Below are 115,343 nucleotides of genomic sequence, written 5' to 3'. Positions count from 1 at the left end.
CAGTCTGGGCTATGGGCAATTACAGTACCCAAGCAATATGGCGGTGCCGAAGTTTCAAGTCATACCGTTGCTAAAGTAATTGCGCTTTTAAGCGGTGCAGATGGTTCAATTGGACAAATTCCACAAAACCATTTCTATGCTTTGGAAGTATTACGCAATATGGGAACAGAAGCTCAAAAACAACGCTTATATGGCGAAGTGTTAAATGGTACTCGCTTTGGTAATGCACTTGCTGAGTTTAAAACTAAAACTTCAACCCATAAACAAACCAATATCCGTCCTCACGAAAATGGATATTTGATTCAGGGCGAAAAGTTTTACTGCACGGGAAGCTTATTTGCTCACCGTATTCCAACTCTAGTTTTAGACGATGCAGGACGAGAATATCTGGCATTTGTGAAAAGTGGTTCGCAAGGACTAAAACTTGTAGATGACTGGTCTGGTTTTGGGCAGAAAACCACAGGCAGCGGTACAGTCAAATTCGATCAGGTTTTTGTAGATGCAGATGATGTCATTCCTTTTGATACTGCATTTTTACAACCGACCTTAGTGGGTCCATTTGCCCAAATTATGCATGCGTCTATTGAGGTAGGCATTGCACGTGCAGCTTTTGAAGAAAGCTTGCAAAGAGTACATCAAGCTCGCCCGTGGATTGATTCACAAGTTGCAACGGCAAACCTAGATCCTTTAACGATTTATGAATTAGGACGCATTGCTGTAGATGTACGAGCAAGTGAAGTTTTATTAAAACAAGCTGCTCAATCAATTGATGCCGCAAAAATTGAAACTACACCTGAAAGTATTGCGAAAGCATCCATCGATGTTGCCAAAGTACGTGCTCATAGTAGCGATATCGCACTAAAAGCATCTTCAAAGCTGATTGAACTTGCTGGAAGCCGTGGTAGTCAAGCACAAGATGGTCTAGACCGTTTTTGGCGAAATGCACGCGTACATACGTTGCATGATGCTGCACGATGGAAATATTACTTTATTGGGAACTATGTCCTGAATGGTGTTCTACCACCTCGTCGGGGGACATTGTGATGACTGATTTTAAAGCTAAAGAAATTTTGCTGAATGCCTTTGATATGAACTGTGTTGGACATATCAATCATGGCTTATGGACACATCCACGTGATGAGTCACACCGTTTTAATGAACTCAGCTATTGGACTGAACAAGCCAAAACTTTAGAAAGTGGCCTGTTCGATGGTCTATTTATTGCCGATATTACCGGCGTATATGACGTCTATCAAAACGGTATTGATCTCACTTTAAAAGAGTCCATTCAGCTTCCGAGCCATGACCCTTCCACACTCATTTCAGCTATGGCGGCAGTCACTCAAAACTTGAGTTTCGGTGTGACTGTTAACTTGAGCTATGAGCATCCTTATCAATTTGCTCGTCGCTTTGCGAGTCTTGACCATTTAACTCAAGGCCGTATTGGCTGGAATATCGTTACAGGTTATCTAGATAGTGCAGAACGCCTAATTGGTCAAAAAGGTTTAAAAGACCACGATGCCCGTTATGAACAAGCCGAAGAGTTTTTAGAGCTTTGCTATAAATATTGGGAAGGCTCATGGGAAAACGACGCAGTTAAAAAAGATAAAGCACAGCGTGTTTTTACAGATCCATCCAAAGTGCACACCATTCACCACCACGGAAAATATTACCAGAGTGAAGGTGTGTTTCAGGTGTCTCCTTCCGTGCAACGCACCCCAACACTGTTTCAAGCGGGTGCGTCACCAAAAGGTATGCAGTTTGCGACTCGTCATGCCGAATGTGTATTTATTGGTGGTGACAAACCTGAAAAAATCCGTGAACAAGTGAAAAAGATTCGCGCTCTTGCCGAACAACAAGGGCGTGCAGGTGATGACATTAAAGTCTTTGTCGGCATAACTGTTGTTGTTGCCGAAACACATGACTTAGCTGTACAGAAACTTAATGAATATCGTCAGTACGCAAGCCCTGAAGCAGGCTTAGCTCATTATGCGAGTTCAACAGGTATTGACCTAAGTAAATTTGCCGACGATGAAGCGATTCCTTACCAGAAAAGTAACAGCATTGTTTCCATTACCGAAAAATTTAAAGAACAGCAAATCACTAAAAATGACTTAAAAGCTCAGCATGTTTTGGGTGGTCGTTATCCACTCATTGTGGGTAGTGGCGAAGAAGTTACAGAATACTTAATTCATCTTTTAGATGAAACCGATATTGATGGCTTTAATTTGACGCGTACTGTTGCACCTGAGTCTCACCACGACTTTATTCGTTTAGTTATTCCTGAACTACAACAACGTGGCCGCTATAAAACTGCATATAAAACGGGTTCACTACGGAACAAAATCTTTAATCGGGGTGATCAACTACCAAAACAGCACCCTGTTCAAGCGTTCCGATGTAGTCCCTATAACAACAGCAAAAACTTAACAAAAATTGAAGAAATAACTACTTAAATTTGGAGATAGACATGGCTCAAACAGCCTCTAAAAAATGGCTAGGCGTAGGCTTAGTCGTTGTGGTCCTTTTTGTTGCTTTATTCTTTTGGAATAAACACCGTCAAAGTGGCTCAAATGAACTTGTAATTGGCATTAGCCCACCATTTGCAAAAACTTTACAAGCTGCTGCCGATGAGGCAAAGCAACAGGGTTTAAATGTAAAATTGGTAGAATTTTCTGACTGGAACACACCAAACATTACCTTAAATCATGGGGATATTGATGCGAACTTTTTCCAGCATCAACCTTTCTTAGACAATGCAATTAAAGAAACAGGCTTTAAATTAAAGGCATTTGCAGTGGGTGCAGCATCACATGTCGGACTTTATTCAAAGAAATATAAAAGCTTTGATGAATTGCCACAAAACGCACGTGTAGTCATTCCAAATGACCCAGTGAACCAAGGTCGTGCCCTACTACTCTTACAGCAAGCTAAATTAATTACGCTTAAAGATTCAAACAATCATTTATCTGCACTCAAAGATGTTGTTTCAAACCCTAAAAATTTGCAATTCGTAGAGGTTGAAGGACCACAAACTGCACGTGCAATTGATGATGCTGACTTGGCTTTTGGCTATCCACATTACTTACGTTTAGCAAAAACAGCTGACCCTGAAAGTGCACTTTTACTTGATGACAATACGAATAAACGTTATGCCATTTTGTTTGTAGTGCGTGATGACTATCAGGACAAGGGCGATAAGTTAAAGAAATTTGTTGATATTTATCAAAACTCTCCAAAAGTTAAAGCTGTCTTAGACGCTGAGATTGGGCCTACGCTTTGGTTCCCAGGCTGGAAGTAATAACGGAAAAATTATGGCTATTCAGTTCAAACAGCATAAGCCTTGGTTACTTGGAATTACGATTTTAATCGTGATTCTGGGTCTCGTCGGTTATCGCTATATTAAAAATAAGCAAGCTGATGATGTTCTAACAATTGGCATTAGCCCGCCTTATGCTGAGCTATTACAAAGCGTTGCCAATGAAGTAGAAAAACAAGGTGTTCATGTCAAACTCGTTGAGTTTTCTGATTGGCGAGCACCAAATGTTGCCGTACAAAACGGCGATATTGACGCAAACTTTTTCCAGCAGAGCGTTTTTTTAGGCAATGCTGTTAAAGAAACAGGTTATGACTTACATGCATTTGCTGTCGGTACTGGAAGTCATGTGGGTCTATATTCAAAAAAATATAAATCGCTTGAAGACTTACCTGCAAAAGCACGCGTTGCTATTCCAAATGATCCGGTCAATTTAGCTCGCGCTTTAATTCTGTTGGACCGTGCTGGCTTAATTCAGCTTAAAGATAGCAACAATGAACTTTCAACAACCCAAGACATTATTGCCAATCCTAAACAGTTGAGTTTTATTGAAGTTGAAGGTCCCCAAACAGCACATGCATATAACGATGTCGATTTAATTTTCGGCTTCCCTCACTACTTAAAAATGGCAAAGGTAACCGACCCGCATAGCGCATTATTTTTAGATCCAATCGATAAAAAATATGCAATTTTGTTTGTCACCCGTCGCGATTACCAAGATAAAAACCAAAAACTTACAACCTTTGTTAAAGCTTTCCAGAACTCAAAACAAGCACAGAATATTCTGGATAAAGACTTTGGCCAAGGTATGTGGTTTCAAGGCTGGAAATAAGGAGAATGACGATGGTGAGTTTTGGATCACAAGTTGATTTTTCTCTACCCCATATCAAAATTCGTGGTTTAAATAAGTTTTACCAATCACAAGGTCAAAAACTGCATGCTTTAAAAGAGATTAACCTTGATGTTCCCCAAGGTAAAATTTTAGGCATTATTGGTAAAAGCGGTGCAGGAAAATCTTCCTTACTTCGCACTTTAAATGGCTTGGAACAAGTGAATACTGGCAGTATTCATATTCATCAACAAAACATTGCTGAATTGAGTCATGCCGAGCTCATTCAAACCCGTCAACGAATTGGAATGATTTTTCAGCATTTCAATTTGATGTCGGCAAAAACAGTTTGGGAAAATGTGGCTTTGCCCCTAAAAGTTTCCAATTACAACAAAGCAGATATCGACCAACGTGTAAATGAAGTTTTGGCTTTAGTCGGACTGTCTGATAAATCTGGCTATTATCCTTCACAACTTTCTGGTGGGCAAAAGCAACGTGTTGGCATTGCACGAGCACTGGTTCACCACCCTGAAATTTTACTGTGCGATGAAGCAACTTCAGCGCTTGATCCAGAAAGTACCGCCACTATTTTGGCTTTACTTAAAAAGATTAATCAGGAATTGGGCTTAACCATTGTATTAATCACTCACGAAATGCAGGTCATTCGAGAAATTTGTGATCAAGTCGTGGTCATTGATCAAGGGGAAATTGTTGAGGCTGGACAGGTTTGGTCCGTGTTTTCACGACCAGAGCAACCCATTACTCAAGAGCTACTTAATCTTGAACAAATCACGCTACCTTTTAAAATCAGTCCTCTACCCGATGAAGATTCGACTCATATTATTGTAAAACTTAAATATGAGGCTGAAGCACATCAAGTTCCAGATATTCAAGAATTACTTTCTAGGTTTAAAGCACCCGTCAATTTATATCAAAGTCAGGTCGACACGATTCAAGGGCATATTATTGGCTCACTTTTAGTCGGTATCCCTAATGTAGAAATTGATATTTCATCCATACAACAAGATGCATTAACTGCAATTGCACAATTTGAGGTACTTGGCTATGCACGACCAGCTCATTGATCTATTAATTACTGGAACTGTAGATACCTTACTTATGGTGGGCGCATCTGCATTGATTGCATTTTTAATTGGCTTACCTATTGCTGTTGTTTTAGTCAGCACTTCTGAGCATGGCATTCACCCATCACAAAAGATTAATCATGCATTGGGTTGGGTCATCAACATTACTCGCTCTGTACCTTTTCTTATTTTAATGGTGGCCCTTATTCCACTTACTCGCTGGATTGTGGGTACCAGTTATGGCGTTTGGGCAGCCGTTGTTCCGCTGACGATTGCGGCAATTCCCTTCTTTGCGCGTATTGCAGAAGTCAGCTTACGTGAAGTCGATCAAGGCTTAATTGAAGCGGCTCAAGCAATGGGTTGTAACCGCAAACAAATTATTTGGCATGTACTCTTACCAGAAGCTCTACCGGGTATTGTGGCAGGCTTTACTGTGACTATTGTGACCATGATTAACTCCTCTGCCATTGCTGGTGCTATTGGTGCTGGTGGCTTAGGAGATATAGCTTATCGTTATGGTTATCAACGTTTTGATATGCAAATTATGTTAGCTGTCATTTTTGTATTAATTGTTTTGGTGATGTTAATACAAGCAACAGGCGATGCATTAGCCCAGCAACTTGATAAACGTAAAGTTTAAACTCAACAGAACCCTGCTCTAGCCATGACTTTGTCATGGCTTTCATGTAAAATCAGCGACAATTTTTAATTTACACATTTGTGAGTGGTTTTCATGGGTTTTAATTGCGGTATTGTTGGTCTGCCAAACGTAGGGAAATCTACCCTTTTCAATGCATTAACGAAAGCAGCAATTGCAGCGGAAAACTTCCCTTTCTGTACCATTGAACCGAACACAGGTATTGTTCCTGTACCAGATCCACGTCTAGACAAACTTGCTGCGATTGTTAAACCGCAACGTATTTTGCCAACTACAATGGAATTTGTAGATATTGCAGGTCTTGTTGCTGGTGCATCAAAAGGTGAAGGCTTGGGTAACCAATTCCTTGCTAACATCCGTGAAACTGATGCAATTGCTCATGTTGTACGTTGTTTCGAAGATGAAAACGTTATTCACGTAAATGGCAAAATTGATCCATTAGATGACATCGCGACCATCAATACTGAACTTGCACTTGCAGACCTTGAAACTGTTGCTAAAGCAATTTTACGTTTAACTAAAGTCGCTAAAGGCGGTGACAAAGAAGCTGTTGCAACTAAAGCTGTTTTAGAAAAAATCCAACCTTTACTAGATGAAGGTAAACCAGCACGCGCGGCTGATTTGTCTGATGACGAACGTAAATTAGTTCGTGGTTTTGGTTTAATGACTTTAAAACCAACAATGTATATTGCAAACGTTGCTGAAGACGGTTTTGAAAATAATCCGCATTTAGATGCAGTAAAAAAACTTGCTGCTGAAGAAAACGCAATTGTTGTTCCTCTTTGCAACCAAATTGAAGCTGAAATTTCATTATTAGAAGATGAAGACCGTGCTGAGTTCCTAGAAGCAATGGGCATGGAAGAACCTGGTTTAAATGTGGTTATCCGTGCAGGCTATGCACTTTTAGGTTTACAGACTTATTTCACTGCTGGCGTACAAGAAGTACGTGCATGGACTGTAAAAGTTGGTGCAACCGCTCCTCAAGCAGCTGGTGTTATTCATACTGATTTCGAAAAAGGTTTTATCCGTGCTGAAGTTGTTGCATATGATGACTTTGTACAATTCAATGGTGAAAACGGCGCTAAAGAAGCTGGTAAATGGCGTTTAGAAGGTAAAACTTACATCGTTCAAGATGGCGATGTAATGCACTTCCGTTTTAACGTTTAAGTTTAAAGTTTAAAGTTTAAGAAAAAAGCCCCAATATATTGGGGCTTTTTTTATTATTAATGGCTAAGATCCATCATGTCTCTTTTACTACGTGCTTCTTTCAAAATTCGCTCATGCAATGGCTTTCTAAAACCCAGCATAAATATAAATTCTGCCAACACAAATAACGGCCCTATCGCAAGTCCTATTACATCATCCACAAAAGCTGGTTTTTTCTTTTCGAAATAATGCCCAACAAACTGAAAGACCCACCCCACCACAAAGAAACCAACGCTTGCTGCTAACCATTCTCCCCAAGATAATTGGGCAATCTGGCTCGCCAGTGGATACACAGCGGCTAAAAGAACCAGCATAAGCAAACCAAATATTTTATCTAAAATAAAATAATAAATCGTACTCGCTGCAATCAGCACCATGGCTAAAGTAATTTTAAAACTACCAATATCGATTCCTGCTCTTGCTGTTAAACATAAAATTGAAAATACGATGAGTGGAATACCAATAAAATGCGTCAAAATATTTTTATGATTTAAATGATAAGCCGCATATTTGCTAAGCTGTTGCTCCAGATTCGACATAAGTTATTCCCTATTCATCAACATATAGTCATACTGTACAAATAAGGAAAACTTAAAGTTGTCAGCTATTTGACAAAGTAATGATTTTTTTCATGGATGGCCGAATATTGGACCTTATTTATATTAATCGATTGAAAGAAAACACATGGTTTAGTGTGCTTCCAGAAGCATTCCAAAACTTTATTCTAGAACATGGTAAACAAAGAACCTTTGAAAAAAATAGTTATGTTTTTCGTGCCCAAGATGTGTTTGATGGTATTTATACCGTGCTTGAAGGTTCAATTAGCTTAGGTTATGTCGATGTAAATGGTAATGAAGCACTTTCTGCTATTGCTGAGCCGATTATGTGGTTTGGTGAAATATCCCTCATTGACCATGAACCGCGCTCACACGATGCAATTGCTTTGAAAAAAAGTACGGTTCTGCATATTCCTGCGAAGCCCTTAAATGAGCTACTCAAAGAAAATCCTTATTATTGGTACTATTTTGCGCGTTTAACGAGCCAAAAACTTAGATACGTTTTTTTAGAACAGATTGCTATCCAAACACGCAGTATTTCTCAAAGACTTGCTCAGCGTCTTCTATTTATTTTAGAGGGTTATGGCAATCATATTCTCATTCAAGATCATCATATTCATATTTCTCAAGAACAATTGGCAAATATGCTGACCACATCTAGACAGACAATCAATCATGAACTGAGCCTGCTTGAAAAACAAAAAATCATCAAAATTGCTTTTAGAAAAATTGAGATTTTAGATATTGAGCAATTGAAAGTAATTGCTCAAGCTCATGCATAATTTTTGTAAAGGCGACCATATAACAAAAACTTAAAACTAAATTAAAAAAATAGATAACACTGCAAAACAACACATTGTTCAAACTCTATTTCACAAAATAAATGTTTTAAAGCAGATATTTTCATCTTAAACTCAAGCTAAGCAATAATACTCAACAAGGCGCTGATTAACATGAAAAAATTATCAACAATTCTTACAGCCGGCGTATTGGCTATGTTAAGTGTTTCGGCATTTGCATGTCCAAAAGGAACTCAATTACAAGGTGGTACAGGACCAAATCATAAAGGCGGAAAATGTGTTGCTGCACACGGCAAAGCAACTGCTAAAAAAGAAGTAGTAAAAGCAAAACAAGATGTCAAAAAAGATATGACTGAACAAAAGCATGAAGCAATGATGAAATCTATGCATGCTCAGCATGATGCAAATCAAATGAAACATGACGCGATGAAACCAGCAACAAAACCTTAATTAACATTCACTCATTATCATTTAAAAGTAAAAAAGCGAGATTGATCATCTCGCTTTTTATATTTACAAGTTTTTATTTTGGAGAGGTATTGCCAAGATTAGGGTTATCAATTGCATCCTTACACTGGGCTTTATCACGCTCATAATCAGCTTGCTTCTGAGCAACTGAATTATTATTTTCTAATGTTTCACGCGCCCATACATCTAAACTGGTTAATGCTTTACGGCAAAGCGCATATTTCCCTTCCGTAACCGAGTCAGTCATTTTCACATTAATACGCCAGTCCGTACTTAATTGACGTAGAGGTTTACGAACGTTGTCATTAATTTGACTGAGCTGCTTTTCATAAACCAAATGCTCAACCGTATTAATTAGTGTCCATGCTTTTTGAGCATAAACAGTTGCATCATTAGTTAGTTTCGGTGCTGGCTTAATTTCTACTTTTTTTTCTGCATCTTGATGACCATTGTCACAGCCCTGCAATGTAAAAATACCTGCACTCAACATGGCGATATAAACTAAACGAATCTTAGCGTTGAACATAGCAAACTGCCGATTAAACATTTCGGCACTATGCTATTAAATTCAGCTACAATACTCAATCTTTCAAGTATTTTTATCATTTGGTTTATTGCCAAGGTGTATCGTGTCCAAACAACAATTGATGGCTGATCAAACGGCAACTTTTTGGCAAGGCGCTAAAGATAGTCAAGCTATCGTACTTACCTATTTGCCCGTTTCTTTTGCTTTTGGTGTTTCTGCATCTCAGTTTGGTTTTACCCCATGGGAAGCTTTTTTCCTATCTTGTTCAATGTATGCCGGAGCCAGCCAGTTCTTGGTTGTAGCCCTTTTAGCCAGCGGTTCATCGATTTGGTTAACTGCATTAACAGTCATTGCACTTGATATTCGTCATGTGCTTTATGGGCCAGCGCTATATAACCTTATTCCGAACAAATTAAATCTTAAAAAAACGGCGGTTTGGGCTTGGGGCTTAACCGATGAAGTTTTTGCGAGTGGGATGATCCAACTTTCGCAACGTCGTCAACAATGGTCCGAGTCTTGGATGTTAGGTCTAAGCCTATTTAGCTGGATAGCTTGGGCAAGCGGCTCTTTACTAGGCGGATTATTTGCAGATCAGGTCACTCATCTGCCAAAATTTTTACAAGCAGCATTAGACTTCTTACTTCCAGCTTTATTTTTGAGTTTTTTATTAGCTGCGTTTGAACGCAAACATAGCCTTGTAGTCGCTGTATCTTTAGTCGTTTCAGCTTTAGCCTGCTATTGGATTAACTTATCTGCGGCTATTTTTATTGGTATTCTTTCAGGCATTTTAGCAGGCTTGTTTAAACATTATGTATTAAGACAGCAAGAAGAGGTCGAAGTTTAAAATGAACTTAGAGATTATTCTGGTAGGTATAATTGTCGGTATTGCTAATTTCACCTCACGTTTTGGACCATTCTTTGTTATACAAAAGCTACAAGGTACACAGCAAAGACGCGGTTCAGTCTGGTTAAAAATTGCTTTGGGTTGTATTGGTATATCTGCAATTAGCGCCATGCTTGTGGTAGCAACACTTCCACCGCTGCTTGAAAATCCAGATAAAAGTTTAGCAATGCTTATCGGCTTTTTGGTTTTAGCAGGTCTTTATTTTAAATTTAAAAAAATTGTTCCAGCAACATTAACCGCCGCAATTGTGTATGGCCTGATCTATACTTACTTACCTTTATAAATAGATAAACTTATTTTCCTTATATAAAATAACTCACAGCCAGAGGGGTTGAGACTTCTGGTGTAAAAACTAATTTTTGAATTGATTAAAAAGATAACTTCATCTACTTAATAGAGATAAAAATGTCACAAGTTAAAATTTACGCAAATGAACGAACCATTATGCAGTATCGAGAACTACTTTCTCATGCTATTCATCAAGCCCTCATTGAAGAGTTGAAATATCCGGTTGAGAAAAGATTTCAGCGTTTTATCAGCCTTAAACCTGGAAATTTTATCTATCCTTCTGATCGTAGCCAACACTACATTATTCTTGAACTTTCAATGTTTGCGGGACGTAGCCCAGCTACTAAGAAACAACTCATTCAAACTTTATTTCGCAATATTGAAGAACAATGCAAAATAGCACCTCAAGATATTGAAATTACGATTTTTGAAACCCCTAAAGAGAATTGGGGTATACGCGGTAAAAATGCTGACGAGCTACTTTTAAATTACCAAGTTAATATCTAAAAAGTACATTTTTAATTGTCCGACAAAATTACTTTTTTTATGCATGATAAGGCTTAACTCCACCATAAGTTCTGCTATGCTTAAAAAAATAATTTTGTCAGGATGATTCGCATGAGCGTGACACTCGGTACCCCACTTCAATCTTCTGCATTCAAAGTTTTATTGTTAGGTTCAGGAGAGCTTGGCAAAGAAGTTGTAATTTCCTTACAACGCCTTGGTGTAGAAGTACATGCAGCCGACCGTTATGATCATGCGCCAGCCATGCAAGTTGCACATTTTTCTTATGTGTTAAATATGGCTGATCCTATTCAATTAAAACAGCTCATCGAAAAAATTAAACCGAATTTAATTGTTCCCGAAATCGAAGCCATCGCTACAGAAGTTCTCGTTGAAATTGAAGCGAGCCAAACTGCAACGGTTATTCCTTCTGCTAAAGCGGTAAACCTGACAATGAATCGTGAAGGTATTCGTCGTCTTGCTGCTGAAGAGCTTGGTTTACCTACCTCTGCTTACCGATTTGCCGACTCACTAGAAAGCTTCCGCGCCGCTTCTGATGATATTGGTTATCCAAACTTTGTAAAACCGGTAATGTCATCTTCAGGTAAAGGCCAATCTCGTGTAAAAAGCTTCGATGAAGTCGATGCTGCTTGGGAATATGCGATGCAAGGTGGTCGTGTTAACCAAGGTACGGTCATCATTGAATCTCAAATTGATTTTGATTTTGAAATTACATTACTTACCGTTCGTGCTAAAAACCCTGAAACTGGTGAAATCGAAACTCACTACTGCGACCCAATTGGTCACCGTCAAGATGCAGGTGATTATGTAGAAAGCTGGCAGCCCCAACCTATGACAGCTGCTGCACTTGAAGAAGCAAAACGTATTGCGAATAAAGTTACGACAGCACTAGGGGGCTGTGGTATTTTTGGTGTAGAGCTGTTTATTAAAGGCGATAAAGTCTGGTTCAGTGAAGTATCACCTCGCCCACATGATACAGGTCTAGTGACTCTAGCATCGCAATTTCAAAGCGAATTTGAACTGCATGCTCGTGCAATTTTAGGATTACCAGTGAGCACAGCTCGCCATAGTGTTGCTGCTAGCGCAGTTATTTATGCTGGTGTAGATGCCAACAACTTAAGCTATAGCGGCTTAAATACGGCATTAACTAATCCAAATACCGACCTACGCCTGTTTGGCAAACCAGAAGGTTTCAAACGACGTCGTATGGGTGTGGCAACTGCTCGTGCAGAAAATACTGATCTTGCCCGCACTTTAGCGAAAGAAACCGCTGATCAAGTAAGCGTAAAAACCAACTCTTAATATTTACTTATTGGTAGACCCATTTTCATGATCAATACATCGCCATTGCTGAACTACGTTACAAGCCATCATGATATTAAAGCCATTAATCAATGGCGAACAGATGTAGAAAAGCAATTGCAGGATTCATATGAAAATGGGCAATCTATTCGGGAAGTCATTAAAGCACGCTCAGATTTAGTTGACGAAGCACTGATCTTTTTATGGAGACATGCTGAACTCGACCAGACTGATCTAGGTCTTTTTGCTGTAGGTGGTTATGGGCGCCGTGAAATGCTGCCCTATTCCGATGTTGATATCATGATTTTGTCAGAACATGAAATTAACGAAGAAAATGAAAAGCGTATTTCTACATTTATTTCCTCTTTATGGGATGTTGGCAATTTCAAACCCGGAATTAGCGTTCGTACTATTCAAAGCTGTGTTGAACAGGCAGCGACAGATCTAACCGTCGCAACTACACTCATTGAAGCACGTCTAATTACAGGTAATAGTCAACTTGCAAAATGGCCGCGTCGTATTGTTTCGCAAACGTGGACAGACAAAACCTTTTATGATGCAAAAATGGCTGAACAAGCTAAGCGTTACCACCAACACAACAATACTGAAAGCAATTTAGAACCCGATATTAAAAATGCACCAGGTGGCATTCGTGATATTAACCAGATTGGCTGGATCGCCAAGCGTCATTTCCGCGTAAACCGTATTTATGACTTAGTGCATTTAGGTTTTATTTCAGAGTTTGAATTAACAGTTTTAGAAGAAGCTGAAAGTTTTCTTTGGGAAATTCGTCATCATTTACACCGCTTAGCGAAACGTGATGAAAACCGTCTTCTGTTCGATCATCAAAGAGAAATCGCGGCTCAATTTGGCTATGTCCGTCAAGAAGGTCAGCCTGTAAATTACGGTGTCGAGCAGTTCATGAAACGCTACTACCGTACTGCTCAGCAGGTTTCTACCCTCAATGAAATGTTGTTGGCGTATTTTAGCGAATCGGTCATTACTCCGCGCTTACCCAATTACGAACGTAAAATTGAAGAAGTTAATAATCATTTTAAAATCGTTGATAACAAGCTTGCCGTACAGCACCACAAAATATTCGCAGAACACCCAAGTGCTATTTTAGAATTATTCTATATTTTGGCTAATCGACCAGATATTGAAGGCATTCGCGCTCGTACTTTACGCTTACTTATTCTTGCTGCAAAACGTATTAATCAAAATTATCGAGATAATCCTGAACATCAAGCGCTGTTTATGTCGATTATTCGCTCACCCTATCGTCTATACGATACTTTGGTGGCGATGAAACGCTATGGTGTTTTAGGAAACTATATTCCGGCGTTTGGTCAAATTATGGGTCTTATGCAATATGACCTATTCCACATCTATACAGTCGATGCTCACACATTATTATTGCTGCGCAACTTAAACCGTTTTAAAGAACCTGAGTTTGCGAAAGAGTTCCCTGTTGTAAGCTCTGTTTTCCAACGTCTTGCACGTCAAGATATTGTATTTATCGCTGCATTATTTCATGACATTGCTAAAGGCCGCGGTGGAGACCATAGTGAACTCGGTGCAGAAGATGCTATCGAATTTGGACGTGCGCATGGCTTTACAGAGCGTGAATGTAAATTAATTGCATGGCTCATCCACAACCATTTGCTCATGTCACTGACTGCTCAGAAAAAGGATATTTCCGACCCAGATGTGGTTAAAGATTTTGCTGAAAAACTTGGCGATATGGAACATCTTGATTATCTATATACCTTAACGGTTGCAGATATTAATGCGACAAATCCAAAACTGTGGAACACATGGCGTGCCTCACTTATGCGTCAACTTTATACGCATGCCCGTGATGTCATTCGTACAGGTTTAAGTCGCCCTGTTGACTATCAAATGCTGATTGAAGACACCAAATTTGCAGCAAGTGAATTACTGGTAAATAACTTCTCATTAGCAGACGTCGAAAAAGTATGGCAAGAACTGGGTGATGAATACTTCATTAAAGAATCGGCAGATGAAATTGCATGGCACACTCAAGCAATTTTGAAACACGGCGATAATCCAGAGCCATTAGTACTGTTGCGTGCTCACCGTAAAGCTGCCCAAGATGCAGTGCAAATCTTTATATATACACGTGACCAACCCAACCTTTTTGCCACCACTGTTGCAGTTTTGGACAAAATGAATTTAGACGTTCAAGATGCAAAAATTATCACGGCAAGTACAGCATTTAGCTTAGACACCTATGTTGTACTTGATCGTTTCGGGACATTACTGACCGACCCTGAACGCGAAGAAACCGTTAAAACTGCATTAGTGAAAGCGCTTAGTCAGCCAGATCAATACCCAGGACTTATGCAACGCCGTATTCCACGTCAACTACGTCATTTTGATATTGAAAATACAGTCGACGTTACATTGAATGAAGCGTTACAGCAAAACATGGTCGAAATTTCAACACTTGATCACCCTGGCCTACTTGCACGTGTGGGTGGTTTATTTATGATGCAAGGTTTAGACATCCATTCAGCTAGAATCGCAACTTTAGGTGAACGTGCAGAAGATATTTTCTTTGTCACGAAAAAAGATGGAAAGCCGTTAAATAATGAAGAGGTCAAACTCTTCTCGGAAAAGCTTAAAGCTGCATTAGATGAAGCATCTAATCAAATTTGTCAGCACTGAAACTCAACTAATTGGTAACTGTTTAATGAACTCTAGCTTGTCGTTATTGCACCCGTATCCATTTGAAAAGTTAAACCAGCTTTTTAAGGATATCACTCCTGCTCATCTTCCATTGATTCCACTATCAATTGGTGAACCTAAGCATCCAGCACCAGAGTTTGTTAAACAGGCAATTATTGATAACTTTAACCATCTATCAACTTATCCAAATAGTAAGGGTTTGCCAGAGCTTCGCCAAAGTATTGCAGAGTGGTTAACCAAACGCTTCAAACTCAATAGCATTAGTGCAGAAAACCATATTTTGCCAGTGTCTGGTACTCGTGAAGGAATTTTCTCATTTGTTCAGGCGCTCATTAACCGTGAAGACGCACCGTATGTGGTCATGCCGAATCCGTTTTATCAAATTTATGAAGGTGCAGCTCTACTGGCTGGTGCAAAACCCTATTTCATAAATTGCACAGAAGAAAATGGCTATTTAGGTGATTTTGATGCTGTGCCCGCAGAAGTATGGGAAAAAACAGCCCTTCTTTTTGTATGTACACCGGGCAACCCAACAGGTACTGTGCTTTCTAAAGAGCAATTCAAAAAGTTAATTGCCTTATCTGATCAATATAATTTTGTTATTGCTTCTGACGAATGCTATTCAGAGCTTTGGTTCGATCAAGCACCTACAGGCTTATTAGAAGTTTGTGCAGAACTTGGTCGTGATGACTATAAAAACTGTGTCGTATTCCATTCACTTTCTAAACGCTCAAACTTACCGGGTTTACGCTCAGGTTTTGTAGCGGGTGATGCAGAATTATTAAAACCATATTTGCAGTACCGTACTTATCATGGTGCAGCAATGCCTGTTCAACATCAGCTTGCATCAATTGCAGCATGGAATGACGAAAGCCATGTTGAAGAAAATCGTAAGCAATATCGTGCAAAATTTGATTTATTCCAAACTGAACTCGGTCACTTATTACCTCTGCAAAAACCAGATGCTGGTTTTTATTATTGGTTAAAAGTTGATAACGACGAAACTTTTGCCAAGATGTTAATGGAAAAAGCACATATTAAAGTTTTACCGGGACGTTACCTATCTCGTGATACCGAACAAGGTAACCCTGGGGAAAATCATGTACGTATGGCTTTAGTCGCCGATTTAGCGCAATGTGAAGAAGTAGTTAAGCGTTTAAAAGCAATTCTCTAAGCATAAGTAACTTGTACAGCCTTTAGTAATATTAAAGGCTGTACACTACATTAACTATAAACAACCAGTAGTACTGCGAAAAATATAAAAGCGAGACTAGAACAATAATATAAGCCTATCGCTGAACGTTTAATCTGTTCTAGAACTCGATTTTGAAGCAATAGATGAACCAACAGTAAGTTCCAAACAAGTACCATCGCAGTCATCCACGTGCTGATTAGCAATTTTTGAACCAGACTAAATTGATGCTGAATGAGCAACATTAAGCTACTATAAAACATAATATTTTTAGGATTAAGAAGACTAGATTGTATTCCTAACATTAAACTTTTAATTTTAATCTGGTGTTGTGGTTCTTGATTTATTAAGCCATTTTCTTCAACCGCGAAAGTTAAGTTGTCAGAACGAGCAGCCTTAAAACAAAGATAACTTAAATAAGCTAAATACCCTGCTCCAAGCCATTTAAGTACTAAAAGAATGTTCGTACTTAAATTTCCAAGCAACATAAATCCAAACAGACAAGCCATTAAAATTAAGGCATTACCCAAAGTAATTCCTACAATGACGCCATACGTATAGCGCGAGCCTTTTTGTAAAAGGCTGGTCAAAATAAGAAAGAAATCAGGTCCCGGAGATAACAAAGCTAAAAAGTGAGTAAAGGCGATAACTAAAAAAGCTTCCATAACGGTTTCATCTGTAAAACAATATGGAATATCTTAAAAATAGAGATAAATAATTTCTTGTAAATTATTGCGCGGCAGCAAGTTGGAACTGTCGAGGAGTGATTCCTGTATGGGCTTTGAAAGCTTTATGAAAATGGCTCTGATCACTAAAGCCTAAATTTACAGCCAGCTCTGCGAGTGGAATGCCTTGCTTTAATTGTGCTCTGGCCTGATTAATCTTTAAATTAATTTGAAATGCATGCGGTGTTAAACCAACATTGGCTTTAAACAGACGAATGATTGCATATCGACTAAGGCCCACCTGTTGGGCAAGCTCTTCTAAAGAAATAAATCGTTCGGATGATTTAATAATATGTATTAAGTCCAAAAAGCTTTCATACAAATATTGAGTTTTCTGTATTTCTTCTAATATAAAATGAGGTAATAACAACTGTGTAAGACAATAGATAAGCGACTGTTCTTTTTCAAAAATCAACTTTTGTGAATCAAATAGAGTCTCATTCATATCAGAAAAAGCCTGATATAAATTTTCATCTTTAATAATGAGAGGTCTATGCTGGGGCAAATTTAAATCAAAGCCCTCTTTTTGAAATTCGGCGTACCATTGATTAAGCCAAGATATATCCAGATGCAGCATCTGGTAACTCCAAGCCTGATCAGGCAGCGGGTTACAAGAATGTTCAATGTGAGCTGGCACAATGACTAACGTACCAGCAGAAATCTTTTGTGCTGTACCAAATGAGCTTTGAAAAACGCTATTCCCTTCGTCTATAGCTCCAATTGAAAATGTTGGATGACTATGAGATTTATAACATGTTCGGCTAAAACAAGATCTTCTAGTTTCAACATAAGGCATTCGCTCATCTTGCCAAAACTCAAAAGCTTGGGGAATAGCGTTCATTCAATTCATTAACTTGCTAATGCTTTTTCAATATCAGCTTCTAAAGCTTCTGGTTTAGTCGTAGGTGCATAGCGGTTGAGCACAGCGCCATCTCTTCCCACCAAAAATTTGGTAAAGTTCCATTTAATCGTGCTACTGCCTAAAATACCTTTAGCTTCACGTGTTAAATATCTAAAAATCACGTGGGCTTCCGGTCCTTTTACATCCACTTTTGCAAACATCGGGAATTTCACCCCATAGTTGCGCTGACAAAAAGTACCGATTTCTTTATTATTGCCTGGATCTTGCCCCCCAAACTGGTTGCAGGGAAAACCTAAAACTTCCAAGCCTTGATCTTTATATTTCTCATAAAGTTTTTCAAGGCCCGCAAACTGTGGTGTAAAGCCACATTTACTTGCGGTATTTACAATTAGTAAAACTTTACCTTTGTAATCAGCTAATTGCTTAACTTCGCCCTCTAACAGTTCAGCTTCAAACTGATAAATATTACTCATGGATAGGTTTCCTCATCATTTTTTTCTTGTGATTTCAGTTGTAATGATGCCGAGTTTACACAATAGCGCAAACCAGTCGGCTGTGGTCCATCTTCAAAAACATGCCCTAAATGGGCTTCGCAATCATGACAAACAATTTCTGTTCTGACCATACCATGCGATAAATCGTCATGTTCTTCAATTGCAGTAGCCTCAATCGGTTTAAAGAAGCTAGGCCAACCACAACCACTGTCATATTTAGTATCTGATGAGAACAATTCTGCGCCGCAGCAACGGCAGACATAGGTACCATGTTGCTTAGTATTCCAGTATTGCCCCGTAAATGCAGGTTCAGTGCCCTTTTGTCGTGTGATCCGATACTCTTCTGGTGATAACTCTCTTTGCCATTCCCGGTCTGTTTTATTGACTTTTCCCATGACATGCACCTTTTATTCTGATGTAAACATTTCTGATGATTGAGTTTTATATTTACGCCATTCATCACAAAAACACTAGTCTCTGAACGTAAAATTTGTTGGAATTTAAACATATAAAGAACAAAAAGCAAAAAGTAAGCAAAATTTAAAATAAAAAGTAAGCAAATTTATTACTATTCTTCTTTAAAGCAAGCAAACATAGTGCTATTCTTATTGCGCACGGTTGTATAGGACAAAACATGTCTCAGAAAAAAAGTGTGGTTTTCCAACAACTACTACCAATTATCAAACAATATCAACAATCGGGTTACACCCATGAAAAAATTGTTGAATTGCTAAAAGATCAACACGATCTAAATTTGGTAACAGTTAAAACATTTAAAAGTTATTTATACCGATATGCAAAAGTGAATCCAGTTATGTCTAAAAATACTGCTACCCTCCATTCCATGCCCTCCACTCGAGAAATTAAAAAATCATCAAAACTTGAGCATGTTTGTTATGACATTCGTGGGCCGGTATTGCGAGCCGCCAATGAAATGGAAGAGCAAGGACATAAAATTATCAAATTAAATATTGGCAACCCTGCTCCATTTGGTTTTGAAGCACCACAAGAAATTATTAATGACGTTGCTTTAAACCTGCCAAATGCAATTGGTTATGTTGATTCAAAAGGTATCTTCCCTGCTCGTAAAGCAATTTGTCAGTATTACCAGCAGAAAGGGATTCTAAATATGCATGTCAATGACGTGTATGTTGGTAACGGCGTATCCGAACTGATTGTCATGGCTATGCAAGGTTTGTTAGATGATGGTGACGAAATGCTGATTCCAATGCCAGATTATCCACTTTGGACAGCAGCCGTTAATCTTTCAGGTGGTACAGCAATCCACTATAAATGTGATGAAGAAAATAGCTGGTATCCAGATATTGCTGATATTGAAATTAAAATTACGCCGAACACACGTGGCATTGTCATTATTAACCCGAACAACCCGACTGGTTCAGTATATCCACGTCATGTGCTTGAACAAATTGTCGCAGTTGCAAAGAAACATGACTTAATTTTATTTGCTGACGAAATTTACGACAAAATTATTTATGACGGCATTGAACATGTTTCAGTGGCTTCATTAGCGGGTGACCAGCTTTGTGTATCTTTTAATGGCTTGTCAAAAGCTTATCGTATTGCAGGTTTCCGTTCAGGCTGGATGGCAATTACTGGGGATAAAAGCCGTGCTGCTGACTATATCGAAGGTTTAGATATGTTGGCATCTATGCGCCTATGTGCAAACGTTCAAGCTCAATATGCGATTCAAACTGCTCTCGGAGGATATCAATCAATTAATGACTTGATTCGTCCGGGTGGCCGTTTATACGAACAGCGTAATATTGCTTGGGAAATGCTAAATGAGATTCCTGGGGTAAGCTGCGTGAAACCAGATGGAGCAATGTACTGTTTCCCTCGCCTAGATCCGAACATCTATCCAATTGAAGATGACGAAAAGTTAATGCTTGATTTGTTACGTGCAGAAAAAGTGTTATTGGTGCAAGGTACAGGCTTTAATTGGCCAACTCCAGATCATTTCCGCGTGGTTTTCTTACCTGCTGAAAATGAATTACGAGAAGCAATTACTCGCTTAGGTCGTTTCTTAGCCAACCGTCGTTAAAAAAAATGCATATCGAAAAAGGCATCTTAAATTGGATGCCTTTTTTGATAATTCTATTTTATTATTTAAAAAAATAATTATCCCAAACGCTACTACCTTCCTATCTATTCAAAAATAACACTTTGAATTTAAATGTTTTTTATTGTAAATTTATTTCTTTTAATCTTTAAATTCACCTTAATAATTCATTTATATATTTTTTACCATTCGTTTAAATTTGTGTTTAATTTCGCATTTTCACCCATCTTCATTATGCAAAAAATGCATGGATCAATATTTTTTTGCATTTCACACTGCATCAAAATCGAGCAACAATCCCCTTCCATAACAACATCACCATATTCGATTCGGTTTAAACAGATACAGATCTAGGAAGATAAAATCGTTAAAACGACCGGACTGAACTAACAAGGAAAGCTTTCAATCATTCAAATCCCATCAAAGGATGATTGAATCAAATGGATAGAGGTTCATATGAAGCAAAAGAAATTGCTCAAGTATATTGTTATTGCTATTTTACTCGGCGTACTGACAGGTTGGATTTGTCACCACTTTTTCAATGAAGGTGAACAACTCAAACAGATCGCTTCTTATTTCAGCATTATTTCAGACATCTTTTTACGCTTAATCAAAATGATTATTGCGCCATTGGTATTTGCCACAATTGTTGCAGGCATTGTATCAATGGGGAAATCAACATCAATTGGAAGTATTACACTTAAGTCAATGACTTGGTTTATTACTGCTTCGTTTGTATCGCTTGCAATCGGTATGGGATTAGCTAACTTCTTCCAACCTGGTGCAGCTTTAGATTTAGCATTACCAACAGCACAGCAAATTAGTAGCTCTTCTCTCCCAACTACTACTGGTTTCACCCTACAATCATTCTTAAGCCATGTTTTCCCACGCAGCATTGCAGAAGCAATGGCCAACAATGACATCCTACAAGTACTCGTTTTTTCAATTTTCTTTGGTTCAGCTCTTGCTTTTGTTAATCAAGGCAACGAAAAAGACTCAGTTATTGTTCGTTTGACTGAAGAACTCAGTAAAATCATGTTCCGCATTACCGATTACGTCATGATGTTCGCCCCTTTTGCAGTATTTGCAGCAATGGCTTCTGCAATTACCGTACAAGGTTTAGGCTTAATCGTTGACTATGGTATTTTAATCGCAGAGTTCTATTTCGGTCTTCTATTACTTTGGATCATTTTATTCTCTGTCGGTGCGATAGTACTGAAAAAAGATATTTTCCGCTTAGGAAAATTAATTCGTGAACCTGTAACGCTTGCTTTTGCTACAGCTTCAAGTGAATCTGCGTACCCAAAAGTAATGGATGCATTAAATAAATTTGGTGTACCTAAAAAAGTGACTAGCTTCGTACTACCTTTAGGTTATTCATTTAACTTAGATGGTTCAATGATGTACACCACTTTTGCAGTACTGTTTATTGCTCAAGCTTACAACATCGATCTGAGCTTTACTCAACAAATCTTAATTCTGTTAACTCTTATGGTGACAAGTAAAGGTATTGCGGGTGTATCACGAGCTTCTATCGTCGTTATTTCAGCAACACTCACCATGTTCAATTTACCTGAAGCAGGCATTCTTTTACTGCTTGGTATCGATCAGTTCCTTGATATGGGTCGTACTGCAACAAACGTAGTAGGTAACAGTATTGCTACAGCAGTTGTTGCCAAGCTTGAAGGCGAAAAAGTAGCTGACACTGAAGAACTACCAGAACCTGTATTAATTAAATCAACTCAAGAACAAACGACCGCTTAATTTTCTCTTTTCTCCCACTCTCCCAACTTAAGAGCAATTTTATACGACCTTATAAAATTGCTCTTCTTTTTATTCTAAAATTAAACAATAAAAATTTATCTATATTTTTATATTAAATAATGAATTTCAATTCCTATTAAATTTTTTCACAGCAAACCTTAAAAAGAGAACAAAAACTACCCAAACAAAATTTATATTATTAAAAATAAACATCAAGTGATTAAATTTTAATTCATTTATTAAAACTTAATTATATTAAACTATTTAAATTATTATTTAATTTTTTCATCCAAAAATTCATATAATTCAATTTTTAAATAATACCTTTTATAATCAATATAATAAAAACACCAAATGGTAAACAAGACCCTCATCACACCCATTATTTTTTGATTTTATAATGATAAAAAAATCATTTGCTTTCCTTATATTAAAAAGTAAAAAAATCGAGATAAATTAGAAAAACTTAATAGATTTTTTTATTTATTCATGATATTTATTAACGCTGAATAAAAGCAATGACTAAGTAATTGTTGGTAAAACAAAATGCTATTCAAGGAAGCTTCTTATTCAGCAAGTTACGAATATGTTTTACATGGTCTGTATTTTGCTTAGGAAAAGCAGACATATTCGACAAACTTTTTTTACTTTCGTCACTTCATAAGGATATTTTCGATGTTGACTAAAACTGTTAAATCTTTAGGTTTAGCGATGGGCTTATTGGCCTGCTCTCTCCCACTTTACGCAAAAAACAATGTCGTTGTTGTTGCCACTGGCGGTACTATCGCAGGTGCTGGTGCAAGTTCAGCAAACAGTGCGACTTACACTGCTGCAAAAGTTCCAGTTGATGCTTTAATTAATGCAGTTCCACAAATCAAAGATTTGGCGAATGTAACTGGTATTCAGGCATTACAGGTCGCTTCTGAAAGTATTACTGACAAGGAATTATTACAAATTGCTCGTCAAGTAAATGAGCTGGTAAAAAAACCATCTGTTAATGGTGTTGTGATTACTCACGGTACAGATACTTTAGAAGAAACAGCGTTTTTCTTAAATCTGGTTGTTCACACTGATAAGCCGATTGTTATTGTTGGTTCAATGCGCCCCTCAACTGCTCTTTCAGCAGACGGACCACTTAACCTTTATAGTGCAGTTGCTTTAGCCGCTTCTGATGATGCAAAAAATAAAGGCGTTATGGTTCTTATGAACGACTCTATTTTTGCTGCACGTGATGTAACTAAAGGCATTAACATTCATACAAATGCTTTTGTTAGCCAATGGGGCGCTTTAGGTACATTAGTTGAAGGCAAGCCATACTGGTTCAGACAGTCTGTAAAACGTTTTACAAATGCTTCTGAATTTAATATCGAGAATATTAAAGGCGATGCGCTTCCAACAGTACAGATCGTTTATGGCTCAGGCTCTATGCTTCCAGATGCTTATGAAGTATATGCAAAAGCAGGTGCTAAAGCGATTATCAATGCAGGCACTGGTAACGGTTCGGTACCAAAATATATCGTCCCAACTTTACAAAATCTTCATGACAAGAACGGTATTCAAATTATCCGTTCATCACGTGTTGCACAAGGTTTTGTAGTGCGTGATGCAGAACAACCTGACTCTAAATATGGTTGGGTAGCGGCACATGATTTAAACCCGCAGAAAGCGCGTCTTCTTACTGCATTAGCGCTTACTAAAACGACAGATGCTAAAGAAATTCAACGTATGTTCTGGCAGTACTAAATTTTTCAACCAGCTCAAACCTAGATGTTTGGGCTGGTCACATTTTATAAAAATAATGTCTTTTATATTAAATCTGTACAATAGATGTTCAACTCGTTATTCTTAAATAATAAAATCCTTAACAGTTTGCCAAAATATTAACCATTTCCTTTTAACTTTGCGTGTTAAACTATGCTGTAGTCGCATTAAGGATTGGTTTATGCAGTTTGTTCATCTAGGTATTTATACAGAATTTTCGATTACAGAGTCGATAGTTCGCATACCTGACTTGGTCAATGCTGCGGTTAAGGACCAAATGCCTGCGTTGGCATTAACGGACCTCTCTAACCTCCATGCGGCAGTAAAGTTTTATAATTCTTGTTTAAAAAAAGGAATTAAGCCGCTTTTAGGTAGCACAATTCGCCTTGATGATGCTCAACATCGCGCAACTTTACTTGCAATGAGTGAGGTCGGGTGGAAAAGTCTCACCGAAATCGTTTCACGCGGTTTTATTGAAGGACAACAGCTCAGTATTCCATGTGTACAAAAAGAATGGGTGCTTGAACAGCATCAAGATATTATTGTTTTACTTGGCCAGCATAGTGATGTTGGTCAGATGCTTTGCTCATCTAACCCTCAAAAAGCTGCACCTCTTTTAGAAGCATGGCTCGAAAAGTTTGGTAACCGTGTTTATCTTGCTTTAACACGTACTGACCGTCCCGGTGAAGAAGACTTTATTCAAGAAGCTGCAAAACTTGCTGCAAAATATAATGTGGGCGTAGTTGCACATAATGATGTGCACTTTGTAGAAAAAGAAGATTTCGAGGCACACGAAGCACGTGTTTGTATCGCTGATGGTTATGTACTAGCAGATAATCGCCGTCCACGGACGTATAGCCCTGAGCAGCACTTTAAAACCTCAGATGAAATGATCAAGTTGTTTTCCGATATTCCTAGTGCTATCGAGAACACTTATCATATTGCCAAACGCTGCAACGTTAAACTACAACTCGGCACTTACTTTTTACCTGACTATCCAATTCCAGATGGTTTTACCATCGATACTTATTTTGAACATTTATCAAAAGTAGGTTTGGAAGAACGCTTAAATTATCTTTACCCTATTGAAAAACGTGGCGATGATTGGCCAGAGATTCGTAAACCTTACGATGAACGAATTGATTATGAAGTCGGTATTATCCTAAAAATGGGTTTCCCTGGATACTTCCTCATCGTCATGGACTTTATTCAATGGGCAAAAAACAATGGTGTTCCTGTGGGGCCAGGCCGTGGTTCAGGTGCAGGTTCATTAGTCGCATATAGCTTAAAAATTACAGACCTTGATCCACTTCGTTACGATCTACTCTTCGAACGTTTCTTGAACCCAGAACGTGTGTCGATGCCTGACTTTGACGTCGATTTCTGTATTGCTGGACGTGACCGCGTCATTGATTACGTATCGCGTACTTATGGTCGCGAAGCCGTTTCACAAATTGCAACTTTCGGAACCATGGCAGCAAAAGGTGCAATCCGTGACGTTGCGCGTGTATTAGGTAAATCTTACGGTTTAGCTGACCGTATTTCAAAAATGGTGCCTACCAAACCGCTTGGTGTGGACTTAGCCACCGCTATTGATATGGAACCCCAGCTTAAAGATATTGTGACTAACCCATCTAACCCAGATAACGACGATGCAAGCGAAATCTGGGAAATGGCATTAAAATTAGAAGGTGTAACCCGAAATACGGGTAAACATGCCGGAGGTGTAGTCATTGCACCTGGTAAAATTACCGATTTCTCGGCTGTACTTTGTGATGCAGATGGAACGAACCGTGTTGCTCAATATGATAAAGACGATGTAGAAGCAGCAGGTCTAGTCAAATTCGACTTCTTGGGCTTACGTAACTTAACTGTTATTGAAGACGCGATCCAAAATATTAATAAAAACCGCGACAGTAATGATCAGCTCAATATCTTGCATGTTCCTCTAGACGACGCTAAAGCATATTCTGTCTTTGCCGATGCAAATACGACAGCGGTATTCCAGTTTGAATCCGTCGGCATGAAACGGATGCTTAAAGAAGCGCGTCCAAGTAAATTCGAAGAAATTATTGCGTTCGTATCATTGTATCGTCCAGGTCCAATGGACCTTATTCCTGACTTTATTCACCGTATGCATGGTGGAGATTTTGAATATCTTCATCCCCTTCTTGAAGGTGTATTAGAGCCGACATACGGGATTATGGTTTATCAAGAACAGGTTATGCAGGCTGCACAGATCTGTGCAGGTTACACGTTAGGCGGCGCAGACTTATTACGCCGTGCAATGGGTAAAAAGAAACCTGAGGAAATGGTTAAGCAACGCCAAATTTTCTTAGAAGGTGCTGCTGAAAAAGGTATTGACGCAAGCACAGCCAACCATATCTTTGACTATATGGAAAAGTTTGCAGGCTATGGTTTTAACAAATCTCACGCCGCTGCTTATGCGCTGGTTGCTTACCATACAGCATGGTTGAAAGCGCATTACCCTGCTGAGTTTATGGCAGCGGTAATGACATCGGAAATGCAGAACACAGATAGTGTTGTGTTCTTGATTGATGACTGTCGAAATAATAATCTTGAGGTCTTACCACCATCGGTCAATATGTCGACTTATCACTTCCACGCGAGTAATGATAAAACGATTGTTTACGGTTTAGGTGCAATTAAAGGCGTCGGCGAACAAGCAATGCAGTCAGTTATTGACTCTCGTCGACAACTTGGTCCTTATACAGATCTATTCGATTTTTGCCATCGTATTGATTTGAAAAAAATCAATAAACGTACTCTTGAAGCTTTAATTCGTGCGGGTGCACTCGACTGCTTAGGAATTGAACGTGCAAGCTTAATGGCACAATTGCCTGAAGCTGTTCAAGCTGCCGAACAAGCTCGAAGTAACCGTGAAAGCGGTATTATGGATTTATTTGGTGAAGTTGAAGAAGTTCAGCGTAAACCAGCTAAGCCTGTAAAACCGTGGAGCGATGAAGTTCGTCTGAAAGGCGAAAAAGATACCCTTGGCTTATATCTAACTGGCCATCCAATTGATGTTTACCGACAAGAACTCAAAGCTTTTGTTCCTGTAAAACTAAATGAAATTACAGCTACACGTCGTGGCGTTACTACAGTTTATGCAGGTTTGGTTATTGATGTCGCAAACTTCCCTAACCGAGTTGTTATTGTACTTGATGATGGTACAGGACGTATTGAAGTCAGCTGTAATCATGAGCGCTTCCAACGTTTTAAAGATATCGTTCAAGTGGAACGTGTTGTAGTTTTCGAAGGCGAAATCTATGAACGAGAAGGCTTTGAACGTCCAATGGGACGTTTGACCAAAGCTTTCACCTTAAATGAAATAAGACAAAAACGAGCTAACAGTATTCAAATCAAATTAACAGAAGAGTTCATGCAGCCCACATTGGCAAAAGATCTACAAAACATGATCTTGCCATTTTGCAATGTAGATATGCATCAACATATCGCTCTACAGTTACAGATTGATCAACCCTATGCTCAAGCTGAACTTCAGTTTGGTCCGCAATGGAAAGTCGCTCCTCTAGATGAATTACTTGCTAAACTCAGAGATTATTTTGGTAAAGATAATATTTATATTGAATATCAAGTAAAGTCGAAAGCAGCTAAAGCAGTAGACCCTGTTCGTCCACATGCTGTTGCCTCTCCTCCTGCGGGTATGTCTATGGACGATGCATTGGATTTATACCAAAGCGAAGTTTCTCAATATTCGTAATTTCTGGAAATCTTATGAATTCGTTTGACCACACCACCGTGTCAAGACAATTAGCACAAGTGCGTATTGTCATGGTAAATACGACTTTGCCTGCTAATATTGGCAGTGCTTTACGTGCCATGAAAACAATGGGACTCATTAAATTAGTTCTTGTAGCACCCAAAACATATCCTCATCCAGATATACAAGCGCTTGCTGCTGGTGCCCAAGATTTATTTGAGCACCTTGAGATTGTAGACACCTTAGAAGATGCGATTAAAGATTGCCATTTGGTTTTTGGAACAAGTGCGCGTAGTCGCACCATTCCTTGGCCTTTACTTGATGTGCGACCTGCGGCTAAAGAAGCTATTAAAGCAACCGCTCAAGGGCAACAAATTGCGATTGTTTTTGGCCGTGAAGATCGTGGTTTAACTAACGAAGAATTAGCACTGGCAAATTACCATTTAACCATCCCTGTAAATCCGGACTATGGTGTATTAAATGTTGCGCAAGCGATTCAAGTCGTATGTTATGAGCTTCGCATGTCTGCTCTGGAACAAGACCAAGTCGACCAGAATGTAGATGAAATGCCATTAGTGCAAGGCCAAAGCATGCAATGGGATGAACCTTTGGTTACTCAGCAACAAATGGAAGAGTTTTATCCTCACCTAGAAAAAATGCTGACTGAAATTGAATTTTTAGATCCAGAAAATCCACGTTTATTGCCTTTACGCTTGCGTCGTCTGTTTGGTCGTATACAATTAGATCGTATGGAATATCATTTACTTCGCGGTATTTTTAGTCGTGTGCAAGCTTTAACAAGTGGTAAATGGAAAAAAGCATTATCTGACAAGGAGGATCAACCCAATGCTTAAACAGCTTAAAGAAGATATAAAGGCTGTATTTGCGCGAGATCCTGCTGCCCGCAATACACTCGAAGTTCTTACGACCTATCCCGGCATTCATGCAATTATGATGCATCGTGTTGCACATGAATTATGGCAAAAAGATTGTAAAGGTGCAGCTCGCCTACTTTCTTCATTTAGCCGTTTTGCAACAGGAATTGAAATTCATCCGGGTGCTAAAATCGGTAAGCGTTTTTTTATTGATCACGGTATGGGTGTTGTGATTGGTGAAACTGCTGAAATTGGCGATGATGTTACGCTTTATCATGGTGTTACCTTAGGTGGAACAACATGGAAGACTGGCAAGCGCCATCCAACTTTAGAAGACGGTGTGGTTGTTGGTGCCGGTGCGAAAATTTTGGGCCCATTTACGGTAGGTAAAGGTGCTAAAGTCGGTTCAAATGCCGTGGTAACTAAAGCTGTTCCTGCTGGTGTAACTGCTGTAGGCAATCCTGCTCGCTATATTTATAAAGATGCCGACAAAAATAACGATAAAGATGAAGCACGTCGTCGTGATTATGCACAAAGTATTGGTTTTGCCCCATATGCGACAACTGCTGATCAGTCAGACCCTATTTTAGAAGGTATGCGCGTTTTGCTTGATCGTATTCAGAACAATGAAACGCGTATGAATAATTTATGCCAGCGTTTATCAGAGCTAGACCCTAGCTTCAAAAAAGAAAATCAAGATGAACAACCTTTTAGTGATGAAGAGCTAAAAATTCTTGAAGAAGTGCGTCGTGAATGTGGCGCACAAAACAAGATATCAAAAACGTAATATTCTTGATTCATAATGTAACACGCTTACTCTTGCATGTCGGTTTAGCTTTTCCTAGACTTACCACTACCAAATCTGACTTTACTAAAATGAACGGAAGATCCTATGAATTTTAAGCCTTTGGCATATATCATCCTTGCGACCTCAAGTTTAACAGCTTGTACAATGGCACCTGTAAAACAACAAAAAATTGAGCCTTTTGTTTTCAAGGAACCAGAGCTTACTCCTCCTTTTTATGCATTAAATCCTTTTAACTATGATCAGCCTCCGGCATTTGAAGTTGCATTAAAAGACGCTGCTGCACAGCCAGTAACGAAAATGGTAGTTAATCGTCAAGATGACCCAACTAAACAACTTACTCTCGACACTAATAAACTGATTGTCCCAACTGTAAATAATTCACAGCGTTCAATGAAATACGCAGTTTTAGCTGGCGAGAATGAAATTGACGTGACTACTATTGATGACTTCTTACAGTTAGTAGAAGGCAAAGCTCGTCACTATCCACCACGCTTTACTGACCGTCAAGAACGTAAAGGCTTTGAAAGTAAACTTAAAGAAGTAACACAGCAACTCGATACACTTGCTGCAAATGAAAATGCATCATTTGATATTTTGCTTCGTGCTTTTAAAGCAAGTGTTCTTGCACGTAACCTTGATTTAGGAACTGTTCACACTACTAAATCTTTAGAATATGCTCAAAGACTTTTAAAAATTAGCCCAGATGATGCGGAAACAAACTTCTGGTTCGGTTTTGGCTTATCTGAAGGTGGTGGCCAACGTGAAGCGATTCCATATTTAGATAAAGCAATTAAAGGTAATGTTCAAGAAGCATATTTAGCTGCTGCAAATAACTATATTGCGATGGAGCAAAAGAAAAATGCGATCCAGACGCTTAAAAATTATAAAGTTAAATATCCAGATGAATCGGAAATTGCTGATCGTTTAATTCAAGAGATTGAAAAACAAGGTCGTTGGAATGTATGGCAAGTTTTAACTAACCCTGCAATGTCTCCCGCTACTTCTACTGCAACATCAAAAAAATAAGCTTAATTAGATAAAAAGGGCTGTTTTGACAGCCCTTTTTTTTATTTGATCATTTGAAAAATACTTTAAAATTTGTATGATCTACCTACCATTGAGCCACTATATTTTGACCATAATGTTTCCAATAAAAAGAAGCAAAACACTATTGACGGTCATACTACTCGGTTCAATTCTGAGTGGTTGTCAGGTCGTTAATGTTAAACAGCAAGCTTTGAACGTAACTATTGCAAATGAACGTAATAGTATTCTTACGCAAGATAAACTCAGCGAAGCAAGTCTGAATGTTTTATCGATGTCTGGTCAGGAAGCTAAAGTTTGTACAGACACCCCTGACAACTGTGTAAATCAACTCAAAAAATTACCTCAAATTTTAGATGAACAGTTCTTATCAGCTGCAAGTGAAATGTATCTGGCAAAAGCAATGACTTTGTCAGATTCTTCGGATTGCAAAATGAGTAGATTTGCTAAACATAAGTCTGAAGAAGAAAAAACAAATATTCAAAATAAATATGATGATTGCTTAGACCAGCAATTAAATTTACTAGATAAAAGTATTCGTTATAGCTATGCCTATCTATTTGCAACGAAGCGTCAGCCCACTGACCGTATTTTTGATAATAGACAAGTTCAGATTCGAGACTTCTATAATCAGGCAATTGCCAAAATGGTCGGTGTTTATGATTTGAGACACCCTCAAAAAAATGGTGTCGAGCCCCAAATTCATATTGGTAAAAGTGTTTATTCAATTGACTTTGAATTTCATAGACAGTTAACAGGCCAAAAGCTAGAAAAATTAATTTCAAGTTATAACTTAAATTTTTCAGGGTTAAGAACGATTAACCGTCGTGATGGTTTTGGGTCTGAATTTGTCGCTGTTTTTCCGAGTTCAGGAAGCGAAGATATTAATGAATATATTTTAGACCCACTTAAATACAATTATAAAAATGGTGTTAATCCAAATATTCATCATGCACGTTATTTGGCTGCAACTATTGTAGCTGAACCAAAACATGCAACCACTGTTGAAGAAATTATTAATAATCCTGAATTCGTAATTCGGGTTTATGATCCATATCGGACCGATAATATTAGTGTAGCAGGTAAACAATATCCTCTAGCGGCCAACTTTTCAGCGCCTTATGGTTTATGGTTAGCTGAAAATAATTTAGGTGTAGCGGCTTATTTAAGTCTGATTGATCGTGATCAGCATTTGACCATGCCACATCTATACATGCTTGAACCTTATAATCCAAATAAGAAAATTATTGTGTTAGTCCATGGGCTCGCAAGTAGTCCTGAGGCATGGATTGCTTTGACCAATGATGTTATGGGTGATACGATTTTAAGAGATAATTATCAAGTTTGGCAAGTTTTCTATTCGACCAATATGCCGATTCTGGAAAGCCGTTTCCAAACTTATGCCCTACTTAAGCAAGCTTTTGGTTCTTTGAACCCTAATGATCCTGCTACACATGATGCCGTACTTGTTGGACATAGCATGGGAGGTATTATCAGCCGATTATTAGTAAGTGATGGCGATATTACCAAGCCTGCTTTAGAGTTAATGACGATTCGTCAGCAAAACCGTTTTAAGAAACATCCAATGGTTACTGAACGATTGCAAATGCATTCAATCAATAATTTTGACCGCGCAATTTTCTTGGCTTCCCCTCATCGAGGTACAGATTACGCAGATCGATGGTTTACATTAGCTGCGCGTAAAATTATTCGTTTACCGGGCGCATTTTTGTCAGCCGTAGCGACTTCGCTCACCACTGAAAATTTAGATGTTAAAGATTTCTTAAGTAATATTGATAATGGTTTGATTCAAAATGGTCCAAGTGATTTGAGTCATCAGTCCAAATTTATGGAACTCACGGAAAATATTAATCCACATCAAGGTTTGGTTTTTCACTCAATTATGGGAAATATTACCAAGAGCGATGATCCAAATGTAATTACGGATGGAATTGTTCCTTATAAGAGTGCTCACTTAGAGGGAGCCAAATCTGAGAAGGTTCTTCCAGGTGGTCACTCAATTCAACTGACACCGCAAGCCGTATTAGAACTGCGTCGTATTTTACGAGAGCATTTAGTCGAACATGGTTTATATAAGCCGTAAAAAATAAAAAAAGCCAAAGGATCACCTTTGGCTTTTTGCATTTGGGATGGGTTTTTACTGGCCAGAACGGATGATGTAGTCAAAAGCAGAGAGTGATGCTTTAGCGCCTTCACCTGTGGCAATAATGATTTGCTTGTACGGAACTGTCGTACAGTCACCCGCAGCAAACACACCTTTCACATTGGTTTCGTTGCGGCCATTCACCATGATCTCACCACGATTGGTTAATTCAAGTTCACTGTCTTTTAAGAAATCAGTGTTTGGCAATAAACCAATCTGTACAAAGATGCCTGCAAGCTCAACCACATGCTCTTGATCAGTGGCACGATCTTTATATTTAAGACCTGTCACTTGTGATCCGTCACCCAACACTTCTGTACTTAATGCATTTAGAATCACAGTTGTATTTGGCAAGCTGTGTAGTTTGTTTTGCAAGACTTGGTCAGCACGTAGTTTGGTGTCAAATTCAACCAAAGTGACATGCTCAACAATCCCTGCAAGGTCAATTGCAGCTTCTACACCTGAGTTACCGCCACCAATCACCGCAACACGTTTACCTTTGAACAATGGACCATCACAGTGTGGGCAGTACGCTACACCACGGGTACGGTATTCTTGCTCACCCGGTACGTTCATTTCTCTCCAACGCGCACCTGTTGAAAGGATCACAGTTTTCGATTCAAGCTTTGCGCCATTTTCAAGTTCAACTTCAACTAAGCCATTTGTAGTCTGATCTGCACCAACGATTTTGCCGACACGTTGCAAATTCATGATATCGACATCGTATTCACGAACATGGGCTTCCATTTCGGCAGCAAACTTAGGACCTTGAGTCTTTTGCACAGAAGTGAAGTTTTCAATGTCCATGGTATCCATGACCTGACCACCGAAGCGTTCAGCCACGATACCTGTGTTAATGCCTTTACGTGCTGCATAGATGGCAGCTGTTGCCCCTGCAGGTCCACCACCAATCACCAATACATCAAAGGCATCTTTGGCATTAAGCGCTGCTGCATCTTTCTTGGCAGAGTTGGTGTCGAGTTTCGCCACGATTTCTTCAAGGGTCATACGGCCTTGACCAATGTGTTCGTTGTCTTGGAACACCATTGGAACCGCCATGATTTTGCGTTGTTCAACTTCGTCTTGGAAGAATGAACCATCAATCATGGTTGCGGTGGTGTTCGGGTTATAAATCGCAATCAGGTTAAGCGCCTGCACAACGTCCGGACAGTTATGACAACTTAGCGATACAAATACATCGAAGTTGGCTTTCAGGTTTAAACCTTTAATCTGGTTCAGCACTTCATCAGAAACTTTAGGCGCATAGCCAGACACCTGTAACAGTGCCAAGATCAAAGACGTAAACTCATGACCCATTGGTAAGCCGGCAAAGAACACACGAGGTTGTTCGCCTGCTTTAGCCACACCAAAGCTTGGACGACGTGTATTGTTGCCATCAAAACGTGCAGTGACCTTGTCAGAAAGTTCAGCAATTTCGGTAACCAGCTCTTTAATTTGAGCAGCTTTATCTGATTCATCCAAAGCAGCAACTAATTCGATTGGACTTTCTAAACGTTCTAAGTAAGCTTTTAATTGAGTTTTAATGTTTTGATCTAACATCTGTTTTTACTCCAATGCATCCAAATTCTTTCAATAGATGCATAGTACGTCAAAACACAAAATAGGTAAAACAGTATGTTTTTATAGATTTAATCGGTTTTTTAGATTTAATTATTATTCACTTCAATCAAAAAAAGCCAACCTGAACTCATCCAGCGCAGGTCGGCAAACTGGTTAAACTAGAGTAACACCACGCCAAATACAGCCCCAGCAATCAGGACATGTAAGGGATGAACCTTTTTAATTAAAGATAATAAAGTTGCAACGACGACCATAACGATGAGTAAAGTATTTATTGCAGCCGCCTCAGAAATAATCCACGCACTGGCAAGCACAGTTCCCACAGTGACAGGTTGTAAAGCAAGCTGTAAAACACGACGCCATTTTTTGTCTTTAAATTTTGACCAACCTCTCATTACAAATACAGTAATAATTGATGAAGGTAAAAATTTAGCGGTTGATGTCACCAACAATCCTGATAATCCTGCTACATGCCAGCCAACGAGCGGTACAATCATCATATTAGGTCCTGGAGCTGCCTGAGCCATAGCAAACAGTGCACTGAACTCTTGAGCTGTCATCCAGTGATGGATATCAACAACTTGTCGCTGCATTTCCGGCAAAATCGTATTTCCACCACCAAAAGCAATAAGTGACAACTGAGTAAAAATGATAGCTAATGTAAGTAAAACTGCACCCATTACACACGTCTCCAAATAATGGTCGAGTAAATCGCCAGTAAAACCAGCATGGTGATGAGCAAAGAGATTTTCAAAAATGCAATACTGATGATAGCCGCCACGACAATGCACATCGCTAAAGGATTACGCAATAATGGCTTTAACATTTTTAGGCCTGTTGCAACTAAAAGCCCCGCCGCCGCCGCCGCCAACCCTTCGAAAAGGTGCTTTACCATTAAATTGTCTTGGAATTGTTCATACACATAATGCAAAAGAACAACGATAATAGTCGGAGCGAGAATAAGACCAATTAAGGCACTAACTGCCCCACGGATACCTCGAAACTCCATACCCATCGCAACCGACAAATTAATGATATTCCCGCCCGGAAGAAACTGACACAGACCAAGTAACTCGGTGAATTTCTCAGGACTTAGCCATTGCCGCTGTTCCACAATAACTTTACGAGCCAGAGGTAATACCCCGCCAAATCCAATTAAACCTAGTATCAAAAAACCCAAAAAAAGTTCGGTGCAACTAGGTACGCTCTCCTTCTGCACTGCAATTTCCACATGGTTCATTTTCGTTACTTTTCACTTTATTTGACTCAGATAGAATGCTACTTTTATGATATATCTACAAATGCTTTTATTTCTCTGAACCATACTCAAAAGGTATTTCTATGCTCGATTTGCACAAACTACATGCTTTTGTTGTTGTGGTTGAAGAAAGGAATATAACTCATGCAGCAAATCGATTATTTATTCAACAACCTCCTCTTACCCGATTATTAAAAAAATTAGAACAAGAACTAGGAGTACAACTTTTAATTCGTCAGCCACGTGGCATTGAGCCTACCGAAGCTGGAACTGTATTATTTAAAGAAGCGAAATTGCTATTAGAACATGCCAAACATATTCCACAAATTGTACAAAATGTTAGTCAAGGTAAAACAGGACAACTCAATATTGGCCTTACCAGTTCCGCAGGTTTACATCCACTCATTTCACTTTTATTACGTTCTTATCGAGAAATGTATCCTGCCGTACAAACTAAACTTGAAGAAGCAGGTAGTCAAAAGCAATTAGATTGGTTGTTATCCGAGAAACTTGATGTGGCTTTTTTGCGTACACCGGTAAGCCGAGATATTGGTTTAAAAAACATACATATACTTGATGAGCCTATGATTATGGCTTTACCCTTAGGCCATCCGCTTGCTCAGAAAGATAAAATTCTTTTAAGTGATTTGTCTGATGAAAATTTTGTTTTATACCGACGCTCATCTGGGCAAGGTTTATATGACAATATTTTATATACCTGTTATCAAGCCGGTTTTAGTCCGCATATTATTCAAGAAGCTCCTCGCCCTACTGCAACCTTAAACCTTGTTGCCGCCGGAATCGGAATTAGTATTGTACCCGCGTCTATGCATAACTTTTGGAATAACGAAATTATTTATCGTGAATTTGATGATATTGTTAAACCTAAAGCGCCAATTTATTTAATTACCAGAGAAAATGAAAACTCTGCAAAAGTTTCAAACTTTATTGAACTACTACAAAAACTATTACCCACTATGACTTGAGTTTAAAAGCTGGGCAATAAAAAGTGCCCCAAGTGGAGCACTTCTTTCATGAAACAGTTTATTTTTGATTGACTCGTTTTGACAGCTCTTCTGCCGATTCTTTACGTTCCGAATAGCGATCTGTCAGGTATTGTTTTTGACCACGTGTTAATAAAGTGAACTTATAGAGTTCCTCCATTACATCGACAATTCGATCATAGTAAGAGGATGGTTTCATACTTCCATCTTCTTCAAACTCTAAAAAAGCTTTAGCAACTGAGGACTGATTTGGGATCGTAATCATACGCATCCAACGCCCTAAAATGCGCATTTGATTCACAGCATTGAAAGATTGAGAACCTCCACTGACTTGCATAACGGCTAAGGTTTTACCTTGTGTTGCACGAATTGCTCCACCAGCTAAGGGAATCCAATCAATCTGAGCTTTTAAAATCGAACTCATTGCACCATGACGTTCTGGCGAACACCACACCATACCTTCTGCCCAAGCCAAAAGCTCATGTAATTCTTGAACTTTTGGATGATCTGTTTCTGCATCCTCTGGTAAAGGTAAACCTTTAGGATGAAAGATTTTGACCTCGGCGCCTAAATATTCAAGAATTCGTCCAGCCGTCAACACAGCAAAACGGCTATAAGAACGCTCACGATTAGACCCATATAACAATAAAATGCGTGGTGGATGTTCAAGTTGCTGTGCTTGCACTTGTTCAAAAGTAGGCTTATCTAAAAGATTTAGCGCTACATTGGATAAATCATTGTTAAGACTGTTCATGGGAGAAATACTTTTTCTTGAGCCAAAGAGAAACTGAAACGAGTGAAATTAAAACCGGAACCTCAACTAATGGTCCTATCACTGTGGTGAATGCTACAGGTGATGCTAAACCGAAAGTAGCAATCGCAACCGCTAAAGCTAGCTCAAAGTTGTTGCCAGCCGCGGTAAATGAAATGGCAGTAGTACGTGGATAGTTATTCCCCATACGTTTACTCATAAAGAAGCTAATGAAGAACATCACCACAAAGTAAATCGTCAGTGGAATCGCAATTCGCAGTACATCTAAAGGTAAGCTCACCACATCACCACCTTTTAAGCTGAACATCGCCACAATGGTGAAAAGTAATGCAAGCAAACTAATCGGACTGATTTTTGGTAAGAATTTAGTTTGATACCAATCTAACCCTTTTGCTTTCACTAAAATGAATCGCGTGAGGAAACCCATTAAAAATGGAATGCCTAAATACACCAATACAGCATGGGTAATGGTCCAGAAATTCACATCAATGACTTGACCCGCCACACCAAAATACGGCGGCAAGAAAGTTAAGAAAAGCCATGCATAAGTACTAAAGAATAAAATTTGGAAAATACTGTTAAAAGCAACTAAAGCAGCAACATATTGGTTATCCCCACATGCCAAACCGTTCCATACCAATACCATTGCAATGCAGCGTGCCAAGCCTATCAAGATTAGACCTGTCATATATTCCGGATAGTTATGTAGAAAAATAATCGCTAAAGCAAACATCAAAATTGGCGCAATTAACCAGTTTTGTACTAAAGACAAAGCCAACGTTTTTTTATCTTTAAATACTTCCGGTAAAGCTGCGTAATCTACCTTTGCCAAAGGTGGATACATCATTAAAATTAAACCAATTGCAATCGGAATATTAACGTTATCTACACTGAGTTGATTCAAAGAAACCGAGGCTTGAGGAAAGAAAACATCTATTGCCACACCTAAACCCATGGCAATAAAAATCCATAGCGTCAGATTCCGGTCTAAAAAAGAAAGCTTTTGCTTAGTCATCTCGGCTCTCTTACTCAATATGAGAGATTTTATTAATCTCAGCAATCAGATGTGAACGGTTTAAGTTCGCAACATCTAATGCAAACAATGCATCTAAACGACGGTTAATATGATCTACAGTCTCTTGGAAAGCTTTTAATTTTTCTTCTTTTGGCAAGTCTAAATGAGATGGATCACTTAAGCCCCAGTGTGCTTTGATTGCACCACCTAAATAAAGTGGGCATGCTTCTTGTGCAGCAGAGTCGCAGACTGTAATCACAACATCTGGTTGATACTGCTCGCAGTCATCAATGGTTTTGCTCCATAAACCTTCTGTTGAAAGACCTAAATTTTCAAGCGTTTCAAGAGTTAAAGGATGCACCTGACCTGATGGTTTACTGCCTGCGCTATACGCTTTCCAACCTTCTGGTGCACGGCTATTAAATAAAACTTCTGACAAAATACTACGACAACTGTTTCCGGTACATAAAAATAAGAATTTCATGGTCTTACTCACAATAAGTTGAAATAGAAGAAAACTGTGAAGATGATTGATTCACTAAATTTTCATCTTGGTTTCCTATAATTTTCAAAACTTCAACGGCCCAACTTGGTAAATCTGGGTTGACGCTGTAATACACCCATTGCCCTTGTCTTGAGTCAAGTAAAATGCCATGAGTACGTAATAGCGCTAAATGTCGGGAAATTTTTGGTTGGCTTAAATCAAGTTGCTCGGTCAGTTCACAAACACATATGTTTTGTTTGCTTAAAACCAATTTAAGAATGCTTAACCGAGTAGGGTCCGAAAGACATTTAAAAAAATCGACTTGAGTGATCATGTCAGCAACATTTCATATTCGTTATTGCAAATATACGGATATCCATATATAAATGCAATATCTTAATTCGGCGATAAATTTGTCATGTCTGAGCTAGTGAAGATTTACCATAACCCTGCTTGCGGAACCTCACGTAATACGCTGGCACTTATTCGTCATGCGGGGATTGAACCCATTATTATTGAATATTTACAGACACCTCCTAGTAAAGATGAGCTTACTCAACTCATTTCACAGGCAGGATTAACCGTTCGTGACACAATTCGTAAAAATGTTGATCCATATAAAGATTTAGATTTGGAACAAGACCACTGGACAGATAAACAATTGATTAATTTCATGGTGGAATATCCAATTTTAATTAATCGCCCGTTTGTGGTGACTTCTAAAGGTACGCGTCTATGCCGCCCTTCTGAAATTGTTTTAGATATTTTAGATTCAGAAAACTTAAGCTATTTTGCAAAAGAAGATGGTGAAGTGATTATTAATGAACAAGGGCAACGAGTAAAATAATCTAGGATTCTCACAAATAAAAAGCTAAATGGCGCAATACCATTTAGCTTTTTTGTTGAATGAAAGCGGTTAAAAATAGGACTTAATAAGAGGTAAGAGTTGTTCTCCTATCACCATGCCTAATAAACCGACTAATGCTACAAGAGGTGGAGCTGGTGACTTAACATTTAAAACGTAATATAAGACACCAACGAGCAGCCCTACAGCCAAAGATAATAAGTACATTTTCATGCTACATACCTTAGGGAATCAAGCCATTTAAAGAGGCAAATTCCCACACTGTTTTATTTAAAATGCGAAACAAGAACACCCTAGTGCGCCCCAGAAAGATTTTTTATCTTTATCATTTACGGGAACATCAAACATCCATGAATGGCTATGTCCATGCATGCCACAACTGCTAGCACATGCACATAGCGCACTTTCTGACTGTAGAGACTGATTTGAAGGTGCATTACGGTTTTCAGATAATCTCCATTGACCACCAAAACGTTTTACAGGCGACCATGTTGGCAAGGCTGGCGGTAAAGGCGGATCATCTTGCTTAAACTCAGCACCTGCATAAACGACTTTTCCACCAAGCACAGTCAGTACAGATTCAATCCATTGGATATCGTCTGCTTCAACTTTGAAATAGTCATCGGAGAGTACAACCAGATCAGCAAGTTCGCCTGCTGTTAATGAACCTTTGACTTCTTTTTCACCTGAAAACCATGCAGAACCTTTAGTCCAGAGTTTCAGTGCTGTCTGGCGGTCTAATAAATCTTTTTCATCATATAGCGGCAAACCACCAACAGTTTTACCTGTACTTAGCCAATATAAACAGACCCAAGGATTATAAGATGCAACACGTGTCGCATCTGTTCCTGCACCGACTGGCACACCGAGTTCCAACATTTTTTTAACTGGTGGCGTATTTTTGGCTGCATCGGCACCATAGCGCTTTACAAAAATTTCGCCCTGATAAGCCATTCGGTGTTGAATTGCAATTCCCCCGCCCAATGCACCAATACGCTCAATATTACGTTCTGATACCGTTTCGGCATGGTCAATAATAAATCGGGTCGCAAATGGCTGTTTAGCATTTACTCGCTCAAAAACATTGAGTAACCGGTTAATGCTTTCATCATAGGTTGCATGAATACGAAAAGGCCATTTCTTTTTAGCCAAATGCTCAACAATGGCTTCGAGTTCACCTTCCATCTTTTCTGGTAAATCTGGACGTGGCTCATAGAAATCTTCGAAGTCACCCGCCGACCAAGTCAGGTTCTCACCCGCTCCATTCATTCTAAATAGTTCATCACCATCGCCCGGAAATGTCATTTCTGTCCAACGGCGATAATCATCAAGCTCTTCACCTGCTTTTTGAGCAAATAAGTTGTATGCAATTCGCACCGTCATTTGGTTTTGATCGTGTAATTGCTTAATAACATCATAATCTTCGGGATAGTTTTGCCCACCACCTCCCGCATCAATTGCAGAGGTAATGCCCAAACGATTGAGTTCACGCATAAAATGACGAGTTGAATTGACTTGTTCTTCAACTGGTAATTTCGGAGCCTTACCTAAGGTTGAATACAAAATCATGGCCGATGGTGTTGCAAGTAGCAAACCCGTGGGTTCGCCTTTTGCATCACGCTCGATTCTGCCACCCGGTGGATCTGGTGTGTCTTTATTAAAACCTAGTACATTCAGAGCAGCGCGGTTCAACATGGCACTGGCGTATAGATGTAAAACAAAAACTGGCGTATCTGGTGCAGCTTTGTTGATTTCTTCTAAAGTCGGTAAACGCTTTTCGGCAAACTGGAATTCAGTCCAACCACCCACTACCCGCACCCATTGCGGCGCTGGAGTATTATCTGCTTGTTCCTTGAGTAAGCGTAGTGCATCCGCTACAGATGGCACACCTTCCCAACGCAGTTCCATATTGTAGTTCAGGCCACCACGAATAATATGTAGATGGCTGTCATTTAAACCCGGGATGACACGACGTCCGTTTAAGTCTACAACTTTGGTGGTCGCTGTTGCCAGCTTCATGATTTCATCATTTGTACCTGTCCGTACTACTTTACCTTCTGCGATAGCAATTGCTTGTACTTCTGGGTTCTGAGGGTCTAGTGTTGTGATTTTACCGTTTTTGAATATGAGGTTTATTTCGGTCATTCTGAACTCCATTCTTGTGAATTATCGTTCTAAAAAATAAAGGCATATCCGTATTAATATCACTTCAATATTGAATACTAGACATGCCTTTACCTAAATAAGTACTTTTTTATTTTGCAGGAACGGGTGCAAGTACTTCATGTTTTGATGTTGTACGTTCAGGTGCCTTATGAACCATTGTATAGGCATAATCAACGCCCATACCATAAGCACCAGAATGCTCACGTACAATTGCCATGACTGCATCATAAGTATCACGGTGTGCCCAATCACGCTGCCACTCAAGCAACACTTGCTGCCAAGTTACAGGAACAACGCCTGCTTGAATCATGCGCTGCATAGAATAATCGTGCGCTTCTTTCGAGGTGCCACCTGAGGCATCAGCTACCATATAAATTTCATAATCGCCTTCGAGCATGGCACCAAAAGCAAAGGTGTTATTACACACTTCAGTCCATAAACCTGAAACAATCACTTTCTTACGATTATTTTTTGCAAGTGAATCACGTACTTTTTGGTCATCCCATGAATTCATTGAAGTACGTTCTAAAAGTGGCGCATCTGGAAATACGTCTAAAAGCTCTGGATAGGTATGACCAGAGAAGCTTTCTGTTTCAACAGTGGTAATGGTGACAGGAATATTGAATGTTTTAGCTGCCTTTGCGAGACCTACCGTATTATTTTTTAATACTTGACGATCTATCGACTGTACCCCGAAAGCCATTTGTGGTTGGTGATCAATAAAAATAATCTGACAATTCGTTGGTGAAAGTTGTTCTAAAAGTGATTTATTCATGGGTAAACTCCATTATTCCTTATGTGTAATGCATTTAAATTGCTTACTGGTCATTATCAAAACAGATAAAAATGTAAAGGCATAGACACTAAATCAGCACGAATCTGTATCCTGTGCGAATACAATTAAAACAATGATTGCTTTTTAATTTTTATAGTTTAATCATTGATATATATTTTTTTAACTTTCGCTTATCCATGGATCGATTAGACTGTATTTCCACTTTCGTAAGTGTCGTAGAACATGGGAATTTTAGTAGCGCAGCCAGAGCTCTCGATATCTCTCGCGACTTGGTTGCCAAACGTGTTTGCTATCTTGAAAATGACCTAAAAACCACACTTTTAAACCGAACAACAAGACAGATGAACTTAACCTCTTGTGGAGAAAAGTTCTATCAACACAGCAAAGTCATTTTAAGTGAGTTTGAATGGGCTGCCTATGAAATTAGCTACAATCAGCAGTACCCTGAAGGTGAACTCAAGCTCAATACGCCCATGTCTTTTAGCAATATTTTTCTTCAAAATATCATTTCAGACTTTATTGAGAAATATCCCAGTATTAAAATCGATTTATTCATGACAGATCAGCTACTAGACATGAATAATAATAAATTTGATTTAACAATTCGTGTAGATGGCTCTCCTCCAAATTTGGCAAATAGTAAAATATTAAATACCTATCAACGATATTTATATGCAACACCTGAGTATTTTAATCAGCATGGATTACCCGCCTCTTTAGAGGAACTCAAAGATCATAAATTTTTAATTTATTATCAAGATAACCGACATAAAAAATTGATTTTTCAAAAAGATCAAAAAGAAGTGTCTTTTAATTGCTTCCCTGTAATGACCTGTAATAATGGCGAACTCTTATTAGATATGTGCCTAAAAGATCACGGCATAGTCTTTCTTCCCGATTTTATTGCAGACCATTACTACAAAGAAGGTAAATTACAGAAATGTTTGGAGGACTACACCAGTCAGCCACTTCATTTATATGTGACATGGCCCAATCGTAAAATTTTATCGAAGAAAGTAAAACTATTTATTGATTTTTTGACACATCAAATGATTGCCATAAAATAAGTGATCTGGGCCTTTTCAATAAGAACTGGCCCAGCATTTTTAGTTGGTTTGAGTAATTTCAATCTTCTTATTTTTAAATAAATTTTGCTCTGCTTAAACTCCAGCAAGCTCTGGTTGTTGTTCCTTTTTATAAAATGGCACATCACCGTTAATGGTGGCACGGTGCATAATGCGGTGTGCATCACCATAATCAAATAATGCCTTATGTTGGGTGCAGCGGTTATCCCAGATTGCGACATCACCCTCTTGCCATTTCCAACGCAAATGGAACTTTTCTTGTGTGGCATGTTCAAACAAGAAATTAAGCAACTGCTCGCTTTCCTGTTCAGGTAATTCATTAATCCGAGTGGTAAAACCTTCACTTACAAATAGCAGCGGTTGGCCTGTGACTGGATGAGTACGCACAACTGGATGGACCACTGGTGGATTACGCTTAAAGGCTTGTAGTAGTTTTTCACGCTCTTCGTCATTATTTGCAAAACGTTCGAGTGGAAAAGATTTACGAATATCATGTGTCGCAGTCAAACCTTGTAATTTTTGCTGTAACTCTAGCGTAAGCCCTTTAAAAGCTGCTGTATTACTCGACCATAATGTATCACCGCCTACAGGTGGAATTTTAATGGCTTGCAACACACAACCTAATGGTGGTGTATTGCTAAAGGTGACGTCTGTATGCCAAAGCTCATTATCACGCAGGTCCTGCTTCCAACTATCCAGAACCATCACTTCAGGCACATCTTCAATAGAAGGATAAATCGGGTGCACATGTAAGCTGCCAAAACTACGTGCCAAGTCTGCTTGTGCTTGCGGTGCCAATTGTTGCTTTCGAAAAAAAATAACCTGATGATCAAGCAAAGCCTGCTGGATTTGTTGCGTTGTCTGTTCATTTAACGCATTCAAATCAATATCGTGAATAATTGCGCCAATGGTAGGCTTGATCACTTCAATATTTAAGTTTGCTACTACTGTATTCATCTTCTTTACTACAACTGCTGACCATACCAAGGAGAAAACTGCTTTTGTAACCAACGTAAAAACAGCTCAAAACTAACTGCGACAATCGCAATCACAATAATGCCCAAAATCACCGTATCGGTAATTAAGAACTGTGCGGCCGACTGCACCATAAAACCAATACCACGGTCTGCTGCAACCAACTCTGCTGCAACCAGTGTTGACCACCCCACCCCAAGACCAATACGAATACCGGTAATAATATGAGGTAAAGCTGTTGGTAAAATGACATGCCAAAATACTTGTGACTGACTTGCCCCTAGCGACAATGCAGCACGCTCACGATTAAGTTGATGGCTTAACACACCATGCGCGCTACTAATAATGACGGGCGCTAATATCGAGAAGAAAATCAAAAGTACTTTAGTTGTTTCACCAATACCAAACCAAATCACCAATAACGGCAAATAAGCTAATGGTGGGATTGGACGCAATAATTCAACTAAAGGATCTAAAACTGCACGTACCCATTTATTCAGCCCCATCCATAAACCTAATGGAACACCAATTGCTACAGCAGCAATCAAAGCTAAAAATACACGCGAGATGCTGGCGGCTAAATGTTGCCACAAAGTAGCCTTCATAAAGCCTTCTTGGCCGACTGTAATAAACTTTTGCCAAACTGCTTGAGGGCTTGGTAAAAACAGTTCAGGAACAATATGCAAAGCAGTAATCAGAAACCAAAAAACGACAACACTTGCGACACTAATAATACTCACAGCCAAAGTGCGATGTTTTTCTAAAAATGTCGATAAAACTGAAGTATTTTCTACTTTTGTATTTGGCTCAGGTTTGAGCGCTGTTTTATCATATTCATAGACGTTATCTTTAGTACTCATGTGGTTAACGCCTCCTCGGTTTGTTTTTGTGCTCTTAAGCTTTCAAATAACTGTTCTCTAAGCTGAATGAATTGAAGATCCGACTTGATTGAACGAATAGACTCGCCCTGACGATATCGCTTCGCAAAATCAAGATATAGAGTTTCTACAATTTTGCCTGGATGCGCAGTCATCAGAACTAACTGATTACTCAGCAATAATGCTTCTTCAATGTCATGAGTAATTAAAAAGAAGCTTTTATTTTGCTGAATCCATAAATCAAGCACTAACTGCTGCATATTTTCACGAGTAAAAGCATCTAATGCGGCAAAAGGTTCATCGAGTAAAATAAACGGCGCGTGACTGACCAAAGCTCTAGCAATACCCACACGTTGTTTCATACCACCAGAAAGCTCCCAAATATTGGCTTTTTCAACGTGACTTAAACCCACAATTTTCAAAATTGCACTCACTTGCGCTTCGATATCCGCACGCTTTAAACCTTTTAACTGCAAAGCGAAGCCAACATTATCTGCAACATTCAGCCAAGGAAGTAAGGCATGATCCTGAAACACGACTGCGCGGGTTACATCTGGTCCATTTACCACTTCATGATTTACAAGTACGTCACCTGAACTCGGCTTTTGAAAACCCGCCAAGATATTAAGCAAAGTTGTTTTGCCACAACCCGACTCACCTAAAATGACGGTTAAAGAACCTTCTTCAATCTTAAGATTAATGTCTTGTAAAACTGGCTTTTGCTGTTTAGGAAAAGTCAGATGAATATGTTTGGCTTCTAGTACACTCATGACAACTCCTTAAGGCTGCAAAAATGAAGAGTTCACATTGCCTTTATAATCGGCTTTAAGTTGGTCGACTTTGCCCTGACCTTTTAAGAACTTCGCTGTATCAAAGATATTTTGCGCGAATTCACCATCTAACGTTTGTTTTTGCTGAGCGTGGTCAAGGTAAATATTTCCACTTAATAAAAGCGGGATATCTTTTGGATCAGAACCTGTTAACTGAGCAATTTTTTCAACGTTATCGGCATTTTTAACGTATGCAGCTGGGTCTTGATTATATTTTTCGAGTTGCTCAAGTGTGGTTTTAACAAACGACTTTAAGAAATCAGGATTTTTCTCTGCAAAGTCTTTACGCACAACCCATAAATCATAGGTTGGAGCGCCCCATTCACCCACTTGTTTAGAATCGATTAATACCGTGCCTGACGCTTTCGCTTTACTTAAAGCAGGTTCCCACACATAAGCTGCATCAATATCTCCACGCTCCCACGCTGCTGCAATTTCAGGTGGACGCAAGTTAATAATCTTTACTTTATCTTCTGGAATATTCCAATGCTTCAGCGCAGACAAAAGGCTGTAATGCGTGGTTGAAACAAAAGGTACAGCAATGGTTTTGCCAATTAAATCTTGAGGGGTTTTAATACCAGATTTATTGTTGACTACTAATGCCTCAGAGGCACCAAGTTTTGAAGTAATTAAGAATACTTCAATCGGTAAATCACGGCTTGCTGCCGCTGCAAGTGGACTAGAACCAATATTACCAAGCACGACATCGCCAGAAGCCAATGCGTTAACAACATCTGAGCCCGCATCAAATTTTTTCCATTGAATGGTACGTTGACTATGCTTTTCATATTCCCCATTTGCTTGTGCGACCTTACTTGGGTCAACTCCAGTTTGATAAGCAATGATGACTGGTTTGCTGTCACCAACTGAGGCACTTGTATTATTGTCTTTTTTATTTTGCCATACGATAAATGCAACAATTGCGACTACCACAATTGCCGTGATAATTAACGGTTTGGTCTTTGTGCTCATAATTTTATGATCTTTCAATAATATAAGCTCATGGTATGCAGCAGGCTTTATAATGAAAAATAAAAAAATCTGAGTTGCTTATCTATTTTTGATAAATAACTTTTCCTTATAAGTTTTTATCTTTTGGTAAAAAGAAAACTTCAAGCAATCTTGTAGGTTAGAGGTAAAATTAAAATACTTATATATCAATAATTAAAAACGATATTCAAAAAAACATGATTAGAAAAACCTGACATAGACCTTCTAATTATTTTATCCTACTCATTTCATCATTTTTATTTTTGCTTCTCGTATCTAGAGTTTTGCATCTAATTAATTTTCATTATTTTATACAATGATATGATTTTATTATCTTTTTATCATAGAACCTCAGCAAATATTGAGATTTGATCAATATTTTTTCTAGTTTATATATGACACAAATTTAATTTTTTATTGATAAAAGGAGAAACAGGCTTTTGCTTAAACATCATAAAATTATCCAGAAAACTTTTATTGCCAGTGCACTTATAGGTTGCAGTCTTTCAAGCCAAGCGGCACTTACTTTTGGCAATGCTGAAGAAGGTCAACTCAAAGTGAGTGGCACAATTCGGGCAAAATACATTTATGATTTTGATTCAGATCCCACGACTAGCAAATTTTCTTTTAATGACGCGGTGCTCTGGCTAGACTATAACTCTCCCAAATGGATTGGCCGTCTAGATTATCGGCTTTATGAATATTATGGCCGTTTAGGCGATGCCAATTGGCTCACCGACGCATGGGTGGGTTATAAAATTAATGACAACAGTAAAATTATTGCTGGCTTAAACCCCGTCCCTTTTGGCTTGGGTCGCTTTTGGGGAAATACTTATTATTTAGGCATTGCTAATAGTGCAGGTTGGGAAGATGTACACAATCTTGGGGTAAAATATGATTTCAATGATGGAACCAATGAAGCACAATTTGCCTTTTATCCTACCGATGGCGGCAACTATAGAGGCAAAAGCAAAGACTCGAGTCGATTTAGTATCAACCCTGTCAACGCTGATGATTCTGTACCACAAGGCACCAATACTCAAGAAAAGAACTCAATTGTTGTTCGCGGTGCGCATACATTTAAAAATATAGCTGGGCAAGAAGACTTCTCCAGCCAACTTGGTGCCTCTGCTTGGTATTCAACCATTGAAAATAAACGCTCAGGCCAAGATGGCGATCGCCAAGTCTATTCAATTTTTAACAACACCACTTATAAACAATGGAACTTACAGCTTTTGGCAGGTTATCAAGACATTGATAATGCTGACTCTCAATACAAAGATCATCTTACTTTAGGTGGTTTTGATTACTCATTTAACTCAGCAACCAAAGGCCAGATATATTCAGCCGAAGTGAGCTATCTATTTCCTCAACAATTTGGCCCCATTACATCGGTACGCCCTTATCTAAATTATAGTGCTTATAAAAAAGAGCAAGACGGCTTTAAAGACTCAACCCGTTTTATCCCCGGCATTGCGTTTAACTATCAAAAACTGACGGTACAAGCCGAGTTGCTAATTGGCAAACATGACCCTTATTTAGGGGATAGTGAGGGCCTAGCGGCTGGCGGAACTAACGATAAATGGAATAAAAAAGCGTTTGTGATCTTTGCTTACTATTTCTAATTCAAAACAAAGGTCAACACATGTTGGCCTTTGTTTTTATCTAAAAAATTTAGGTTTAACTAATCAATTACTGGTGAATTATTGAGTGGAAGGTCTGGGTTATTTTCGTCAATGACATCTACATCTTGTGCAGTTGGCTCAAACTTAATAAGTAGTCCAATCACAATTAAAGGAATAAAAGCAAACACAGAAATAATCAGATATACATCGGTTTTGTAGCCTGCCATCCAGATCGGCAACACAAACAAAGCTATTGCCTGAGCCACTCCAGTTACAGCACGGTTAAACCCAACGCCAACACCACGAATCGAAGCAGGATAAGCCATGGTTGGATAGACCATCATTTGTGCCCCTGGTCCAAAACCTTCAGCAAAAAGCCATAAACCGAGCATGCCAATGGCAGTGTAGAGTAAAAAGCTATTGCCCGGCTCACCAATTAATGCCAATGCAATAAGGGCAATAAATTGGAGTAAAAAGCCTGTGAGCAACACATGACGAGATTTAAATCTACTGGCAACAAATACCCCCAACAACCCTCCTGTAAATGCAAACAGTAAATTTAGCCCGAGTGTTGTGGTAATGGTCGTCAAAACATCAGTATGGAAAAAACGAGTCAAAATGGACGGTAAAAAGAAAGCAATTGTGGTGTACTGAAATGCCACCGAAATATGAATCACAATCGCCACAATCGTTCTTGGTAAATAGGTTTTATTAAATAAAACAGCAAAGCCTTCACGTTGTTTTGTTTCAGCCTTTCTTTCTACTTTTTCAACTGTTGCTACAGCGTTAATTGCATAGGATTCTTGCAGAACTTTAGCTGCCCCTTTTAAATCACCCTGATTAGCCAGCCAAATTGGTGATTCAGTTAAATATTTACCGCGAATAAAAATAATGAGTAACGCTGGCACCGCTCCAAAAATTAAAGAAGCTCGCCATAACCAGTTGCTATGCTCTGGTGGTAAAAGAAAGTAAAGTGCCAAAACTAATCCAAAGCAGACAGAAGATGCGGCGTACCACATTGGACACCAAGCGGCTAAACGGGCTGCCTTGTTGCTACTACCGTTAAACTTTGAAAACTCAGATAAATAAGACATTGCGACGGGTAAATCGACCCCGACACTAATACCCATAATAAATCTGGCTAAAATGAGTACCCACACATTTGGTGCAAAGCCTGCCACAATGGCCGCAATAACAAACAGCACCATGTCGGCCATAAACACTCGATAACGACCGATTTTATCGGTTAGCCAACCGCCAATTAAATTACCGACAATGGTTCCACAGACAATTGCCGAAGCAACTACACCTGTCATGACAGGACTTAAAGAAAACTCTGATATGACCTGCTCAATACCGAAAGAGAGCGTCGTCAAATCATAAGCATCGATAAATACACCAATCAGTGCCAACCAAATGACTTTATTAGATTTACCCTTCCCTGCAAATTTGGAGATTAATTGTGATACATCATCGGGAGATTTAATTTCATGGCGATGCGCATGATTTAGTTCTTGTACGCTCACTTAATCTTTCCTGTATTTTAATAACAGAAACAACATAATGACTATTTAGACAATATAAAAACAAATTAATCTTATTTTTTAATCTGAATTATAGAATTATCTTTTCATTATTAACTCAGCAATAAAACCGATATAAAAACAAATAAAATAAAAGCCAGTATTTAACCAGCTTTTATTTAAATAAAATTTAAGATATTAACTTGCCTCAGCAAGCTTTAATTCTTTTAGATTTCGATATTTTGCACCGCGGTGATTTTCTGGTAAATATGGTCCTGCACCGAATAATTTTTCTCTTAACGTTCCTTGTGCATACGAAGTTTGATATACCCCGCGTTTTTGCAACTCTGGAACAATAAACTCTACAACATCTGCAAAGGTCTGATGAGCCAAAATATAGGCAAGGTTAAAGCCATCCACATCGGTATCTTCAACCCATTCTTGTAAAGCATCGGAAACTGTTTCTGCTGAACCCACCAATACTGGTCCGTTCCCACCTAGACTATTCCAGTTTGCGATTTCCTCAATAGTCCAGACTCGCTCAGGGTCCGCATTTACATAAGAGTCTAGTAAAGATTGAATCGCGTTGGTTTGAATATATTCCACTTTATCAGTCGGTTGGTATTGTGAAAAATCAACTCCTGACCAACCCGAGAGCAAAGTTAAAGCGCCATCATAGCTTCCATAGCTTTGATATTCTTTAAACTTAGCTTGAGCTTTTGTATCGGTTTCATCTGTCACAATCGACAAGAGCGCGTAAATTTTAACTGAGTAAGGGTCGCGGCCTTCTTGAGCCAATTTCTGGCGAATGCCTTGTACAATCTTTTTAGTCGCAATTTTAGAAGGTGCTGCAATGAATACACATTCGGCATTTTGGCTGGCAAACTTCTGGCCACGAGATGATGCACCTGCTTGATATAACACAGGTGTACGCTGTGGTGATGGCTCACAAATATGGATACCCGGTACAGTAAAATACTTACCTTCGTGCTGAATTGGATGCACTTTTTTATGGTCAGCGAATATACCGTTTTCACGGTCGCGTAGTACCGAACCTTCTTCCCAAGAACCTTCCCAAAGTTTATAGAGCACTTCTAAATATTCATCGGCAATATCATAACGGTTGTCATGATTGACCTGAGTTTTTAAGCCTAAGTTTTTTGAACCACTCTCCAAATAAGAAGTCACGATATTCCATCCAACTCGTCCTTTGGTCAAATGGTCTAGGGTACTAATACGTCTAGCAAAAGGATAAGGATGTTCAAAGGAAATTGATGTGGTCACACCAAAGCCCAAGTGCTTCGTTACAGCAGCCATGGCAGGAACTATCTGTAATGGATCATTGACTGGAACTTGCACTGCACCTGTTAAGGCATGCTCAGCACTTTGATGGTAAACGTCATAAATACCAAGCACATCTGCAATAAAAATACCGTCAAAAAAACCACGTTCCAAAATTTGTGCTAAATCTGTCCAATATTCTAAATCTTTATATTCAACAGATCGATCTTGAGGATGTCGCCATAATCCGGGAGATTGATGTGCAATACAATTCATTTCAAAAGCATTAAAACTAATCTTCTTAGTCATAAAATATCAGCCAGCATTTTAATTACTTTTATACTAAAGCAATTTTTATCTATTCTTTATAATATAAACCCCAAACAAAATATGATTTTATTCTAATACATTTTTATAATTTATTGTAATACTACAAATAATATTAAGCTACCCTAAAGACAGCTTAATATATAAACTTAAAACTTACTCTTTAATAACTTCACCAATTCGCCATTGATAAGGTGGTAATGTCCCGTTCACGCTAAAGTCACCCACAATCCGATTTTTAAACACTCTTGGGTTATGGGAAGCTAAAGTGCGTACATTTCGCCAATATCGGTCTAAGCTCAAATCTTTATCTGTCGCTGATGCACCTAATGCATCAAATAGAATTGTCGATGCGTTTAAAATTAAATCGGTAATGACAGTTTGAGACTGCGCACTTTCAAGCTCAGCAAGCGCATTTTGTTCTTCTTCAAGCTGCTCATTATTTTGAAATGCTGCCAAGTAAGCACGTTGTAAACTTTGCGCAACTTTTTCAACAATCGCCCCTGCGCTATATGCTGCTCCACGAATTTGCCCAACTACTTGTAAAATTTGCGGGTCCTGTTTTACAAACTGAGCATTCGCATGAGTATAGTTGCGGGTACGTTTAGCCACCGCTTGTGAAACCTCATAAGTCGCAGCACGCCCTAAACCAGTAATGATTGCAAGTTGCACGAGTTGATAATAAGCAGCCGAATATTTAAAGCGGTCATCATCGGGTAAAATTTCGGCCTCGTCGACTTGTACATCATGAAAATATGCCGTACCGCTTGCAGTGAGTTGCTGACCAAAGCCATTCCAGTCATCTACAATTTCGACACCTTCAGTTTCACGGCGCACAACGACTGAGCCAGATTCACCGTTTAAATCAGTTACCCCAACATCAACCCAGTCCGCATATAGACTTCCTGTGGTGTAATATTTTTGACCTTTAACGCGAATTTTTCCGTCAGCATCCCGATATAAATGAGTTTCGAACTGATCAATTGACTCTTTCCCACCTTCAGACCATGCACTGCCAACTGTTTCGCCTTGTGCAATTCGACTGAGCCAGCGCTGTTGAAACGCTTTATTCTTGGTGACCAGCACGTCTTCAGTGAAACCAAAATGCACTCGCAAACCTTGCGGTAAATTTGAGTCTGCTTCTGCCAACTCAACTAATAATGCGAACAACTCAGGAATGGTTGCCTCAAAGCCCCCATGTACTTTAGGAAGTCGTAATCTTGTAAAACCAATATCTTTGAGCCACTGAAGTTGTTCATATGGCAAAATATGCTGTTGCTCACGGATTAAAGCCCCTTCTTTAATGCGTGCAAAAGTCGGTCTAAAGTGTTGAGCTAATTCATCATAACGTTCAGAAGGCCCTTGTCCCCAAACTCGCGAGATTTGGGACGCTTGACTAAGTGCAGCATGTGTCAATGAACCGAGATGATATTCAAAATTTAAATTTGTCATTTATGGAAAACCACTGTTGCTTTGCTTTACCATAAAATATTTATTTCACATGAAAACGATTATTTTTATATAACAGTATTCATTCTTTATATAAGCAATAAGCTAAGATATCTTTTTGAGCTTTACGCTCTGTTGGCTTTGCAAGAGCGTTTGCATGTATTCTGAATAGACAGATAACTTCTCAAAAATATGCTCTGAATAAAACATATCATCAATTAAATGGGTCATTTGAGGCGTAGTGAAGGTATCGCATAAACCTACAAGTTGTGCATTCATTTGTGCAAATTGGCTACACAGTTGCACATAAGTATCATCTTTATTTTTGAATAATAATTGACGCATATCTAACCCATTTAAGTCTTTTAAATCAGTGTTTTTTACCGACCTGATCCAATAAATCTTTATCTTTAGAAATTGTTCGAGTTGCTTTAAAGCGTCTAGATCAACTTCTAAATATGTGATTAAAAAAATTGTAGAGATATCACTTCGGCATAGTGCTTTTATTAAGCTTAAATAAACAAAATCAATATCATCTAGCTCGGTCAACTCTAAATCTAAATATATTTTTAGACTCTCAAGAATCTCATCTACCTTAAACAAGACTTTCTTTTCGGCTTGATAATATTTATTGAGAATAGTAAGTACAGGCTCGGTAGCGGGCGTCGTATAAATAGCTGCTTTATTGAGATTCGCAAAAATAAAAGGTGAAAATAGATAAGCCAAACTGCTTTGCTGTGCCTGAATATGCGATTGAATTAAATATACAGTTTGAGATTTAGAAAAATCTCTTAATACCTTTGCTCTTAATAAAGTTGCTTCAAGGTTAACGTATGTCTGCTCTAATTGAGTGGATATTGATATTGGAATAGACTGATTTTTAATAATTTTATTTAAAATATTTAGTTGAGAAGTAATAAACATTTTTTAACATCCAAGCTATTTTAGAAGAGCTACACTTAAAACAAGGTCTTTCATCATCCACGTAATAATCAGACCTCAAACAAAACAACAAGGAAATAGAAAAGAAGAAATTTATCATGTGCTTATATGTAAACACAAAATCGCATTCATGTTGTTTTTGAAGGCTGATTTTAGTCATCCGTAAATCTTGTTCATTTTTATTTTGAACTTTAGATGAAGGGATACATAGCTACAGATAATTGAAAAAAAACTATAGCACCCATAATAAGTGCTCCAGACTGTTATAGTTTTATAAAAAATTTCTGTATCTACATATACAAAAGCTGCCAGTGCATGATTAAGAAAACTTCTTAAGGTGGGTAGTTTTCATGAAACGTACGTATGTGTACCAACAGATATTTCATCAATGTTTCAATGCAACATGCTTTTTTACAAATGCAACATCAAGCCTAAACTTTATTAACAGATTAAAAACAATCAATCGTTCTATTCTCTTGAAATATCAAGCAATTACACTGATTTATACATTTGGCATTTTACTTGCTAAGAATATTTATCACAGCTACAAGTTTTATCGTCCAAATGTTTTTTCACCTGAAATTAAGCATTTAACACAATCATCATCAGCTAGTTCACAGGGGGAAATTTTATGAGCCTCGGTCTAACCGCTTTAGAATTAGCACGAATACAATTTGCCTTCACAGTATCCTTTCATATTATTTTTCCGGCCACCTCCATTGGTCTTGCCTGCTTTTTAGCTGTTCTGGAATGGAAATGGTTAAGAACTCAAAATCCGATTTATAAAGATCTCTTTAAATATTGGATTAAGATCTTTGCGGTTGCATTTGGTATGGGAGTGGTCTCGGGCGTTGTTATGAGCTACCAGTTCGGTACCAACTGGAGTGAATTTTCACGGGTCGCAGGAAGTATTACCGGCCCTTTACTTACCTATGAAGTCTTAAGTGCTTTCTTTTTAGAAGCTGGCTTTTTAGGCATCATGTTGTTTGGTTGGGGGCGCGTCGGTCCTCGAGCCCACTTTTTTGCAACACTGATGGTTGCAATTGGTACCTGTATTTCCATGTTCTGGATTTTATCGTCCAATAGCTGGATGCAGACGCCTCAAGGCTTTGCCATCGAAAATGGCATTATTGTGCCAAAAGACTGGTTTGCTATCGTTTTTAATCCATCCTTCCCTTACCGCTTTGCCCATATGGGTGCCGCAGCCTTTTTAGTTTCTTCTTTGTTAGTCGTAGGAACATCTGCTTGGCATTTAATTAAAGGCCGTCGTGATGAATTAGTTAAAAAATCGTTTTCGATGGGCCTCTGGATGGTACTTGTGACTTCATGTTTACAAGTCGTTATTGGTGACAACCATGGTTTAAATACTCGTGAGCATCAACCCGCTAAACTGGCAGCGATGGAGGGTCATTGGGAAACAAACCATAATGAACCTATGCCACTACTGTTATTTGCAATTCCAGATATGAAAGAAGAACGTAACCATTTTGAAGTGGGTGTTCCATATTTAGGTAGTTTAATTTTAACTCACAGTTTAGATGGCCAAGTCACAGGTTTAAAAGAATTCGCACCTGAAGATCGTCCAAATTCAACCATTATTTTCTGGAGTTTCCGTGTAATGGTGGGCCTTGGTGTACTCATGGTCACGCTATCTTTAATTGCTCTTTGGTTACGTAAACGCGGTAAGTTATATGAAACCTCTTGGTTCCATAAATTTGCACTGCTCATGGGGCCAGCGGGTTATGTCGCAATGCTCGCAGGCTGGATTACCACTGAAGTTGGCCGTCAACCTTGGGTTGTATATGGAATTATGAGAACAAAAGATGGGCTTTCTCATACCGTTTCTGCAGATCAGGTTGGCCTGAGTCTCTTTATTTTTGTGGTGGTCTACACCATCGTTTTTGGTAGTGGTATCTACTACACCTTAAAACTCATTAATAAAGGCCCTGTATTTATCGATACGCCAAATATTGAAACTGGTGGTGTTGGACACTTTAAAACACCAATGCGTCCACTCAGTGCTGTCGAGGAAAATATTGACGATAAACAAAATTCTGGGGAGAACCGTCATGATTGATCTTTCTTTAATATGGGTCGGTATTATCGGTTTAGGTGTCCTGATTTATGTGGTCATGGATGGCTTTGATTTAGGGATCGGAATTATGTTCCCCTTCATCAAAAGCAGTCAGGAACGTGACGTAATGATGAATACCGTGGCTCCTGTCTGGGATGGTAACGAAACATGGATGGTACTGGGTGGTGCTGGTCTCTATGCTGCATTCCCACTGGTTTACTCAACGGTTTTATCGGCACTGTATCTACCTATTATTTTTATGGTAATTGCCTTAATTTTCCGCGGAGTCGCATTCGAATTCCGCTTTAAAGCTCATCGTACAAAATACCTTTGGGACTTAGCTTTTATTTGGGGTTCAATCTTAACCAGCTTCCTCCAAGGCATTATCTTGGGTGCCTATATTCAAGGCATAAAAACCACCAATGGTATTTTTTCTGGCGGATCACTTGATTGGTTGACCCCATTTACCTTCTTTACCGGTATTGGTGTAGTTGCCATGTATGCAACGTTAGGATGTGGTTGGCTTATTTTAAAAACCGAAAAGAACTTGCAACAGCGCATGTATGAGCTTATGCCAAAGCTGATTATTGCACTGCTTATTATTTTTGGTGGTGTGAGTCTCTATACACCTCTGACTCATCCTGAAATCGCAGATCGCTGGTTCTCTTTACCAAATCTGTTCTATTTTAGCCCAGTGCCTATTTTGGTTTTATTGTTTGTTGGCCTGATTTTATCAGCGTGTAAAAAGCAGCAACATGACCTAAAACCTTTTTTATACACCTTAGCGCTGGTCTTCCTTGCATTTACAGGTTTTGTGATTAGTTTATGGCCATATATTATTCCGCCATCAGTCACCATCTGGCAAGCTGCAGCCCCGCATTCAAGTCAGATGTTTGCTTTGGTCGGTGCACTCATTCTTATCCCAATTATTATTGCTTACACTATTGTGTCTTACTGGGTATTCCGAGACAAAGTTCGTGTAGGCGATGAAGGCTATCATTAAAGTTAGGAGGGTTTTATGAAAAATTTATCTTCTAAACTGACTCAAACCCAATGGTTTATTCTGCTATGGTTAGGTGGATTTTTAGCATTAGCTGTTATTGCTGGTTTGTTTAAAGTGATATTGATTTATGCAGCCCCTTATCTGAAGTAAAATTATTTTTATAAGCAAATGCCGTTTGTAGATTCTACAAGCGGCATTTATTATTGATTCAGTGCATCTTTCATTTTGTCATTTCTTGCAGCCCATACATGTATAAATCAGAACAACTTGCCCATAGCATTCGCCAACTCATTGAGAGTGGCACTTTAAATGCACACGAGAAGTTACCTTCTTTAAGAGATCAGGTGCAACGCTCTGGTTTTAGTTTAATGACGGTAATGAATGCTTACCAAGAGCTTGAATCACAGGGTTTGATCTATTCCAAAGAAAAATCGGGATACTTCGTTGCCGAGCTCATTACGCTTAAACCTTTAGAGCAATATTCTGTTGTTTCACTCAACTCAAAAATTGAAATTAATTCTTTAGTTTTTAAATATCTTAAATCAATTCAAAATGAATCTGTCATACCGTTTGGCTCTGCCTTTCCTGACAGTCAGCTTTTATATGCGCCTAAACTTATTCAAATTATGGGGCAGCTTGCCCGTCAGAAACAAAGTTACGACCAAACTACAAGCCTACCACCCGGCAATTTAGCTTTACGAAAACTCATTGCTCAACGCTACTGTATGCAAGGGATTCAAACCGACCCAGATGACATCGTCATTACATCTGGAGGATTGGATGCACTCAATCTTTCCTTACAAGCGGTTGCTCAACCGGGTGACTATATTTTATTACAACAAAACGTATTTTATGGCGCTTGGCAAGCAGCAGAACGTTTAGGGCTAAAAGTTATTACGATTCCTGAGCATCCTCAACATGGTTTTGACCTAGAGGCTTTTGAACAAGTTATTAATAGTTATCCAATTAAAGTCTGTTGGTTGATGTTAAACAGCCATAATCCAATCGGGTTTACGGTGAGCGACGATATTAAATATAAAATTGCTAAGCTACTTCATGAGCACCAAATTTATTTGATTGAAGATGACGTTTATGAAGAGCTGTTTTATGGTGGACAAAAGCCTCTTTCAATGAAGTATTTTGATCAGCAAAATCTGGTCCTTCACTGCTCGTCATTTTCTAAAACTTTAGGTGCAGGTTTTCGGGTCGGTTGGGTCTATGCAGGTAAGTTTTCAGACCATATCCAGCATTTACAACTCATGAGTACCATTTCAGTAAATGCACTCATTCAAAATGCCTTAGTCGAGTTTTTGTCTCATCATCATTATGAAAAGCACTTACGTACTCTCAGGCTTTCACTTGAGCGTTATAAAAAGCAGTTTTATCACTATTTAAAGCAGCATCTGCCATCCTCTTGCGAAGTTTATTACCATCCAAGTGGTTATTTTCTTTGGGTTAAGCTACCGAATAATTTAGATAGTATGCAAATTTATGAAGAGTTAATTCAACAAAACATTGGGGTGGCTCCAAGTCCACTGTTTAGTGTTTTACCCGCGCAGCAGCATCACTTAAGGATCAACTGCTCTTTTGAATGGACACCCAAAATTCAAAGTGCATTAGAACAAATCATTAAAACAATTCAACAGCGGGTTGAAGCTGTTTCTTAAATAACGTACTTCGACCTAAGCCCAATTTTATAGTGACTGTTTTGTGGTAACTTTAGAGCTTAAATCTATATTTTTAAAGGAAACAGGTTCAAGGGATTAATATGGAAATTGATGAAGAACTCACCCTTAAAAAGATACAGATTTTTTTAGCATTTATGCGCTGTGGCAATTTATCTAAAACCGCGACAGAAATGGAGCTTAGTAATGTCAGTGTTCACAAAGCATTGCACTCTTTAGAAAGCGCTTTACGCTGCCCGCTTTTTAAAAATGAAGGACGTAATCTCATTCCTTTAAAAAGTGCCTATGTATTTGAAGAACGGGCGCAAAAAATCGTACAGGACATTTTCATTACCGTTAATAAAACCAGAGAAGCCGCAGGTTTTGCAGCTAAGGTTTTACATTTAGGTTCACTTTATTCTTTAACTGTAAATACGATTCCAAATGTGATTAGCGGGCTTAAGCTCAGACGTAGTGAGCTAGATATTCAATTGTTACTCAGCTCAAATCAGGACTTGGTTAAAAAACTTAAAGCAACTGAGCTTGATGCGATTATTGTGGCTTTAAATGAAACCATTCAAGATGATGACTTTGAAATTTTACCTATGTTTTCAGATGATATTTTTCTGGCGGTAAACAAAGATTCTAAATATACAGAGTTTAAAGACATTGATTTAAGCCTATTAAAAGAAGAGACCTTCCTCACTTTAACCAAAGGGTTTGCGACCCATAACGATAGCGATATTATTTTTAAAAAAGCAGGCTTCTCGCCTAAAGTTGCTTTGCAAGTGAACGATATTTTCACCTTAATTAGTATGGTCAGTTCAGGCGTAGGTTTTGCCCTATTGCCCGGTCGTATTTCAGCTGTTTATGAAAGCTCCGTCAAACTTATTCCACTTAAACAGCAATATCATATGCAACAAGAAATTGGTTTGGTTTTTTTAAAAAGTAAGGAACGAGATCCTAATTTACTCGCACTGATTGCAGAATGTCGTATGTTTGCTTCGAATTTTCATAAAATGAATAAGTAGCAACTCATTAAATTTAATAAGTTGCTACCATTTTAGACTCACTTCATTATCCAAAAATTGCATTAACCGTTATAAAAAATAAGGATGGTCCAAGTAAGCAACCAAGTCCTGTGTAGAAGGTTGCAACTAAAGCACCATAAGGAACAAGTCTTACATCTGTTCCAGCTAAACCGGCTGCCGTACCACTGGTTGTTCCTGCCAAGCCGCCAAATACCATGGCTGAACGCGGGCTTTTTAAATACATGAATTTCGCAAGCAGTGGTGTACCGACCATAAAGAAAACAGACTTGATTAATCCAATCGCAATAGAAAGCGCGATTACATCTGAGCTAGCACCAATTGCTGTTCCTGTAATTGGACCAACAATATAAGTCATTGCACCTGCACCAATCGTCGTCATTGAGATTGGATCTCGATATCCCATCACCCATGCCACCATCACACCGATGGCAAAAGGCACTACACAACCAAGCACTAATGCGATTAGACCAATTTTTCCTGCTTTCTTCACTTCTTTCACATCGACTTCAAAGGCTGTTGAAGCAATAGCCAGATCTCGGATCATGGCTCCGCCTAGCAATGCAAATCCAGAAAATATAGCGATATCAGAAACACCTTTGGTTCCTTGCGTATAGACCCCTGCAAAGTAAGCTACAACTAAACCTAAAGTAATCGCGATTGCAGAGCTTTGTAGTTTTCCCTTCGTCAAATATTTTGAGAGTAAATGGGAAACAAACATCATTAAACCCGTTACGGCAAGGGCAGTCACTAATGCATTTTTTGATAACACAGCAATTATAGCGTCCATCATTTAAATCCTTTTTTGATTGAACTTTTTTGTAGTTTATGTTTGCTTAGGCTATTTTTTCCTTAGCTTCTATCGTCCATTCATAGGTTTCATAGTCGCCACTAATTCTATTTAAATAACGGATGACTAAAACCGTGCCAATTAACGATGCAATAGAAACGATCAGTCCTAACATTCCTCCAGATAGTGCAGCAACAACATTTTGTCCTGCCGACATTGCCACCACGATCGGAATATACATTCCTGACCAATATAAAACGCCAAATTGAGTGACTTGTGGCAAATAGCCTTTTCGTGTCAATAATTCTTTAGATAAAATTAAAAGAATCATTGAAATAGCAACGCCTCCTACATTGGCTTTTACGCCTAATAGCATGCCTAAAGTATTGCCAAAATAATCACCTAATAAATGACAGATCGCTAATATTGCTGTTCCATATATAATCATTGTAAATCCCTCATATCCTTGGGTTATTACTAAACTTTTAATCCATATTGCTATAAAGAACCACTATTTTGCATTACAATCTGAATGCTGTCTAAACGTGTTCCTTGAAATGACAACACAGTTCCTTCTTTAAATATCTGACGTGCGAGTGCAGTGAGCACCGTTCCCGGCAAAGCTTCTATCTGTAGTCTTACACCACGCTCCCATGCAGCTTGCAGGGTGCTTTCCCAATCTACCGTTCGACTCATGTTAAAAGCCAAGTCATCACCAATTTGTTCTGACTTACTCAGTGTACGAGCGGTTGTACCACTTAAATAACGAATTTTAGGCTGCTTTAAAGTGACTCCCTCCATAGACGCTGCAAGTTGCTCTGCTTGTCGATCTAGTAGTTCACAATGCGATGGCACGGATACATCTAATTTTTTTGCCACTACGCCTTGCTGTTTTGCCAAAATAGCAACTTGTTGCATGGCATCATGACTTCCAGAAATAACAATCTGGTTATGTGCATTAATATTTGCGACAAAAACCTGTGGCGTTATTTCATAAATTTGTTTCACCCATGCTTCTACGGCTGCAAGGTCTGTACCAATTAGTGCAGTCATGCCATAGCCAGTTGGATATGCGTTTTGCATGAGTTCACCTCGATAGGCAACTAAACGAATAGCATCTTCATAGGTTAAAACTCCTGCTACAACCGCAGCCGACCATGCGCCAATCGATAGGCCCGCTACATAATCAGGTTTTAAGTTTTCAGCAGTTAATATGGCTGAACTCACCACGCCTGAAATGAGTAAACAAAGCTGTACGGCTCGAGTCGATTGCAATGCAACCGAACTATCTAGCATCAAAACATCTTCTTTGAGTACATCTGACGCACGCTCAAGATATTCATTTACCAGAGCAGATTGTGGCAGGTCGTGCAACATTTTGCTTCTTTGCACACCTTGTCCCGGATATACCCAAATCGAAGCCATGATATCTGTTCCCTAATTCCATGGGTTTTCTACTAAAACAGCACCTTCAGCACGTTTTAATAGAACTTTTCCGCTATTCCTAGCCCACTCTTTTAAAGCCAAACCACCCTGCGGTAGTTGTAGCTGTATATCTACATTTAGCCCCGCTTGCTGAAAAGTTTCGAGTAGCTCAATCGCCTGCTTTTTGGCAAAAGGTTGTTCAGCTCGAATCAACAAATCTATGTCACTTTGCTGAGTGACTGTTTGAATGCCAGTTGCCAGCTCAAACCCGAAACTTCCTGTATAACCCCAACACTCTGAAAAGTTTTTCATAATGCTAGAAATGGTCTGTAAATGTTCTGCCAAATGCTCAAACTGCTGTGTATTCACGTGAGTCAGTGCTTCTGGTTTAAGTTGTTTGGTAATAGCAGATCGTGGCATTTGCACTGCATATCGTTGATGACGTAATTGTCCTCTTACACCCACAGCAACCTGATCTGCCGAGGTAATTGCCCGCCGAACCACAACAGGATCACCTCGTTGTAATACCTCTTTCACCCACAGCGGAGCATCATCGGTCAAGTAATCTACCGTCATGCCCCACAGCAAATCATGGGCTTCAAGATCAAGTTTCATGACCATTGCTCGCGCAATAACTCACGAACTTTTTTAGACATCTGACGGTTTTGGCCGTGAAGTCTTTGTTCCAGTCCTCTAGACGACTCAGCATTAATTTCTTTAAATGCTTGAGCAATTGCGTGCTTCGCTAACGAAAGATCATCGTTTGTTGGCTGTTCAGGATTTTCAACAGATAATAGTTCAGATAACAATCCAAGCGTTGCATAACTTTCGATGTCATAAGCCATTGGAGGAATGCTTGAAGCCAATTGCTCTAACTCATCAACCGACCGTTGGGTAACGCGTGCAGCAGATTCTTTACCCATTGCATGAACCATAACATCTGAATCTTTTAACGCAATAATACGATTGGCTTGGTAACCATGAGCCAGAAAAGCGCCAGACATTGACTTACCCACCAATAAACTGACAATAGGATGACCTGCCAATCTGGCTCTGGCATAGCTGTCTACTGCACCCGCTAACGCTTGATGAATACCTAATAATTCTTCACGGCGACCATAAGCCTGACTTGGAACATCAACCAGACATAAAATGCCGCGTTTAGTTTCAGCATGTGCATCGGCTTGAATCACCTCATCAACTGCTTTCGCCAAGCTCCAACCTTCCAGTAGTCCAACTTCACCTTGTCTCGCTCGCGGGAATAGATTATTGCTGTCTTGAACAACGGCAATTACACGTACTGCTTGCTGATCAATCTGTCCATCTGCCACCCAAACAGAAGCTGGAAAACCTTCAACTTTCTTAAAGCCCTGCGTAAGTGCTTTAAACCAATGTACACCTCGCGTAGAGGCTTTTAATGTATCAACGGCGATATTCATGCTTGCTCTCCTTGATACAAAGCCTGAACCTGTACAGGAGTGATTTGCTCGGCAGTATCGACTTGTTGTAGCTGTGCTAAATAAAACGAGTAATTTGAACTACGATGCTGATCAGGTACGCCTTGTTCTAAATAATCGATGACTTGTTGACGAATTTTCTGACGATCATCATCAACATAAGCATCCGCTAAACCACTAGCAAAACGTTGATTTCCGCCAGTTACGCTCCAAATAAACGGACGATCTTTAGCGTTATATTCTTGTACGCCAGCTTCTTGTTCAATCACTTGCGGGCCATTTAGTCCTAAACGTCCTTCTTGTGTCATTACAATGTAACTGCATAGCGCAGCCGCAATCGACATGCCACCAAAACACCCTACACTGCCTGCAACCACAGCAATCACGGGTTGATACTGACGTAAGTTCACAATTGCAGCCTGAATTTCAGCAATTGCAGCCAACCCCAAATTTGCTTCTTGTAAGCGAACCCCACCAGTTTCTAGTAATAAGATTGCAGCCGTTGGAATACCGTTAAGATTGTCTTCAACCGCAAGCTCTAATGCACCTGCAATTTTGGCACCACCAACCTCGCCTAAGCTGCCACCCTGAAATAAGCCTTCGATTGAAATCAAAACTACTGGTCGCTCTTGAATAGATCCTTTTGCAATCACCACCCCATCATCTGCTTGAGGCACAATATTTTGCTTAACCAACCAAGGCGACATGACACGTGCAAATGGATCAAGTAACTCTCGAAAACTGCCTTCATCCAACAATGCTTTGGCACGTTCTCTTGCACTGAGTTCAATAAAATCTTGTTTATTTAACAAGCTCTGGATATCAGTCATGCGCAATCTCCTCCAAGGCTTGTTCCAGACGTAAGCGAACAACACCGGGGGTTGCACCAAAGTCATGAATATCAATATTGACGGCTGGTGGTATTTGCGCTGTAAAAATCCGTTCAAAAAGATTTTTCCAACGTGCAACACTACCATCCACCGAAGTCACCACCTGAATAGTGGTTTTTCCTGTGTCGCCGGGTTCCATCAAAATTTCTAGATCACCCGAGCCAACACACCCTACTAGTGCTTTTTTTATCGGTGGCTCTGTCGCCACAAACTCAAAATGAAGTGTTTCCATAATCAAAATCCCTCTTTATTTTTTGAAGATGACTGCTCAACACGATCTATAAACAAGGTGGCTGCCAACAAATCGGCTACTCCACCCGCGGAAGCTTTCATCCTAAGTAGATCAATCTCTAAAAAATGCAAAGCACGTCGGCCTTCCAAGCTTGAGCTACCGCCTAAATCAAGTACTTGCTGAGCACCTTGTTGCATACGCTTTAAGCCATTTGTTCCAGAACGATAAAGCACGCAGGTATCGGTCAAGTCAGTCATCATGGCAAGTAAGGCATCTAGACGAGCGAACTCTTCTTTCATGGGTTTACGGCGACTTTGATGAAGCTGTTTTAAGCCAAAATTCACAATAGTTGGAAAACCTTGCTGAGCTTGTTCTTTTGCGCCGTGAATACCTAACTTTTTTTGTACCTGCTGACCATGACTCAAAGCTAGCTTGGGAATAAAACGGTCATCTAACTGAGCAATCTGGCCTGCTAACTGACATAGCTCAACGGCTGATAAATATTGTTGATTCGTGCGTGCAAGTGCTGCTGCCGTGACCATTAAACCCAAGGCCCAAATTGCACCTCGGTGTGTATTGACCCCAGCTGTTGCCAACATCATGACCTTTTCACCTTGGCGTCCAATTTCTCCAATCTCTTCACGCAAGACCTGACATATTTTTCCGTGACGCATTGCTGCTTGGGCCATCGCTTCAAACATTGGGCCTAGACTTTTCGCAGAACGCTCCATCAATTCCAAAGTCAGATCATCATGTGCGCCACTACCACGACGGTCAACCAAGGCGGGCTTTGGTGTCAGATTAACTTCATCAATTAAAGCCTCGACCGCCATGTCTGCCAAAAACTGACTATGGCTGAGTGTTTGATATTGAACTTGTGCCATCATTACCAACTCCTGAATTTTGCAGGTGGTTGATATAAACCATCTGACCATGTCACCAAGTCGGCAATATTTTTTGCAGCTAAAAGCTCACGTGTTGCATCGGTACGGCGAATGCCTAAATCTTCTGGGAACACCACTAAACCTTCACGTCTTAAACGTGCTGTGGTTTTAGGGTCTTGGCTTAAACCAATACTAGTCACTCCTGCCACTGCAGCAATCATGGCTTGGCGTTCTTCTTGGCTACTTGCTTTATATAAATAAGCAATGCCTTCTTCGGTCAGTAAATGGGTGACATCATCGCCATAAATCATGATCGGTGCTAAAGGCAGACCTGCCGTTTTTGCAACATCAATCGCATCAAGACGATCCACAAAAGTCGGCTTACCGCCCTCTTGGAAGGTTTCCACCATTTGCACAACCAGTTTTTTACCACGAGCCAAATAGGTTTCTGTTTCATTGGCACCTTGCACACGCATATCTAACCATGCAGGTGTAGCATGACGACGACCACGCGGATCATGCCCCATGTTCGGTGCGCCACCAAAACCAGCTAAACGGCCTTTGGTTACAGTCGACGAATGCCCCATACCATCAACTTGTAAAGTGGCACCAATAAATAAATCAACCGCGTACTGACCTGCGAGCTGACACATCATCCGGTTAGAACGTAGCGCCCCATCACGACCTGTAAAGAAAACATCTGGACGAGCGGCAACATATTTTTCCATACCGAGCTCTGTACCAAAGCAATGCACACTTTCCACCCAACCTGTCTCAATAGCTGGAATTAAGGTTGGATGCGGATTAAGAGTCCAGTTTCGGCAGATTTTTCCTTTTAAACCTAAAGACTCACCATAGGTCGGTAAAATTAACTCAATAGCCGCAGTGTTAAAACCAATCCCATGGTTTAACGATTGCACATTATGCTTTTCATAAATTCCGCGAATTGCCATCATGGCCATAAGCACATGAACAGGTTTGATATGTTTCGGGTCGCGAGTAAATAAAGGTTCAATATAAAAAGGCTGGTCTGCCACAACCACATAATCAACCCAAGAGGCAGGAATATCGACACGTGGCAAATCCGTTACGTCGTCGACCAGTTCATTGACTTGCACAATCACAATGCCGTCACTAAAAGCAGCAGGTTCAATAAGTGCTGGAGAATCTTCGGTACTTGGACCTGTATAGATATTGCCTTGACGGTCTGCCATAAAACCCGCTGAGAGCACCACATTTGGAATGAGGTCGACTACCAAACGTGAATATAGTTCGATATAGGTATGAATCGCACCAATCTCTAGTAAACCATCTTCAATTAACTGACTAATACGCAGACTTTGAGGGCCAGCAAAAGAAAAATCGAGCTTACGTGCAATGCCTTTTTCAAACAGATCCAGATGTTCTGAACGTCCAACGCTCGGCATGATCATATGTAAATCATGTAAAACATCCGGATTGGTTTGAGCCAAAGAGCGAGATAAGAAATCTGCTTGCTTTTGGTTATTCCCTTCGAGTACGACTCTGTCACCCGGTGTAATCAGGGTTTCTAAGACTTTAATAATGTCTTGAGTTGGAATGACAACACCATCGACATATTGGCTTGCCATTTCCAGTTTTAGCTGTTTGGCATGACGCCGCTTTGTCCATAACCGTTCTTTATTCTGAACTGATCCTTCCATGTGCTTACCTATAGATCCCAGTTTTGTTCTGGATCTATAAAAACGCTTTATGGAACTTTGATCAATCAACCTACCTTGACGGTTATTAACCTGAAGTTAATGGTTGAAATAAAGAACAGCTATTGCTGAAAGAGTTTTCGGACTTTTAACTTAAGACTTATGTCTAACGCGGCTTGCTCAGTAACCATTCTAGGTTTTGACGAACCGCGGGCCACTCATGTTTCAAAATGCTATAAACATGGGTGTCCCGCAAAATATCATCTTTCACAATTTGATGGCTTCTAAGTACCCCATCTAACTTTGCCCCCAAACGTGCAATTGCAGCTTGGCTTTGGACATTTAAAGAAGAAGTACGTAACTCAACCGCAATGCAGTTTAAAGACTCAAATGCATGAGATAGCAATAGTTTTTTACATTCAGTATTTACTGGCGTGCGATGTGCAGATTTACGATACCAAGTCGAACCAATCTCTACACGTCGATGAGCCTGTTCAATATGCATAAGACTGGTCATTCCCAAAGCACGACTTTTTTTACGGTCTTCGATATAAAAAGGCAGCATACTTCCTTCTGTTTGCAAGGAAAGTCGTCTTTCAACCTCATCCGCCATTTCTTGTGGTGAAGGAATACGTGTATACCAAAGATTCCACAACTCCCCATCACGAACTGCCTCAATCAATGAGTCAACATGCGTTAAGTCTAGTGGTTTTAAAATGACATGTTCGCCCATTAACTCAACAGGTTTAATCCACGGCATGTTTATCTCCAAAATAAGCGCTAAATATAAATATTCTTTATCTTTTCGTCTCGGCAACACTAAACATTGCATCAGCCATTTCTTGATGCCCTGTCTCTGCCAGACCATGAGCCGCACCTAAAACATCTTTATAATCTTTGTTTTGGCTTAGCTTTGATTTACCTTGCAGTTGTTTTATTTCAATTTCAAGACCAACAATCGCTTTTAACATGGGTTCAAGATAATCTTTTGGCGCATCTGACATTTTCCAAGGTTCGGGTTGAGATGCTTCATGTGTACGTGTTAAACGAGCCACCACGCCACGAACATAACGTTCATCATCTCGAATCGTCACTTTGCCATAAACATGTACCACTCTGTAGTTCCACGTTGGCACTTGTTTATGATGTTCGTGTTTGGATGGATACCAGTTTGGAGAAATATAAGCATTTTCAGCTTGAAATACGACAAGGACTTCATCTCCATTTTGAAGGTCCTGCCAAACTGGATTATTCCGAGAAACATGAGCATGTAATACACCTAACTCCCCTTCGTTAGGCTGTAACTCAAACGGAAGATGATTTGCATCCAGACCATTACAGCCATGGCTAAAAAGAATACCAAAAGGGTTTTTCAAGATAAGATCATGTAATACATCTCGTTGAGGTTCTACAAACTCAGCAGGAACATACATCGTAAAAATCCTTAATAAATGATGAGGTTTTGATAATTTCTGTTGTAAATTCTCTGGTTTATGTGGATTATTAAAAAGTACCACTTTATATTTTTTTAAGTAGACCAGAATTATGGCAAGAATAGCCAAAGCTGTTGACCTTCCATTAATTGCAAAGATTGATAAAACCCAAGGGCAAATCAGTGCTCAGCTTACTCAAGGCCTGCGTGAAGCTGTACAAAATGGTGATTTGCAGCCTGGTGACCCTTTGCCTTCTTCTCGTGAACTGGCTCAGACATTAAATGTTGCGCGTGGTACAGTAATTGAGGCCTATGATCAGCTTTTAGCAGAAGGCGTTTTTGAATCTCGCACGCGCGCGGGTACTTATGTTTCACATGCTTTAACAAAATCGACTCAAAATAAATCCTTAGCTCAAAGCGCTATGTCACTTACTGCATCAGCTCTTTCCTACGCCAACGTCGTTAAAGAGTTCAAACCTCTACCACATCGGCCATTTGCTGTGTCCGTTCCTGTAGGACGCACTCAGCCTAATGATGTGTGGAGAAAATTTGGCAATCGCTTTCGCGCACGTGGTGCTGGTTCTCCTGCAGGTTATGATGAACCTCAAGGTATATTTTCATTGAGAGTTGCCATAGCAGATTATGTTCGTCGGTCACGTTCTGTCCACTGTGAACCTGAACAAATCGTGATTACAACAGGTATTCAACAAGCACTTTATATTTGTAGCCAGATTTTATTTGAAACTCATGATCAGGTCTGGGTAGAAGATCCGGCATATCGTGGCACAACTGCCATTCTTGAACATACTGTACAAAACATTGAAATGGTTCGTGTTCCTGTGGATGAAGAAGGTATTGATGTAGAAGCTGGTATCAAACTTGCAAAACAAGCACGCGCTGCCTTTGTAACCCCTTCCCATCAATATCCACTTGGCATGCCAATGAGTCTGGCAAGACGTACTGCTTTATTAGATTGGGCCAAACAGCAAAATGCATGGGTCATTGAAGACGACTATGACAGTGAGCTTCGCTATAACGGCCAACCGTTTCCATCATTACAAGGTATGGCACCCAATCAAGTCATCTATCTGGGCACATTTAGTAAAGTATTATTTCCGTCTCTAAGGCTCGGCTATGCAGTTCTCCCAAAACAACTTGTAGCGCCGTTTTGTGGACTGAAAGTTTTGATAGACCGCCATTCACCAACCGCAGATCAGCACGTTTTAGCAGCATTTATTCAAGAAGGATATTTAGAGCGTCATATTCGACGTATCCGTAATGTTTATGCAGAAAATCGTCTACAACTTATTGAAATGATAGAAAAGCATATACCTAAACAACTTGCATGGTTACAACCGGGTGATCAAGGCATGCATATGGTGTTGTGGCTTGCCGAACATATTAAGAAGGATGTTGAGGTCGCCACCTCAGCATTAAATGCCGGCATTGCGATTAAAGCAGTTTCACCCACATTTTCAAAAGAACGGCAGCGTTCGGGTCTGGTCATTGGTCTCGGAGATTTTGACCTTGTGCTTATGGAGCAAGCTATAAAAAAACTGGCTGACATTATTCAACAGTACAGTTAGCTGTCCTGCCGTTAAGCATCAACCTTTCAATTTGAACCTTAGAGTAATAACCATAAATGAATTGCGAATGGACCAACTAACACCATCAAAATGCCAGCAATCACCATGGTTAAACTGGCGATCACACCTTCTTCAGTGTTGCGTTGTTGTGCCCGAACCGTACCAAAACCATGTGCAGCATTACCAAAGGCTGCGCCATTTGCAACACTGGAACGAATTTTGGTAATGGCTAAAATCGCATCGCCACAAATCATTCCGACCAAACCGGTAATAACGGTAAATAATGAAACCAATGCGGCTGAACCATGAATATCTTCGGCTAAAATCATGGCAAAAGGCGTTGAAATCGAACGAGCCATTAAACTGTTAGTCACTTCAGGACTAAAATGAAACCACTGTGCCATTTCATAGGCGGACATTACGCCAACACTCATTCCCACTACAATTGCAATTGATAATACCCCTAAGTTTTTACGGATTGTCTCGCGATAACGATAAATCGGAACAGCAAATGCAACTGTTGCAGGTCCTAATAAATTAACAATCCATTGGGTATCTTCTGCATAAGTTTGGTATGAAACTCCAAAAATTGTCATCAAAACAATGGTAATCACAGGCACACTAATCGCTGGAGAAAGCCATAATTTAGGATGTTTTTGATAGATTCGTTTTGCCACAACATAGGCTGCCAACGTCCAGATAAGACAAAGAATTGACCAGATATTCATGTCGTCTTGCTCTTAGATATGCTTATGTTGAAGACGTTTTCGAGCCTGTAAATAAGCCTTCAAACGATTGTAATATTGAATGGTTAAACATGTACTCAACATGACTGAAATAGTGCCTATTGCAATGCTCAATACAATTTGCCAGCCTTCCGTCATAAACAGGGTTCTGTATTGCACAACGGCAACCACAACAGGAATAAAAAATAGAAGTAATTCGCCCAACACTACAGTGGCGCCAGTTGTGACCTGTTCTATTTTGATAATTTTCAGAAATAGACACAGAAGCAAGAAAAACATTCCCAAAATACCTGCGGAAATGGGAACGCCCAACTTATGGTGAAAAATAAAACCAACCCACCAAAAAACAGCCAAAATCAAAATTTGCTTAATTAACTCTAAAAGTGAGGGTTGTGTGGGTGTTCCAGAAACAGATTCAGTACTCATTTTGCGAAATTAAATGGTTAGTTACATGATTATGCTATCTCGATTGAACCTACTAAATATGAATTATTCATGTTAAAATTATTCCAAAATCGAATAATCTATTCTTTATTATGCTTTCTCTAAAATCGTTACAATGCTTTGTTACCCTAGTAAAAACGAAAAGTTTTACCCGTACCGCTGAAGAGTTATGCCTAACCCAGCCCACTATTACTAAAATTTTACAGCAGCTTGAAGAACAACTTCAGGTTGCATTACTGGTCAAGCCCGATCATGGCAGAAAAAGGCAAATTGAGTTAACTGCAATTGGAGAACGTATTTATCAACATGCGATTGAACTTCTTCAGGCAGAACAGAACATATTTCTTGAAATTGAAAACTATCAACAACTCAAAACAGGTACTTTAAAACTTGGCGTTCCGCCTTTAGGTTCTCAACTCTTAACGACAGCCCTATTTGATTTCCATCAGCAATGGCCTGACATAGAACTTTCTTTTTTAGAGGTGGGGTCAAGAGCTATTGAACAGGCGCTGTTAGATAATGAGCTTGATGTGGGTGTATTGTTGCAGCCCTTTGATGAACAAATTTTCAATAGCATTGAGTTATGTAATTACCCATTAATGGTACTTTTACGGCGTGATGCAATTTGGGCTTCACGTAAAAAATTAAATCTAGAAGAATTACAACACCAATCGTTTTTAATGTTTCCAGAAAACTTCTCTCTAAATAGTATTATTCTCGATGCCTGTAAACAGCACAGTTTCTATCCGACCATTGCCTGCCGAACGAGTCAATGGAATTTATTGGCAGATATGGTTTTGCAACGTATGGGAATTGCTCTCTTGCCCCAATACTATACCGATATGCTCGACCCCACTCTATTTGCCGCAGTTCCCCTCGAAAAACCAAACATTCAATGGCATTTAGCTATGGCATGGAAGAAGAATCTTCCTATCTCACCAGCAGTACAAGCTTGGCTCAGCATTGTCCGTGAACATTTTCAGCACATTAAACCGTGACCTCAAACACTGAAATAGTATGATTCAAAACCGATAAAGCTTTGCCACAAAAAACTTACCCAATCTCTGATAAGCTCACTTAGACTAATTCACTCTGTTTTATGACATGGACAATAACAATGAATAATGAACTTTTTAAGCTCTACACAGATTCACAATTTCTAAGTCCCTATGCTTTTACAGTTTTTGTAGGACTGCATGAAAAAGAAATTCCATTTGAAATAGCAACCATCAACTTGGCACAACAAGGCCAATTTGAAAAATCCTATATAGAAAAATCATTAACAGCCAAAGTGCCGGTGCTTGAACATAATGATTTTGCTTTATCAGAATCATCTGCCATTTTGGAATATCTTGAAGAGTTATATCCAGCCACACCAATTTATCCAACAGATATTCAGGCACGTGCAAGAGCTCGACAAATTCAAGCATGGCTCAGATCAGATTTGGTTGCTTTAAGAACTGAACGTCCAACTGATGTTATTTTTATTCAGCCTACCTCAGCAGCACTTTCAGAAGAAGGTCAAAAGGCAGCCGAGAAACTTTTCTTTGTTGCAGAAAAACTTCTAGCACCTCATGCCGAATTTCTTTTTGGTTCATGGAGTATTGCGGATGCTGAACTTGCGCTGATGTTGCAACGTCTTATTCAAAATGGTGATGCTGTACCAGAACGACTAAAAAATTATGCATTACAACAGTGGCAACGCCCGAGCGTTCAAAAATGGCTTGCTTTGCGACATAACTAACCCCCTATATTTCAACCAAACATGAGATAAAAAATGAGTGATTCAAATTATATTCCTCCACAAGTTTGGCAATGGACTGGAGAAAAAACCGATTTAAACCAGCCAACTTCAGGCCCTCGCTACGAACATACTCTGCCCGTCGGAAAACATCCGCTTCAACTCTATTCTTTGGCAACACCTAATGGTCAAAAAGTCACTATTTTACTTGAAGAGCTTTTAGCATTAGGACATCAAGATGCTGAATACGATGCTTGGCTCATTAAGATTGGTGAAGGCCAACAGTTTGGCAGTGGTTTTGTAGAAATTAATCCAAACTCTAAAATTCCAGCATTGGTTGACCATAGCCAAAACCCTCCAATAAGAGTGTTTGAGTCAGGTTCAATTTTGCTTTACTTAGCTGAAAAATTTAAAGCTTTCATTCCGACTGATATTGCTGCACGGACTGAATGTCTTAATTGGTTATTTTGGCAAATGGGTAGCGCGCCATATTTAGGGGGTGGTTTTGGACATTTTTATGCCTATGCGCCCGTTAAAATTGAATATGCGGTTAACCGCTTTGCTCTGGAAACAAAACGCTTACTTGATGTGTTAGATCAGCATCTAGCAAAGCATGAATATTTGGCAGGTTCTGAATATACCATCGCCGACATTGCCGCATTCCCTTGGTATGGTGGTCTTGTTAAAAACTGGGTCTATAACGGTGCGGAGTTTTTAGGTGTTGATGAATATAAACACGTAAAACGTTGGGCAGATGCAATTCTGGCTCGCCCTGCTGTTCAGCGTGGACGGATGGTTAATCGTACTTTTGGCGATTTAGAATCACAGTTACATGAACGTCATGATGCCAGTGATTTTGAGACCAAAACGCAAGATAAAGTTTAATCATTTTTTTAAATAAAACCCACTTTTGCTCAAATAGTGGGTTTTATTAATCTTCAATACTAAAAATTATTTAATCTATTGATGTAAAGAAAGTCCTTTAATTGCCTTATCAACAGCTTTTTTAGGTCCTCTTAATGCTACCCCGACCAAATTTAATTGATTTGCATCGTCGGCCAAAAAAGCCGCCCGATTATCCTCATCATTTCCTGTAGAAAACATGGCATGTACATATGGAATAATCGTTAGATCTTGCTCAATTGCTTTACGATGCACTTTTTGTAGTCCGGATAAATCACCTTCAAATACCAACATTGGCTGCCCGAGCATGTTGCCATACTCATAACCATTTGCATCAATATAAGGTTTACCCAACATTTCAGGTACAGCCGAGGCAATCCCTGTTGCCAAAAAAGCCACCACATTTAATCTTTGCCAAGTCGCAAGATCATTACGGACAATCAACGCAATTTTTGTGTCAAACATAAAGCTCTATCCTGAATCATTTATCTCAAGTCAGTCATCATGCCTAATCCAGATTTTTCTCGTCTTGTACGTTTGTGCAAGCGCAATCACAAACGTACAAGACCCTAAATTTACGAGTCAGTATGCTGAGTTGTTTTTGATTCAGTAGATGCGTTATGGAAATCTTTCTTTATACCTTAAGTGTGATGTATAGCCCCGGCCCAGTAAATTTCATGGGTTTGAATGCGGGACTTACAGGACAGTTCAAAAAAACGATTTATTTTTTTATGGGTGTCGGCTGTGCAATGCTGATGTTATTCATGATTTTTGGATATGCAGGGGCAGCTATCATTCCACAAAAAGCCCTGCACTATATTGCCTTGCTCGGCGCATGTTATACATTTTACCTTGCGTTTCAGATGTTAAAGGCAGATATCGATATTAATGATGAAGCCACTGAAATTCAGACACTTTCTTTCTGGAATGGCTTTTGGATACAAACATTAAATCCAAAAGGCATTTTGGTTATTTTGCCTGTGACAACGATTATGTACCCAACAGCGCACATCACTGGTATTCAAATCTTTTTAGTTTCATTGCTCATTTCGATTGGTGCAGCGGGTGCGCCCTGTCTTTACTCTTGGGCAGGTGCAATGTTAGGCAAAAAAATTAAAAATAAAATTTGGTTTAATCGTTTAAATAAAACCATGGCAATGATGCTAATCATCTCTGGCATATTTATGCTTTACGATTTCTTGAAAGGCATGAATCTAGTTTGAGACAAAGTCTATGTCAGTCTAAACAGGCTGACTTTTACATAACCTGTTTAGGAAGATAACTTATTGATCATCCGCCATCTGGCTGGAGTCAAGCCAAATGCTTTTAGAAAATGACGTGTCATGTGGCTTTGATCAAAAAATCCTGCAATTAAGGAAGCTTGAGTTAATGATTCACCATACATCAGGCACGACTTTACAACTTCCAGTCTACGCATAGTCATATATCGATGTGGACTTGTACCAAATAGCAGTCGAAAGTCGCGTGAAAGACTCCAACGGTCTCGTCCAATATTTTTTTCAATATCATCTAAAGAAATATTCTCAAATAAAGAAGCATGTATAAATTCTCTAGCGCGCTCCGCTGCAACATAATCATACGAATGAGAAGTTCTCTGTTTTTTATCAGAAATTTCATAAAGTGCAGTTGCTAAATCATATAAAGCATCTTGGTTTTCCAAAACATCGATATGTTGGTCTATTCCTTGCAATAAAACATCTGTTGCCTTAAATAAGCGAGGGTCCTGACTCAAGCCATTTTCAAAAAATGGTAAAGGTTTGCCCTTCATAATTTCTTGTAGTGTGGCAGGTTCTACGTACACCATCCGATATCTAAAACCATCTTGTGAACCTGCTTCTCCATCATGTTTCTCATCAGGATGTAAAACCATGGTCATTCCCGGCAAACTATGTTTCATCTCTCCCCGATAATGAAAACTTTGAACACCGGTTAATGTTCGACCAATTGCAAATGTATCATGGCGATGCGATTCGTAAGCATGATCTGTAAAAAATGCTTCGATTCGTTCCAGACTATTAGAATCAGTGTTCCTGACAATCCAATCATTTGTATTGGGCAGTTCAATCACATATTCACCAAAATTTTATACTTTTAAACAAAATTGAGTATACAAGTTATATTGCCAAATTGGCTCATCTGCAACACATTCGGTTAAATCACAAGACATATAGGTCAATAATATTTTTCTTATTTTTAATATCAGACCCTATTTTATCGATATGATATTGACTAAAAGCTCAATTATTATCTTTTACCCTTGTCTCATTTTCATAATACTTAATAAGATTAATTAATAATATCTAATAAAAATAAAAATGGCTTATTGATTAAAAAATTATATATAAATAGATAATCCTTATTTTTGCTTATATTTAAAACGGCGTAAATTGAACAATAACAATCTGAATCAAAGATAAGGATATTTTCAATGAATGCTAAATTAAATACAGAAGCCCCTCAAAGCTTTATCTCAGATGGTTCAAATACATCCTTTTCAACTGAAGATATTCTTTCTAAAGCACAGCAATATGCACAAGCGCATGAACTTAATTTTAGTGGAAGTTTATCACCCAACGACGCATGGCAGCTCGTTCAAAATGGTCAAGCTGTTTTAGTTGATGTACGCACCAATGAAGAACGCAAATTTGTAGGATATATTCCTGAAAGTATTCATGTTGCATGGGCAACAGGCACCTCTTTCAATCGTAATCCACGCTTTTTAAAAGAACTCGAATCGAAAGTTGGAAAAGATAAAACCATTCTTTTGTTATGTCGTAGTGGCAACCGTTCAGCACTCGCAGCCGAAGCCGCATTTAATGCTGGTTTTGAGCACATTTATAACGTTCTTGAAGGCTTTGAAGGTGACCTAGATGATCAGCAGCAGCGTAATCAAAAGAATGGCTGGCGTATTCATCAACTCCCTTGGCAACAAGACTAAAACTTCAACACATTTTCAGTGAATCAAGGAAAGCTTGTGACTCAATGGAACATTAATGCTGTTGTACAGGGTTTACAACAAGCAAGGCATGACTGGCGTCAGCAACAACACAGAATCAAAGAATTCGGTGGCCGTGAACTTCCATCGAAAGAAGCTTTGAAAGCAATTTTAGATGATCTCTGCGGCATTTTATTTCCAATGCGTTTAGGCCCTGCTGACTTACGCCAAGAAACTGAAGACTCTTATATTGCCTATACCTTAAATCGGGTACTGACTGCATTACATGCTCAAGTACAACTGGCTTTAAATTATGAGGCAAAGCGTCATCTGGGCCATTTAAGTGCCCCCCAACAGCCACAAGAACTGGCTCAAAATATTGTTCAAGATTTTGCCAATACCCTGCCTTCCATACGACGTCTTTTAGATGGCGATGTACGTGCGGCCTACGAAGGTGATCCAGCGGCACATAGTGTGGATGAGGTATTACTCTGCTATCCGGGCATATTTGCGATTATTCATCACCGAATTGCGCATCAGCTCTATGCCCAAGTGCCACTATTGTCTCGCATTATTTCTGAGTTAGCACACTCTGCAACGGGAATTGATATCCACCCGGGTGCGCAAATTGGAAAGGGCTTTTTTATCGATCATGGTACTGGTGTAGTAATTGGGGAAACTAGTGTGATTGGGGAGCGTGTCCGTATTTATCAAGCTGTAACACTTGGGGCAAAACGCTTTGAAACCAATGATGATGGTGCTTTGAAAAAAGATTATACACGCCATCCAATTGTTGAAGATGACGTTGTGATCTATGCAGGTGCCACTATTTTAGGCCGTATTACGATTGGTCGAGGGTCCATTATTGGGGGAAATGTCTGGCTGACACATAGCATTGCTGCAGGTAGCCAGATTTTACAGTCACCAAATGAGTCTTATCAAAAAAATCATATTGCCGGTTAAAAACTATAGATGTGAAATAAATAGATAAGGAGAAAAATAAATAGTAAGAGCTAACTAAAATTAATTTAATGCTTATTTCTCATTTAAATATATTTTTATTTTAAATATAGATTTTTAATTAATAAGCCATCTATTCAAAGTTTATAAAACCTTTTTTATTTTTAAAACCAGAACTAATTCTAGTTTATAGCAACACTAGAGTTTTTAATTTTTTGATTTCACCAAGCCACTGTAATAAGGAAAAATGATTCATGGCGAAAAATACAGACAAAGTCCAACTTGCTCTTGGGGACCATGCAGCTCGCCAACTGGCCAATGCAACCAAGACAGCTCCTCAACTTTCTACAATTACTCCCAGATGGCTAACTCACTTACTTCAATGGCTTCCTGTTGAAGCAGGTATTTATCGTCTAAACCGTGTGAATAATACTGATGACATTCAGGTGGCTTGCACACAACGTGATGAAGCGACTTTACCTCAAACTTTTGTTGATTATGATCCTGAACCACGCGAATACTTTTTAAATGGTGTATCGACTGTTCTGGATGTACATACACGTGTTGCTGACCTTTACAGCAGCCCGCACGATCAGATTAAAGAACAGCTACGTTTAACCATCGAAACCATTAAAGAACGTCAAGAAAGTGAACTCATCAATAACCCTGAATATGGTTTACTGGCGAGTGTGACCGATGACCAACGTATCTCGACTTTAAATGGCCCACCGACCCCAGATGATTTAGATGATTTATTACGTAAAGTCTGGAAAGAACCAGGATTTTTCCTAGCACATCCAGATGCAATTGCAGCATTTGGTCGAGAGTGTACGCGTCGTGGCGTACCGCCTCCAACAGTGAGTTTATTCGGTTCGCAATTTATTACATGGCGCGGGATTCCCCTCATTCCATCTAATAAAATTCCGGTAGAAGATGGCAAAACTAAAATCTTACTGCTTCGTGTCGGTGAAAAACGTCAAGGTATTGTCGGCTTATTCCAACCGGGGCTTGCAGGTGAACAATCGCCGGGTCTTTCAGTACGTTTTATGGGCATTAACCGTAACGCGATTGCATCTTATCTAATCTCGTTATATTGCTCGCTTGCAGTATTGACTGATGATGCTTTAGCAGTATTAGATGATGTGGAGGTGGACAAATATCATGACTACCCAGTTAACTACAAGTAATCTGCAAGGTAGTCCAACAGGGTCGGAATTGGCTGGTGCTCACCCACCATCCAACTTCCCCGATGAATCTACCATTGCCCGTCTTGCCAATGAGTTTTTTTCAGCATTGCCAAGTTCAGGCAGTTCGGCTTCTTCATCGGGACTCAATCTGGACTTACCTGTGGGTACACCACCACATCCACCACAACCGGGTGAACCATTTTCGGCACTCAGTGGTCGCGCACCTAATATCGCCTTTCAGAAAAGTCTTAATCCGGAATATCCTGAGCATATTCCTAACTTGCCAGATTACCCTGAACGTCGGATTGTCGCTTCTGCACCTGTGGTTGGTGGTGCAAATTTACCTCGTCCTCCATTTGAGCCACATTTGCCACAAGCTGTACATCATGAGCCGAATGTGCCACGTATTGAACCAAACTTACCGACGGGTGCTGGTGAATCACCTTATTATTTTTTAAATGATTTTTCTGTTCCAAATGCAGCAGAACCTTCTGTTACTGGTGTTGAAGATAACTATTCAATTGCGCAGTCTTTTCAGTTGCCGCATGGCAACCAGCTAAAGTCTTTACTCATTGAAGATCGTTTTGCAGCTGACACACCAGCAAAAACCCCACCAAGCTCTGGATTTTACTTTTTAGACTTACCACAAAGCGGGCAAAGTTATAGTCACTATCAACCATCTCAACCTACCTTTGTAGCAAGTAGTGCTCAGCCCTTAGATGTGCATGCCATTCGTCGTGATTTCCCAATTTTGCAGGAACGCGTCAATGGTCGCCCACTGGTCTGGTTTGACAATGCTGCAACTACACAAAAACCGCAGCGCGTGATTGATCGGATTGCTTATTTTTATCAGCATGAAAATTCAAACATTCACCGTGCTGCACATGAATTAGCAGCTCGTGCAACCGACGCCTATGAACATGCGCGAAATGTAGTTGCCCGTTTTATTGGTGCACCCTCTTCCAAAGAAATTATCTTTGTTCGAGGAACCACTGAAGGCATTAACCTGATTGCAAAAACATGGGGCGAACAAAATATTGGTGAAGGTGATGAAATTATCGTTTCTCACTTGGAACACCATGCCAATATTGTGCCTTGGTATCAGCTCACTAAAAAAATTGGTGCGAAACTACGAGTCATTCCTGTCGATGACACGGGGCAAATTATTTTAGAAGAGCTGCCAAAACTGATTAATGAACGCACTAAATTGCTGTCTATTACTCAAGTGTCTAATGCTTTGGGAACAGTTACCCCTGTTGCTGAAGTCATTAAAATTGCCCATGCCAAAGGTGTACGGGTTTTAGTGGACGGCGCTCAATCTGTTTCGCATATACCCACTGATGTTCAGGCCCTTGATGCAGACTTTTTTGTGTTCTCTGGGCATAAAGTTTTTGGTCCAACGGGTATTGGTGCAGTCTATGCGAAACCAGAACTGCTAGACACCATGCCAGTTTGGGAAGGTGGTGGTAACATGATTCAGGACGTCACCTTTGAACAGGTGGTTTACCAACCTGCACCCAACAAGTTTGAAGCTGGAACTGGGAATATTGCCGATGCGGTCGGTTTAGGGGCAGCACTTGAATATGTAGAAAGTCTAGGTATTCATAACATTGCACGCTATGAACATGATTTGCTTGAATATGGTCAAAATGCGCTTAGCAGTGTGTCAGGTTTACGCCTCATCGGAACTGCTCACAATAAAGCCAGTGTCATGTCGTTTACCTTACAGGGTTATTCAACTGAACAGGTTGGTAAGGCTTTAAACCAACATGGTATTGCTGTACGTTCAGGTCATCACTGTGCACAGCCAATTTTACGTCGTTTTGGTGTAGAACAAACCGTGCGCCCGTCTTTAGCTTTTTATAATACAACTGAAGAAATTGATTTATTAGTTTCTGTTTTACACCAGTTAACACGTAATAAGCGTACTGTTTAAATCTATTTTTGAAAAAAGACTGCTTTCGGGTGGTCTTTTTTATGGGTAGCTTTACTGAAATTTCTTGAGCTAAACGTCGTCTAGAACAAGAATAAGCCAAAGTAGTTATCACGGCGGAGTCTTATTATTTTAAATTTGATTTCTGGATTAGCCTTCGGCTCGTGCTCAGAGTCATCTACAGCCTGCCCATAATTTATAAAATAATGTTTTTGCAATATTTTTTTATCGATGTAAACAGTGGTCAGGCTCTGTAGATGACAAAGTTTTTTGGTTACTTTTTCCAAAAAAGTAACAGAATTAGCTACGTTCTTCTGATGTATAAACGGTAAGACTCCGCCGTGAAAACTATATACAATCTAAAATCGTACTTCTGTAATATCTTTAAACACTCATAGTAATTAAACAAACAATCCCCAAATCAATCTCAATGCAATTCCAATTAACAAAAGCCCCATCACCCTCTCAAAATAAACCCCAAACTCCAAAAACCGTTTACGTACTATCGGATGAGCAAACATTACACTCACGACCATAAACCAAATCGCATTAACCATACACATCCAAACGCCATAAAACACCTGAACTTTCATGGGGGTTGCTGCACTCACAATCGTAGTAAAAATTGCCAGAAAAAAGATCGTGGCTTTCGGGTTCAGCGCATTAGTTAAAAAGCCCATCGAGAAAGATTTAAATAAACTCGGCGCATCTGTATCTGCTTGGCTATTGATTTCAATATTTGTATTCGGCTGACTACGCAAACACTGCCATCCTAAATAAAGCAAATAAGCAGCCCCCGCTGTTCTGATAAGAGACATGAGCCATTCGCTTTGTTGAATCAAAAAACCAATGCCAACAAGGGTATAAAACACATGAACAGAAATGCCAACACCAATACCAATCGCGGTTATACTCCCTATTAAGTAGCCATAACGTACACTTTGTCTTACCGTAACCACAAAATCCGGCCCCGGTAAAATCACTGCCAAAAAGTGAATAAGAGCTAGGGTTAAAAACTCATGTCCATACAACTGCCACATTTATTCAGCCTCCTTGGCAACGCTATAGCTGACACTGAGCTTTCCTTTCTTAATCTGATAGGACTGAATTTCCATAACACCAATTTCACCTAATGCTGCAACATGAGTCCCGCCACAGGGAAATGCAGAAAACTCACCAAAACCGATTTCACGAAAACCATCTGCATGTTGCTGAAGATGAGCTGGCAAATTAGCCTGAATATATTGTAAACAACGCTGTTCAAGCGTTTGAGCATCTAACTGCTGAGCTGTATCCAAAGCAATGAACTGAACTCGCGCATCATGTGGCCAGTGCTGTGCTTTTACAGCTTGCCAGCCAAATAGATACATTACATGTCCAAGCAAATGTCCCGCTGAATGTAAACGGCTATGATAACGACGTCCTGCTTCATCCACTTGCGCGAAAGCCACTCCCAACTCAACAGGTTGTGTGCAGTAATGAATAATTTCCCCTTGTTCAATCGCCACATGTACTACATCGACTTCTGCGATTTTGCCCGTATCACTCGGTTGACCGCCGCCTTGAGGATGAAATGGTGTTGCCGATAAATGCACGGCGAAACGCCCATCTTCACAAGGATTACACGCTAGAACTTCAACCTCAGTGGCAAGAGCACCTGTTAAATACAATGCTTGGGTCATATTTTTCTACATACACATTAAGATAAAAAAGATTGTATTGCGATTTCTTAAACGCGATAATCCACTCTAAATCCAAATAACTTTTGCCTCATGAGCACAAATCAAAGTTTAGTTCTTTTAAATGAAATGGCGACTTTTGTTAAAGTGGTCGAGTCAGGGAGTTTTTCTGAAACGGCTCGACAACTCGGGACTACACCATCTGCGATAAGCCGTGCGATTGCTCGCTTAGAACGTGCTTTAGGAACACGCTTACTTTATCGAACCACCCGAAAGCTTCGTTTGAGTGAAAGTGGTCAACAGGTCTATCAACGTTGTTTAGATATGGTCAATGCGGCACAGGCAGTGATGGAAAGTTCAGGCCAATTTCATGTCGAACCGCGAGGAATCATTCGTCTGAGTGTTCCAAAAGCCGTTGGACACTTTATGATTCATCCACATTTACCTGAGTTTTTAGAACGCTATCCAAAAATCGATATTCAAATGCTTTTAGAAGACCGTTACGTTGACTTAATTGATGATGAAGTTGATTTAGCGCTTCGAATTACCGAGCAACCCTCTGGCGGCCTGATGGGACGAAAACTCATTGATATCGATCACTTGATTTGTGCTACTCCTGAATATTTGGAAAAACATGGCATACCAAGCCATCCTCATGACTTAAAACAGCATGAATGTATCTATTTGGGTGAACAAATCAGTGATTCAAAATGGAAATTTCAACAAGGGAATAAGTCGATTAGTGTTGCTGTGCGTGGCCGTTATGCTGCAAACCATACAGGTGTGCGTTTAAGCGCAGCCCTACAGCATTTAGGAGTAGCCAGCTTACCCTACTTTGTTGCGCGCCATGCTTTACAACAACAGACTTTGGTTCAAGTTTTACCCGACTGGGATTTTAAGACCTATTACAGTGGCGGGCTTTGGTTACTTTACCCACCAACACGGCATGTCCCGCCTAAATTAAGTGTGTTTATTCAATATTTGGCAGATAAATTGGCAGCAGAGCCGACTTTATTTAAGTTCAAATGATATAGATCAAGGAATTAACACGATGGAATTTTACCTTTCTATCTCTAAAGCAATCAGCTAATTCTGTTTTTTTGAAAAAAGTAACCAAAAAACTTTGCCATCTACAGAGCCTGGCCACTGTTTCCATCTATAAAAAATATTATTTATAAATTATGGGCAGGCTGTAGATGAATCCTAGCTAAAGCAAATACTATCTAGAGTTCTATTCATTAGGGGCTATGAGTACGACTACTCAACCAATAAATCTTTTGGATTAATCGTATCGCCATAGACTGGTTTTAAAGTCTTTTCATAAGCCTGATGAATTACGCCTTCTTTTGCCAATTTTTCTAAATCTTGGTTCAACCAGTCCAATAACTCTTTATCACCCTTTTTCACAGCCGGTGCGATTAAGTCCTGCTCACCTAAGTTTGTGATGCCAACCGTGTAATTTGGATTTTCTTTAGCCCAAGCTAAAACCAACAAGTTGTCATGTGCCAAAGCAGCACCGCGGCCATCTTTTAAAGCATCAAAGGTTTCAGTGTTTTGCTCATATTTTTGCAGTTTAATTTCAGGATGAGTCTTGGTGAAGAATGAATCAGCCGTCGTGCCTTTATTCACCAACAAAGTTTTATCTTTGAGTTGAGCAATGTCAGTAATTGGATGAGTTTTAGGAGACACCACACCGAGCGCCACTTTTAAATAAGGTTTAGCAAAATCGACGACTTCTTTACGTTCTGGTGTAACCGTAAAGTTGGCAAAAATAATATCCACTTTATTGGCTTTTAAATATTCAACACGATTTGCAGCTTCAGTTAAAACGAACTCGACCTTGTTTTCATCACCCAACAAGTCTTTAGCAACATGTTTGGCAATCTCTACATCAAAGCCCTGATTTTTACCTTGAGCATCTAAATATCCAAACGGCGGTTTATCACTAAATACACCAATACGCACGACACCATTCTTTTTAATCTGCTCAATACTCGACACAGTTTGAGTGCTGTCAGCTGTTTTTTCATTATTTTGCGTGCCTTTATCACATGCAACCAAACCTAAACTCAGCAAAGATGCAGCGAGGACATGCTTTATATTTTGTAAAGTTAGTGTTGTCATTATTTCACCCTATCGTTTTTGTAAAAGTCTTATTTAAAAATATCAGCGCCTACTTTTAGGCACTGCTTTAGCTATATCGGAAATTATTGGCCTACATCTAAAAACACATTCGGATTAACCGAATCACCGTAAATTGGTTTTAAGGTTTCATCATAAATTTTCTTAATTTCACCACTTGTTCTCAGCTGCTTAATTTCGGTATTGAGCCAATTCAATAATTGGGTATTGCCCTTTTTAACTGCTGGTGCAATAAACTCTTGATCACCTATAGACTGAATGCCCGCCACATAACTTGGGTTCTTCGCGGCCCACGCTAAAGCGTATGTACTATCTTGTGAAATTGCGTCACCACGACCGTCGGTTAAAGCTTTGAAAGCATCGGAGTTTCTTTCAAACTTGAGTAAATTCACTTTCGGATAGTGCTTAGTAAAATAGGTATCAGAACTGGTGCCTTTATTTACAATTAACGTTTTACCTTCCAATTGAGCAATGTCTGTAATGGGTTTGGCTTTAAGCGAGACAATACCGAAAGCACCTTTTAAATAAGGCTCAGCAAAATCTACAACCTCCTTACGTTCAGGCGTTACTGTAAATGTCGCAAATACAACATCGGCACGATTTGACTTTAAAAACTCCACCCGATTTGAAGCTTCCGTCACAATAAACTCAACTTTTTTTCATCGCCGAGCAAATCCTTAGTGACTCGTTTTGCTAAGGCCACATCAAAGCCGTGATTATTGCCAGCACTGTCTACATAACCAAACGGCGGGTCATCAGCAAAAACGGCAACTCGCAGAACTCCATTTTTTTTGACTTGCTCTAAAGACTGGTCTGCTTGAGTATTACTTGCTTGCTCTGTTGATGGGGCTTTACTACAAGCAGTTAACAACACCCCAGCAACAGCAATACTGCTTAATATTTTTATTGAATTACGTTTAAACATTTATTTCCTCATCATTTAAATCATAAATTTTTTAATACGACAAAATATTTAAAAAGGTTTTAGCCCGCTCTGTTTTAGGGCTTTCAAAAAATTCTTCTGGTGATGCCTGTTCAATAATTTTGCCCTTATCCATAAAAATAATGCGGTCGGCAACCTTACGGGCAAAGGACATTTCATGAGTCACAATCAACATGGTCATCCCCTCATTGGCTAGTTTCAAAACTACATCGAGCACTTCTCTGACCATTTCCGGGTCAAGCGCAGCGGTAATTTCATCAAGCAAAATGACTTTAGGTTGCATGACCAGTGAACGGACAATGGCGATACGTTGTTTTTGTCCACCGGAAAGTTGTCGCGGATAATCGAGTTTTCGTTCAAATAGTCCCACTCGCTTTAATAGTTCATCTGCTACTTGTTCCGCCTCATCTCGGTAGCGTTTTTGCACTTTGAGTGGCCCAAGCAAAATGTTGTCAATCACATTCATGTGCCCAAACAGCTCATAGTTTTGAAAAACCATGCCAATTTTTTGACGAGCATTGGTCCAGTCCACATCCTTACCTAACACACCCGAACCTGTTAATCGGATTTCGCCACCTTGAATCGGTTCTAAGCCATTAATACAGCGCAGTAAGGTACTTTTGCCACAGCCTGATGGGCCTAAAATAACAACCACCTCTCCTTGTTCTACCTCTAGATCGATGCCCTGTAAAATATGACTTTGTGCAAATGATTTCTGTAATTGTTGTATCGATAACAAAGGCATAATTACTCCCAGAACTTTTCTAAATGTGCCGCCAAACGAGTTAAGGGATAGCAAATCAGAAAATACAAAATAAAAATAAAGCCATAAATCCACAGAGATGCACTAGGCACAGTCAATAGTGAATTTTCAATAATTTGCTGACCCACTTTAATGACTTCAACCACACCAATCAGTACTGCTAAAGAGCTGGTTTTGACCATTCGAGTAAATAGATTAATCGCGCCTGGTGTTACACGTTTTAGGCTTTTCGGAAAAATAACGTAGACCAATGCTTGAGTTTGAGTCAGCCCCAACGCATAGGCAGAGTCACGTTGATGCCGATCAATTGAGGTAATGGCTGCACGGACCAAATCACCCATTTCCGCTGTGCCCCATAAAACAAACACCACAACGCAAACCCACATTGCGGAAAACTGCCAGTTAAACCATGTGGCAAAACCGAAATAAAAAACAAAAAGCAAAACCAAAATCGGAATAATTCGAATCGCTTCTAAATACAGGCGGCACAGCGCTTTAACTGCTATGTTTTTAGAGGTCATAATGACGCCTAAAATCGTGCCTAAAATCGCAGAGAAAAATACTGAAATAAAAGCAATTTTCGCAGTTGCCCAGAGTCCCCACATTAAGCGTTCGAGATGACTCGTTTGAAACAAATAATCAAGTTCCATGGCTCACCTTCCGACTTCTATGCTCCAGATAGCTGGTTAAAATAGACACGGGCAATAAAATAATCAGATAAGCCATGATGAGTAAAAACAAAGCTTCCGTAGTTTTATAATCCATGCCAATTAAGTCTTTGGTGACAAAAAGCAGCTCAACGACAGCAATCGCACTGACCACTGAACTTTCTTTAATCAAGAACAGACAATTTGCTCCAATGGCTGGAATTGAAATAGCAAGCGCTTGAGGAAAAATCACATATCTAAAAATTTGACTTGGCTGCAAACCGATACTTTTAGCGGAGTCAATCTGCCCAATGGCAATAGATTGCAAACCTGCCCGAAAAGCTTCCGCCATATAGCTTCCGCCTAAAAATGTAAGGCCGATTACACCACAAGCGAAACCATCAATTTTGATGCCAAGTTTTGGCAAACCGTAATACAAAAAGAACAGTTGAATTAATAAAGGGGTATTTCGAGATAACTCAATATAGAACTGGGCAATTCTATTTAGCACCCGCACGCGATATGTGATTAAAATGCTGCAAATCAGCCCTACAATAATGGCCAAAATAATACTGATAATTGAAATTTTCAGCGTGGTCAAAGTTGCAGAGAAAAATTGCGGCAACACACTATGGATATACTGCCAGTTCAAGGAAAATTCCAAATAATATTAAAACGTTATAAATATCTAACTTTAGTCAGCAATCGAATATTTGTGTACCGAGTTTATTTTTTTCCCAACTGGTCTAAAACTATTTTTATTAGATAAGCTTTTCTATAAGTTTAATAAATTCGATCTGCCAATAGAAAACATTGAAACCAGCTGTATGCAACCGCTTAAAACATATTCACTACGGCGATAATATTCAAAAAAACCAATAAAAAAATCGGACACAAATGCCCGACTTTCATTCAATAATCTTCAGTCTACGAGTTATTTTCTAAGAACATCGCTAATGCTTGGGTCTTTATCAAATACTGATTTTGCATATGGGCAAAGTGGAATCACCTTCACCTCTTTTTCTCGAACAAAAGCTACTAAAGCATCAAGTAATTGTCGACCTACGCCTTGCCCCCGATAATTTTCATTCACATCTGTGGCATCAATAATCAACATATTTTCGCCCGCCCATGTATAAGTCATTTCGCCTGCAACGGTCTCGCCATCAAGTAAGCTAAAGCTGCCGTGTTTTGCATCATCTTTTTGTTGAACATTCACAATGAATTCCTCGTATTACAACTCATATTTATTTAAAAATGACTTTATATATCTTTCACTATAAGAACAAATTTACGTGTAAAAAAATAGTCTGTTTTTAGCAGTGAGTCTGTATGCTTTTTAAATACAACTCATGCATAAAACTCATAATTCTATTCGTAATTCTGTGCCTAATCCTCTCAAACCATTGCTGCTAAGCTCTCTGACCAGATTTATTCATTTTATTTATGAACATTCAATGGCTTTGAAATTGGAACTTTTATGTCTTCTTTTGGTCAAATTGAGCAAGATACACATGAAAATATAACACCTTCTTGGGGTGCCGTATTTGTAATGTCGCTCTGCTGTGCGGTATTAATTGCATCTGAGTTCATGCCCGTAAGTTTACTCACGCCCATTTCTTCAGACTTAAATATGAGTGAAGGCCAAGTCGGTCAAGCAATCGCAATTTCAGGTATTTTTGCTGTTATTAGCAGTCTGTCGATTAGTCGTATATTTAAGACATGGGACCGACGTCATATCATTTTGCTACTGACTCTACTTATGATTGCCTCTGGCATTGTTGTTACATTTGCGCATTCTGCTATTTTGTTTATGATCGGTCGTGCGATTTTAGGCGTAGTCATTGGTGGTTTTTGGGCGATGTCGACCTCAATTGTCATGCGGCTTGTCCCACCTCTGTCAGTGCCAAAAGCACTTGGCCTGCTAAATGGTGGAAATGCACTAGCCACCACAATTGCAGCGCCTTTAGGGAGTTTTTTGGGTTCAATTATTGGCTGGCGTGGCGCTTTTTTCTGTATTGTTCCTATCGCGATCATTGCACTTATTTGGCAATTTAAAAGTATGCCTGCCCTTCCAGCAATCGTGTTAGCCAAGAAATCTAAAAACCCATTTGGTCTACTGAAACGCCCAATTGTATTTTACGGTATGACAGGAATTTTATTGCTCTTTATGGGGCAATTTGCGCTGTTTACCTATTTGCGCCCATTTCTTGAAGCTGTTACTCGTGTCGATGCAGCAATGCTATCCATTTTATTATTGATACTGGGTTTAGCAGGTTTAGTCGGTACATTCGTAATTAGTTTAATCCTTCATTGGCATGTTTATCGTTATCTCATTCTCATTCCATTCATCATGGCAATAATTGCTGGAGGTTTTGTGCTGAGTGGTGAGCATTTGTGGTTTGTTGCCATATTAATGGGCTTATGGGGTTTCATTGGTACTTCGGCACCAGTCGCATGGAACACATGGCTTGCACAAACGTTGCATCAAGATGCCGAAGTTGGTGGCGGTTTGATGGTTGCGATTATCCAGTTTGCAATTACTTTAGGAGCAACTGTCGGTGGCTTGTTATATGACTCACATGGCTATAGTGCTACATTTTATATGAGCGCCACGATTTTGCTATTAGGCACTCTTATTGCTTTTATTACATGGCGCAGTGCTACTCACGCAACACATCAATAACCAACCTTAATGCAGGCGAAAGCTGTCTGCGATGTGGATAGTACAGGTGATATCCGGGAAACTGGATACTGTACTCCTCCAATACTTGCACAAGTTTGCCTTGATCGAGATCTTGTTGGATCAGCTCTTGCGGAATGTAAGCTAATCCAAATCCAGCTCTAACCGCCTCGACAATATCGTAGCTTTCATTAAATATCCATTGCCCTTGGATTTTGATTTTTGTTTCTTGACCATCCTTCACAAATTCCCATGCATACACACTGCCTTGGGTCGTCAAACGAAAGCCAATACATTGATGATTGACCAGTTCTTTAGGGGTTGTGGGAATTCCATATTGTTCAAAATATGCGGGCGTTGCTATCACTGCCATTTTGACATCTGCGCTAATACGTACCGCAATCATGCCATCAGCCACGCGGCTCCCGAAACGAACGCCTGCATCAAATCGCTCTGCAACAATATCCACCATACCGCTATTGGCAGCTAGCTCAACTTGCACATCAGGATAGTGGCCGGCAATCTTTTCAAGTTTTGGAATAAGCACTTCCCGTATTGCATGGCTACTGGCATTAATCCGAACTGTGCCGGCAGGCTGATCCCGAAATGATGTTAAAAGCGATAATTCATTATCAATCTGATCGAAGCTGGCACTAATCGTTTGTTTTAATCTTTCGCCTGCTGCCGTTGGTGAAACACTACGTGTGGTTCGAGTCAAAAGCAACATCCCCAAACGCTCTTCTAAACCACGAATGGTATGGCTTAGCGCAGACTGTGATATTCCCATTTTTCCTGCAGCCTTCGTAAAACTACCCTCTCGCGCCACCATTAAAAAAGCATAGAGATCATTATAGTTTTCTTTGTTTATCATCTGCTTTTATCTCTTTTCAAAGTTCAATCTCATTATAGATGATAAAACTATTCATGAATATTACTCATAAGTCCATGTTTATTTTTTAGACTAATTATTAAAAAGAAGATTAGCTACAATCTCTATCAAGCAGTGATTATTAAGATATAGACCAGCTTAAGCATAAAAGATGCATGATTTTATTATGACAAGAGATTAATAAATTCTACTCATAACTTTAGGCTAACTATTCATAACTTTTCTGTATTTTTTTGCTTTCTCTTAAAGAAGTGAGGCTATTCAATAATGGTTAATCACAAATTTTTTCGAGGTTTGCTTAGTATATTTTTATTGTTATCAGTCACATCGATTTGTTATGCGACAAAACCGAGTGGCAAAAATCAACAAAGGTTATCGATGATGAAAATCCGTATTGATATTGAGGGATCAAAGCAACCGCTATTTGCAACATTAGCCATGACACCCACCGTTCAAGATTTTGCCAAGCAGCTTCCGTTGACATTAATCCTTAAAGATTATGACTCTACTGAAAAAATAGCCGAACTACCCCACAAGCTATCTACCCAGAATGCGCCTCAGGGCTATGCGGGAAAAGCTGGTGATCTTACCTACTATGCGCCATGGGGTAATCTGGCTTTTTTCTATAAAGACTCCACTGTTGGCTACGCTAATGGTCTCATTTTTCTTGGGAAACTTGATGCTATTCCCCAAGAGTTCAAGCAAAAGCAACCCGTCAAAATTTCAATTTCCCAAATCAAATAAGCATCTATCTATTCATCCATTCACATTGTTTAAATTGAGGTATTTATGACTACATCTCCCCTGTTTAAAAAGCTCAAAAACCACACGGCAGCAGCAATTTGTGCTGCAACGATTGGTTTATTTTCTTCAACCTCAGGTATGGCGGCAGATATGTCTAACGGCGCAAATAATTTCTATCAAAGTCAGCAAGTCACTATTCAAAAAGTGACTTTTAAAAATCAGTACAATATGGACTTTGTGGGGAACTTGGTCATCCCTAAAAATTTAAATAAAAAAGTTAAAGCCCCTGCAATTGTTATTGGCCATCCCATGGGAGCCGTAAAAGAACAAAGTTCTATGCTTTATGCACAGAAATTAGCTGAACAAGGTTTTGTAACGTTGGCGATTGATCAATCATTTTGGGGTGAAAGCGCAGGCCAACCTAGAAATGTAGTTGCTCCAGATATTTATGCAGAAGCCTTTAGTGCAACTGTAGATTATTTAGGAACGCAATCTTTTATTAACCGCGATCGTATTGGGGCTTTAGGTATTTGTGGAAGCGGTAGCTTTGTGATTAGTGCCGCAAAAATTGACCCGCGAATGAAAGCAATTGCAACAGTTAGTATGTATGACATGGGAGCTGCTAACCGTAATGGCCTGCGCCATGGCCAAACATTAGAGCAAAGAAAGCAAATTATTGCTGAGGCTGCTGCACAGCGTTATGTTGAATTTACAGGTAGTGAAAAGAAATATACCAGCGGAACTACGCATGAGTTAACCGCAGATACCCACCCTATTCAACGTGAGTTTTACGACTTCTATCGTACACCTCGCGGTGAATATACGCCAAAAAGTTCATCACCTCTGTTAACAACACATCCGACGTTAACCAGTAATGTAAAATTTATGAACTTCTACCCATTTAATGACATCGAGACGATCTCACCACGTCCAATGCTTTTTATTACGGGTGATCAAGCTCATTCAAAAGAGTTTAGTGAAGAAGCTTACAAACTCGCAGGCCAACCGAAAGAGCTTTACTATGTTAAAGGTGCTGGGCATGTCGATTTATATGACCGAGTTGATTTAATTCCTTTTGATAAATTAACTTCATTCTTTACTCAAAATTTAAAATAATTGAGTAACTATAGGGGTTTTACGGAACCCCTATAGGTTTAATGGAATTCTTGCACCAGACTATTAATATGCGCCACGGCTGCAGTTCGGTTTTCTACACTAAGCTTTTCAAAAACATGTTCTAAATGCTTGTTTACCGTACGTGGACTCAATTCTAATATTTCCGCAATATCTTTATTGGTTTTCCCTAACAATAACCAGTGCATGACTTCTGCTTCACGTTGAGTCAACTGTGGGCAATATTTTAAAATATCAGTGACGTCTAATGCAGGCGTAGAAGTCTTGATCTGTATTAGATAATTTTTAGCAATGGTCGCTTCTGTCTGCCAAGGGCTTAACAACAACAACTGTAATTGTTGTGACGGAGTTGAATAAAAACAGCTTTTTAACTTTTTGGGATCTTTTTCTTGCTGCAAGTCTGCAAACCATGTTTTTAGACCTAATTCAAAACCCGTTATTTCCGTTAAATGATCATTTAGCAAATCATTGGCTTTTTGTGTCTTCCAGACAATTTCCCCATGAACGTCAACCGCGATAATGGCTGTGTCAGTAGCATCAATGACCTGTTTTTGTTGTTGCAACAATTTGGCATGTGCCAGATGTGTTTTGACTCTTGCAAGTACTTCCTCAATATTTAAAGGCTTGGTCACATAGTCCACTCCTCCCACCTGAAAGCCACGTACAATATGCTCTGTTTCAGATAAACCGGTCATAAAAATAACAGGAATAAACTGGGTAATTGGACTTGCTTTAAGCTGTATACAACTTTCAAAACCATCCATGTGTGGCATATTACCATCGAGTAAAATCATGTCTGGTAAGCATCGGTGTGCTATTTCAATTGCACTTAACCCATCTGTGGTTACAAGTACACGATAGCCCGCCTGATCTAAACTTTCATGCAATAAGCCTAAATTTTCTGGAACATCATCAACAATTAGAATTACGGCCTGTTCAGCCGATGAAGAATAAGGAAAAGAAACTGGTTGCGTACTCATCGTTTATCCTGAATCAATCGTTGTGCTTGTTTTAAATCAAATTTACGAATTAATTGAGAAATCTGCTCCCACAATTCAGCCTGTTCCGGAAAATCATATAAATATTGCTTTAATGCCTGTTGAATTCCACGAATATAACCTTGTCCAATCAACTCATCTAAATGCTGTAAAGCTTGTGGCAGGTTCTGAGCATGATTTATTGTTTTATTATTTAGCTCACGCATCTCGGACTCTGGCTGTGCTGCCAATATTGGTGAAATAGTGGTTAAAACAAGTGAGTCGGTCGGTTGTTGTGCTAATGGAGGTAACTCTTTTGCATCATCAATCCAGCTCAATCCAAGCTTATCGCCAATTTTGCTTAGCAATAAATTCAAATCAATTGGCTTTAACATAAAGTCTTCACTTAACACCGCCTCTTGCGGATTGACCTCGCGCTCACCCGCATTGGCCGAAATAATTAAAATCGGCACATTGGTAATATTGTTCTGCCGTAATAGCTGAGCGGTTTCTCGTCCTCCCATGAACGGCATATTCAAGTCCATTAAAATCAGATTGGGCTGAAATAGAGGAACTTGTCTTAAACAATCAATACCTGATTCGGCTTCTTCTGTAATAAATCCTAAAGGCTTTAAAAAGTTGACCACCAGCCCTCGATCTACGGCCTCATTATCAACCACTAAAATTCTTTTGCGTTCGCCTTGATAACCAATAATCTGATTAGAATGTACATTTGATATTGGATGAACCAGTTCTTTCGAGGGCAAATAAAACTTAATTTTAAATTGTGACCCGTGATTAAGTTGGCTACTCACAGATAACTGCCCACCGAGTAAATCAACCAATAATTTTACAATAGGCAAACCCAGACCTGTTCCGGTGAAGCCACCTTGAACCACATTACTACCCCGCTCAAACGGATTAAAAATCCGCTCCAGATCAGCCTCGGCAATGCCACAGCCTGTATCTATAATTTCAAAATAAGCTGTTTGAAAACGATAATCGACTTTTAGAGTAATGGTACCTGTATTGGTAAATTTTAAAGCATTGCCCAATAAGTTAATGAGTATCTGTTCAAGACGTTTTTTATCGGTACGTACATAGTGCGGAAGCTTATCACTAATCTGGTGTATAAAATTTAAGTGCTTCTGCTCAAACTGCGGTTGAAACATCTGAATTATTTGTTCTATAAAATTTGGAAAATGGATATCCACCATATTTAAAGAAATTTTACCCGTTTCAATTCGTGCCAAATCGAGTAAACCATCGATGAGCGATGTCAAATGCTGTCCACTTCTGCTAATGACCCCTAATGCCATTTTGCCCTGTTCAGATAGCTGTTCTTGCTTTTGAATTAATTGGCTATAACCCAAAATACTATTTAATGGTGTTCTAAGTTCATGGCTAATCCCAATCACATAGCGGCTTTTTGCCTCGTTCGCCCGTTCAGCGACAATTCTTGCATCTTGCAAATTTTGAGATGTAACTTCATGAGCAGCAATTTCATCAATCAATAATGCTGTTTGTTGATGGGTCTCGATTTCAGCTTTACGGCGGCTTTCATCGTTTAACACTAACCACCATGCAGCCACACTGAGCAATAGAAATAAAATGGTGTAAATTTTTACAAACAGTGTAAATAGTTGAGGAACTGCCGCTGCATTAATGGTTTCTAGATAGGCTTTTTCTTGAATATAAACCAGACTCAAGCTCACAGCCAAAACAATAGAAAGCCCTAAAGTCAGTAATAAATATAAACTGACCCGACTATTTAATCGGCTAGCCCATCGTGCTGGTAAATAACGCCAAATCGCATTTTTTAGTTGTACCGACCAACGGGCTTCGGGCTTACATAAATCGTGACAGCGTGCTTCTAGCGAACAACATAAAGAGCAAATTGTACCGTTATAGGCTGGACAACCTGCCATATCAGCCAGTTCATAGTCCCGTTCACACACCACACAGTTAGCAACTGAAGTCGCTTGAATTTTTTCAGGTTGGCGCGCAATGTAATATTTGCCTTTGGTTAAGTAGGCAATAATAGGAACACATAACACAGCGCTTCCTAAGGCAATAAAACTTGCTAATCCTTTCGCCATTAATCCGAAAAAGCCCAAATAGCTAAGCATCGATAAAACAGAGGCAATCAGTAAAGCACCCACACCTACTGGATTGATGTCATATAAATAAGCACGGCGGAATTCAATTCCCTTTGGACTTAAACCTAAAGGTTTACAAATAATTAAATCGGCAACAACAGCACCAATCCATGCCAAAGCAACATTGCTATATAAGCCTAAAATGCGCTCAACCGCATGGCTAATACCCATTTCCATCAAAACAATAGCAATAAAAATATTAAAAAGAAGCCAGACAATTCGTCCTGGATGACTATGCGTTAAACGGGCAAAAAAGTTTGACCATGCCAATGAGCCAGCATACGCATTGGTCACATTAATTTTAATCTGCGCCACACATACCAAGGCTAAAGTGAGTATTAAGGCGATTTGGGGGTTTGGAATAAATTGCTGGTAAGCAATCCAATATAAATATGTGGGATTATCGAGTTCAGCAACTGGAATAAAAAGCTGAAAAGCCAAAACCATCAGCAACATGCCCATCAGGACTTTTAAAAAACCAAAAATAATCCAAGATGGACCACCTAAAAAAACAGCAAAACGCCATGCAGTTCTATTTTTTTCTTGCTGCGGTAAGAAGCGTAAATAATCAGCTTGCTCTCCAATCTGGATCACAAATGAAAAAATAAGAGTGCATGCTGCACCAAAATAATACAGATTAAAATCAGTAGAATGTGAAACCGCACCAACAAAATGCAGACTACTACTTAAAATTTGTGGCTGTTTCCAAAGTACAAAAAACCATGGCAACAGCAACAACAATAGCCAAATTGGCTGCGTTACTGCCTGAACTTTGTTAATAAAACCAATGCCTTTGACCACTAAAGGTAAAATCACCAAAGCGGAAATTAAGTAACCAATAACTTGTGGAATGCCAAGGGCAAGCTCAAGTGCCATCGCCATAATAGCGGCTTCAAACGCCAGTAAAATAAAGGTAAAGCTGGCGTAAATCAGAGAAGTAATGGTCGAGCCAATGTAGCCAAAACCTGCACCACGAGTAAGCAAGTCGACATCTACATTATATTTTGCAGCGTAGTAACTAATCGGCCAACTGGTCAGAAATATAATGGTACATACGACAATAGCCGCCCACAGAGCGTTGCTGAATCCATACTGCCAAAGCATGGTCGCCCCGATGGCTTCCATTGCAAGAAAACTAACTGTAGAAATTGCGGTGTTGGTTACAGTCCAAGGCGACCACTTACGGACCGATGTAGGTGCATAGCGCAATGCATAATCTTCAATGCTTTCATCCGCCACCCAAATATTATATTCACGGCGTGTTTTGATTACACGTTGTGGGGCTTGTTGTGGGCGTCGGGAATCTGGCATAACACTCTTGTTTAGGATGTGGCAGATATTAAACCCAGCAATCCTTATGCCAAAAGTTATTTATCAAAGCGATTTCTTCTGATACGCCACGCCAATATACGCAAAATAACGTATTTCTAATTTTTATCAAAAATCACACACTCAAATTCATCAAAAAACAATGATCAATATTTGTGTTGATTGACCGAAAATGATTGGGAGATTGATGTTATGAGTGTATCTGAACACCCAAATCTAGATACTGTGCCAGACACAGATTCACAAAAAGCAGTAAACGAAACCTTAGAAGATTATACTTTACGATACGCTCCACATAGCTTTCGGCGCTGGAGTCCCAAAGTTGTGGCTATTACTGCACTTGGCGGTATTGCCTATCTTGCTGACTTTTCTATTGGTGCCAGTATTGGTATGTCTTATGGAACAACCAATGCGGTTTTCTCCATTTTATTTGCAGCAATTATTATCTTCTTAACCGGTATTCCTCTTGCCTACTACGCAGCACGTTATAACATCGACCTTGACTTGATTACCCGTGGCGCAGGTTTCGGTTATATCGGATCAGTCCTCACCAGCATCATTTTTGCCAGTTTCACATTTATTTTCTTTGCCCTTGAAGGCTCAATTATGGCCCAAGGGTTACTGTTAGGTTTGGGTATTCCTCTGTGGGCAGGCTATCTCATCTCGACCGTTATGGTGATTCCGTTGGTGATTTACGGCATGAAAGCCTTAAGTAAATTACAAGTCTGGACTACTCCACTTTGGCTTGTTCTCATGATTGGTCCAGTGGCCTATCTTATTTACCAAGAACCAGGTTTAGTCAGTCAGTTTGCTACTTTTACAGGTAAAGAAGGTTTTGCCCCAGTAGACATGGCAGCAATCATGTTAGGTGCTGGTATATGCCTATCTTTGATTATGCAAATTGGTGAGCAAATTGACTATTTACGCTTCATGCCTGCTAAAACTAAAGAAAATAGCAAAGAATGGTGGATAGCTGTTATTTCCGCAGGTCCGGGTTGGGTAATTTTAGGGGCAATTAAACAAATTATTGGGGCATTTTTAGGCTTCTATTTATTAACCAAATTACCGGGTGTAAACAGTACCGAGCCTGTTCAACAATTTAATGCGGCGTTTCATGACATGCTTCCGGGCTGGGCGGCTTTAACACTTGCAGTTATTCTGGTCGTCATTTCCCAAATTAAAATTAATGTAACCAATGCCTACTCTGGTTCACTTGCATGGACAAGTGCCTATACTCGTATGAGTAAACATTATCCGGGTCGTATTGTATTTGTGATTGTAAACTTAGCGATTGCCCTTGCTTTAATGGAAGGCAACATGTTTGCAGTACTCGGTAAAATTTTAGGGTTCTACTCAAACTTTGCCATTGCATGGGTTGTCGTGGTTGCAACAGATATTGCCATTAATAAACATGTATTAAAACTTTCACCAAAAGAGCCTGAATACCGTCGTGACATGTTGTACAACGTAAACCCTGTAGGCATGGTGTCGTTTCTGGTAGCAGCAGGATTATCAATTGCAGCCTTCTTTGGCTTATTGGGTAGCTTCCTTGCACCGTATTCACCGCTTATTGCTCTTATTCTTGCCTTCGTACTTACGCCTATCATGGGTTTAATCACCAAAGGAAAATATTATATTAAAGAGCATGATGATGGCGTTAAAGAACCACGTTACGACGCTGAAGGTACACCGGTTGCGACTGTTTACCACTGCCGTGTATGTGAACAAGGTTATGAGCGTCCAGACATTATGTTCTCTCATAAACATAACGGTACGATTTGTTCTTTGTGTAAAACACTAGATGTCTAAATTTCATCAAAATAAAAAAGAAGCTTTTAAAGCTTCTTTTTTTTGTCTTTAAAACGTTTAACCAATCGGAAACAAACGTTCAGGCACCACATCTTTCATCACAATGGTTGAGATGAGCCGCTGTACACTCGGAATAGCCGATAACTTTTCATCATATAGCCGTTGAAATGCGGGTAAGTCTTTTGCAACCACATGTAGTAAATAGTCTGGCTCCCCGAAAAGGCGCTGGGCCTGAATAATTTGTGGAATATCAATCACGGCATTTTCAAACTTCTCAACTGCCTGCTTATCACCCTCTTTAAGCGTAATAAAAACAATGGCTGAAAACTCAAACCCAACTAAATTGGGATCGAGTTCTGCCCGATAGCCTTTGATTGCTCCTGACTCTTCTAATGCCTTCACTCGCCTATGACAAGGTGAAATGCTCAAGCCTACTTTTTCTGCCAATTCAGTAATAGATAATCGGCCATTTAGCTGTAATTCAGCAAGAATCTTCTTATCTGTGCGATCCATTTAGAAAAATTTACCCCAAATGAGTGTGATATGAGCAAACATTTAAAAGCACATTCTAAATACATAAGCATATTATTTTCAACAAGTTCGAATGAATAGAAATTTTTTCTAAAAACGAGCGAAGCCCGTAGAAAATAGTTTGCCGAGATAAGCATATGGCTTTTAACCTTTTTATTGCATTTTGGAGTGTTTCCATTCTCTTTATTATTACCCCGGGCGCAGACTGGGCCTATGCCATTTCGGCAGGAATTAAAGGTAAAGTCGTAGTGCCTGCCGTTGCGGGTATGTTATTTGGGCACTTTATTACTATTTTATTGGTCGCGGCTGGTGTTGGTCTGCTTGTAGCAAATAACCCGACTACTCTCATGGCTCTTACCATTGCAGGTTCCACCTATTTATTGTGGATGGGAATAAATTTATTAATTAGCCCTCCTACTCCAAATCAATCGGATTCTGAAAAAGCTCAGTCATGGTTGAGCTGGGCGACAAAAGGCGTTTATGTGAGTGGCTTAAATCCGAAAGTTTTTTTACTCTTTTTAGCCTTGCTGCCTCAATTTATTGATACCACTGCGTCATGGTCGGTGACTACACAAATTGTTGCGTTCGGCGTCGTACATATGATTAGCTGCGCGATTATTTACTTAATGGTAGGTTATGGTTCACAAGCAATTCTTAAAACCAGACCACAAGCAGCACATTTAGTAGGACGGTTTTCAGGAGGCCTAATGGTCGTCATTGCAACTTGCTTATTGATTGGCCAAATTTAAAAAATATCTCAACTCAACGTTACTGACCTCCAATTCAGGTCAGTAACTCAAGTCATAGAATATAAAAATAAATTTATCTCATTCGTTTCAGGTTATAAGTTACCACTCCCCAAATAACCAGTTCTTGCCCTTCTTCAATATAAATATTTTGATAATCGGAATTTTCAGCTTTCAGCCAAATTTTAGACGGCTGATAATTGTTATCAATCATTAAGCGCTTAACGGTAAAGTCATTGTCAATAAGCGCAATTACAATATCACCAGACTTTGCGGGAAGACTACGATCAACAATAAGCGGATCATCAATATCAATTCCAGCATCTAACATCGACAAAGAATTAGCTTTTACAATAAAGGTGGCATTTTCATTTCTAATGAGATATTCGTTTAAATCAAGTGCTTGTTCAATATCGTCTTGGGCTGGCGAAGGAAAACCCGCAGCAACACGTTCAGTGGCTAAAGGAATATGATAAATTTTATCGTTGTTGGCATGGACCTGTTGAACTTTTAATTTTGAGCTAAAATCTGTCTGATTATCGGTTTTGACATTATTTAGTAACCAATTTTTGATAAAGTTCACTTGAGATTCTGGCACACGAATCACTTTGGTGGGTTCATTGAACTGTGCTTTACGGCCGGCATTTTCTCGGGCACCGCCATGTTCAAACTCTTTTTTCTTTGACATATCGCCTCCATTTCACCGTTCAAATCCTACACAGACAATGTAACTTGAAAAAGTTACATTTTCAAGTTGACGAAATATTTTTTTTGCATAACAATAAATTCATGATCAGATTTTAATCCATTTTACTTTTAACAGGGATGTTAAAATTAAGGTGGTGGTTTGAAGAAAATCAAAACCTATTTCGAAATAGTCTTTATCGCTGACTGTTTCTTGATTTTTATCAAATGAGCTTCTGAACACTTAACATTTTGGTTAAATTCAGTTTTTGGTATGGAGACATGCGAAATGAAAAATCAACGCGATGCGGTTTTAGGCTATGCAAATGAACAACATGCTTACTATATTCGTCTCATTGAAAACGACGCGGTATTAGGTGAAAGCTATGGAATATTTTGTGAAAACCCAGATAGCGAAGCAGCAGAAAGCATTATGACAACGCTATTCTTAAAAAAATCTTTTTGGATAAATGGTTCTGAATATATCGATATCGTAAAAGGGCTACAGCCTCTCCCCCAGTAAATAATTTAAAGATAAAAATAAAGGAGGCAATGAGCCTCCTTTATTTTTTAAAACCTGATGCTTAAGACGTAAAACGTCCATATGCATCGCGTTTTTGGTTGCGGGAGTTTTGTCCGCGACCATCGTAATCGTCGTCGTCATCACGGCTGCGACCTCGGCCTCGGCCACCTGAACGGCCACGATCATCATCATCATCGTCATCACGGCTGCGACCTCGGCCTCGACCACCTGAGCGGCCACGATCGTCATCATCGTCGTCACGGCTACGACCACGTCCTCGACCACCTGAGCGGCCACGATCGTCATCATCATCGTCATCACGGCTGCGGCCACGTCCTCGACCACCTGAACGGCCACGATCGTCATCATCATCGTCATCACGGCTGCGACCACGTCCTCGACCACCTGAACGGCCACGATCGTCATCATCATCGTCATCATAACGGCTGCGGCCTCGGCCTCGACCACCTGAACGGCCACGATCATCATCGTCGTCATCATCACGGCTGCGGCCACGGCCTCGACCACCTGAGCGGCCACGATCGTTATCATCATCGTCATCACGGCTGCGACCACGTCCTCGACCACCTGAACGGCCACGATCGTCATCATCGTCGTCATCACGACTGCGACCACGTCCTCGACCACCTGAACGGCCGCGATCGTCATCATCATCGTCGTCATCACGACTGCGACCACGTCCTCGACCACCTGAACGGCCGCGATCGTCATCATCGTCGTCATCATAACGGCTACGACCTCGACCACCTGAACGGCCACGATCATCATCGTCATCATCACGGCCACGACCGTTACGGCTATCGTTCTTATGGCTTAATGCACCAGCTTCACGAGCTTCTTCAGACGTAAATTCGTGAGCATTACCACTCGCGTGTGCTGCTCGACCAGCTTCACGAGCTTCTTCAGATGTAAATTCATGCGCGTTACCACTTGCGTGTGCAGCTCGCCCACCTTTACTGGCTATTTCTCTAACTCTTTCAGGATCCATACTCGCAAATCCACGATTTGAAGTACCCGAACTATTATTATCTTGATCTTCATATCTAGTATTAGCCATAGTTATATCTTCCTATATTTAAATTATAGTCACTACCGCTTTTCGTTAACGGATAAAATAAAGATAAAAGATATAAAATATTTTCCTACCCAAGCTATGTATCAACCTTTTTAAATGTATATTAATAAATCTATAAGTTTTTTAAATAAGTTTTTTATTTATAAAAGAATTATACCCGCACCAATATATTATAAATTTTTATTTTTTTACTTTATAAATATTCAAACCAATTATTATTACTTAATTCAACACTATAATAATGTTTTACAATTTTATTAAAAACAGCTCTCTTAATAACAAAAAGTTTCAAAACATACAAATCGATTAAAAACAGGAACAGCAAAAAAACCAAAAAAGACAAACCAAAAACAAATAAATTAATTTTAAAACAACAACATATAGCATTACATTTAAAAAAATAATTTACTTGAATAGTGCTAAATAATATTCAAAAATTTTAATTAATATTTTAAGAGTAGATCTGTCATGCAATTAAAAGTTAACAAACCACCTGTGCAATACATTCACATTGCTATACCTGAAATTTTATTAGGCCATATTAATATCAAGAATAAATGGCAAAATTACGACAAAGAGTGGAGTTACAGACTTGACCCTCCTCATGCAACTCATCCATTCCAAAGAGACTTATATATTATTCAATCCAACAATATTACTTCAGAAGACATAAAAACTCTTCTCGATAATATTATTATAAAAAGTAACCAGATTAATAGTGATGAAATTAACACTAATATTGAAGAAGCAAAAAAAATTATAAAAAAAGTACTAGATTTGTCAAATAAAATACCTATTGAAAATTGGTTAAATGATACGGGTAATAGATCAATTATTGAAAGTATGATTGATAAAAATAAAATTAAGTTATTAACAGTTATTTAATAACTTAATTTAGATATATTTTTTTACATTCGTATAAATAAGATAACAAAGGCAACTTTTTGAAGCAGACATTTTACTCATATTCACGCTGAGTTCAGCAAAAATAGATTAACCCGATATTTAATAGAGGAGTTTCAACATGGAAAACTCAACAAAGCAATATCCTTCTTCAGTGCCAGCTCAAGTTCAATCTCACCAACCCGGTGATCAAGAAAAAATGCATCCGGAACCAGAAATTATAAAAAGCTCTCATAAAGGTAGCGATAAGTTAAAAGATAAAGTTGCCGTTATTAGTGGTGGCGATAGCGGTATAGGTCGATCTGTGGCTGTACTTTTTGCCCGTGAAGGTGCTGATATTGCAATCCTTTATCTTGAAGAAGACGAGGATGCCGAAATTACTAAACAACTCGTTGAAAGAGAAGGACAACATTGTCTTTTATTAAAAGGTGATATTTCTGACCCAGATGTTGCAAAACTAGATATTGATAAAGTTCTACAACATTATGGAAAAATTAATATTTTAGTGAATAATGCTGGCGTGCAATATCAACAAAAGGAAATTGAAAGCATTAGTAATGAGCAATTAGAAAAAACATTTAAAACTAATATTTTCGCTATGTTCTATCTTACCAAACAAGTAATTTCTCACATGCAAGAGGGAGATAGCATCATCAATACAACCAGTATTACCAGCTATCAAGGCCATGATGAGTTAATAGACTACGCGAGTACCAAAGGTGCAATCACTTCTTTTACACGTAGCCTTTCAAATAATTTAATGAAACAGAAAAAAGGAATTCGGGTAAATGGCGTTGCACCTGGTCCAATCTGGACACCTTTAATTCCAAGTAGTTTTGATGCTGAGACTGTTGAAAAATTTGGTAAAGATACGCCAATGGGAAGAATGGGCCAGCCTAGTGAAGTTGCACCTGCCTATTTATTCCTTGCCTCAGATGACGCGAGTTACATTACAGGTCAGGTTATTCATGTAAATGGCGGTCAAATTGTAAATGGTTAAAATATAGAAATTTATATAAAAAAGCCCTGAAAGTTAAAAAGCTTTCAGGGCTTTTTCTTTAAGCTGGAACGTGTTGAGCTATTTGCTCACGCGACCACACTCGATGTGCTTTAAGTAAGTTTTTAAGCTTTTCTGAAACATGTTTGAAATCATCTTCAATTAAGGTGCCTTCATCTGCTACCAAGCCTAATGGCTCAAGTAAATCAGATTTATTACCTAAAAAGACGATTGGTTTTAAATGTTTATAGGCTTCTAGTACATAGTGACGCGTTACACCATCTTGCATCACCGCATTTAAATTATCACCATCCGGAAGTATTACCGCATCATATGCAATTGAAGGTTCTGACATTTGCATGCCATCTGCCATAATTACATTATCTTTGTGGTCTTTAACTGGAGCTAAGCTTGGTGCCAATAAATGAAGAATAGCCCCTTCCTTAATTGCCCAATTTCGCATTGTCTCTAATGCTTCAGACTGGATCATATTATGAATCAGTACAGCAATTTTACGGCCTTGAATGTCTGCTGGTGGGAAAGCCAACATCGATAACTTAGCAGATTTTTCAACCGCCTGAGGTTTGAAATCAAGGCTTAGATCAGGGACTTCGATACCTAAATTTGCGCCCACTTGGCGTGCTAAATCGAGATCAATATTTGCTAAAATTTGTTGAACTTGGCGCTCTCGAATATGTTTTCTTTTTACCTTACTTAATTCAAAGGTATAGGCATCAACTACATGTTTTTGCTCATGAGGCGCAAGGCTCTTGTAGTAAAGACGAGGCTGAGAGAAATGATCGGAAAAAGATTCACTTCTTGCACGAATCTTTTGACCACTCACCTTTTCATAGTAACTTTCAAACCCACCATTTTCCGCCGCTGGTGGGGTCTCAACTGGCCAGTTCTGGTCAATCGAGTTGGGTTGATAAGAAGCTTGTCCTTTATGAACAATATGTTGATGCATTGCATCACGTTGATTGTTATGGAATGGACAGACAGGTTTATTAATTGGTATTTGATGAAAATTCGGGCCACCTAAACGACTGAGCTGTGTATCGGTATATGAAAATAGACGTGCTTGTAAGAGCGGATCATTTGTAAAATCGATACCCGGGACAATATGGCCTGGACAAAAAGCGACCTGCTCGGTTTCAGCAAAGAAATTATCGACATTTCGATTTAAAACAAAACGACCAATAGGTGTTACCGGAACCAACTCTTCAGGAATAATTTTGGTTGGGTCGAGCAAGTCGAAGTCAAACTTCATTTCATCTTGTTCTTCAACAATTTGAACTCCTAATTCCCACTCAGGATACGCCCCCTGCTCAATAGCTTCATAAAGATCTCGACGATGGAAATCAGGATCTTTACCGCAAAGTTTTTGTGCTTCGTCCCAAACTAGAGCACTTAAACCCTGTTTAGGCGTCCAGTGAAATTTAACAAAATGGGCTTTACCTGCGGCATTAATTAAGCGAAAAGTATGCACGCCAAAACCCTGCATTGAACGTAAGTTACGTGGGATTGCGCGGTCTGACATTGCCCAGATTACTGCATGCGCAGACTCTGGCACTAAAGAGACAAAATCCCAGAATGTATCATGGGCACTGGCTCCTGTAGGTATTTCAGTATCTGGTTCTGGCTTTAAAGCATGTACAAAATCTGGGAACTTAATACCATCTTGAACAAAGAAAACTGGAGCATTATTTCCAACTAAATCAAAGTTACCTTCTTGCGTGTAAAATTTAATCGCAAATCCACGAATATCACGAACCGTATCGGCTGAACCACGTGGCCCTTGCACAGGTGAAAACCGAACAAAAATTGGGGTTTGAATGCTTGGATCTGTCAAAAAACCAGCTTTAGTTAAGCGCTCATTTCCTTCATAAGCCTGAAAGTAACCATGGGCGCCTACTCCACGTGCATGCACAATACGCTCAGGAATACGTTCATGGTCAAAATGTGTCATCTTTTCTCTGAAGATAAAATCTTCTAATAACGTTGACCCTCGTATTCCAGCTTTTAAACTATTTTGGTTATCAGCAATTTTAACCCCCTGATTTGTGGTTAAAGCCTGATTTGTCGCATCTTCTCTTACTGTGTCTAATTGTTCAGATTTTTGAGTGGTATTGGCTTTATTTGCAGCATCGGCTCCAGCCATATCACTTGTTTTATTTGTTAATTTAACATTATCAGTCATGTTCATTACCTATGTTTTAAAGTTAAACCTGGGGTGAAGTAGAAAAATTAAAGAACTAGCTTTTGTTAAAAGAACTTAAATATGGAAAAAGGAGCTCAACATATTTTCGAGTGCTCCAAAGTCCAATGCTCTTATGGTGTGAATCGGGTGCCAAAAATGCGGTTAGTTTGCATATTTTTATAGCAAGATCAGGTGTTTGACGGATACGTTCTTGCAAGGCATCAAGCTCCCCATCAGAGATATAACTAAATAAATAGTCTTGAATACGCCGACTATTATTAAGTGCCCTACTATATTTTAAGAAATTAGAAGAATGGCTATCCCCTGCAATCCAGTCATGAATGATCTGGCGTTCTACAGGATTAAACACTCCATACATTTTTCCATTTTCGTCGTTAATTAATTTCCAGAAAATACTTTGCTCCGGATTGGCATTGAACTTAATCCATTTATTCTCAACCAAATGAGTAACCAGCCCTTGAACGTCGTCTGGGTTAGACAACCATTGATTAATTGTTTTACATCCGAACTGTCTGGTTTCGTTATGAATTAACTGTCCAACTAGAGCCTTTCTCTTTAAAATTTTTAGAACTAAATCTTCAAGATTCAAATTTTTTATAATTTTAGAAGAAGTCACACCATGGTTATTAAGTGCAAAACCACGTTTTAATTTTTTAAAAAATAATTCTTTATCACGATATTTATCAAAAATATTTTTTATAACTTTAATTGCTTTATCAGCATGACCATTATCAATATTGTCAATGGTAATGTGCAGATTGAAGTATTTCGAGTCAATGCCAAGTTCAGCAAGCTCATAATTGGTAATTAATAGATGAAGGGGCAGCTGTTCATAACCCAAATTAAAACCAACGATTTCTGGAATGAACTCAGGTGAAGCATAACCAAGTGCCAATTGGACCACAGCATGGTAATAATATTCATCTTCTAAAAGCAGATCAAAACTATCGAGACCCAAATTACGCATTAAGTCATCATAAATACAGACATGGTTTGCCTTAGGCTCACCTAACCCTAGCTCTTCCAGATAGGTAATAATAAGGTCATGAAAAACTGGATCATTCCAATAGTGAACTGAACTATATAGCCATGCACCGTCTACTTTTTTGGTTGGAGAAACTTTAATTAAAAACTCAAACGCCTGACCAACATTTTTAAAGTACTCTCTCTCACCTCCAGCTTGCCGGCGGTTTAAATAGGCCTGAAATACCTCACAATTTTCTTTATTATTTTTTTCACACCAGCCTTTAATCATATTAATATCAGAAGGAAAATCAATTTCTGTCTGATCCATCTTGTCTATCTCTTTAATAAGAAAATCTCGTGCTTTCTTCTCTTTCTCAAAACTAGAAATATCAGGATCAAGAAAAAAAACAAATAATTCGTAATAGTTCTGTTGATTATCTTGTAATAAGTCTAATAATCTTTTTTTCACTACAACAGGCATTTCCATTCTCCTTTTGTGAGATATGAATTACCATACTTTACTCAAGCTATAATCACAGACCCTCTTTGTTATATTGCGTTATTAAAAACAATTAATATTATTAATTTTTTGAAAAATCAACCACATAATAATTAACACAAAATTACATTCTCATCTTTAGAATAATTTAACCCACTGTTTTTATAAAAATATGTAAATTTTAAACCTTTATTACATTATAGTTACCTTTAAAATTATAAAGATTAAAAAATTAACAAAACATTTAAAAAAATAATTTTATAACTAATTTAAAAACAAATGAAAGGAGAAAGCAAATGTTTAACTCATGCTATAAATTATTAGCACAAGAAAAAATTAAAATCGCTTTTTTTGAAAGTGCTTCTGCTGGCTATTTAGCTTACCGCTTTTCTTTAAGTCCCTACTCTGGCGATATTCTTATTGGAAGCTTAGTGAGCTATGACTTACGAGTTAAAGAAAATACACTTCACATTCCTTCTGAACTCGTTGAAAAATATACAGCAGAATCAATGCCTGTCACTGTAGAGATGATCAAAAAAGGAAAAGAACTTCTACATGCCGATCTTTATGTCGCTTGTACTGGTCTATTAAAAAAAGGTGGATCAGAAACTAAAGAAAAACCGGTGGGCACCTTCTTTTATTCTATTTATTATAAAAATCAATTTTATAATTTTAGACGAGTATTTAGAGGGTTACCATGTCTCAAACTAAGACAACTTCTGTACTATATTACTCAGGATATTGAATATATAATATTAGATAATAAAAATTAGAAATTTTTTAATAAAAGATAACATATACACATTTAGAAATGACCATAGTATTTCTTTAACACCATTTTACTCAAATGTAATTTTATCCATTTTCATATTAATTATGTTTATTGATAAAAATTACATTTTATAAAAATCAATGTTTTATTATTTTTTTAAAGTTACAGTTAAATATAGGGTAACACCCCTATGCTACACATTAAAAATTTTCATGTTTTAATAAACCTATCTGAAGCTCTCAGATAAAACACACATCATAAATGATATGAGGTAATTAAAGATGAGCACTACTAATAATCAAAGCAATCAACGCGATAATCAACAGCAACAACAACAGCAGCAAAATGATAACCGTAACAACCAGCAGCAACAAGGCAACCAACAGCAAAACGATCAACAGCAACAAAACAACCAGCAACAACAGCAAAATGACAACCGCCGCCAACAACAAGGCTCTAATCAAAAAGATTCAGGCCAACAAAACTCAAATAACAACAATCAGCAACGTTAACCCGTTGCTGACTTAAATGTCATTTGATGCGGTCATTCATTTTATTTAGGAAGGTGAATTCACCTTCCTAAATTTAACATAAGCATAAAATTAAATAATAGATGAGGAAAAACTGATGACAGATCAAAATAGCGATCACGCACGACTGCCAGCTGGCGACCATAATTATTCTGACACTTATTGGCGCGAAAGTTACCTTACTCGTCCTTATTATCAAGAAGCTCAGCTTACTACTCCAGATTTAGATTACGATCGAGATTTTTCAGCAGCCTATGAGTTAGGTCATCGCGCCCGTACTGAAGCTGAGGAAGGTGCTCAGTTTGAAGATATGGAAGGCAGCCTCCAACAAAAATGGGAAGAGCTTAAAGCCGAATCTCGTTTAAAATGGGAACATGCTAAACAAGCAATTAAAGATGCCTGGAACGATAGATAGTATTTAATACAACATCTTCTTTTGCTTTAAAAAATATGAGCTTATTTCTGATTGGCCCTCGGAAATAAGCTCTTTTTATGTCTATAAAAAAAATCTATTAAGAGCATGAAGTTCATAATATTTTAGAAAAAAGGCGGCATATTAAAATTGTTGTGGAGGTATTGATTTGCTAATTTTGGATCATCAAACACTTCTTTTTTGAACTGAACACTAGAAACGGTAGATAGCGTATGGGTAGGCTTAATAGTGACTTCTACAACATATTTATTCTGCTCATGTTTTGCTTTTACGCCATAAATTTCAGAGTCGTTAATACAGGTTCCATCCGTAAAATATACAAACATGTTTAACCACCTTTAAATATTAAATTGAAAATCAACTGAGGCGAACTTCTATCTTATTATTTAATGCCTGACATGATTTTACTCATGTCAGGCATTTAGAAAAATTTACGATTTAACTTTCTTTTTCATTAAAATACTCAATAATTTCTTCTCCATTATTTACAGGAGTTGCTGAAGAAGTATAAGTTTCGTCGTAAGCATAGGTAGGTAAAACAACCTTAGTTCGAATTGGCGGCAACTTTTCTTGCCCGCCCGTTGTAATCCGCTCTATAAAACCTGCAAGCCATAGTACAAATTCTTGAGTATTCTTGCTCTTTGGAATAATACTTAAATCCAATTTAATTTTAGATTCTTGCAAAGGTTTAATAAGTAATTCAGCAAAATCAATATAATTATATAAAAGCTTAAGCTTTGTCCCCTTAAGCTCATGTCTGAGTTCAATCATCAAATTATTAAGATCTTCCATAGGCTCATCTGTAAAGCCTTTTTTTTCTTTAACATTTTGATATATTTTCTCAGCTATTCTTAAGTACTGGGGCATATCCTTACCTTTATAAAACTGTCATCACTAAAATGAATTTTGGATGAATATAAGTAATTTGTTGTGTTTATTTTATTAATTTTTTGAAACTATAAATTAACCTAGAAACAATTCAGTAACAACAAATTCATAGAAAGACAATAACCCACTAATTTATTGATTAATTTTATATTTTCATATAATTATCTTTTTTATTATGTTACATATTTTATAGAAAATAACGATAAGAAAACCCACTTCAAAGTGAGTTTTCTTAAAAAATACTTATGAATTTTTATCCATTTGTTGAGGAGTTGTGGGGTCATTCGCGCCATGAGTTCCTTCATCTCTTGAATCTCGATCTTGGCAAGCACTCATACCCATAGCAATTGCAACGACCATACTAACTGCACAAAGAATTCTTAACATTGAGGTCACCCTTATAAGTTTTAAGATGTAGGCTTATGAATAACATGATCTTCTGTTGGCCTACCGCTGTGGTTCTCTTAACTTTTGTAGATTATGCAAGCTTTTGTAAAAATCAAAATTAAGTAAATGATTAAAAAATACCATTCTTGCAATTGATATTTTAATTAAATTTTGGCATTAGCTAATTATTTAAGATTGTTATATTCGTAAAAGTAAAATTGCTCACCCTTTCTGAGTTTGTGTCTTATTAAGTCAATGATTGCAAACAATATATAAATTAACAATTAATAAATATTTGATATATAAACATTTAAAATCAATTATTAAGATTAGGTATAATAAATAATCTGTGGTTTAAATTCTAAATAATTGCTTATTTTATTAATCACAATTTAAAAATATTATTATTTGTTTATATAAACCAATCTTTTATTTTTGCAATTGACCCGCTTTAATGCTCAGCTTATCATGCTCCGGCTGACCTATTTTGTCAGTCGGTTTTAGCAGATCGTCTACCTAAGTGCACTAAAAACACGTTTTTTGGTGTGAAGCCCCTCGTGCCTTTGACGGAGGAACGGGAGTGGGACACCTTCGGGTGTGCTGGTTTCTTAGGTATCAGTCTGCTAACCCTCTTTCGTTTCACCACCATAATTAATAGCAGTGATTGGGCGCAACTTCTTTTATCAAGGAGTCTCTAATGACTATTATTTTATATCATTTTATTTTTCTTAAACTTCATTATCTTAACGTTCAGCTTAAAACACTTTTAAAGAATTCCTCTCATCTTTTTACTTATCCACACTTTCATCTTTACACGGAAAAAATCTCAAGATTTAACCCCAGCTAAAGATTAGCCCCCTCTATAAGCATAACTTAACGATAACAACAACCAACGAAGAGCAATAGTGATGTTTTTTTCATATCGTATTGTTTTAGTGTGCACCCTATTAATAAGTTCTATAAGTTTATTAGGTTGCAGACCTATTAGTAAAAACGAATTCAATACTCATTGTATGTGGTCAGGCCGTGCGCTCTCACAATGCAATTGTATTTATAACGCTTTAGAAGAACATTATTCGCCACAATTTGTAGAAAACCTACCAAAAGTAAGCTTACAAAATATTGATGCGGACATGAACTTTGTGGAAACCATGAATGAAACAATTCACCAATGTCAGTTAAGTGCAAGAAAAAGCCAACCTAACTGATATTTGCATGCTCTACCAAGAAATCTAAAAAAACCCTTACACGTTTAGGAACATATTTATCATGGCCGATCCAGACAGCATGAAATTCTTCAGAAGCATTAATATTCCAGTCTTCAAGAATTTTAATTAACTGCTTTTGTTCTAGCGCTTTTCGAACTTGGAATTCATTTAGCTGTGCAATACCAACACTGGCAAGTGCTAACTGCAAAATCGCTTCCCCATGATTTACTCTTAAAACCTGAGTAGGTATGAGCGTGATTTCTTGATCCGCTTTTTTAAACAGCCATGTCTTATTTTGGCGCTGATAACTTACGTCTAAAAGCTGATGTTCAGATAGTTCATCTGGATGCTGTGGACAGCCATATTGTTCAATGTATCTGGATGAACATACATAATGTTTATGAGTACTCCCCAATGAGCGAGCCACCAAATTGGAGCTTTTTAAAGGTCCGGTGCGAATTGCAACATCAATTCTTTGCTCAACTAAATTAATGACTTCATCACTTAAATGAGCCTCTATTTCGATTTGTGGATAGCGCTGATTAAATAAAGAAATACACGGCAACAAAAAATGGGTCCAATATGAAAGGCTGGTATGTATTCTTATTCGCCCTTGAGGCGTGTGATTTGCCGTAACAGATTGTTCGAGCTCGTCTAGCTCACTGAGTATTTGAAGACCTTGTTCATAAAACTGGCACCCTTCACTTGTGAGTTGAAACTGACGTGTTGAACGATTCAGTAACCGGACTCCAAGTCTTTTTTCGAGCCGAGCAATTAACTTACTGACAGCAGACGGCGTCATGTCGCATGCTCTTGCTACAGCAGAAAAGCTTCCTAACTCGACCACGCGAATAAAAATTGCCAGCTCGCCAGATCGATTAATATCAAAATTAGCCATAACAAAATTTATCTATGAATTATATTCACAAATCTTATTCCGCTTAGACCGCTATAACAAGCCACTCATTTGTTTCAAGATGACTCTAATTCGTTTTAAAGGATTCACGAGATGAAACTTTATAAATCCGCTTTATTGTCTTTAGCCTTATTTTCTACCGTAGCACAAGCAGAGGTACAAACGAGTCAATGGGTCACCAGTTGGTCTGCTAGCCCACAAATAGTTTGGGATAAGAACTTTATTTTCCCTACTCATATTCCTGAGCAATTATCTAACCAAACAATCCGACAAATCAGCCAAATTAGTTTAGGTGGTCAATCAATTCGATTGGTATTTACCAATCAATATGGAAACGAACCGCTTCATATTAAAAAAACAACGGTCGGGCTAATGAATGGGAAAAATATTCAAGCAAAAAAACTTTATCCTGTTCATTTTTCTGGACAAGCCACAGCCGAAATTTTGCCAGGTAAACAGCTTTTGAGTGACCCAATTGCCCTGCCTGTCCCCAACCATAGTAAATTGATAGTAAATACATTTATTGAAAAGCCCACCCATTTTAAAACTTTCCATTGGGATGCTAAACAAACGAGCTGGCTCATTGCGGGAAACCAGACAGACAACGTTGTTACGCCCCTCAATGCTCAAACAACAACAGCAAGGTTGTTACTGTCGGCAATAGAGGTGAAGCCCAAACACAAAGCTCATGTGGTTGCAGTCATTGGAGACTCAATTACCGATGGTGCTACTGCAACTTTAGATGCCAATAGTAGATGGACTGATTTTTTAGCCAAGCGTTTATCACCTCATCAAGTGGCCGTGATTAATAGTGGAATTTCAGGAAACCGACTACTCACAGATGGTATGGGCGACAGTGCTTTAAAACGTTTAAAAAATGAGATATCCCAATATTCGGGCATCAAAACGTTAATTGTTCTGGTGGGTATTAATGATATTTCATGGCCGGGTACAGCTTTTGCTCCTAAACAAGAAATACCGTCTTTTGAAGCATTAACTCAAGGCTATAAACAACTTGTGAGTGAAGCACATCGTCAGGGTATTCAGGTGATTGGGGCAACCCTACCACCTTTTGCAGGTGCGCTACCTAACACCCCTTTAGACAATTATTATCAACTTGATAAAGATCAATTACGTAAAAAAATTAATGATTGGATAAGAACCAGTCAGACATTTGACGGCGTACTTGATCTTGATCAAGGTCTGAAAGATCCGAAACATCCTGATCGATTAAGCCCGATTTATGACTCAGGTGATCATTTGCATCCCAATGATCGCGGTAATCAACAAATGGCAAATCTGGTTCATTTAAACTTATTACTTAAGAAATAAAATGTAGGTACAGGTAGGTATTTTCCCACCTGTACCAGTTTTTATTAACCGCCCTCTAGTTCAGCAGTAATTTTTGGTGCAATGGTTGGTCTCTCAATAGCATGTCGTCTCAACATCATGACTGCTAAAAAAGCAAGAATTGCAGGAATTGCGATCATCACAAAATTCATCGTATGTGGCAATTCCAATCCTAATAACATTCCCGTTAAGATTGGCCCAACAATTGCCCCAATTCGGCC

The 115,343-nt window shown here is 39.0% G+C and carries 114 protein-coding genes and 2 pseudogenes (2 of these 116 only partly in view); 56 read left to right on the top strand and 60 right to left on the bottom strand.

Annotation, left to right across the window (positions count from 1 at the left end; translation table 11 throughout):
* From KTH84_RS01350 to ychF, 7 genes are all read left to right on the top strand, one after another.
* On the top strand, positions 1–1,044 hold the 3' portion of the coding sequence (locus KTH84_RS01350) for an SfnB family sulfur acquisition oxidoreductase (RefSeq protein WP_262471707.1). The gene continues 180 nt to the left of window position 1, outside the view; 1,044 of the gene's 1,224 nt are visible here — the last part of the coding sequence; its start codon lies beyond the left edge, outside the window; it ends in the stop codon at positions 1,042–1,044.
* Positions 1,044–2,456 (top strand): LLM class flavin-dependent oxidoreductase, encoded by a 1,413-nt coding sequence (locus KTH84_RS01345; protein WP_262471706.1) that lies wholly within the window; start codon positions 1,044–1,046, stop codon positions 2,454–2,456. The genes KTH84_RS01350 and KTH84_RS01345 overlap by 1 nt, the downstream gene beginning before the upstream one ends.
* Before the next feature lie 14 nt (positions 2,457–2,470).
* A complete protein-coding gene (locus KTH84_RS01340) occupies positions 2,471–3,301 on the top strand; it encodes a MetQ/NlpA family ABC transporter substrate-binding protein (protein WP_202742304.1) in 831 nt (276 codons plus the stop codon).
* Between the two features lie 13 nt (positions 3,302–3,314).
* Complete coding sequence (locus tag KTH84_RS01335; protein ID WP_262471705.1) at positions 3,315–4,148, top strand: MetQ/NlpA family ABC transporter substrate-binding protein; 834 nt, start codon at positions 3,315–3,317, stop codon at positions 4,146–4,148.
* A gap of 5 nt (positions 4,149–4,153) precedes the next feature.
* Entirely contained in the window at positions 4,154–5,230 is a 1,077-nt protein-coding gene (locus tag KTH84_RS01330; protein WP_262471704.1) for a methionine ABC transporter ATP-binding protein, read from the top strand.
* Positions 5,211–5,870, top strand: coding sequence for a methionine ABC transporter permease (locus KTH84_RS01325; protein WP_262471703.1), 660 nt, complete (start codon positions 5,211–5,213; stop codon positions 5,868–5,870). The genes KTH84_RS01330 and KTH84_RS01325 overlap by 20 nt, the downstream gene beginning before the upstream one ends.
* Before the next feature lie 93 nt (positions 5,871–5,963).
* Positions 5,964–7,055: a redox-regulated ATPase YchF gene (gene ychF, locus KTH84_RS01320; RefSeq protein ID WP_005047532.1), complete on the top strand. Its 1,092-nt coding sequence runs from the start codon at positions 5,964–5,966 to the stop codon at positions 7,053–7,055.
* 56 nt (positions 7,056–7,111) lie between these two features.
* Here ychF and KTH84_RS01315 read toward each other — a convergent pair whose 3' ends face one another.
* Positions 7,112–7,633: a DUF962 domain-containing protein gene (locus KTH84_RS01315; protein WP_262471702.1), complete on the bottom strand. Its 522-nt coding sequence runs from the start codon at positions 7,631–7,633 to the stop codon at positions 7,112–7,114.
* Between the two features lie 92 nt (positions 7,634–7,725).
* Here KTH84_RS01315 and KTH84_RS01310 point away from each other — a divergent pair, with 92 nt between their 5' ends.
* Positions 7,726–8,433, top strand: a complete 708-nt coding sequence (locus tag KTH84_RS01310) for a Crp/Fnr family transcriptional regulator (RefSeq protein ID WP_262471701.1) — start codon at positions 7,726–7,728, stop codon at positions 8,431–8,433.
* 171 nt (positions 8,434–8,604) lie between these two features.
* Positions 8,605–8,901 carry a hypothetical protein gene (locus KTH84_RS01305; RefSeq protein WP_042896593.1) on the top strand — a complete coding sequence of 99 codons (297 nt, stop codon included), beginning with the start codon at positions 8,605–8,607 and terminating at the stop codon, positions 8,899–8,901.
* A gap of 73 nt (positions 8,902–8,974) precedes the next feature.
* Here KTH84_RS01305 and KTH84_RS01300 read toward each other — a convergent pair whose 3' ends face one another.
* Complete coding sequence (locus KTH84_RS01300) at positions 8,975–9,445, bottom strand: hypothetical protein (protein WP_197730905.1); 471 nt, start codon at positions 9,443–9,445, stop codon at positions 8,975–8,977.
* Between the two features lie 121 nt (positions 9,446–9,566).
* On the opposite strand from KTH84_RS01300, the gene KTH84_RS01295 reads away from it, so the two are divergent.
* The 6 genes from KTH84_RS01295 (at position 9,567) to dapC (ending at position 16,350) form a co-directional block, all read left to right on the top strand.
* Complete coding sequence (locus tag KTH84_RS01295; protein ID WP_133976322.1) at positions 9,567–10,289, top strand: AzlC family ABC transporter permease; 723 nt, start codon at positions 9,567–9,569, stop codon at positions 10,287–10,289.
* A gap of 1 nt (position 10,290) precedes the next feature.
* Positions 10,291–10,632: an L-valine transporter subunit YgaH gene (gene ygaH, locus KTH84_RS01290; RefSeq protein ID WP_133973976.1), complete on the top strand. Its 342-nt coding sequence runs from the start codon at positions 10,291–10,293 to the stop codon at positions 10,630–10,632.
* Between the two features lie 122 nt (positions 10,633–10,754).
* Positions 10,755–11,144 carry a tautomerase family protein gene (locus KTH84_RS01285; protein ID WP_133973978.1) on the top strand — a complete coding sequence of 130 codons (390 nt, stop codon included), beginning with the start codon at positions 10,755–10,757 and terminating at the stop codon, positions 11,142–11,144.
* A 102-nt stretch (positions 11,145–11,246) separates the two neighbouring features.
* Positions 11,247–12,464: a formate-dependent phosphoribosylglycinamide formyltransferase gene (gene purT / locus KTH84_RS01280; protein ID WP_262471700.1), complete on the top strand. Its 1,218-nt coding sequence runs from the start codon at positions 11,247–11,249 to the stop codon at positions 12,462–12,464.
* A gap of 27 nt (positions 12,465–12,491) precedes the next feature.
* Entirely contained in the window at positions 12,492–15,155 is a 2,664-nt protein-coding gene (gene glnD / locus KTH84_RS01275; RefSeq protein ID WP_262471699.1) for a [protein-PII] uridylyltransferase, read from the top strand.
* Between the two features lie 25 nt (positions 15,156–15,180).
* Positions 15,181–16,350, top strand: coding sequence for a succinyldiaminopimelate transaminase (dapC, locus tag KTH84_RS01270; RefSeq protein WP_262472466.1), 1,170 nt, complete (start codon positions 15,181–15,183; stop codon positions 16,348–16,350).
* Positions 16,351–16,400: 50 nt separating this feature from the next.
* Here the strand turns inward: dapC and KTH84_RS01265 are convergent, their stop codons facing one another.
* The 4 genes from KTH84_RS01265 to msrB form a co-directional block, all read right to left on the bottom strand.
* The gene (locus tag KTH84_RS01265) at positions 16,401–17,033 is read right to left on the bottom strand and encodes a LysE family translocator (RefSeq protein WP_262471698.1); all 633 of its coding nucleotides are present in this window, start codon (positions 17,031–17,033) and stop codon (positions 16,401–16,403) included.
* Between the two features lie 64 nt (positions 17,034–17,097).
* Positions 17,098–17,934, bottom strand: a complete 837-nt coding sequence (locus tag KTH84_RS01260; RefSeq protein WP_262471697.1) for an AraC family transcriptional regulator — start codon at positions 17,932–17,934, stop codon at positions 17,098–17,100.
* Positions 17,935–17,942: 8 nt separating this feature from the next.
* Positions 17,943–18,428 (bottom strand): glutathione peroxidase, encoded by a 486-nt coding sequence (locus KTH84_RS01255; protein ID WP_003651303.1) that lies wholly within the window; start codon positions 18,426–18,428, stop codon positions 17,943–17,945.
* On the bottom strand, positions 18,425–18,844 hold the full coding sequence (msrB, locus tag KTH84_RS01250; protein ID WP_005041267.1) for a peptide-methionine (R)-S-oxide reductase MsrB: 420 nt from the start codon (positions 18,842–18,844) through the stop codon (positions 18,425–18,427). The genes KTH84_RS01255 and msrB overlap by 4 nt, the downstream gene beginning before the upstream one ends.
* Positions 18,845–19,083: 239 nt before the next feature.
* Here msrB and KTH84_RS01245 point away from each other — a divergent pair, with 239 nt between their 5' ends.
* The 8 genes from KTH84_RS01245 to KTH84_RS01210 all read left to right on the top strand — a co-directional run bounded on the left by KTH84_RS01245 (position 19,084) and on the right by KTH84_RS01210 (position 32,633).
* Positions 19,084–20,514, top strand: a complete 1,431-nt coding sequence (locus KTH84_RS01245; RefSeq protein WP_262471696.1) for a pyridoxal phosphate-dependent aminotransferase — start codon at positions 19,084–19,086, stop codon at positions 20,512–20,514.
* 474 nt (positions 20,515–20,988) lie between these two features.
* A complete protein-coding gene (locus tag KTH84_RS01240; protein WP_133973990.1) occupies positions 20,989–22,296 on the top strand; it encodes a dicarboxylate/amino acid:cation symporter in 1,308 nt (435 codons plus the stop codon).
* 675 nt (positions 22,297–22,971) lie between these two features.
* Entirely contained in the window at positions 22,972–24,039 is a 1,068-nt protein-coding gene (locus KTH84_RS01235; RefSeq protein WP_262471695.1) for an asparaginase, read from the top strand.
* Positions 24,040–24,238: 199 nt separating this feature from the next.
* Positions 24,239–27,802 carry a DNA polymerase III subunit alpha gene (gene dnaE / locus KTH84_RS01230; RefSeq protein WP_262471694.1) on the top strand — a complete coding sequence of 1,188 codons (3,564 nt, stop codon included), beginning with the start codon at positions 24,239–24,241 and terminating at the stop codon, positions 27,800–27,802.
* Between the two features lie 14 nt (positions 27,803–27,816).
* Complete coding sequence (locus tag KTH84_RS01225) at positions 27,817–28,656, top strand: RNA methyltransferase (protein ID WP_262471693.1); 840 nt, start codon at positions 27,817–27,819, stop codon at positions 28,654–28,656.
* Positions 28,649–29,464, top strand: a complete 816-nt coding sequence (gene cysE / locus KTH84_RS01220) for a serine O-acetyltransferase (protein WP_003651295.1) — start codon at positions 28,649–28,651, stop codon at positions 29,462–29,464. Before KTH84_RS01225 ends, cysE begins: the two co-directional genes overlap by 8 nt.
* Positions 29,465–29,569: 105 nt before the next feature.
* Positions 29,570–30,511 (top strand): ABUW_2363 family tetratricopeptide repeat lipoprotein, encoded by a 942-nt coding sequence (locus KTH84_RS01215; protein WP_262471692.1) that lies wholly within the window; start codon positions 29,570–29,572, stop codon positions 30,509–30,511.
* Positions 30,512–30,626: 115 nt separating this feature from the next.
* A complete protein-coding gene (locus KTH84_RS01210) occupies positions 30,627–32,633 on the top strand; it encodes an esterase/lipase family protein (protein WP_262471691.1) in 2,007 nt (668 codons plus the stop codon).
* A gap of 54 nt (positions 32,634–32,687) precedes the next feature.
* Here KTH84_RS01210 and ahpF read toward each other — a convergent pair whose 3' ends face one another.
* The 3 genes from ahpF to KTH84_RS01195 all read right to left on the bottom strand — a co-directional run bounded on the left by ahpF (position 32,688) and on the right by KTH84_RS01195 (position 35,514).
* Positions 32,688–34,253 (bottom strand): alkyl hydroperoxide reductase subunit F, encoded by a 1,566-nt coding sequence (gene ahpF / locus KTH84_RS01205; RefSeq protein ID WP_262471690.1) that lies wholly within the window; start codon positions 34,251–34,253, stop codon positions 32,688–32,690.
* A gap of 179 nt (positions 34,254–34,432) precedes the next feature.
* The gene (locus tag KTH84_RS01200) at positions 34,433–34,954 is read right to left on the bottom strand and encodes a chromate transporter (protein ID WP_262471689.1); all 522 of its coding nucleotides are present in this window, start codon (positions 34,952–34,954) and stop codon (positions 34,433–34,435) included.
* The gene (locus tag KTH84_RS01195; protein ID WP_262471688.1) at positions 34,954–35,514 is read right to left on the bottom strand and encodes a chromate transporter; all 561 of its coding nucleotides are present in this window, start codon (positions 35,512–35,514) and stop codon (positions 34,954–34,956) included. Before KTH84_RS01195 ends, KTH84_RS01200 begins: the two co-directional genes overlap by 1 nt.
* A gap of 101 nt (positions 35,515–35,615) precedes the next feature.
* On the opposite strand from KTH84_RS01195, the gene KTH84_RS01190 reads away from it, so the two are divergent.
* On the top strand, positions 35,616–36,518 hold the full coding sequence (locus KTH84_RS01190; protein ID WP_202742322.1) for a LysR family transcriptional regulator: 903 nt from the start codon (positions 35,616–35,618) through the stop codon (positions 36,516–36,518).
* Between the two features lie 58 nt (positions 36,519–36,576).
* Here KTH84_RS01190 and arsH read toward each other — a convergent pair whose 3' ends face one another.
* The 4 genes from arsH to KTH84_RS01170 are packed head-to-tail and all read right to left on the bottom strand — an operon-like array spanning position 36,577 to position 39,141.
* Positions 36,577–37,290: an arsenical resistance protein ArsH gene (arsH, locus tag KTH84_RS01185; protein WP_092705529.1), complete on the bottom strand. Its 714-nt coding sequence runs from the start codon at positions 37,288–37,290 to the stop codon at positions 36,577–36,579.
* Positions 37,277–38,323, bottom strand: coding sequence for an ACR3 family arsenite efflux transporter (gene arsB / locus KTH84_RS01180; RefSeq protein WP_262471687.1), 1,047 nt, complete (start codon positions 38,321–38,323; stop codon positions 37,277–37,279). The genes arsH and arsB overlap by 14 nt, the downstream gene beginning before the upstream one ends.
* Before the next feature lie 10 nt (positions 38,324–38,333).
* A complete protein-coding gene (locus tag KTH84_RS01175) occupies positions 38,334–38,807 on the bottom strand; it encodes an arsenate reductase ArsC (protein WP_262471686.1) in 474 nt (157 codons plus the stop codon).
* Positions 38,808–38,811: 4 nt separating this feature from the next.
* Positions 38,812–39,141 carry a metalloregulator ArsR/SmtB family transcription factor gene (locus KTH84_RS01170; protein WP_262471685.1) on the bottom strand — a complete coding sequence of 110 codons (330 nt, stop codon included), beginning with the start codon at positions 39,139–39,141 and terminating at the stop codon, positions 38,812–38,814.
* 84 nt (positions 39,142–39,225) lie between these two features.
* Between KTH84_RS01170 and arsC the strand changes: the two genes are divergently transcribed.
* Entirely contained in the window at positions 39,226–39,654 is a 429-nt protein-coding gene (gene arsC, locus KTH84_RS01165; protein WP_262471684.1) for an arsenate reductase (glutaredoxin), read from the top strand.
* A gap of 69 nt (positions 39,655–39,723) precedes the next feature.
* Here the strand turns inward: arsC and KTH84_RS01160 are convergent, their stop codons facing one another.
* The 3 genes from KTH84_RS01160 to KTH84_RS01150 all read right to left on the bottom strand — a co-directional run bounded on the left by KTH84_RS01160 (position 39,724) and on the right by KTH84_RS01150 (position 42,613).
* Positions 39,724–39,885 carry a DUF1427 family protein gene (locus KTH84_RS01160; RefSeq protein ID WP_075431371.1) on the bottom strand — a complete coding sequence of 54 codons (162 nt, stop codon included), beginning with the start codon at positions 39,883–39,885 and terminating at the stop codon, positions 39,724–39,726.
* Between the two features lie 57 nt (positions 39,886–39,942).
* Positions 39,943–41,817, bottom strand: coding sequence for an amidohydrolase (locus KTH84_RS01155; RefSeq protein ID WP_262471683.1), 1,875 nt, complete (start codon positions 41,815–41,817; stop codon positions 39,943–39,945).
* A 109-nt stretch (positions 41,818–41,926) separates the two neighbouring features.
* Positions 41,927–42,613: a hydrolase gene (locus KTH84_RS01150; RefSeq protein WP_042896621.1), complete on the bottom strand. Its 687-nt coding sequence runs from the start codon at positions 42,611–42,613 to the stop codon at positions 41,927–41,929.
* A gap of 197 nt (positions 42,614–42,810) precedes the next feature.
* Between KTH84_RS01150 and KTH84_RS01145 the strand changes: the two genes are divergently transcribed.
* On the top strand, positions 42,811–43,701 hold the full coding sequence (locus KTH84_RS01145) for a LysR family transcriptional regulator (protein ID WP_262471682.1): 891 nt from the start codon (positions 42,811–42,813) through the stop codon (positions 43,699–43,701).
* A 93-nt stretch (positions 43,702–43,794) separates the two neighbouring features.
* On the opposite strand, the gene tauD is transcribed toward KTH84_RS01145, so the two are convergent.
* From tauD to tauA, 4 genes are read right to left on the bottom strand one after another with little or no spacing between them, the layout of a single operon-like run.
* Positions 43,795–44,676, bottom strand: a complete 882-nt coding sequence (tauD, locus tag KTH84_RS01140) for a taurine dioxygenase (RefSeq protein ID WP_262471681.1) — start codon at positions 44,674–44,676, stop codon at positions 43,795–43,797.
* An 8-nt stretch (positions 44,677–44,684) separates the two neighbouring features.
* Entirely contained in the window at positions 44,685–45,554 is an 870-nt protein-coding gene (gene tauC, locus KTH84_RS01135; protein WP_262471680.1) for a taurine ABC transporter permease TauC, read from the bottom strand.
* The gene (locus tag KTH84_RS01130; protein ID WP_262471679.1) at positions 45,551–46,342 is read right to left on the bottom strand and encodes a taurine ABC transporter ATP-binding protein; all 792 of its coding nucleotides are present in this window, start codon (positions 46,340–46,342) and stop codon (positions 45,551–45,553) included. Before KTH84_RS01130 ends, tauC begins: the two co-directional genes overlap by 4 nt.
* A 9-nt stretch (positions 46,343–46,351) precedes the next feature.
* Entirely contained in the window at positions 46,352–47,392 is a 1,041-nt protein-coding gene (gene tauA / locus KTH84_RS01125; RefSeq protein WP_262471678.1) for a taurine ABC transporter substrate-binding protein, read from the bottom strand.
* 440 nt (positions 47,393–47,832) lie between these two features.
* On the opposite strand from tauA, the gene KTH84_RS01120 reads away from it, so the two are divergent.
* Positions 47,833–49,017 (top strand): hypothetical protein, encoded by a 1,185-nt coding sequence (locus KTH84_RS01120; RefSeq protein ID WP_262471677.1) that lies wholly within the window; start codon positions 47,833–47,835, stop codon positions 49,015–49,017.
* Positions 49,018–49,076: 59 nt separating this feature from the next.
* On the opposite strand, the gene KTH84_RS01115 is transcribed toward KTH84_RS01120, so the two are convergent.
* The 4 genes from KTH84_RS01115 to KTH84_RS01100 all read right to left on the bottom strand — a co-directional run bounded on the left by KTH84_RS01115 (position 49,077) and on the right by KTH84_RS01100 (position 54,521).
* Complete coding sequence (locus KTH84_RS01115; RefSeq protein ID WP_133974033.1) at positions 49,077–50,543, bottom strand: MFS transporter; 1,467 nt, start codon at positions 50,541–50,543, stop codon at positions 49,077–49,079.
* A 195-nt stretch (positions 50,544–50,738) separates the two neighbouring features.
* A complete protein-coding gene (locus tag KTH84_RS01110) occupies positions 50,739–52,130 on the bottom strand; it encodes an LLM class flavin-dependent oxidoreductase (RefSeq protein WP_262471676.1) in 1,392 nt (463 codons plus the stop codon).
* A gap of 174 nt (positions 52,131–52,304) precedes the next feature.
* The gene (locus KTH84_RS01105; protein ID WP_262471675.1) at positions 52,305–53,600 is read right to left on the bottom strand and encodes an acyl-CoA dehydrogenase family protein; all 1,296 of its coding nucleotides are present in this window, start codon (positions 53,598–53,600) and stop codon (positions 52,305–52,307) included.
* Positions 53,601–53,702: 102 nt separating this feature from the next.
* Complete coding sequence (locus KTH84_RS01100) at positions 53,703–54,521, bottom strand: hypothetical protein (RefSeq protein WP_262471674.1); 819 nt, start codon at positions 54,519–54,521, stop codon at positions 53,703–53,705.
* A gap of 649 nt (positions 54,522–55,170) precedes the next feature.
* On the opposite strand from KTH84_RS01100, the gene KTH84_RS01095 reads away from it, so the two are divergent.
* From KTH84_RS01095 to KTH84_RS01075, 5 genes are all read left to right on the top strand, one after another.
* Positions 55,171–56,616 (top strand): cytochrome ubiquinol oxidase subunit I, encoded by a 1,446-nt coding sequence (locus KTH84_RS01095; protein WP_202742337.1) that lies wholly within the window; start codon positions 55,171–55,173, stop codon positions 56,614–56,616.
* Positions 56,609–57,616 (top strand): cytochrome d ubiquinol oxidase subunit II, encoded by a 1,008-nt coding sequence (gene cydB / locus KTH84_RS01090; RefSeq protein ID WP_042896635.1) that lies wholly within the window; start codon positions 56,609–56,611, stop codon positions 57,614–57,616. The genes KTH84_RS01095 and cydB overlap by 8 nt, the downstream gene beginning before the upstream one ends.
* Positions 57,617–57,631: 15 nt before the next feature.
* Positions 57,632–57,766 carry a hypothetical protein gene (locus tag KTH84_RS01085; RefSeq protein WP_075431368.1) on the top strand — a complete coding sequence of 45 codons (135 nt, stop codon included), beginning with the start codon at positions 57,632–57,634 and terminating at the stop codon, positions 57,764–57,766.
* A gap of 98 nt (positions 57,767–57,864) precedes the next feature.
* A complete protein-coding gene (locus KTH84_RS01080) occupies positions 57,865–59,283 on the top strand; it encodes a PLP-dependent aminotransferase family protein (RefSeq protein WP_262471673.1) in 1,419 nt (472 codons plus the stop codon).
* A gap of 101 nt (positions 59,284–59,384) precedes the next feature.
* Positions 59,385–60,311 (top strand): LysR family transcriptional regulator, encoded by a 927-nt coding sequence (locus tag KTH84_RS01075; RefSeq protein ID WP_262471672.1) that lies wholly within the window; start codon positions 59,385–59,387, stop codon positions 60,309–60,311.
* A gap of 46 nt (positions 60,312–60,357) precedes the next feature.
* Here the strand turns inward: KTH84_RS01075 and madM are convergent, their stop codons facing one another.
* The 11 genes from madM to KTH84_RS01020 all read right to left on the bottom strand — a co-directional run bounded on the left by madM (position 60,358) and on the right by KTH84_RS01020 (position 69,119).
* Positions 60,358–61,119 (bottom strand): malonate transporter subunit MadM, encoded by a 762-nt coding sequence (gene madM, locus KTH84_RS01070; RefSeq protein WP_133976330.1) that lies wholly within the window; start codon positions 61,117–61,119, stop codon positions 60,358–60,360.
* A 46-nt stretch (positions 61,120–61,165) separates the two neighbouring features.
* On the bottom strand, positions 61,166–61,567 hold the full coding sequence (gene madL, locus KTH84_RS01065) for a malonate transporter subunit MadL (RefSeq protein ID WP_262471671.1): 402 nt from the start codon (positions 61,565–61,567) through the stop codon (positions 61,166–61,168).
* A 50-nt stretch (positions 61,568–61,617) separates the two neighbouring features.
* Positions 61,618–62,544, bottom strand: coding sequence for a malonate decarboxylase subunit epsilon (gene mdcH, locus KTH84_RS01060; RefSeq protein ID WP_262471670.1), 927 nt, complete (start codon positions 62,542–62,544; stop codon positions 61,618–61,620).
* 12 nt (positions 62,545–62,556) lie between these two features.
* On the bottom strand, positions 62,557–63,165 hold the full coding sequence (locus KTH84_RS01055; protein ID WP_262471669.1) for a malonate decarboxylase holo-ACP synthase: 609 nt from the start codon (positions 63,163–63,165) through the stop codon (positions 62,557–62,559).
* Positions 63,156–63,983 carry a biotin-independent malonate decarboxylase subunit gamma gene (gene mdcE, locus KTH84_RS01050; protein ID WP_262471668.1) on the bottom strand — a complete coding sequence of 276 codons (828 nt, stop codon included), beginning with the start codon at positions 63,981–63,983 and terminating at the stop codon, positions 63,156–63,158. Before mdcE ends, KTH84_RS01055 begins: the two co-directional genes overlap by 10 nt.
* Positions 63,980–64,831: a biotin-independent malonate decarboxylase subunit beta gene (locus tag KTH84_RS01045; protein ID WP_262471667.1), complete on the bottom strand. Its 852-nt coding sequence runs from the start codon at positions 64,829–64,831 to the stop codon at positions 63,980–63,982. The genes mdcE and KTH84_RS01045 overlap by 4 nt, the downstream gene beginning before the upstream one ends.
* On the bottom strand, positions 64,824–65,123 hold the full coding sequence (locus KTH84_RS01040; protein WP_262471666.1) for a malonate decarboxylase subunit delta: 300 nt from the start codon (positions 65,121–65,123) through the stop codon (positions 64,824–64,826). Before KTH84_RS01040 ends, KTH84_RS01045 begins: the two co-directional genes overlap by 8 nt.
* Before the next feature lie 2 nt (positions 65,124–65,125).
* Complete coding sequence (locus KTH84_RS01035; protein ID WP_262471665.1) at positions 65,126–66,010, bottom strand: triphosphoribosyl-dephospho-CoA synthase; 885 nt, start codon at positions 66,008–66,010, stop codon at positions 65,126–65,128.
* Positions 66,010–67,689, bottom strand: a complete 1,680-nt coding sequence (mdcA, locus tag KTH84_RS01030) for a malonate decarboxylase subunit alpha (RefSeq protein ID WP_133974059.1) — start codon at positions 67,687–67,689, stop codon at positions 66,010–66,012. Before mdcA ends, KTH84_RS01035 begins: the two co-directional genes overlap by 1 nt.
* Before the next feature lie 163 nt (positions 67,690–67,852).
* Positions 67,853–68,446 carry a GNAT family N-acetyltransferase gene (locus KTH84_RS01025; RefSeq protein ID WP_133974061.1) on the bottom strand — a complete coding sequence of 198 codons (594 nt, stop codon included), beginning with the start codon at positions 68,444–68,446 and terminating at the stop codon, positions 67,853–67,855.
* 37 nt (positions 68,447–68,483) lie between these two features.
* Positions 68,484–69,119, bottom strand: a complete 636-nt coding sequence (locus KTH84_RS01020) for an FMN-binding negative transcriptional regulator (protein WP_262471664.1) — start codon at positions 69,117–69,119, stop codon at positions 68,484–68,486.
* A gap of 112 nt (positions 69,120–69,231) precedes the next feature.
* Here KTH84_RS01020 and KTH84_RS01015 point away from each other — a divergent pair, with 112 nt between their 5' ends.
* On the top strand, positions 69,232–70,704 hold the full coding sequence (locus KTH84_RS01015; protein WP_262471663.1) for a PLP-dependent aminotransferase family protein: 1,473 nt from the start codon (positions 69,232–69,234) through the stop codon (positions 70,702–70,704).
* Between the two features lie 38 nt (positions 70,705–70,742).
* Here the strand turns inward: KTH84_RS01015 and KTH84_RS01010 are convergent, their stop codons facing one another.
* Positions 70,743–71,432: an LrgB family protein gene (locus tag KTH84_RS01010; protein WP_042896653.1), complete on the bottom strand. Its 690-nt coding sequence runs from the start codon at positions 71,430–71,432 to the stop codon at positions 70,743–70,745.
* Positions 71,433–71,444: 12 nt separating this feature from the next.
* A complete protein-coding gene (locus tag KTH84_RS01005; protein ID WP_262471662.1) occupies positions 71,445–71,876 on the bottom strand; it encodes a CidA/LrgA family protein in 432 nt (143 codons plus the stop codon).
* A 110-nt stretch (positions 71,877–71,986) separates the two neighbouring features.
* On the opposite strand from KTH84_RS01005, the gene KTH84_RS01000 reads away from it, so the two are divergent.
* The 3 genes from KTH84_RS01000 (at position 71,987) to yghU (ending at position 74,520) form a co-directional block, all read left to right on the top strand.
* Complete coding sequence (locus tag KTH84_RS01000; RefSeq protein WP_262471661.1) at positions 71,987–72,892, top strand: LysR family transcriptional regulator; 906 nt, start codon at positions 71,987–71,989, stop codon at positions 72,890–72,892.
* Positions 72,893–73,011: 119 nt separating this feature from the next.
* Entirely contained in the window at positions 73,012–73,638 is a 627-nt protein-coding gene (gene yfcF / locus KTH84_RS00995; protein WP_262471660.1) for a glutathione transferase, read from the top strand.
* Between the two features lie 33 nt (positions 73,639–73,671).
* Positions 73,672–74,520, top strand: a complete 849-nt coding sequence (yghU, locus tag KTH84_RS00990; RefSeq protein WP_262471659.1) for a glutathione-dependent disulfide-bond oxidoreductase — start codon at positions 73,672–73,674, stop codon at positions 74,518–74,520.
* 75 nt (positions 74,521–74,595) lie between these two features.
* On the opposite strand, the gene KTH84_RS00985 is transcribed toward yghU, so the two are convergent.
* Complete coding sequence (locus KTH84_RS00985) at positions 74,596–75,003, bottom strand: DUF2000 domain-containing protein (RefSeq protein WP_262471658.1); 408 nt, start codon at positions 75,001–75,003, stop codon at positions 74,596–74,598.
* Positions 75,004–75,158: 155 nt separating this feature from the next.
* Between KTH84_RS00985 and KTH84_RS00980 the strand changes: the two genes are divergently transcribed.
* Positions 75,159–75,761, top strand: a complete 603-nt coding sequence (locus KTH84_RS00980; protein WP_202742355.1) for a LysE family translocator — start codon at positions 75,159–75,161, stop codon at positions 75,759–75,761.
* A gap of 47 nt (positions 75,762–75,808) precedes the next feature.
* Here the strand turns inward: KTH84_RS00980 and KTH84_RS00975 are convergent, their stop codons facing one another.
* A complete protein-coding gene (locus KTH84_RS00975) occupies positions 75,809–76,627 on the bottom strand; it encodes an AraC family transcriptional regulator (protein ID WP_262471657.1) in 819 nt (272 codons plus the stop codon).
* Positions 76,628–76,987: 360 nt separating this feature from the next.
* Between KTH84_RS00975 and KTH84_RS00970 the strand changes: the two genes are divergently transcribed.
* From KTH84_RS00970 to KTH84_RS00955, 4 genes are all read left to right on the top strand, one after another.
* Complete coding sequence (locus KTH84_RS00970) at positions 76,988–77,497, top strand: rhodanese-like domain-containing protein (RefSeq protein WP_262471656.1); 510 nt, start codon at positions 76,988–76,990, stop codon at positions 77,495–77,497.
* A gap of 18 nt (positions 77,498–77,515) precedes the next feature.
* A complete protein-coding gene (epsC, locus tag KTH84_RS00965; RefSeq protein ID WP_262471655.1) occupies positions 77,516–78,457 on the top strand; it encodes a serine O-acetyltransferase EpsC in 942 nt (313 codons plus the stop codon).
* Positions 78,458–78,708: 251 nt separating this feature from the next.
* Positions 78,709–79,641 (top strand): family 2A encapsulin nanocompartment shell protein, encoded by a 933-nt coding sequence (locus KTH84_RS00960; protein WP_042896665.1) that lies wholly within the window; start codon positions 78,709–78,711, stop codon positions 79,639–79,641.
* Positions 79,616–81,577 (top strand): family 2A encapsulin nanocompartment cargo protein cysteine desulfurase, encoded by a 1,962-nt coding sequence (locus tag KTH84_RS00955; RefSeq protein WP_262471654.1) that lies wholly within the window; start codon positions 79,616–79,618, stop codon positions 81,575–81,577. The genes KTH84_RS00960 and KTH84_RS00955 overlap by 26 nt, the downstream gene beginning before the upstream one ends.
* Before the next feature lie 398 nt (positions 81,578–81,975).
* Here the strand turns inward: KTH84_RS00955 and KTH84_RS00950 are convergent, their stop codons facing one another.
* Both KTH84_RS00950 and KTH84_RS00945 read right to left on the bottom strand, forming a co-directional pair.
* Positions 81,976–82,614, bottom strand: a complete 639-nt coding sequence (locus tag KTH84_RS00950) for a LysE family translocator (protein ID WP_262471653.1) — start codon at positions 82,612–82,614, stop codon at positions 81,976–81,978.
* The gene (locus KTH84_RS00945; RefSeq protein ID WP_262471652.1) at positions 82,615–83,256 is read right to left on the bottom strand and encodes an alanyl-tRNA editing protein; all 642 of its coding nucleotides are present in this window, start codon (positions 83,254–83,256) and stop codon (positions 82,615–82,617) included.
* 90 nt (positions 83,257–83,346) lie between these two features.
* Between KTH84_RS00945 and KTH84_RS00940 the strand changes: the two genes are divergently transcribed.
* Entirely contained in the window at positions 83,347–84,282 is a 936-nt protein-coding gene (locus tag KTH84_RS00940) for a LysR family transcriptional regulator (RefSeq protein ID WP_262471651.1), read from the top strand.
* Positions 84,283–84,510: 228 nt separating this feature from the next.
* On the opposite strand, the gene KTH84_RS00930 is transcribed toward KTH84_RS00940, so the two are convergent.
* The 5 genes and pseudogenes from KTH84_RS00930 to KTH84_RS00910 form a co-directional block, all read right to left on the bottom strand.
* Entirely contained in the window at positions 84,511–85,377 is an 867-nt protein-coding gene (locus KTH84_RS00930; RefSeq protein WP_262471650.1) for a cysteine ABC transporter substrate-binding protein, read from the bottom strand.
* Between the two features lie 83 nt (positions 85,378–85,460).
* Positions 85,461–86,320, bottom strand: a pseudogene (locus tag KTH84_RS00925) (transporter substrate-binding domain-containing protein).
* Between the two features lie 31 nt (positions 86,321–86,351).
* A complete protein-coding gene (locus KTH84_RS00920) occupies positions 86,352–87,083 on the bottom strand; it encodes an amino acid ABC transporter ATP-binding protein (RefSeq protein ID WP_262471649.1) in 732 nt (243 codons plus the stop codon).
* A gap of 2 nt (positions 87,084–87,085) precedes the next feature.
* A complete protein-coding gene (locus KTH84_RS00915) occupies positions 87,086–87,751 on the bottom strand; it encodes an amino acid ABC transporter permease (RefSeq protein ID WP_262471648.1) in 666 nt (221 codons plus the stop codon).
* Positions 87,741–88,400: an amino acid ABC transporter permease gene (locus tag KTH84_RS00910; RefSeq protein ID WP_227549193.1), complete on the bottom strand. Its 660-nt coding sequence runs from the start codon at positions 88,398–88,400 to the stop codon at positions 87,741–87,743. The genes KTH84_RS00915 and KTH84_RS00910 overlap by 11 nt, the downstream gene beginning before the upstream one ends.
* A gap of 61 nt (positions 88,401–88,461) precedes the next feature.
* Between KTH84_RS00910 and KTH84_RS00905 the strand changes: the two are divergent.
* Positions 88,462–88,572 (top strand): annotated as a pseudogene (locus KTH84_RS00905) (hypothetical protein); the annotation flags it as partial.
* 110 nt (positions 88,573–88,682) lie between these two features.
* Here the strand turns inward: KTH84_RS00905 and KTH84_RS00900 are convergent.
* Positions 88,683–88,967, bottom strand: coding sequence for a GNAT family N-acetyltransferase (locus KTH84_RS00900; protein WP_133974108.1), 285 nt, complete (start codon positions 88,965–88,967; stop codon positions 88,683–88,685).
* 261 nt (positions 88,968–89,228) lie between these two features.
* Between KTH84_RS00900 and KTH84_RS00895 the strand changes: the two genes are divergently transcribed.
* On the top strand, positions 89,229–90,434 hold the full coding sequence (locus tag KTH84_RS00895; protein ID WP_262471647.1) for an MFS transporter: 1,206 nt from the start codon (positions 89,229–89,231) through the stop codon (positions 90,432–90,434).
* Here KTH84_RS00895 and KTH84_RS00890 read toward each other — a convergent pair.
* Complete coding sequence (locus KTH84_RS00890) at positions 90,412–91,302, bottom strand: LysR family transcriptional regulator (RefSeq protein ID WP_133974112.1); 891 nt, start codon at positions 91,300–91,302, stop codon at positions 90,412–90,414. The two genes, KTH84_RS00895 and KTH84_RS00890, sit on opposite strands and share 23 nt — an antisense overlap.
* A 285-nt stretch (positions 91,303–91,587) precedes the next feature.
* Between KTH84_RS00890 and KTH84_RS00885 the strand changes: the two genes are divergently transcribed.
* Together KTH84_RS00885 and KTH84_RS00880 are read left to right on the top strand one after the other, a co-directional pair.
* Entirely contained in the window at positions 91,588–92,064 is a 477-nt protein-coding gene (locus KTH84_RS00885) for a cyclophilin-like fold protein (RefSeq protein ID WP_262471646.1), read from the top strand.
* 45 nt (positions 92,065–92,109) lie between these two features.
* Positions 92,110–93,180: an alpha/beta hydrolase gene (locus KTH84_RS00880; RefSeq protein WP_262471645.1), complete on the top strand. Its 1,071-nt coding sequence runs from the start codon at positions 92,110–92,112 to the stop codon at positions 93,178–93,180.
* Positions 93,181–93,218: 38 nt separating this feature from the next.
* Here the strand turns inward: KTH84_RS00880 and KTH84_RS00875 are convergent, their stop codons facing one another.
* Entirely contained in the window at positions 93,219–94,178 is a 960-nt protein-coding gene (locus KTH84_RS00875) for a response regulator transcription factor (RefSeq protein ID WP_262471644.1), read from the bottom strand.
* Positions 94,175–97,645 carry an ATP-binding protein gene (locus KTH84_RS00870; protein ID WP_262471643.1) on the bottom strand — a complete coding sequence of 1,157 codons (3,471 nt, stop codon included), beginning with the start codon at positions 97,643–97,645 and terminating at the stop codon, positions 94,175–94,177. Before KTH84_RS00870 ends, KTH84_RS00875 begins: the two co-directional genes overlap by 4 nt.
* Before the next feature lie 210 nt (positions 97,646–97,855).
* Here KTH84_RS00870 and KTH84_RS00865 point away from each other — a divergent pair, with 210 nt between their 5' ends.
* On the top strand, positions 97,856–99,472 hold the full coding sequence (locus KTH84_RS00865) for a purine-cytosine permease family protein (protein ID WP_262471642.1): 1,617 nt from the start codon (positions 97,856–97,858) through the stop codon (positions 99,470–99,472).
* A 57-nt stretch (positions 99,473–99,529) separates the two neighbouring features.
* Here the strand turns inward: KTH84_RS00865 and KTH84_RS00860 are convergent, their stop codons facing one another.
* Positions 99,530–99,985: an Lrp/AsnC family transcriptional regulator gene (locus KTH84_RS00860; protein WP_000376211.1), complete on the bottom strand. Its 456-nt coding sequence runs from the start codon at positions 99,983–99,985 to the stop codon at positions 99,530–99,532.
* Positions 99,986–100,140: 155 nt separating this feature from the next.
* Between KTH84_RS00860 and KTH84_RS00855 the strand changes: the two genes are divergently transcribed.
* Positions 100,141–100,752, top strand: a complete 612-nt coding sequence (locus KTH84_RS00855) for a LysE family translocator (protein ID WP_262471641.1) — start codon at positions 100,141–100,143, stop codon at positions 100,750–100,752.
* A gap of 73 nt (positions 100,753–100,825) precedes the next feature.
* Here KTH84_RS00855 and KTH84_RS00850 read toward each other — a convergent pair whose 3' ends face one another.
* Entirely contained in the window at positions 100,826–101,437 is a 612-nt protein-coding gene (locus KTH84_RS00850; protein WP_042896688.1) for a LexA family protein, read from the bottom strand.
* A 285-nt stretch (positions 101,438–101,722) separates the two neighbouring features.
* Between KTH84_RS00850 and KTH84_RS00845 the strand changes: the two genes are divergently transcribed.
* Entirely contained in the window at positions 101,723–101,956 is a 234-nt protein-coding gene (locus KTH84_RS00845) for a hypothetical protein (protein ID WP_133974122.1), read from the top strand.
* 61 nt (positions 101,957–102,017) lie between these two features.
* Here the strand turns inward: KTH84_RS00845 and KTH84_RS00840 are convergent, their stop codons facing one another.
* Complete coding sequence (locus KTH84_RS00840; RefSeq protein WP_262471640.1) at positions 102,018–103,034, bottom strand: KGG domain-containing protein; 1,017 nt, start codon at positions 103,032–103,034, stop codon at positions 102,018–102,020.
* Positions 103,035–103,520: 486 nt separating this feature from the next.
* Here KTH84_RS00840 and KTH84_RS00835 point away from each other — a divergent pair, with 486 nt between their 5' ends.
* Positions 103,521–103,937, top strand: coding sequence for a DUF6367 family protein (locus tag KTH84_RS00835; RefSeq protein ID WP_202742380.1), 417 nt, complete (start codon positions 103,521–103,523; stop codon positions 103,935–103,937).
* Positions 103,938–104,076: 139 nt separating this feature from the next.
* Complete coding sequence (locus KTH84_RS00830) at positions 104,077–104,955, top strand: SDR family oxidoreductase (RefSeq protein ID WP_262471639.1); 879 nt, start codon at positions 104,077–104,079, stop codon at positions 104,953–104,955.
* A gap of 58 nt (positions 104,956–105,013) precedes the next feature.
* Here KTH84_RS00830 and katE read toward each other — a convergent pair whose 3' ends face one another.
* Together katE and KTH84_RS00820 are read right to left on the bottom strand one after the other, a co-directional pair.
* Positions 105,014–107,158, bottom strand: a complete 2,145-nt coding sequence (katE, locus tag KTH84_RS00825; RefSeq protein WP_262471638.1) for a catalase HPII — start codon at positions 107,156–107,158, stop codon at positions 105,014–105,016.
* Between the two features lie 49 nt (positions 107,159–107,207).
* On the bottom strand, positions 107,208–108,620 hold the full coding sequence (locus KTH84_RS00820; RefSeq protein WP_262471637.1) for an iron-containing redox enzyme family protein: 1,413 nt from the start codon (positions 108,618–108,620) through the stop codon (positions 107,208–107,210).
* A gap of 314 nt (positions 108,621–108,934) precedes the next feature.
* Between KTH84_RS00820 and KTH84_RS00815 the strand changes: the two genes are divergently transcribed.
* From KTH84_RS00815 to KTH84_RS00805, 3 genes are all read left to right on the top strand, one after another.
* The gene (locus tag KTH84_RS00815) at positions 108,935–109,411 is read left to right on the top strand and encodes a CinA family protein (protein WP_262471636.1); all 477 of its coding nucleotides are present in this window, start codon (positions 108,935–108,937) and stop codon (positions 109,409–109,411) included.
* A 280-nt stretch (positions 109,412–109,691) separates the two neighbouring features.
* Positions 109,692–109,922: a hypothetical protein gene (locus KTH84_RS00810; RefSeq protein WP_086394684.1), complete on the top strand. Its 231-nt coding sequence runs from the start codon at positions 109,692–109,694 to the stop codon at positions 109,920–109,922.
* 115 nt (positions 109,923–110,037) lie between these two features.
* Positions 110,038–110,355 (top strand): hypothetical protein, encoded by a 318-nt coding sequence (locus KTH84_RS00805; RefSeq protein ID WP_042896698.1) that lies wholly within the window; start codon positions 110,038–110,040, stop codon positions 110,353–110,355.
* 122 nt (positions 110,356–110,477) lie between these two features.
* Here KTH84_RS00805 and KTH84_RS00800 read toward each other — a convergent pair whose 3' ends face one another.
* The 3 genes from KTH84_RS00800 to KTH84_RS00790 form a co-directional block, all read right to left on the bottom strand.
* A complete protein-coding gene (locus tag KTH84_RS00800) occupies positions 110,478–110,699 on the bottom strand; it encodes a hypothetical protein (protein ID WP_042896699.1) in 222 nt (73 codons plus the stop codon).
* Positions 110,700–110,811: 112 nt separating this feature from the next.
* Positions 110,812–111,240: a hypothetical protein gene (locus tag KTH84_RS00795; RefSeq protein WP_262471635.1), complete on the bottom strand. Its 429-nt coding sequence runs from the start codon at positions 111,238–111,240 to the stop codon at positions 110,812–110,814.
* A 264-nt stretch (positions 111,241–111,504) separates the two neighbouring features.
* Positions 111,505–111,648, bottom strand: coding sequence for a hypothetical protein (locus KTH84_RS00790; protein ID WP_075431360.1), 144 nt, complete (start codon positions 111,646–111,648; stop codon positions 111,505–111,507).
* A gap of 905 nt (positions 111,649–112,553) precedes the next feature.
* On the opposite strand from KTH84_RS00790, the gene KTH84_RS00785 reads away from it, so the two are divergent.
* The gene (locus KTH84_RS00785) at positions 112,554–112,856 is read left to right on the top strand and encodes a hypothetical protein (RefSeq protein ID WP_171253674.1); all 303 of its coding nucleotides are present in this window, start codon (positions 112,554–112,556) and stop codon (positions 112,854–112,856) included.
* On the opposite strand, the gene KTH84_RS00780 is transcribed toward KTH84_RS00785, so the two are convergent.
* Positions 112,849–113,754, bottom strand: a complete 906-nt coding sequence (locus KTH84_RS00780) for a LysR family transcriptional regulator (RefSeq protein WP_262471634.1) — start codon at positions 113,752–113,754, stop codon at positions 112,849–112,851. The two genes, KTH84_RS00785 and KTH84_RS00780, sit on opposite strands and share 8 nt — an antisense overlap.
* Positions 113,755–113,865: 111 nt before the next feature.
* Here KTH84_RS00780 and KTH84_RS00775 point away from each other — a divergent pair, with 111 nt between their 5' ends.
* On the top strand, positions 113,866–115,104 hold the full coding sequence (locus KTH84_RS00775) for an SGNH/GDSL hydrolase family protein (RefSeq protein ID WP_262471633.1): 1,239 nt from the start codon (positions 113,866–113,868) through the stop codon (positions 115,102–115,104).
* Positions 115,105–115,148: 44 nt separating this feature from the next.
* Here the strand turns inward: KTH84_RS00775 and KTH84_RS00770 are convergent, their stop codons facing one another.
* Positions 115,149–115,343: the final stretch of an MFS transporter gene (locus KTH84_RS00770; protein WP_262471632.1), read on the bottom strand. The gene runs 1,161 nt beyond the window's last position; the window shows 195 of its 1,356 coding nt (coding positions 1,162–1,356); its start codon lies beyond the right edge, outside the window; its stop codon occupies positions 115,149–115,151.

This window comes from Acinetobacter sp. WU_MDCI_Abxb74 (assembly GCF_025513915.1).
Lineage (GTDB): Bacteria > Pseudomonadota > Gammaproteobacteria > Pseudomonadales > Moraxellaceae > Acinetobacter > Acinetobacter calcoaceticus_C.
This window is presented reverse-complemented; position numbering and strand designations above follow the sequence as displayed.

Bases quoted from the DNA above. Each gene is read 5' to 3' on its own strand.
- KTH84_RS01345 (WP_262471706.1), top strand. From the start codon at position 1,044: ATGACTGATTTTAAAGCTAAAGAAATTTTGCTGAATGCCTTTGATATG.
- KTH84_RS01340 (WP_202742304.1), top strand. From the start codon at position 2,471: ATGGCTCAAACAGCCTCTAAAAAATGGCTAGGCGTAGGCTTAGTCGTT.
- KTH84_RS01335 (WP_262471705.1), top strand. From the start codon at position 3,315: ATGGCTATTCAGTTCAAACAGCATAAGCCTTGGTTACTTGGAATTACG.
- KTH84_RS01330 (WP_262471704.1), top strand. From the start codon at position 4,154: ATGACGATGGTGAGTTTTGGATCACAAGTTGATTTTTCTCTACCCCAT.
- KTH84_RS01325 (WP_262471703.1), top strand. From the start codon at position 5,211: ATGCACGACCAGCTCATTGATCTATTAATTACTGGAACTGTAGATACC.
- ychF (WP_005047532.1), top strand. From the start codon at position 5,964: ATGGGTTTTAATTGCGGTATTGTTGGTCTGCCAAACGTAGGGAAATCT.
- KTH84_RS01315 (WP_262471702.1), bottom strand. From the start codon at position 7,633: ATGTCGAATCTGGAGCAACAGCTTAGCAAATATGCGGCTTATCATTTA.
- KTH84_RS01310 (WP_262471701.1), top strand. From the start codon at position 7,726: ATGGATGGCCGAATATTGGACCTTATTTATATTAATCGATTGAAAGAA.
- KTH84_RS01305 (WP_042896593.1), top strand. From the start codon at position 8,605: ATGAAAAAATTATCAACAATTCTTACAGCCGGCGTATTGGCTATGTTA.
- KTH84_RS01300 (WP_197730905.1), bottom strand. From the start codon at position 9,445: ATGTTCAACGCTAAGATTCGTTTAGTTTATATCGCCATGTTGAGTGCA.
- KTH84_RS01295 (WP_133976322.1), top strand. From the start codon at position 9,567: ATGGCTGATCAAACGGCAACTTTTTGGCAAGGCGCTAAAGATAGTCAA.
- ygaH (WP_133973976.1), top strand. From the start codon at position 10,291: ATGAACTTAGAGATTATTCTGGTAGGTATAATTGTCGGTATTGCTAAT.
- KTH84_RS01285 (WP_133973978.1), top strand. From the start codon at position 10,755: ATGTCACAAGTTAAAATTTACGCAAATGAACGAACCATTATGCAGTAT.
- purT (WP_262471700.1), top strand. From the start codon at position 11,247: ATGATTCGCATGAGCGTGACACTCGGTACCCCACTTCAATCTTCTGCA.
- glnD (WP_262471699.1), top strand. From the start codon at position 12,492: ATGATCAATACATCGCCATTGCTGAACTACGTTACAAGCCATCATGAT.
- dapC (WP_262472466.1), top strand. From the start codon at position 15,181: ATGAACTCTAGCTTGTCGTTATTGCACCCGTATCCATTTGAAAAGTTA.
- KTH84_RS01265 (WP_262471698.1), bottom strand. From the start codon at position 17,033: ATGGAAGCTTTTTTAGTTATCGCCTTTACTCACTTTTTAGCTTTGTTA.
- KTH84_RS01260 (WP_262471697.1), bottom strand. From the start codon at position 17,934: ATGAACGCTATTCCCCAAGCTTTTGAGTTTTGGCAAGATGAGCGAATG.
- KTH84_RS01255 (WP_003651303.1), bottom strand. From the start codon at position 18,428: ATGAGTAATATTTATCAGTTTGAAGCTGAACTGTTAGAGGGCGAAGTT.
- msrB (WP_005041267.1), bottom strand. From the start codon at position 18,844: ATGGGAAAAGTCAATAAAACAGACCGGGAATGGCAAAGAGAGTTATCA.
- KTH84_RS01245 (WP_262471696.1), top strand. From the start codon at position 19,084: ATGTCTCAGAAAAAAAGTGTGGTTTTCCAACAACTACTACCAATTATC.
- KTH84_RS01240 (WP_133973990.1), top strand. From the start codon at position 20,989: ATGAAGCAAAAGAAATTGCTCAAGTATATTGTTATTGCTATTTTACTC.
- KTH84_RS01235 (WP_262471695.1), top strand. From the start codon at position 22,972: ATGTTGACTAAAACTGTTAAATCTTTAGGTTTAGCGATGGGCTTATTG.
- dnaE (WP_262471694.1), top strand. From the start codon at position 24,239: ATGCAGTTTGTTCATCTAGGTATTTATACAGAATTTTCGATTACAGAG.
- KTH84_RS01225 (WP_262471693.1), top strand. From the start codon at position 27,817: ATGAATTCGTTTGACCACACCACCGTGTCAAGACAATTAGCACAAGTG.
- cysE (WP_003651295.1), top strand. From the start codon at position 28,649: ATGCTTAAACAGCTTAAAGAAGATATAAAGGCTGTATTTGCGCGAGAT.
- KTH84_RS01215 (WP_262471692.1), top strand. From the start codon at position 29,570: ATGAATTTTAAGCCTTTGGCATATATCATCCTTGCGACCTCAAGTTTA.
- KTH84_RS01210 (WP_262471691.1), top strand. From the start codon at position 30,627: ATGTTTCCAATAAAAAGAAGCAAAACACTATTGACGGTCATACTACTC.
- ahpF (WP_262471690.1), bottom strand. From the start codon at position 34,253: ATGTTAGATCAAAACATTAAAACTCAATTAAAAGCTTACTTAGAACGT.
- KTH84_RS01200 (WP_262471689.1), bottom strand. From the start codon at position 34,954: ATGGGTGCAGTTTTACTTACATTAGCTATCATTTTTACTCAGTTGTCA.
- KTH84_RS01195 (WP_262471688.1), bottom strand. From the start codon at position 35,514: ATGAACCATGTGGAAATTGCAGTGCAGAAGGAGAGCGTACCTAGTTGC.
- KTH84_RS01190 (WP_202742322.1), top strand. From the start codon at position 35,616: ATGCTCGATTTGCACAAACTACATGCTTTTGTTGTTGTGGTTGAAGAA.
- arsH (WP_092705529.1), bottom strand. From the start codon at position 37,290: ATGAACAGTCTTAACAATGATTTATCCAATGTAGCGCTAAATCTTTTA.
- arsB (WP_262471687.1), bottom strand. From the start codon at position 38,323: ATGACTAAGCAAAAGCTTTCTTTTTTAGACCGGAATCTGACGCTATGG.
- KTH84_RS01175 (WP_262471686.1), bottom strand. From the start codon at position 38,807: ATGAAATTCTTATTTTTATGTACCGGAAACAGTTGTCGTAGTATTTTG.
- KTH84_RS01170 (WP_262471685.1), bottom strand. From the start codon at position 39,141: ATGATCACTCAAGTCGATTTTTTTAAATGTCTTTCGGACCCTACTCGG.
- arsC (WP_262471684.1), top strand. From the start codon at position 39,226: ATGTCTGAGCTAGTGAAGATTTACCATAACCCTGCTTGCGGAACCTCA.
- KTH84_RS01160 (WP_075431371.1), bottom strand. From the start codon at position 39,885: ATGAAAATGTACTTATTATCTTTGGCTGTAGGGCTGCTCGTTGGTGTC.
- KTH84_RS01155 (WP_262471683.1), bottom strand. From the start codon at position 41,817: ATGACCGAAATAAACCTCATATTCAAAAACGGTAAAATCACAACACTA.
- KTH84_RS01150 (WP_042896621.1), bottom strand. From the start codon at position 42,613: ATGAATAAATCACTTTTAGAACAACTTTCACCAACGAATTGTCAGATT.
- KTH84_RS01145 (WP_262471682.1), top strand. From the start codon at position 42,811: ATGGATCGATTAGACTGTATTTCCACTTTCGTAAGTGTCGTAGAACAT.
- tauD (WP_262471681.1), bottom strand. From the start codon at position 44,676: ATGAATACAGTAGTAGCAAACTTAAATATTGAAGTGATCAAGCCTACC.
- tauC (WP_262471680.1), bottom strand. From the start codon at position 45,554: ATGAGTACTAAAGATAACGTCTATGAATATGATAAAACAGCGCTCAAA.
- KTH84_RS01130 (WP_262471679.1), bottom strand. From the start codon at position 46,342: ATGAGTGTACTAGAAGCCAAACATATTCATCTGACTTTTCCTAAACAG.
- KTH84_RS01110 (WP_262471676.1), bottom strand. From the start codon at position 52,130: ATGACTAAGAAGATTAGTTTTAATGCTTTTGAAATGAATTGTATTGCA.
- KTH84_RS01105 (WP_262471675.1), bottom strand. From the start codon at position 53,600: ATGACAAATTTAAATTTTGAATATCATCTCGGTTCATTGACACATGCT.
- KTH84_RS01100 (WP_262471674.1), bottom strand. From the start codon at position 54,521: ATGTTTATTACTTCTCAACTAAATATTTTAAATAAAATTATTAAAAAT.
- KTH84_RS01095 (WP_202742337.1), top strand. From the start codon at position 55,171: ATGAGCCTCGGTCTAACCGCTTTAGAATTAGCACGAATACAATTTGCC.
- cydB (WP_042896635.1), top strand. From the start codon at position 56,609: ATGATTGATCTTTCTTTAATATGGGTCGGTATTATCGGTTTAGGTGTC.
- KTH84_RS01085 (WP_075431368.1), top strand. From the start codon at position 57,632: ATGAAAAATTTATCTTCTAAACTGACTCAAACCCAATGGTTTATTCTG.
- KTH84_RS01080 (WP_262471673.1), top strand. From the start codon at position 57,865: ATGTATAAATCAGAACAACTTGCCCATAGCATTCGCCAACTCATTGAG.
- KTH84_RS01075 (WP_262471672.1), top strand. From the start codon at position 59,385: ATGGAAATTGATGAAGAACTCACCCTTAAAAAGATACAGATTTTTTTA.
- madM (WP_133976330.1), bottom strand. From the start codon at position 61,119: ATGGACGCTATAATTGCTGTGTTATCAAAAAATGCATTAGTGACTGCC.
- madL (WP_262471671.1), bottom strand. From the start codon at position 61,567: ATGATTATATATGGAACAGCAATATTAGCGATCTGTCATTTATTAGGT.
- mdcH (WP_262471670.1), bottom strand. From the start codon at position 62,544: ATGGCTTCGATTTGGGTATATCCGGGACAAGGTGTGCAAAGAAGCAAA.
- KTH84_RS01055 (WP_262471669.1), bottom strand. From the start codon at position 63,165: ATGGTCATGAAACTTGATCTTGAAGCCCATGATTTGCTGTGGGGCATG.
- mdcE (WP_262471668.1), bottom strand. From the start codon at position 63,983: ATGAATATCGCCGTTGATACATTAAAAGCCTCTACGCGAGGTGTACAT.
- KTH84_RS01045 (WP_262471667.1), bottom strand. From the start codon at position 64,831: ATGACTGATATCCAGAGCTTGTTAAATAAACAAGATTTTATTGAACTC.
- KTH84_RS01040 (WP_262471666.1), bottom strand. From the start codon at position 65,123: ATGGAAACACTTCATTTTGAGTTTGTGGCGACAGAGCCACCGATAAAA.
- KTH84_RS01035 (WP_262471665.1), bottom strand. From the start codon at position 66,010: ATGATGGCACAAGTTCAATATCAAACACTCAGCCATAGTCAGTTTTTG.
- mdcA (WP_133974059.1), bottom strand. From the start codon at position 67,689: ATGGAAGGATCAGTTCAGAATAAAGAACGGTTATGGACAAAGCGGCGT.
- KTH84_RS01025 (WP_133974061.1), bottom strand. From the start codon at position 68,446: ATGCCGTGGATTAAACCTGTTGAGTTAATGGGCGAACATGTCATTTTA.
- KTH84_RS01020 (WP_262471664.1), bottom strand. From the start codon at position 69,119: ATGTATGTTCCTGCTGAGTTTGTAGAACCTCAACGAGATGTATTACAT.
- KTH84_RS01015 (WP_262471663.1), top strand. From the start codon at position 69,232: ATGGCAAGAATAGCCAAAGCTGTTGACCTTCCATTAATTGCAAAGATT.
- KTH84_RS01010 (WP_042896653.1), bottom strand. From the start codon at position 71,432: ATGAATATCTGGTCAATTCTTTGTCTTATCTGGACGTTGGCAGCCTAT.
- KTH84_RS01005 (WP_262471662.1), bottom strand. From the start codon at position 71,876: ATGAGTACTGAATCTGTTTCTGGAACACCCACACAACCCTCACTTTTA.
- KTH84_RS01000 (WP_262471661.1), top strand. From the start codon at position 71,987: ATGCTTTCTCTAAAATCGTTACAATGCTTTGTTACCCTAGTAAAAACG.
- yfcF (WP_262471660.1), top strand. From the start codon at position 73,012: ATGAATAATGAACTTTTTAAGCTCTACACAGATTCACAATTTCTAAGT.
- yghU (WP_262471659.1), top strand. From the start codon at position 73,672: ATGAGTGATTCAAATTATATTCCTCCACAAGTTTGGCAATGGACTGGA.
- KTH84_RS00985 (WP_262471658.1), bottom strand. From the start codon at position 75,003: ATGTTTGACACAAAAATTGCGTTGATTGTCCGTAATGATCTTGCGACT.
- KTH84_RS00980 (WP_202742355.1), top strand. From the start codon at position 75,159: ATGGAAATCTTTCTTTATACCTTAAGTGTGATGTATAGCCCCGGCCCA.
- KTH84_RS00970 (WP_262471656.1), top strand. From the start codon at position 76,988: ATGAATGCTAAATTAAATACAGAAGCCCCTCAAAGCTTTATCTCAGAT.
- KTH84_RS00960 (WP_042896665.1), top strand. From the start codon at position 78,709: ATGGCGAAAAATACAGACAAAGTCCAACTTGCTCTTGGGGACCATGCA.
- KTH84_RS00955 (WP_262471654.1), top strand. From the start codon at position 79,616: ATGACTACCCAGTTAACTACAAGTAATCTGCAAGGTAGTCCAACAGGG.
- KTH84_RS00950 (WP_262471653.1), bottom strand. From the start codon at position 82,614: ATGTGGCAGTTGTATGGACATGAGTTTTTAACCCTAGCTCTTATTCAC.
- KTH84_RS00945 (WP_262471652.1), bottom strand. From the start codon at position 83,256: ATGACCCAAGCATTGTATTTAACAGGTGCTCTTGCCACTGAGGTTGAA.
- KTH84_RS00940 (WP_262471651.1), top strand. From the start codon at position 83,347: ATGAGCACAAATCAAAGTTTAGTTCTTTTAAATGAAATGGCGACTTTT.
- KTH84_RS00930 (WP_262471650.1), bottom strand. From the start codon at position 85,377: ATGACAACACTAACTTTACAAAATATAAAGCATGTCCTCGCTGCATCT.
- KTH84_RS00920 (WP_262471649.1), bottom strand. From the start codon at position 87,083: ATGCCTTTGTTATCGATACAACAATTACAGAAATCATTTGCACAAAGT.
- KTH84_RS00915 (WP_262471648.1), bottom strand. From the start codon at position 87,751: ATGGAACTTGATTATTTGTTTCAAACGAGTCATCTCGAACGCTTAATG.
- KTH84_RS00895 (WP_262471647.1), top strand. From the start codon at position 89,229: ATGTCTTCTTTTGGTCAAATTGAGCAAGATACACATGAAAATATAACA.
- KTH84_RS00890 (WP_133974112.1), bottom strand. From the start codon at position 91,302: ATGATAAACAAAGAAAACTATAATGATCTCTATGCTTTTTTAATGGTG.
- KTH84_RS00885 (WP_262471646.1), top strand. From the start codon at position 91,588: ATGGTTAATCACAAATTTTTTCGAGGTTTGCTTAGTATATTTTTATTG.
- KTH84_RS00880 (WP_262471645.1), top strand. From the start codon at position 92,110: ATGACTACATCTCCCCTGTTTAAAAAGCTCAAAAACCACACGGCAGCA.
- KTH84_RS00875 (WP_262471644.1), bottom strand. From the start codon at position 94,178: ATGAGTACGCAACCAGTTTCTTTTCCTTATTCTTCATCGGCTGAACAG.
- KTH84_RS00870 (WP_262471643.1), bottom strand. From the start codon at position 97,645: ATGCCAGATTCCCGACGCCCACAACAAGCCCCACAACGTGTAATCAAA.
- KTH84_RS00865 (WP_262471642.1), top strand. From the start codon at position 97,856: ATGAGTGTATCTGAACACCCAAATCTAGATACTGTGCCAGACACAGAT.
- KTH84_RS00860 (WP_000376211.1), bottom strand. From the start codon at position 99,985: ATGGATCGCACAGATAAGAAGATTCTTGCTGAATTACAGCTAAATGGC.
- KTH84_RS00855 (WP_262471641.1), top strand. From the start codon at position 100,141: ATGGCTTTTAACCTTTTTATTGCATTTTGGAGTGTTTCCATTCTCTTT.
- KTH84_RS00850 (WP_042896688.1), bottom strand. From the start codon at position 101,437: ATGTCAAAGAAAAAAGAGTTTGAACATGGCGGTGCCCGAGAAAATGCC.
- KTH84_RS00845 (WP_133974122.1), top strand. From the start codon at position 101,723: ATGAAAAATCAACGCGATGCGGTTTTAGGCTATGCAAATGAACAACAT.
- KTH84_RS00840 (WP_262471640.1), bottom strand. From the start codon at position 103,034: ATGGCTAATACTAGATATGAAGATCAAGATAATAATAGTTCGGGTACT.
- KTH84_RS00835 (WP_202742380.1), top strand. From the start codon at position 103,521: ATGCAATTAAAAGTTAACAAACCACCTGTGCAATACATTCACATTGCT.
- KTH84_RS00830 (WP_262471639.1), top strand. From the start codon at position 104,077: ATGGAAAACTCAACAAAGCAATATCCTTCTTCAGTGCCAGCTCAAGTT.
- katE (WP_262471638.1), bottom strand. From the start codon at position 107,158: ATGAACATGACTGATAATGTTAAATTAACAAATAAAACAAGTGATATG.
- KTH84_RS00820 (WP_262471637.1), bottom strand. From the start codon at position 108,620: ATGCCTGTTGTAGTGAAAAAAAGATTATTAGACTTATTACAAGATAAT.
- KTH84_RS00815 (WP_262471636.1), top strand. From the start codon at position 108,935: ATGTTTAACTCATGCTATAAATTATTAGCACAAGAAAAAATTAAAATC.
- KTH84_RS00810 (WP_086394684.1), top strand. From the start codon at position 109,692: ATGAGCACTACTAATAATCAAAGCAATCAACGCGATAATCAACAGCAA.
- KTH84_RS00805 (WP_042896698.1), top strand. From the start codon at position 110,038: ATGACAGATCAAAATAGCGATCACGCACGACTGCCAGCTGGCGACCAT.
- KTH84_RS00800 (WP_042896699.1), bottom strand. From the start codon at position 110,699: ATGTTTGTATATTTTACGGATGGAACCTGTATTAACGACTCTGAAATT.
- KTH84_RS00795 (WP_262471635.1), bottom strand. From the start codon at position 111,240: ATGCCCCAGTACTTAAGAATAGCTGAGAAAATATATCAAAATGTTAAA.
- KTH84_RS00790 (WP_075431360.1), bottom strand. From the start codon at position 111,648: ATGTTAAGAATTCTTTGTGCAGTTAGTATGGTCGTTGCAATTGCTATG.
- KTH84_RS00780 (WP_262471634.1), bottom strand. From the start codon at position 113,754: ATGGCTAATTTTGATATTAATCGATCTGGCGAGCTGGCAATTTTTATT.
- KTH84_RS00775 (WP_262471633.1), top strand. From the start codon at position 113,866: ATGAAACTTTATAAATCCGCTTTATTGTCTTTAGCCTTATTTTCTACC.